The sequence below is a fragment of the Pseudarthrobacter sp. MDT1-22 genome (assembly GCF_054511035.1).
Window position 1 is genome coordinate 1 of record NZ_JBTNDK010000011.1, and the last position, 114727, is coordinate 114727.

The window sequence follows — 114727 nt, forward strand, 5'->3', positions numbered from 1 at the left end:
TGTTCTGCGGGGTTCCCGCCGCCGAGGAGGGCGGCGGCGAAGATGTCGGCCCGTAGCTGTGTGAGGGTCAGGGGCTCGTCCGGGCCCTGCAAACCACGGGCGACGGCGGTGGTCCGGTTCCAGATCCCGGCCGCCTGGTCCGCGGGGAGGTAGGCCGAGAGCCATGCCATCCCGTCCTGATCCGGGGCGTACTCGACCCGACGATCCAAAACACCCTTTGCGTGCCGCTTCTCGATACTCTCCGTATGGTGGCGTTCCCGCCAGGTGCGGGCCCTGTGACGGAACCGGAACGCCGGCATTTCCCCTGCGGGACAACCACCGGCCGCGTTCGGCGCATCCGGGTCCAGAAAGTGGGCCTCCAGCGACGCGGCACCGGCCGGGTCAAGGGTTGCGGCTTCATCCACCATGGCCCGCGCGTGCTGCCACGAAATGGTGCCCGCTTGCAGAGCGGACAGCGNACAGTCATCAGCAGCTGGGACTGGTTCAGCAACGCCCTCGCAGCCCTGTCGCCGATGGCCAGGACGCATGCGATCTCCGCGGTCACCGCCATCTCCTGCGCCTGCACCGGCGCACCTGGCGAAGCGATAGCTTGGGCGGTGTCCGCATATTCCACTGCGGCCCGGGCCTTCAGGGCAGCCATCCGCGCCTCAACTCCCGCGGCGCCGGAGAGGATGTCCAGACACGTATCGCCCAGGCCACGCAAAAGATCAGCCTCCGATGACACTTCAGAACCGGACCCGCCAGCCCCGTTCAGTGCGGAATTCAGCACGGCAATGGCAGCAATGATGTCCGCATATGCCTTCGCCACCGCCGCGTTTCCCATGTTTCCATCATCTAGTGAGGGTCTGACATTTAAGCGAGAATGGATTTCGGGGCGTGTGGCCAAAACGAGAGCCGGTTCTTGGCGATCGATGCAACCGCCCCGGATCATTTCTCCGCCGGGAAACTATCGTCCCCGCTGTCCCCCGGCCCGCCTCGTCGGACTGAGACACCGCATCGTGCCGGGATGGCGCCACGAACGACGGCGCGAGGCCCCGCAGTCGCGCGGCACGTGGAAGTATTCAGGTATGACTATCGATAATGATGATGCCAACACTCCGGCGCCAACGGACTCACAGGGCACAGACGCCGCGGCCGAAGTCAGCCGTGGCTGGTTCCACGTCGGGGCCATCATTGTGGATGCCACGCTTCAGCGCCGCCAGAACTACAACGAAACCGTCAAGCCGCGCGTCGAAGCCCTCGTCGCGGAATGGCCGGATGCCGCCACAACCAGTGGATTCCGCCAGCACCTCGATACGGGGAAGCTCTCGGAAGTCATCGACTGGCCATCGCCTGGCCGCCTGGCCCAGATAGAGGACATTACGCAAGTATTCGAGCGTGAGGGCATCGAAACGGTAGCGGAGCTCCGCGGCACGCTCGAGGACCACATCCAGGGTGCGGCCCTCCGGGAAGCCCTTGCGCTAGTGCGGCACGTCAGTCCCAAAACGCTGGATTACATTGGCACATTGAGCGGGATCTCAACAGGTGCGGCCGCCGACCGGGCTGCCGGCGTGGAGGACCTGACCTAAGCGCAGATCGCTTTTAGTCGGCAAGTCAGCAAATGCGTTCAGGGCTGTCTGGCCGAAGCCGGAGGACAACCCATAAACCGCAGCGCCGGCAAATGTAGACGGGTTCGATGCCGAGCACATGCAGCTGCTTGCGACTCATCACCCTGCCGCAGCAGGAGCATCTGCAGGTCCCTTCAGAGTCCATTGTTTTTGAGCGCTTCGGTTATTTGGCTGATCGTCGGAAGACCCGCCAGCCCGCTTGGAGTCGCGTATATCCGGCAGGCCAGATCGTCAGCAGTGGCACCGGTCGGAAAAATGTCGGACCCATTGAGGGTGATCGTGGGGGAACCCGCGAATCCCGTGCCCGCCGTATCCGGCGCGGACTCCAGGAGTCGTATGGTCACTGGAATATCGCTGTGTCCCAAGGCGGTCAGGGCTGATTCCAGTCGCTCCTGCGCCTTAGCAAGGTTGGGGCACTCGTCGATGTGGAGCAGTTCGATCCTCATAGAATCATTCTCCACCCCTAGCATCAGCCTCCGGGACTCACCGGCGGTGTGTGATGTGGACAAGCGGACGACGGCGGGACCTCCCGCCGTCGTCCGCCCGGTGGTTGAGCTAGACGATATGAGGTGAGGGTGGTTGGGTTTCCTGCCCGTCCGGGGGCGGCCATTGTCGCCGGGCCGGTCCTGCGGCGCCGGCTTGATGCTGGCGGGTTTCCGTCGTCTTGGCGGCGGCGCCGCGGGGCCTATTGCCCGGCGGAAATGTCCTTGTATCCGGACGGCAGGGGCCCGACTGCCGCTGGTGAGGGGCCGGGGCCTTCTGTTTCAGAGCGTCCGTGGGTTGCCAGTGAACAACCTCTTGGCTTGAGGCCTTCGTGAGAGTTGCATTGGTAGTGCCACATGTGAGTTTTGGGAGGTCCCGGCTATGTACAATCGTACGTTTATTGGGCTCGATGTTCACGCGGTTTCCGTTGTCGGCTGCGCCCTGAATCCTGACACCGGAGAACTGGTCCGGATGCAGATGGACTCGGACCCGGCGGTCGTTTTGGATTGGGTCCGCCGCTTCGAGCCGCCGGTGAAGGCCGTGTACGAGTCGGGCCCGACCGGGTATGTCCTGGCCCGTTTCCTGCGGGAGGCCGGCGTTGACTGTGTGGTGGCTGCGTCCTCGAAGCTGCTGCGGGCACCGGGAGACAAGATTAAAACGGACAAGCGAGACGCCCGGCTTTTGGCGGAAATGCTCGCCCTGGGCCAAGTCACGGAAGTGCGGGTCCCGACGCGGGAGCAGGAGGACCTGCGGGATTTGTCCCGGCTGCGGGCCACGGCGGCGAAGAACCTCGCCCATGCCCGCCAGCACGTGAACGCGATCCTGCTCCGCCACGGCATCAGGTATCCCAAGGAGTCGACGTGGACCCTGCAGCATCAGGCGTGGCTGCACCGGCAGCGTTTCGACTCCCCGGTGCTGCAGTTCACCTACGAGGACACCGTGGAACAGGCCGAACTGCTCGCGGCGCACCTCAAGCGCATTGACCAGCGCGTCGCGGCGGTCGCCAGGGACTGTGAGTACACGCCGGTGATCGACGCGTTGATGTGCCTGCGCGGCATTCAGGTCACGACCGGGTTCGGGCTCGCCGTGGAGATCGGCGACTGGAAACGCTTCACCGGCGCCACCATCGGCTCCTACGTGGGGCTGGTCCCCAGCGAGCAGTCCTCGGGCCAATCCCGGCACCAGGGACCCATCACCAAGGCCGGCAGCAAATACGCACGCAAGCTCCTCATCGAGGCGGCGTGGCAGCACCGGCGCCCCTACTCCAGACCCGGGCTCCGGATGCTGCGCCAGCTGGACCTGGTCGGCCCGGCCACCCGGATCCGCGCGCTGGAAGGCAACCACCGGCTCCACCACAAATGGGAAGTGTTCGACGCCCGGAAGAAAAGGTCCGTCACGGCCAACACCGCGATCGCCAGGGAACTCGCCGGCTGGTGCTGGTCACTGGCCTCACCCCTGCAGCAAGGGGAACGCATTAACGCGGCGTAGAGAACGTGCCCTCCGGATGCGTGGCGGGGCGTGACGTGGCAGCACTTTGGGGCTAACTCGAGACTCGACTATGAGCACACGGTCCACGGGCCGTTGACGCTCGATTTTAGACAGCGATAAGCCCCAGCCGAACAATCGTCATGCGGTAACCCAACCCGCGCATATCAGTCTGACACTGCAGTCGAATACAAGACTCGCCAGCACGACCGCCACACCCGGACGGCACCCAAACCAGCGGCCCCCAACAAAGAAGTTAGGAGCCGCTCATCACTGCCCCTTGACAAACGTTTCCACATATCAGTCGAAACCTGCCGCTCGACTACGCCGCGGCGGAAGCAGGAACCTTCAGGGGCTCCACCTTGCCCAGGACGAACAGGTAGTTCGCGGCTCCGGCCAGCGACACCAATCCGATGACCGCGAGCGGCGCCACGTAGGATCCCGTCTGGTCCACCAGGACACCGATCAGGACCGGCGTGAAGATGCCTGCCAGGTTGGAGGCGAAGTTCTGGAGCCCGCCGATGGATCCGACGTGGCGGGAGCTCGGGGCAACGTCCGCGGGGAGCGACCAGATGCCGGTGGCGGCGACGGTGAGGCTGGAGTATGCCACCGACAGGAGGGCAAGTGCCATCCACGCCTCGGGGACCACGGCGGCGAACATGATGACCGAACCGCCGATCAGACCGCCAGCGATGGCGGTCTTCCGGACCCGTGTGACCGAGACCCCGCGCTGGACGGCCCGGTCGGCAACGTAGCCGGCCAGCCAGCCGAAGGCCACCGCGCAGATGCCCGGGATGGCACCGAAGAGGCCGAGCTTGAGCAGGTCGAAGCCGCGTTCCTTCACGAGGTAGCTCGGGAAGAAGGTGATGAAGAAGTAGATGGCGCTGTTCAGGCAGAAGAAGCCAAACATCATGCTGAGGATGGTGCGGTATTTGAACAGTGAGCGCCAGGGGAGCTTCGCTGCGTCGGCGTCGTCGTTCGCTGCGCTCCGGGCACCGCCTCCCCGGATGTAGGCCCGCTCCTCGTCATTGGCCGTCGGGTGGTCCTCGGGGCTCCGGTACATCTTCCACCACACAACAGCCCAGATCAGGCCGGCAATCCCAATGATGATGAAGACCGCGTGCCAGGACGTGAAGGCGACGATCAACGTGACGATCGGCAGCGCGATGACCGCACCTACACGGGAGCCTGAATCCCAGATGCTGGTGGCAAAGGCCCGTTCGCGGACCGGGAACCAGGTGGCCACCACCTTGGCGGCGGTGCTGGGGGCCGGACTTTCACCGACACCGAGCAGGAACCGCGCGGCGAACAGCGACCAGAAATTCTGCGCAAAGGCGGTGACCATGGTGAACACGGACCACCAAACCGCTGCCAGGGTGAAGGACTTCCGCGGCCCAACCTTGTCGACGTACCACCCGGCGGCCAGCTGGCAGAAGTCATACGCCCAGAAGAAGGCGGCAAAAATGAGGCCCTGCTGGGTTGCCGAGAGCTCAAAATCCTTACCCATAAACGGCAGGGCAACGCTGAGGCTTGAGCGGTCAAGGTAGTTAATACTGAGCCCGATGAACGCGAGCCAGATGATCACCCAGCGCTTGCGGGTCATGGTGCGGGGAGCCTTGGACGAAAGATTGGGGGAAGAGTTGGGGGCGAGCCTGCTGCCTAGGACAGTCATACCGTCTCCTTTGACGTAAACGTGGCTTTCGGGTGCCTGGACACCGGGGAAGACGCCGAGGATTCCGGCGCAAGATCATGTAGGAATCGGAATAATCATATAGTTAATGTGATCCAGAGCAACTTTTGGAAGAAAACGCCCCACCCCCGGCCGCTCCCACCCGTGGAATATGATTCCCACAGCGACTCCACCAACCAGCACAAAGAGGTAACCGCGTGCCCACACGTCAATCATCCGATGCATCCAAAGGCAAGGCAGCCGTAAGTGACGTCTACGCCTCCATGCGGGCCTCCATCCTCAAGGGCGAAATCGCACCCGGCGCACGGATCAATATTGATGCGGTCTCCCGCAGCCTGGGCGTCTCACAGACCCCGGTCCGCGAAGTGCTGCAACGGCTGGAGGGTGACAACCTGGTGGTCTACAGCCCCGGCCGAGGATACAGCACCACGCCACTGCTGGACCTACCCGCGCTGCGATCGCTCTTTGAGTTCCGACTGCTGGTGGAACCGTGGGCCGCGCGGTCCGCGGCCGTGGACCGCCTCGCCAACCCAGCCGCGGCCTTGGAGAAGGAACTGTCGGCCATCCGCAACTCCATGAAGACCACCAGCGGCGACGCTCGGCAGGACCTCGTGGCCCATGACACCCGCTTCCATGACACCATCCTGCTGGCAGCCGGGAACCCGGTAGTCCAGCACGCCTTCGCCCAGACCCACTGCCACCTGCACACCTTCCGCCTCTACCCGGCAGACATCGACGGCGCCATCACCATCGCCGAGCACGCCACCGTACGGGAGGCCATCGCGTCCTGCCTGCCCGACCGCGCCGAGGAGGCCATGGCCCAGCACATCAGGAACTCCTTCGCCCGGTTCGCCAAGGCCTTCGAAGGCACGGCAGACCTCTCGCCGCTGGAGAACGGCGGACCACCAAGAAGGCATATCGTCACCTGAAATCGAAGCTCCGGCCTGCTGGCCGGGGCTTCTTTTTTCTCGGGCACTTGATCTGAGTCACCGTTCCTATATGATTATGAGAATTCATATAGGAATCGTGTTCACGAATTGAATTGACCAGAGAGAGAAGAAACCCATGACCTCCATCATTTCCATCCACACCCAAGACGTGCGGTTCCCCACGTCCCTGGAGCTCGACGGTTCCGACGCGGTCAACGTTGACCCGGACTACTCCGCTGCGTACGTCGTCATCCGCACCGACGCGGGCGACGAAGGCCACGGCTTTGTTTTCACCTGCGGACGCGGCAACGAAATCCTCACGCACGCCATTGACGCCTATGCCGGCCTGCTCCTCGGCCGGGACATCGATGAACTGATCTACGACCTCGGTGGCGCGTCGAAGCGCCTCATCCACGATTCCCAGCTGCGCTGGCTCGGCCCGGAGAAGGGCGTCACACAGATGGCGGCCGGCGCCCTCGTCAGTGCACTCTGGGACATCCGCGCACGGCGCGAGAACAAGCCCCTGTGGCTCCTGCTCAGCGAGATGCCCGCCGAAGAAATCGTCGACGTCGTAGATTTCACACACATCCGCGACGCTCTCAGCCCCCAGCAGGCACTGGACATCCTGCGCGCCGGCGAAGACGGAAAGGCCGCCCGGATCGCCGCCCTGAAGGTGGACGGCTACCCCGCCTACACCACCTCGCCGGGCTGGCTGGGCTACAGCGACGAGAAGCTCGTCCGGCTGAGCAAGGAAGCCGCCGCGGACGGCTTCTCCATGATCAAGCTGAAGGTGGGCGGCGACATCAATGACGACCGCCGCCGCATGGCCTTGGCCCGTAAGGCCGTGGGCGACCTCCCGATCGCCATCGACGCCAACCAGCGGTGGGAGGTCTCCGAGGCCATCGAGTGGGTCAACCAGCTCTCCGAGTTCAACCCCTACTGGATCGAAGAACCCACCAGCACGGACGACATCCTGGGCCACGCGGAGATCCGGAAGGGCGTTGCCCCCGTCCGCGTCGCCACCGGCGAGGCCGTCGCCAGCCGCATCGTGTTCAAGCAGCTGCTCCAGGCCGGTTCCATCGACGTCCTCCAGCTGGATTCCACCCGTGTGGGCGGCGTCAACGAGAACATCGCCAACCTCCTGCTCGCTGCCCGCTTCAACGTACCGGTTTGCCCGCACGCCGGCGGCGTGGGGCTGTGCGAACTCGTCCAGCACTTCTCCTTCTTCGACTACGCGGCCATCACAGGAAGCCAGGACGGCCGGATGATCGAGTACGTTGACCACCTGCACGAGCACTTCGCCGAGCCGGTCCGCATCGTCAACGGCCGCTACGCCGCCCCGGAACTCCCGGGCACCGGCGCCGAAATGCTCAGCGCCTCCCGGGCCCGCTGGGAGTTCCCCGCCGGCGCCGGATGGCTCGAAGTGGGCGACCGCGCCGCGGTTACGGGCGCCTCCGTGACCGGAGCCGGTGCTCTCCGATGACAACCACGGTCCATGACCTCAACGCGAGTGTCGACGCCGCCCACGCAGCCTTCGAAAAGGGCCGCGCCGCAGACCCCGGCACCCGCGCAGCCTGGCTGGAGGCGATAGCCGCCGCACTGGAGAACGACGCCGATGCGCTGGTGGAGATCGCTGTTCAGGAAACCCATTTGGGCGAGCCGCGGCTCCGGGGCGAGCTCAAGCGCACGGTCTTCCAGCTCAGGCTCTTCGCCACGGAGGTCCGCGACGGCGAGCACTTCGACGCCACCATCGATCACGTGGACGCGGACTGGGGCATGGGCCCGCGGCCGGACCTGCGCCGGCTCAACGTTCCCATCGGCGTCGTGGGCGTCTTCGGAGCCTCCAACTTCCCCTTCGCCTTCAGCGTGATGGGCGGCGACAGCGCCTCGGCACTGGCCGCCGGGTGCGCCGTGGTGCACAAGGCACACGACGGGCACCGGAACCTCGCGCTCCGCACCGCCGAGACCGTCATCGCAGCACTCGATGCCGCCGGAGCACCTTCCGGGCTGTTCTCGCTCGTCACCGGCCGGCCTGCCGCGGAGGCCCTGGTGGACCATCCTGCCGTGAAGGCCATCGGGTTCACGGGTTCGACGGCGGGCGGCCGGGCATTGTTCAACCGTGCCGCCGCCCGGCCCGAACCGATTCCCTTCTTCGGCGAACTGGGCGGCATCAACGCCGTATTCGTCACCGAGAACGCCTGGGCGGTGCGGCGCGACGAAATCCTCAGCGGATACGCCGCTTCATTCACTATGGGAATGGGACAGTTCTGCACCAAGCCGGGGCTGCTGTTTGTTCCGGCTGGAGAGGCCGACGGCGTCCGGCAGGTTCTGAGCGCCGCGCTGGCGGACTTTGCCGCAGCACGGCTGCTGAGCCCGCGGTTGCACGAGGGCTACCGGCAGTCCGTGCAGGATCTGCGGGGCACCACCGGCGTGGAGGTTCTCGTGGAAGGAGACTTCGTCGAGGCACCGGCGCCAACCGTGCTCCACACGACTTCCGCGGCTGTCCGCAGTGATCCGTCAATTCTGCGGCAGGAAATGTTCGGGCCGGCCAGCCTGGTGGTGGAGTACGGCGACGAATCGGAACTCCTGGAACTCACCGGACTGCTGGAGGGACAGCTGACCACCACGCTCCAGGCGGAGCCGGAGGATGATGTGTCAGAACTGGCCGCACGGCTGACGGACATCAGCGGCCGGGTCCTCTGGAACGGCTGGCCCACGGGGGTCACGGTCAGCTACGCCCAGCACCACGGCGGACCGTACCCCGCCACAACATCGGCCACCACCTCTGTAGGAACGGCCGCGATCCGGCGCTTCCTCCGGCCTGTGGCCTACCAGTCGTTCCCGGAAGGTCGCCTGCCCGAACCTCTGCAGGATGCCAATCCGTGGCGCGTTCCGCAGCGAGTGGATGGGGTGTGGCAGCGGCCCGTCCGGCAGGGACAGACTGCAGTCCAGACTGCAGGAAACGAGGTCCGGCCATGAGCGCCGCACTGGACCTCGGCGGGGCCTCGGTACTCCCGGAAGACGCAGCGCGGGCACTCCTGATCGGCCGCGTCTGGGACGTTGAAACCGGCGGACCACGCGTGGTCGCCGTCCAGGAGCAGGACGTCTTCGACCTCCAGCATCTGGCCGAAACCGTCTCCGAGCTCCTGGAACGGCCGGATCTCGTGGCCGCCGTCCGCGCCGCGATGACACTGCCCCGGTGGAAGACCAGCGAGATCATTCACGCGTCGCTGACGCAGGACGCGGCTCGCCCTCATTTCCTGGCTCCCGTGGATCTCCAGGTCATCAAGGCCTGCGGCGTGACGTTTGTGGACAGCATGATCGAACGGGTCATCGAGGAGCGTTGCGGCGGAGACGCCAGCCGCGCGGCCGAGATGCGGGAACTGGTGGGCCGTGCCCTCGGCGGCAGCATCAGCTCCATCCGGCCCGGCTCCCCCGCGGCTGCCGAAGCCAAGAAGGTGCTCATCGCCGAAGGCCTCTGGTCGCAGTACTTGGAGGTCGGGATCGGGCCGGATCCCGAGGTCTTCACGAAGGCCCCGGTGCTCTCGTCGGTGGGGCTGGGCGCGGCGGTCGGGATCCCTGCGTTCTCCTCCTGGAACAACCCGGAACCGGAACTGGTGCTGATTGCCACCTCGGCCGGCACAGTTGTGGGCGCAACCCTGGGCAACGACGTGAACCTCCGCGACGTGGAGGGCCGGAGTGCCCTGCTGCTGGGGAAGGCGAAGGACAACAACGCGTCCAGCGCCCTAGGTCCATTGATCCGGTTGTTCGACGACGGCTTCACCCTGGAGACGCTGCGCCAGGAGGAAATCCTGCTGCGCGTCGAAGGCCGGGAAGGCTACTCACTGGAGGGACGCAATTCCGTGTCCCGGATCAGCCGTCCGTTCGAAGAGCTCGTCGCCGCGACGGTTGGGAAGCACCACCAGTACCCGGACGGCTTTGCACTGTTCACCGGCACTCTCTTCGCGCCAACGCAGGACAGGGACCATCCGGGACAGGGGTTCACGCACCACATGGGCGATACGGTGACCATCCGCAGCCGCCACCTCGGGGCCCTCATAAACGTCGTGGGGGCGGCGGAACAGTTGCCGGAATGGTCGTTTGGCCTGCGGCAGCTGTTCGGCTATCTTCATGCCCAACGCGAAGTCCGCGCATCAAGCAGTAAGGAATATGCCTCATGAAGTTCGCCCAGATTGGCGCCCCGGGCGCCGAACAGCCCGTCCTGGTCCACGGGGACAGGCACTACTCGCTCCAAAGCATCACACCGGCCATCAACGGTGACTTTCTGTCCAACGGTGGCCCCGCGGCTGCCGCCGCAGCACTGGGCGCAGGCACGCTGCCGGACGTCAGCTCCGACGTCGTACGCTACGGCGCCCCGGTGGTGCGCCCGTCCGCCGTCGTCTGCGTTGGCCTGAACTATGCCGCCCACGCAGCGGAATCGGGTGCCCAGCCGCCGGAGCATCCGGTCATCTTTCTCAAGACACCCAATACCGTGGGCGGTCCGGACGATGCCGTGGCCATCCCCCGGGGATCAACCAAAACTGACTGGGAGGTGGAGCTCGGGATCATCATCGGCAAACGCGCCTCCTACCTGGACTCCCCCGAGGCCGCCCGGGACCACATCGGCGGGTTTGTGGTGGTGGACGATCTCTCCGAGCGTGACTTCCAGCTGAACGTTTCCGGCGGCCAGTGGTCCAAGGGCAAGAGCTCACCGGGGTTCTGCCCCACGGGTCCCTACCTGGTCACCCCCGACGAGGTCGACGCCGGCAAGCTGCGGCTGCGCAGCTGGGTCAACGGCGAAATCCGCCAGGACTCATCCACCGCGGACATGATCTTCGACGTCGAGACCATCGTCTGGAATCTGAGCCAGTACATGGTGCTTGAGGCCGGCGACCTCATCTGCACCGGCACCCCCGAGGGAGTCGCGCTGTCCGGGCGGTTCCCGTACCTGAAGGCCGGCGACGTTGTGGAAATCGAAATTGACGGGCTGGGGCGGCAGCGCCATGAATTCATCGCATGAACGGGGACCCGGCAATGGAGTTTGAAGGCATCCGTGCCATCGTCACCGGCGGGGCTTCCGGCATCGGAGCGGCCATAACGGCGCATCTGACCCGGCGCGGAGCGAGGGTGGCGGTGCTGGACCTGAATCCTGAGGCGGCGTCCGGAGCGGCGCTGTCGATCCGATGCGACGTGGCCGATGACGCTTCGGTGCGTGCCGCCGTTGAACGCGTTGCCCGGGAATTCGGGGGGATCGACGTCGTGGTCAACAACGCAGGGATAGGGGCCCAGGGAACCGTTGCGGACAATGACGACGCCGAGTGGCAGCGCGTTCTGGACGTCAACGTGATCGGCGCGGTGCGGGTGAGCCGTGCCGCCTTGCCCCATCTCCGGCAGTCCCCCGCCGCCGCGATCGTCAACACGTCCTCCATCGCCGCCACGGCCGGGCTGCCCGCCCGCGCACTCTACGCGGCCACCAAGGGCGCCATCCGGGCGCTGACGCTCAGCATGGCGGCCGATCACGTCCGCGAAGGCATCCGGGTCAACTGTGTCAATCCGGGCACGGCTGACACGCCCTGGATCAACCGGCTGCTGAGCCAGGCGGATGACCCGGTAGCCGAACGCGCGGCGCTGGAGGCCCGGCAGCCGCACGGCCGGCTGGTGACGCCGGAGGAGGTTGCAGCGGCGGTCGCGTATCTGGCCAGTCCGCTGGCCGGTTCGACGACGGGCACTGAACTGGCGGTCGACGGCGGCATGCAGGCGGTGCGCCTGCGTCCCGTCGAGTAACGTCCCGCCGAGTAACGCCCCGGCGGGGTAACTCCCCGTCGGAGTAGAAGCTGCGAGGCGCCGTCGTGTCCTGATTTACCGGGGCACGGCGGCGCCTCTGGCGTTTCAGGAGGGAGGCGCGGCCCCCTTCCGGCGAGCGTAGCCAAGCGGTTTTCAGGAGGGGCTTGACCTGCGTCACATAGACTATATGATAGTGCGTATTCCTATATGATCTTCGACGGCGAACGACCGGGATCCCCGGACTCCGTCACCCCCGCATCCGATCCGCATCAATAATCCCCAGGAGAGCACCATGTTCAAAGCAACACCGAAGTTGCTTCTTGTTCCGGCTATCGCGTTGGCCCTCACGCTGGGAGGCTGCTCCTCCGGCGGCGCCTCGGCCGGCGCTGCGAGCGCAACAGGAGCCGTGGCTGACAGCCACCTCACCCAGATCCTCAAGACGAAGACGATCAAAATCGCCGTCAGTGCCGACTCTCCGGGATACGGCGTGATGACGTCATCAGGTGAGCACGAGGGTTTCGACATTGACGTCGCGAACGCGCTCGGCGCCTCGCTGGGCGCAAAGATTGAGTTCGTCACGGCCACGAACGAAAGCCGCATCCCGCTGCTGCAGACCGACAAGGCGGACGCCGTCATTGCAACCTTCACGGCATCGGATGCGCGGGCCCAGGTGGTGGATATGTCCGAGCCGTACGCCGCCAGCTCCACCGTCTTTATGGTGCCCGCGGGAAGCCCGATCGCCAGCTACGCGGATCTGGACGGGAAATCCGTGGCCACGTCGCGCGGAAGTGTGGGCGAGCAAATCCTCAAGGCCACCTTCCCGAACGCCAAGATCGCCGGCTTCAACACCACGGCCGATTCCATCCAGGCCCTCAAGAGCGGCAAGGTGGACGCGCTGATTGAAAACAACGCGATCATCGGCGGGCTCGTGAAGAGTGATCCGTCCGCATTCCAGGTGCTCAAGGGCGACCCGATCAAGCCGGCGCTGTTCTCCATCGGCGTCAAGCAGGGCGACCAGACGTGGGTTAACTACATCAACAACTTCATCCGGAACTACACCATCTCCGGACAGAACGAGGCCTCCCTGCAGAAGTGGTTCGGGCTGGAACTTCCGCCCTTCCTCGCCCACTAACAGTATTCGGACGCACTCTCCGGTGTGGGTGAAGGACAGGCAGTCATTCACCCACACCGCCGTTCACGGATAGGACCCTTTGCTCATGGCTTTATATTTCGGAGACCTTCTCCCGTTCAGCTCGCTATTGCTTGAGGGGCTCTGGACAGCTCTTTACATCACGCTCGTGGCCATGGTGGCAGGAAGCGCACTCGGCGTCTTCCTGTACCTGGGGAAGGTCGGGCCCGGAAAAGCAGTCAGCATCTTCTGCTCGTGCTACATCGAGGCCATCCGCAACACGCCTCTGCTGGTGCAGCTGTACCTGATCTACTTTGCCCTTCCCGCGCTGGGCATCAACCTCGAACCCATCTGGGCCGCCGTTATTGGCCTGACCCTCAACAACGCGGCATACACGGCGGAAATTTACCGGGCCGGCTTCGAGTCGGTGCCACACGGCCTGCGTGAGGCCGGCAAGGCCCTGGGTATGAAGAACGCCCAGATCGTGCGCTACATCGTCCTGCTGCCAGCCACCCGGAACGTTTTCCCTGCACTGACCAACCAGCTGATTCTGCTGTTCCTGGCTTCGTCGATTGGATCCATCATCTCGCTTCCTGAACTGACCAACGCGATCATGAGCGTCAGCAACACCACGTACCGGACCATCGAGGTGCTCGCAGTGGGCGGGCTGCTCTACCTTGGCGTTTCCGCCCTGCTGTCCCTGGCCTCGAAACGGGCCGAAACAACGCTGTTTCGGTGGGCGGTGGGCGCACGTGTTTAGGGCCTTTGATTGGCAGGACCTCATTCCGCTGGCCAAGGGGGCCTGGCTGACCATTCAGCTCTGCGCCATGTCCGGCATTCTCGGCATCATCTTCGGACTGATCCTCGGCATTGCCAGAACGTCCCCCAGCAGGATCGCCCGGTGGATCAGCACCATCTACATCAGCTGCGTCCGCGGCATCCCGATTCTGGTCATCATCTTTTTCATCTTCTTCGGAATCCCGCTGCTGTTCCCCGGCCTGGAACTGGACAAGTTCACCTCGGCCGTCATCGCATTGACCTGCTTCGCCGCCGCCTATGTGGCAGAAATTGTGCGTGGCAGCATCGAAGCCGTGCCGAGGGGACAAAGTGAGGCGGCAGATGCCCTCGGCCTCAACTACTGGGCGAAACTCCGGTATGTGGTGATGCCGCAGGCCAGGAAGATCATGGTTCCCCCCGGCGTCGGCTTCATCATTGGCCTGGTGAAGGATTCCTCCCTGGTGACGGTGACCGGGCTGGTGGAGCTGACCCACGCGGGCAACATTGTCACCAACCTCACCGGCGACCCCATCATGACGTTCCTGACGGTCGCCGCCATGTACTTCGTCATTTGCTACAGCATCTCCCTGCTGGGGCGCCTGTACGAGAAACGGACCGGCATCCAGGTGGACCCCCTCAAACTTCCCGAGCCCGCGAGCGTTTAGATCGGAATATGACTGTGATTTTTGTTGAGAATTTGAATAAAAAATTCGGCCCGAACCATGTCCTCAAAGGCGTTGACTGCCACATCCGTGAGCGTGAGGTGGTGTGCGTCATCGGCCCCTCAGGTTCGGGCAAGAGCACGTTCCTGAGGTGCATGAACGGCCTGGAATCGATCACGTCCGGCAGCATCGTGATCAACAAGCACCGGTTGGACGATTCGAAAACGAACATCAACCTGGTCCGGCAGGAAGCGGGAATGGTCTTCCAGCATTTCAACCTGTTCCCGCACCTGAAGGTCATCGACAACGTTATGCTGGCCCCGCTCAAGGTTGCCAAGGTCAACAAGGACGAAGCCCGCGCCAAAGCCGAAATGCTGCTGGCAAAGGTGGGTCTGGCCGAAAAGATGGAGGCCTTCCCCGGGAGCCTGTCCGGCGGTCAGATGCAGCGTGTGGCCATAGCCCGCGCGCTGGCCATGGATCCAAAAATCATGCTCTTTGACGAGCCCACCTCAGCCCTGGACCCGGAAATTGTCGGCGAGGTGCTCACCGTCATGAAGGACCTGGCCAATGAGGGTATGACCATGGTGGTAGTTACCCACGAAATGGGCTTCGCCCGGGAAGTGGCCGACCGGGTGCTGTTTATGGACCAGGGACTGATCGTCGAGGAAGGCTCCCCCGATGAGATCTTCTCCTCGCCGCGGAACGCCAGAACTCAGGGGTTCCTCAGCAAGGTTCTGTAACCGGAGCACGCAGTGAGCGGACGACGGCGGGAGGTTCCCGCCGTCGTCCGCTCACTGCCGCGGTTCGCGGGGCCATGCCGTCGCCCTTAGCGTGTCGCAGCCGGACCGGTCGCCAGTTCGCGCCGTTCCTGACACACTGAGCCAATGAATGAGGCCCTCCCACCGTCCCGCAGGCCTGGCATCCGAGCTGCGATGTTCGTTGATTTCGACAACGTCTTCACCGGCCTGCAGGCACTGGATCCGCTGGCAGCGAAGCGCTTTGCCGAAGACCCGAAGCACTGGGCGGATGCGTTGTCAGCAGGTGGTTCCGGCGAGGACGCCCGCCGGTTCCTGATCCGCAACTGCTACCTGAACCCGGTGGTGTACTCGAAGTACCGGACGTATTGGACCCGCGCCGGATTCCGCGTGATCGACTGCCCGTCGCTGACGCAGCGGGGCAAGAGCAGCACGGACATCAATCTGGTGCTCGACGCCATGGACGCGCTGTCCGGCAACGTTGGCATCGAAGAGTTCTTCATTGCCTCGGCCGATGCCGACTTCACGTCCCTGATCCAGCGGTTCCGGGCCGCTGACCGCATGACCACGGTTATCGCAGCCGGTGCCGTTGCTTTCGCGTACCGGGAGATGGCGGACCATGTGGTGGAATCCCACGACTTCGTCGCCATCCTCAACGGCTCAACGGTGGAGCCGGTTCATGCGGTGGCGTCCGGGAAGCACCAGACTGTCCCCGCCGCAGCGAAGGCGAAGGCCAAGTCCGCCTCGCCCGCCATCCGTGAGGTCCTCGAGTTCGTCCGCGCCGCTCCCGGACCGGTTAACGGCGCGATGGTGGCCCACCGGGCACTCACTGCAGAGCCTTCCCTGAAGACGGACTGGGGAGGCTGGGGAAAGTTTGGGACGTGGGTGTCCCAGATCGGCCAGGGCGTCGAATATTCTCCGGCACAAGGTGGCTGGGTCTGGGACGCGAAGCGGTTCTCGAGCGAGGATCTTCCTGCGCCCGCGGACCTGCAGCCGGGCATCGAGGAACAGGTCACCAGGGTGACGGACGTGCCGGCACTTTCCGCAGCCCAGTTCCGCCAGATGTTCCATGCCATGGAAGCCAGGCTTCGTGAGCATCCACTCAACCGCACCGAACTGTCCCGGCAGGTGAGGGACGACTGCGTCAACGCGGACCAGCCCGTCTCCCGCAACGCCGTGAGCTTTGTTCTTCAAGGTCTGGCCTACGTCAATTTCCCGCTCACCGACGAGGCGACCGCGGAAGGTCTGGCAGCAGCCTGGACCGCGAACGTGGAAGAGCTCTGCCGCGTGGCGCTCCTGGAGTTCGACGCCGCCGAGAAGCTGGCCGTGCGGCGCTGGGCAAGCGGCGGACTGCTGGACGCCTGAGAACAGAAGACGGACGACGGCGGGACCTCCCGCCGTCGTCCGCCAGCCTCATGGGCGCTGATCAGATGGTGGCGCGTTGGGACGCCACCAGCGTCCCGTCCACAATGGCTTCGAGCTCTTGCAGGCGGGGAAGCGCACGCGTCGTCAGCAGTCGCTCGCGGACTTCTGCCGAGACAGCCAGGCTGTCCTTCCAGAGCGAGCGTCCCGCCATGGCGCCGCCGGCACCGTTTGCGACAGCGATCTCTACCTGCCTGATGAACGTCTCGTGGTCCACGCCTGCAGACAGTACAGCCCACGGCACGCCTGCGGCCGCCTCGGTGACCGAGGCACTGGCCTCACCGGATCCGGGGTACTGCAGCTTAAGCACCTTGGCGCCGCATTCGACGGACAGCCGGGCAGCACCGGCGACGAGTCCGGGGAACGCAGCAGCGTAGGCCTCTTCGCTTTCGTCTTCGAGGCGATAGACCAGGATTTCGACAATGAGGAGGAGTCCTTCGTCGGTGCATGCCGTGACGAGTTCGCGGATTTCATCCGCGACGCGCGAGCTGGCGTCCTGAAGATCGGGGCGCATGTACCAGAGCATCTTCGCCACGTCGCCGCCGAGTTCGCGCACCCTGCGGGGCGTCATTCCCGGGACGAACTTTGTGTACTGAAGGCCGTCGACCGTGTCGAAGCCCGAAGCGTCAAGACCGACAACCAACGCGGTGTCGCGAGAGAGAACGCCCTCATCCGCCACACGGGGCAGGGCAATCTCAGGATCGAGCAGGATGGCCGGTGCGGCGTTTCCCAGGTAGCGGACCAGATCCACCTTCGCGTCGGAGAGCTGCTCGGCTGTAATGGAGTTCGGCCCGCCGGGTGCGTCGTTCATTACGGCCTTCATGCCGTTGCGCTGGTCGGCTGCAACGATGAGCATCTTGCCGCCAGGGGTCGAGATCGCTGCCATGCCGCGGCGCTCGAGAGTCGTAAGAGTGTTCACTGGTTTCTCCTAATTAGATGGTCTTGGTCTTGTGAGGATCTGGGGTCCGGCGGCCGGATGCACCGGAAACTGCCGTCGTGAGGGCGCGACAAATCGCGCCTCGTAGGGGGTGCGCCTTGGGAGGCATGGCCCCTCGGTGGAGGAATGGCGGGGTGACCGCTAGCGGCGGCTCAGTGCACGGCCTCGCGCACAGCGAAGTCCGAGAGGAAGTGCTCAAGCTGTTGACGCGGCGTAAGCAGGCCATCAATACGGATATGCCCGACGCCGGGGGCCTGCGTAACCTCTGGAGAAAGGAAACGCTCCGGGTTCTTGACCTTGTCGAGGTCGCGGGCCGCTCCGCGGAGCCGCATGCGTCTCACGACCTCGCCCGGCGGGGTGTCCATCCAGGCGAGGTGCACCCGCGGTTCAGGGATCGCGAGGCGTTCAATAAGCCGTGCCCACGCAGCCGGGAACGTGCGTTCGGACGTGAACGGGGCAACAACAACCACGCTGTTGCCCAGTGCGAGATTCTCCCGGGTGGTGTCGAAGAGGCAGGTGTAGCGAATATCGTTCACGCTCGCACGCGCTGCGGGTTGTGCTGTAGGGACATCGACCAGGAATTCGCCGCCCATGTGCTCAAACAAGGGATTCGTGACGGTGTCCAGGTCAAGGATGGTCCAGTGGAGCTCGCGGGCCAGGTCATGAGCAAACGTCGTCTTGCCACTCGCCGGCACTCCGCAGACGATAATCGCCTCGGATGCGCGTTCTTCGGTCAGGTTCATTGTCATCCATTTCACATTGAGGTCGGGTCGCGGCGCCCCGCGCCGGGAACGGCGGTCAGCGGCTGGTGTAGCCGCCGTCGATCGGGAGGGAAGCACCGGTGATCATGGCGGCGGCGTCACTGAGCAGGAAGACAATGGGGCCGGCCACGTCGTCGACGGTGGCCCATCGTCCGAGTGGCATTTGCTCAAGGAAGGGGCCGCCGACGTCGGGTCGCCCCCAGTAGAAGTTGGACATGTCAGTCATGACCACTGTCGGGTTGACGCTGTTGACGCGGATGTTGTGCTTGCCAAGTTCCAGGGCCGACACCCGGGTGATGTTGTCCAGGGCGGCTTTGGAGGAGCCGTAGGAGATGTGGCCATGAAGTGCGACCATGCTGGCCTGGCTGGAGACGTTGACGATTGCACCGCCATTGCCCTGGCGGATCATGGAGGGCACCGCATGTTTGATGACCAGGAGGGCCCCACGGGCGTTGATGCTGATGACCTTGTCGAAGACGTCGATGTCGGTGTCCTGCGGTGTGGCGATTTCGCCGCCGAAGCCGCCGCAGTTCACGACGCCCCACAGGTCCAGGCCCTCGAGGGCGTCTCTGATGCTTTCCTCGGAGGTCAGGTCGAATGCCAAGGGCTGGGCGCCAGTTTCATCGCAGAGCGGCGCCAAGGACTCGAGCGTGCGGGCGCTGGCGGTGACCTTCGCCCCCGCGGCGGTGAGTTGCCGGACGGTGGCGGCCCCGATGCCGCCGCTGGCTCCGGTGACCAGGATGGAGCGGCCGTTGAAGTCGGTTGTTGCAGATCGGGCTTCGACTGCCGTGCTGGCTGTGGGTGAGTCGGTCATGAAGTACTCCTTGTAGGCATCAAGAGTTCGGTCAGGTCCTGAACGGCGGTTCGCGCCCCGGAGCGTTCCAGGGCTTTGCGGGCCTGCCGGTACGCGGCGGCGAAGCGGGCGTTCCGGCCCAGGTCGCCAAATATTTCGGTCAGGTTGAGGAAGGCACCCGGCTCTACCTGGTCCGCACGGGCCGCCGCGCGAAGTTCGTCCAGGCGCCGGTCAGTGATGGCTACCGGTTCGCCATGTTCGTCTGTGCTTTCCAGGAACCGCGCCCAGGCGGCGATCACCAGCACGGCCCGGTCTATTGGTCCTCCGAGTTCAAGCTGTTCACGCACCACCGGAAGCACGAATTTGGGGATCCGTTCGGATGCGTCGACCATTTGGCGGGCGAGGGTGTCACGAATGGCGGGGTTGGCGAAGCGGTGGATGAGTTCGTTCCGGTACGCTTGCAGATCGATGCCGGGCACGGGTCGCAGGGTGGGTGTCGCCTCGCGTTCCATAAAGCCGCTGATGAACTCGGCGAACAGCGGATCGGCGCAGACCTCATGGACGAACCGATATCCGGCGAGGTAGCCAAGATAGCTCATGACCTGGTGGCTTGCGTTGAGCAGCCGAAGTTTCATGAGTTCATAAGGCTCGACGTCGTCCACGATCTGCACACCGACGTCTTCCAAAGGCGGACGCCCGGCGGTGAACTTGTCCTCGAGAACCCATTGTTCAAATGGCTCGGCAACGACCGGCCATGCGTCTGAGAATCCGTAAGCTTCGGTCACCGCGGCCCGGTCATGGTCGGTGGTGACGGGGGTGATGCGATCGACCATGGAGTTGGGAAAGGCTACGGTGTCGGCGATCCAGCCGGCCAGTTCGGGATCCTTGAGTCGGGCGAAGGACACGAGCGCTTTGCCGGCGACGTTGCCATTCCCCTGAATGTTGTCGCACGACATGACGGTGAACGGGGCCGTGCCCTGGTCACGGCGGTGCGCCAAGGCTGAGGTGATCAGGCCAAACGCGGAGCGTGGAACGGCGTTCTGCTTCAGGTCGTGGAGAATGTCCGGCGTACGGGGATCGAATTCACCCGTGCCGTCGCTGATGCTGTAGCCGCCCTCGGTAATGGACAGGGAGACTATGCGCGTAGCAGGATCTGAGAGTTTGCGGATCACCGCTGCCGGGTCGTCGGGGGCATACAAGTACTCGGTGATAGAACCGATGATTCTGGCGTCTTCGGTGCCATCCGCTCCCTTCAACACCAGCGTGTACAGGCCATCCTGGTCTTCGAGGACATCGCGCATGCGGGCATCCGAGGCGAGCACTCCGACGCCGCAGATTCCCCAGTCCTGGGAGCCGCCCAGGTTCAGGAGGCGGTCGATGAACATTGCCTGGTGCGATCGGTGGAATCCGCCGACGCCGAAGTGAACAATCCCGGTCCGTACCGCGCGGCGCTGATACGAGGGGATGGGTAGCAGGCCTGCCGCTTCTGGAAGGGCCGCTTCATTCAGGGACGTCATGTCATTCTTCTCTTTGGTCGGGAGAGGCGGGATGGTGCCGTTGCCAGCTTGCGAGTGGGCGGACAACGGCACCGCAACGCTCGCTGTTAGCAGGAGGACTTGTAGACGTACTTCGCGCCGTCACCGCTGATGTTGTCCGCGGTGATCTGCTTGAACCCGGTCTGGATCTCCTTCTCTGTGGGCTCGCCCTTGATGGCCTTGAGCGCCTGCTCCACACCTTGGGTGCCGATTGATGCCGGTTCCTGTGCGATCAGGGCCTGGACGATGCCCTCCTTGAGCTGCTTGACCTGTGCCGGCCCGGCATCGAAGCCGACGATCTTCACCTGATTCTGTTTGCCGGCCTGGCGGATGCCTGTGGCTGTTCCCTCTGCCGCGAAGGTGTTGGCCGCGAAGACTCCGACAATGTCCGGGTCCTTGGCCAACGCAGCGGAAACGAGTCTGGCGGCTTCAGCCGGATCGTTGTGGCTGTACTGCACGCCCAGGTACTGGAAGGTTGAGTCGGCTTTGGCGCCCTCTTCGAAGCCCGCAACACGGGCATCGGCTGTTGAGACTCCGGGGTCGGTGGAAATTACGAGGACTTTGCCCCCGTTGGGGCTAAGGTTTTTGATTGCCTTGAAGGCCTCAAGGCCACCGCCCTTGTTGTCCGAGGCGATCGCAGACGCGGCGAATGAGGGGTCCTGCACCGTGGTGTCAACCAGGATGACCTTGATGCCCGCGGCCGCAGCAGCCTTCAAGGGTGCCTGCATTGCGGCCACGTCCGTTGGCGCGATCAGGATGGCATCCGGCTGGGATGCCACAACAGAATCGACAATGGGCTTTTGAAGGGTCGGGTCGAACTTGGCCGGCCCCTGCGTGTTGATCGTTGCGCCGGCTGCCTTGGCAGCGGCGTCGATGCCGCATTGCATGCTGACGTAGAACTCGTCACCGGCCACACCTTGGATGAAGGTGAGCTTGGGCTGGTCTCCGGCTGAGCTCCCGGCCGAGGCGCTTCCGCCGGCACAGGCCGTGAGGGACGTTGCGGCGAGGAGAGCAGCCGCGAGCAGGGTGGCTTTAGGGGTCAACTTCATTGTGTAGCTCCTAGTTTGCTTGGATAGGTTGATGCGGGGGGAAAATCAGTTGGAGCGTCGGCCGTACAGCTTCTTTTTGCCGTCAGGCTTGGCGGACTGCCCTCGGGCTGCCGCCGCCCGGCGGCGCTGATCGACATAGACGGCGAGGACGAGAACGGCGCCGACTGCCACCTGCTGCCAGAACGGCTGAATGCCGACGATGACGAAGCCGTTTTGGAGTACCGCGGGGATGAAGAGGCCAATGACGGTTCCGAAGATGGTGCCGACACCGCCGAAGAGTGACGTTCCACCGATCACGACGGCGGCGATTACGTTAAGGTTTGTCGCTGACTGACCGGCGATAGCGGTCGTGCCGTACTGGGACAGCGACAGGATGCCTGCCACGCCGGCGAGGCCACCGGAGAGTGCGTAAATGGAAATCAGTTGGCGATCCACTTTCACGCCAACCCGGCGGGCGGATTCCTCATTGGAGCCAACGGCGAAGGTGTAGAGGCCGAATCTGGTCCGGTGGAGTACGGTCCCGAAGATCAGGATCAGGACCATCGCGATCAGGGAAATTGTCGGCCAGGTGGTTCCCGGAACGTTGCCGTATCCGATGGTGTCCTGGAGAACCGCAGGGACTTCGCGGATGTCCACGCCGCCTGTGATGACCTGCGCCAGCCCCAAGGCGCCGCCAAGTGTTCCCAGGGTGACAATCAGCGGCGGCACCTTGGCTTTCGCGATGAGAACACCGTTGAGAAGACCCCAACCGAGCCCGCATCCGACGGCGACGAGGATACCGACAATGGCAGTTCCCCATCCAGAATCGCCCATGGCCTGCATCACTTTTGCCGCCACGACTCCGGAGAAGACAAGGTTGGATCCAACGGACAGGTCGATGCCCGAGGTGACAATGACGAAGGTCATGCCGATACCCAGGACACCCAGGATGGAGACGTTCTGGATGATCTGGCGGACGTTGCCCCAGGTCGGAAACACGTCCGGCGCCAGCGCTGTGAAGGCCAGGAAGATGACCATCAGAACAAGCAGGATCTGGAACGATTGAACGTGGAGAACTTGTCGGAGGGTGTGTGCGCGTGAAATCTCGGGTGCCGTCCCGGCTGTCCGGGGTACGGCTTCGGTTGTGGTCATGAGTGTGCTCCATCAAGTGCGCCGGTCATTGCACCGACTAGTTCTTCCACAGTCGTTTTCTTCGCCTCGTAGGTGGCCACCCGGCGTCCGAGCCGGAGTACCTGGACTCGGTCGGCAACATCGATGACGTGCGGCATCGAGTGGCTGATGAACACGACGCCCACACCTTTGTCACGGACACGCCGGATCGTCTCGAGCACGTTTTTTGTCTGTACGACTCCCAGCGCGGCTGTCGGTTCGTCCAGGAAGATGACACCCTTGGCCCAGGCAACAGCACGTGCAATGGCGATCGCCTGCTTCTGGCCTCCCGACATGCTGCCGACTGGGTCGGACAGGCTTCGAACCGTAGCTCCGAGTTCATCGAAGGCTTCCCGTGACTTGGCACGCATTGTCCTGTTGTCCATGAATCCGAGCCGCCCTTGAAAGCCGGGCTTGGGGATTTCGCGGCCCAGGAACATGTTTTGGGCCGCGTTCAGGTGTGGTGCCAGGGCAAGGTCCTGATAGACGGTTTCGATGCCCAGGCTGCTGGCATGGCTCGGGGAAGTCAGTTCAACCTCGCCGCCGGCAAACAGGATCTTGCCGGAGTCCAAAGCAAGGTTTCCCGACAGTGCCTTTACGAGGGTCGATTTTCCGGCGCCGTTGTCACCTATGAGGGCAACCACTTCGCCTGCGTTGACATCGAAGTCGACGCAGTCGAGGGCGCGTACATTGCCAAAGCTGCGGGTGAGGCCGCGGGCTTCCAAAACGGGGATTGTTGTCATGGTGTAACACCTGTCAGCTGGTACGGGACGAATGCGGCGGCCCCGGCCCTGCAGCCGGAGACACTTCGTTGTGCTGTCACTTCTGTCTTCCTCTTCATTCAGGCCTTCGTGAAGGTCTCACGGCTGTGGGAATAGCTCAGGTCGATGATCAAATCGGCGCGTTCCCGGGTAGCAGCAACGACCGCGGCATTCCTTTGGTCGCTGCCCAGTACCCACGCTTCTGCTTCCGCAGGAAGCTTTCCGAAGGCTTCGTGGCGCCGGAGCAGCCGCAGCTGCCGCTCGACGTCGCTTAGGTCCAGGAACCAGACCTCGTCGATCTGCGCCCGGCTCTCCCGCCAGCCTTCGGCGTCCAGGAGAAGATAATTCCCCTCGGTAATGACCAGGGGGACCTTTTGGGCCACCGGGATCGCGCAGCCGATGGATTCCTCCAGGCTGCGATCGAACATCGGGGCATAGACAACCGGCTCGCCGTTCGCCTTGAGCCGGCGTAGCAGGTTGGCATATCCCCAGGGGTCAAACGTGTCCGGAGCGCCCTTGCGGTCCATCGAGCCACGCGCAGCAAGAACTCCGTTGGCCAGGTGGAAAGCATCCATTCCGACCCGGGCAGCCTGGCCATCCAAGGCATCGGCGATAGCCTGCGCCACAGTGGACTTTCCTGCACCCGGCGCTCCCGCAATGCCCAGGATGCGCCGGCTTCCGCTGACAGCGAGGGTACGGGCCCGCTCTACCAGCTCGTCCAAGGTGCACGTCAGATGCTCGGCTTCCTGCTGGGAAACCTGGGGTCGAACTTCAGCAGTGTTCATCACTGTCTCCTCCGTTGGTCATGCCACGGTGAAGAAGCTCTGCTGCTACACCCTTGAAGCGCTGCCTTGAATCAAACTCGCAGGTCTGGATCGAGTGGCTCTAACCTTCGGCTTCGAGGAACTCGCTGTGACCTGCCTTACAGAAACTTAGATGCCTATGTCATCGATGTCAAGGGAAATCAAAAAACGCATGTCATCGATGACATGCGTTGCTTGAAGTTACTGCGGACATCGGGCAGGATGGGGTGGGCGGCGGATTGTCACCGATGACATCTTTAACAGTGGAGGTGTTCCCGCTTTTGAACAGCCCAGCCTGTAGGGTGTGCCCAGCAAACAATGAAGGAGCCGAACCGTGACTACGATGCAGGATGTGGCCACGCACGCCGGAGTGAGTGCCAAGACGGTTTCCCGGGTTTTTAACGACGATCCGCACGTCACGGAAGACACGCGGCAGCGCGTTCAGTCGGCAATGCGCGAACTCAAGTACGTGCCGAACATGCTCGCGCGCACCTTCCGCGAGGGCAAATCCGCCGTCATTGGCATCGCTGTGCCTGACGTCGCCGATCCTTTCTTCGCTGCCGTCACGAAGGGGATTGAGCTGGCGGCACGCGAACACGACATGGCCATCGTCGTGACCAGCCTCGGGGATAGCCCGTCCCTGGAGCAAAGCATCATTGAAGCGACGGTCCGCCGCCAGATCGACGGCCTCATTATCGCCCCGATCGCAGCCGATCAGTCCTACCTCGCACGGTGGCAGGACAGCTTCCCCATCGTCTTCATTGACCGCGTACCCACCAAGCTCAACGCCGACTACTTCGTCGAAGACGATTTCGGCGGCGCCTTCGAAGCGACGCAGCACCTCATTTCCCACGGCCACCGCCGCATCGCCATCGTCGGAGACTCACCGGACGTCCCCACCACTAGGCTGCGCCTGGAAGGCTATCGTGCCGCCCTTGACGATGCCGGTTTGGAGATCGACGAGGATCTGATTGTGCTTGGGTCGCGCGACGCGGACGCTGCCGCCCAGGTCTGCAAGACCCTGCTGGCACTGAGCGATGCGCCTACGGCTATCTTCTCCTCCAACGCGCGGTTCTCAACGGGCGTTTTCCCGGCCCTTCAGGCTTTGAAAAGAAGCGACATTGCGCTCATCAGTTTTGGCGACTTTCCCATGGCGGATGTCCTCCAACCCTCGGTGTCAGTCATCGACCAGAACCCTCGTCAGGTCGGACGGATTGCTGCCGAGCGCATCCTCGCCCGAATCGCGACGCCCGACAAGAGGTTCCGGCGCAAAAACGTCATTCCCGTCAGGCTGATCGAACGCCAGTCGTGCCAGCCAGCAAGCGCGGTGCTGGCATCCTCAGTCGCAGTGTGACGCCTCGAGGTTCCACTCCCCCACCGAATCTTTCCCGCACCGGAAATCAGCAGCCAATGGACGCACAAGCACCTTTGAGTGGGCCTGCGACCGGAGCACCTCACGGTCTCGGCCGACGTCGGCGGCCCGGGTCTGGCCGGTACCGTCCGGCGCATCGAATACCTCGGCGCGGACACCCTGATCGGAGTCCAGCCGGACCCTGCCCTCGGCCTGAAAATGTTGGAACTCAACCAGGACGACCTCATCTGGATCCGCCAGACGGGACAAGCACGCCTGATGGCCGGAGATCCCTGCACCATAGCCCTCGAGGCCAGAATGGCCAGCTACTTCGACAGCGAGACCGGCGCGAACCTGGCATCATCCGACCAGGTCTCGGCCGCTGGGTTGCTGCCAGTGCGTGGCTGACCCGCGACACCTTTGTCCCATCTCAGCAACAAGGAAGCGGCTCAACGCTTCGCTCGAGGGACTCCTGGCGGAACCCGTGGAGGTCGTCCGCCTGGTGCCGATCCCCGCCGGAACTTCCCAACAGGGCGCACTCTAGGCAGTACCCGCTACCGGCAAGAAGCGGACGACGGCGGGACTTCCCGCCGTCGTCCGCTTGCGTTGGTGTCATTGACCTGCAGAGCCGGCCGGCCGCCTACTTGTCGACCAGCGTGATGTCGAATGAGTACAGGTCCGGGCGGTAGGAATGGCGGCCGATGTCGACAGCCTTCCCGAGGCTGTCGTAGACCCGGCGGTTGACGGTAAGGACGGGAGCTCCGGGAGGCATTTCAAGGAGCCGCTCCTCGTCTGGCTCGGCTGTGCGGGCGCCGATGTTCTGCTTGGCCACCCGCATGGTTGCGCCGCGGGCTCGCATCAGCCGGTAGAGGCCGCCTTGCTCCAACTGTCCGTGCGACAAGGCGGCAAACCTTTCCGGCAGGTAGTTCTCGAGGATGGCGAACGGGACGCCGTCTGCGAGACGTATCCTGCGCAGGTGCAAGACCCTGGCGCCAGGTCCGGTGCCGAGGGCTTCGGCAACTTGTGGAGGGGCTGTTATGAGCTCGTGCGTCAGAACGCTGGAACTCGGGCGCTTGCCAATCCTGGACAGGTCTTCAAAGAGGCTGGACAGTGCCAGATCCCGGGTGAGCTGGCCGTGGACAACCTGGGTGCCGATTCCCCGGCTTTTCACCAGGAGTCCTTTGTCGACGAGCTCTTGGATCGCGTGGCGGATAGTTGGCCGTGAGAGGCCCAGCCGTCGCCCCAGAACCATCTCGTTCTCCAGGCGTGCACCGGCGGGCAGGCGGCCGGTGAGAATTGCTTGCTCAATGCAGGACGAGACCTGGGAGTAGAGGGGAACGGGACCTGCGCGGTCGACATCCACGAAAAGGTCCTCGGGCAAGACGATGTGATCCTGCAGCATTGTGGTCCTCCGGAATGACGTTGCGAACGGGTGGGGGCAGGAAGCCGGCGGACGTCCGTTGACGATGAGAAACCGTGACGTCTGCTCGACTCGACGGCCCTGCCGCCCCATGGGCAAGGCCGTCGCCGGGGAAACTCTTCCGAGGCGGGTGCCGGGTCCCGTCATCACCGGATTGTCGGGTCAGGCCGCGGTGGCGTTCTCACGGTATCGGCGGATGCCAAGTTCACCTTCGACGACGGCGGCAGTCAGTTCTTCGACGCTCGTGTCTTCGCGGCGAACGTCGAGGATCTTGCGCCCGTGGTTCATGACGATGTGCCGATCGCAGACTTCGAAGGCGTGGTGGAGGTTGTGGGTGACCAGTACGGAGCTGACTCCGTCGGCCTTCAGTGCCCGCAGGTAGTCCAGCAATGCTTCCGTGGCGCGCACCGCGAGCGCAGACGTAGGCTCATCAAGGATCAGGAGGCTGCGCTTGAAGTGGACGGCCCGGGCAATGGCCACCGCTTGCGCCTGACCTCCGGACAGCGACGAGACAAGCTGCTTGGAGCTCTTGATGCCTTCAATGGTCACCACGGAGTCCAGGATTTCGGAGGTGATGGCATCCATCTCCTTGATCTTCATCAGACCTAGGCGGTTCGTGATCTCGCGGCCCATAAAGATGTTGCGGCTAATGGACATCTGCGGGACCAGCGCCGAGTCCTGGAAGATCGTTTCGATGCCCAGGCTCTCGGTCAGGGCCCTGTTCACGTGCGGGTGCTTGGTGCCGTCCCAGGAGAAGTCGCCTGCGGTGGCCGCGACCACGCCTGACATGATCTTGACCAGTGTCGACTTACCGGCACCGTTGTCACCAAGGAGGCCCACAACCTCGCCTTTTCCGATGTCGAAAGATACATCGTCCAGGACGGTGTTGACGCCGTACTTCTTGGTGATGCCCTCAATCCGGAGCAGGTAGTCCTCGTTGATGGTCATGATGCTTTGCCTTCCATGAGCTTGTTGAAGATGGCGGCGACCACGATGATCAGGCCGACGAAGAGCTGGATGTAGAAGCCGGGCGCCTTGCCCAGGATCAGGCCGTTTTCGATGATGCGGATCAGGGCGGCGCCGACGATCATGCCGATGATGGTGCCCCGGCCTCCGAGGAGGGAGGTTCCGCCTACCACGGCAGCGGCAATGGCCATCAGGGTGTAATCCTCCGTGGAACCGGGCTGCATGGAGGAGGTCCGGACCGAGATCAGGATGCTGGCCAGGCCCACCATCGCTCCGAACAGGGCGTAGGAGAGGAGCTTGACCTTGAGCGGGTTGATGGAGATGGCCCTCGCGGCCGATGCGTTGCCGCCGACGGCGAAGATGTGGTTGCCGAGCTTGTGGCGGTGCAGGAAGAACCACGCCACTACTCCGACCACGATCATCCAGACCAGCTGCGAGCGGAAGAAGCCGAAATCGCCGGCGAAGAGGGTGACGAGTGCTTCGTCTTTGCCCTTGCGCAGCAGCGCCGGTGCCGTGCCGTTGATGAAGATGCTGGCCCCGGTCCAGAAGAACGCCATGCCAAGAGTGGCGATGAAGGACGGGATGCCGGTGATTACCACGATCAGTCCGTTGATCAGGGCAATACCGGTGGCCGCGGCGATTGCGGCCAGGACCCCCCAGCCCCAGCCGAACGAGTTGGAGACGTGAATGAACGTGATGGAAGAGAACCCGATGCTCGCGCCCAGGGAGAGGTCGAATTCTCCGGCGATCATCAGGATGCCGACTCCGATGGCCAGGATGGCCAATACCGGAATGCTCTGGGAGATGACGCCCGAGAGGTTGTTGGCCGACAGGAATGGGAAGGCGGGGCTGGCGATGCTGGCGATGACGAAGCCGATGATGACGACCGCCAGGATCGCGCCGATTTCGAGGGCTCCGCGGCCGCGGGTGTAGCGGATGTAGTCCTTGAATTTCTCGGCTGTTGTGACGGGTTGGTTATCGGCAAGACGGCGGATTTTGGTGATGGCCCCTGTTTCCAACGGCGCCGTGAGGACGTGTTGGTCGGTGCCTGTGTCTTGTGGTGACATGACCTGATCTTTCGATGGCAGCGGCGTCGATGCCGCGGAATGGAAGAGGTGGGCGCTGGGGCCCGGAAGGGGATGGAGCGGGGGCGTGGCCGCCGCTCCATCCCCCTATGACGCAGTTACCAGCGGACGCCCTGGAGGTCCGGCGCTTCGAGGTTTCCCACGTTTGTCTTGTCGATGAGGGAGACGCCGCCGGAGTTGATGTTCGCCGGTGCCAGGCCGAAGTCGATGGCAAGGGCGCTCTGCATCAGCGACTGGAATCCCTGGACGAAGCCCTGCTGGTCAGCCGTGGCGATGATGTCCCCGGCCTTGATGCCGTCGATGACCTGGGGGGAGGTGTCAAAGCCGACGATAGGAACCTTCACGCCGGCTGCCTCCATGGCAGCCAGGATGTTGCGGTGCGGGGTGCCTCCCAGAGGCGCCACTGCCTTGACGTCCTTGTTGGCGATGAGCCATGAGGTGAGGGAGTTCAGCGCTTCCTCATCGGAAGCGGAGGTCCGGAGGTACTCGCCCTTCGCACCCACCTTGTCGAGCGCTTTCTGCACGCCTCCGCCACGCTGGATGGCGTAGTTCTGCTCGGGCTCTTCCGCTGGGAAGAGGACCTTGTCGCCGGCGCCCAGCTTGGCTTCCGCAGCGAGACGCTCGCCAACGAGCGTGCCGACCTCGAAGAAGTCCTGACCGACGAAACCGCTGACGCAGTCGGCGGCACTCTCGGGTGCCGGCACGTTGTAGGCGACGACCTTGATGCCTGCCTTGGAGGCGTCACACGCCACCTTGACCCACTTCTCGCCTTCGTTGAAAGGCATCACGATGACGGCGGGCTTGGACGCCGTGGCTGTTGCCACGAGGTCCACCATTTTGTCCGGATCAGCATCAGCGGTCTGGTGCGTCAGCTGTAGGCCGCCGAGAGTGGACGCGTCTTCCGCTCCCTTGAGGATCTGGGCCCAGAATGCGTCGCCGGCAGGGTTGTAGTAGGTCAGGAAGTACACACTGCGGTTTTCGGCACGGCTGCCGAACTTGTCGGCCAGGCCGGTGGTTGATGATGCAGTGGTCGTTGCGGTGCAGCCTGCCAGCGCCAGCGTAGCCACGCCCGCCATGGCAATTACGCCGAGTCCCCGCTTGAAGGTAGAAATAGGTTTCACTTCGTCGTGTCCCTCTCATAGGTGCCGAAGCCTGCCTCCATCCGGAACTGGTGTCCGGTGGGAGCGGCCGATCTTCGACTTATTGTCAGGACATTCTTACGCCTAATCCCTGGCACGTGCAAGGCTTTTTGAAAAAGTCCTGTCTCGTGCCAGTTTTGTGACGCGGGGCACACGGCGTGGATTGCGGATGCGGGCATGCAACTTCCGCGGGAAACGCTGCGCCGGGACGTCGGCGGCAGCGCCGGCCTACCTGGGGTGCAGCTGCGCCTCTGACCGGGGCTGGCCCGTACTTCCCCTGATGACCAGCGTGGGAACGATCATGCGTTCCTGGGGCGCCGACTCCTGGTCTGACATCATCTGAACGGCGGCCTCAACGGCTGCCGTGCTCATTTCCGCGGGATCCTGGCGGACGCTCGTCAGGTCAAGGAACGACAGCCTGGCGATGCGGCTGTCATCGTAGCCCGTGACCGAAACATCCTCGGGCACCCGCAATCCGGCACGCAGAAGCCTATGGATCAGGCCCATGGCAGCGTGGTCGTTGGAGCAGACCACCGCGGTGGGCATGACCGGCTCCGCGAGAAGCGACTCGGCGGCACTGGCGCCGGATTCCTCGGTGAAGTCCCCGCCGATCTCCCGGACCCGCGAGGGCAGTCCGTGCCTGTCCATGGCCGTCACGTATCCCTGGTGGCGGGCAGCGAATTCAGGAAGTGACCGCGTCAGCACGTAGGCAATATCCCGGTGCCCGAGTTCCACCAAATGGTCCACGGCCGCCGCGATCCCCCGTTGCCCGTCTGACCGGACAGCACTGCAGACACCCTGCGGCAGAGGTCTGCCGATGCTGACCACCGGCAGCCTCTTTGCCAGTTTCCGCAGCTCGTTTACAGGCGTTTCCGGCGAAATCAGGATGACGGACTCAGTGCGGAACCCGAGCAGTTCCGTGATGGCATCCCGCTCGTCCCGCGTCGCCGTCAAGGCACCGAGAATCAGGTTGTAGCCACGCTCGTGGGCCGCCGCATAGAGGGCTTCCACAATGTCGTCCGCGGATGAGTGGGCGGGATTGAAAAGCACGCCGATGTAGTTGCTGCTCCGCCGGCGAAGTGACCGCGCCGCTATGTCCGGGCTGTATCCAAGCTCGGAAGCCGCCTCAAAGATGCGTTCCCGCGTCGAGGAACTGACGCCCGCCTCATTGCGGAAGGCGAGCCCCACAAGCTGCCGTGAAACGCCGACGCGAGTGGCGACGTCCATCATGGTCGGCCGTTTAGAGATCACTTGGACATCCTATACGCGCAGGGTTGATGGCCCTCCGCCGAGTTTGTCAGGACATCCCTTGACGAAAAACTGGCACGTGCTAGTCTTGAGGAAATCGCGCTCAGATCCCCTTCCTCACACGGCTGAGGTCTCGTTCCCTCATCCAGGCAAACCCCACGAAAGCAGGGCCTACCAATGTCGTTAGCCACTGATCCGAACACCACCGACATCCAGCAATGCCCTTTCAGCGGCGCCGCACTCGCCGGCGAAGAAGCACTCAGGCCGGACCCTGTCGCGGCGCCCGGGATTGGCCCGAATCCCGCTCTGGAGACAGATCCCGGCGTCTTCTACGATCCGCTCTCCTACGCCGCGTATGACCATCCCTATGAGCTGTACAAAATCCTGCGGGACAAGGCGCCGGTCTACTACAACGAGCGCCGCGACCTGTACGTCGTCTCGCGTTATGCCGATGTCCAGGCAGGCCTGCGAAACCACGGGCAGCTCTCCAGCGCCCTGGGCAATGACATGGACGGTACTCATGCGTCCTACGGGGCAGGCAACCTGATCATGGTGGACGCTCCCCGGCACACCTCGCTGCGATCAGCCGTCCGTCGCGTCTTTGTCGGACGCGAGATACTGTCCAAGGAAGACGGCATCAGGGAACTGGCCCGCCACCTGATCGCGGAACTCCGCGAGAACGGCGGCGGTGATTTTGCCACTGAGGTGGCGCTTCCGTTGGCTATCGGTGCGGCCACGAAAATGATTGGCATGGCCGTCGAGGACAGCGGAATGCTGCAGGAACATCTCCTGCGCTCCATGGTGCGGACGGTGGGCGAGTTCGGAGTGCCGGACGACGCCGCGGTCTCCAATCAGGAAGCCGAAGAGCACCTCGCGGACGTGTTTGGGAAGCGGAGCGAAGAGGTCGAAGCCGGTGGCACCGCCACAGGGGCGGATGCCATCACCCAGATCATCCTCGGCATGCACGCCGGGAAGGTGGAGCCGGATGAACAGGTGGGCCTCGCCCATCTGATTCTGTCGGCAGCCATCGACGCCCCCGCCGCCCTCCTCACCAACCTCGTGGCCACCCTCGACAAGTTCCCGGCCTTCCAGCGCTGCCTTGCGAAGGACCCTGCCGCCATTCCGGCCTTTGTGGAGGAGACACTCCGCTTTGACACCCCCGGCCAGAACCTCTGCCGGCAGACCACCGCCGAGATCACCATCGCCGGCGTGACCATACCGGCGGACTCCCGGGTGATGTTCCTGCTGGGCTCCGCCAACCGGGACGAAAGGGTCTTCCAGAACCCGGACTTCTTTGATATCAGCCGCGAGCTGACGCCGGAGAACCGCATCATGACCTTCGGCGACGGTATCCACGCCTGCCTGGGCGCACCCCTGGCCCGGCTGGCCGGACGCGTCCTCGTGGAGACTCTCCTCGAAGGCCCTGAGATCCGCGTCGTCGGGTTGCCGGAGCGCTGGGCCAAGCAAATGGTCCGCGGCTTCGCAAAGCTTCCGGTGAAGTTCGTTGACTGAGGTCAACGGCTGGGAGAACCTCTCCGGCCTGCTGCCACAGTCACGCGGCTGGATGCACTCCGGTGTCGCCGTGCTCAGCGACGGCAGGATTCTCTGCGCCCACCCGGAAGGCTGCGACCTGTTGGTCATCGACCCTTCAGGTCGCTCCGAAACCATACGAACGTCCCTGACCGAAATGCACAGCATTTTCACCTGCGACCGTGACGGCGTAGAAGTCATCGCGGTGGCCGATCCCGGGCACCGCTTCGTCGAGGATCCCGCCGATGCGTCGGCCTACGTCGATCACTTCTCGCCCGGGCGCGCAGTGATCCTGAACAGGGACGGAAGCGTCCTCCTGGAACTGGAATGCCCGCCACTGCTGGACTATGCACTGGAGTCATGGCGCCCGACGTCGATCGCCGTCGACGACTCCCGATACTCCGGCAGCGGTGACATCTGGGTAGCCGACGGGTACGGCGCCAGCCTGGTGCACCGTTTCGACGCCTCGGGCCACTACCTCGGAACGCGGGACGGCGCTGAAACGGGCACCGCCTTCGCCTGCCCGCACGGGATAATGCTGCGGACCCACCATGGGCGCCTCGAAATCTACGTGGCGGACCGCACCAACCGCCGAATCGTAGTCATGGACCCGAACGGAATGCAGTCGCGGCTCCTGGGCGAAGGAGTCCTGGACAGCCCGTCCTCGCTCGTTCTCGTGGAGAACCGGATCTACATTACCGAACTCTTCGGCGGAGTCGCGAGGTTCGACGGCGATGCATTCACCCGCGTCCTTGAACAGACCCGGCCCCGGTCGAACGAGGACGACGCCTGGCCCAACCGCCGCACCCCCGAGGGCCTGGACGGACCGGTTGTGGACCCGGGGTTCTTTAACAGCCCCCACGGCATCGCTGCCGACGATCACTGGCTCTACGTCACCGAGTGGTTCATCGGCGGGCGGCTCAGCCGCCTGTCACTCACGCAGTACTAGAACACACTTCCCCGCACCCATCCCACGCGACGACTTTCAGATTGAGAGCAGGACCATGAGCACAACAGAGACCATCTCCGGGCCGATTTCGGACCTCACCCTCGAAGAGGCCCATTTCGTTGCCCGCGTCGCGTCGAAGACACACGCAGCCGACGACGTCGTACTCCTCACCCTCCAGCACCAGGACGGCGAAGACCTTCCGCCGTGGCGACCCGGCGCCCATATCGACCTGGTTCTTTCCAACGGCCTGACGCGGCAGTACTCCCTCTGCGGCGATCCGGCAGATCGGAGCAGCTACGTCGTTGGTGTCCTCAATGCGCCCAACAGCCGCGGCGGCTCGCAGTTCGTTCACGAATCGCTGGCTGCCGGCGATTCGGTGACTGTCCGCGGTCCGCGGAACCACTTCCGGCTGGTCGATGCCCCCAGCTACCTGTTCGTCGCCGGTGGTATCGGAATCACGCCCATTGCCGCGATGGTCCGTGAAGTACAGCAGCAGGGGAAGCCCTGGACACTCGTCTACGGAGGCCGGACACTTTCCTCCATGGCCTTCAGGGATGAGCTAACCGCCCACGGCACCCGAACCACCTTGTGGCCCCAGGACCAGAAGGGGATCATCGATCTGCCCACGGCCCTGGGCTCCCCGGACAGCCACACAGCCGTCTACACCTGCGGTCCGGAACCGCTCCTGGCCGCCGTCGAGGCAATCTGTGCCGAGAAATGGCCCTCCGGGTCCCTGCACCTGGAACGGTTCACGGCAAAGAAGGTGGACACCGCGCACGATGTGGCGTTCGAAATCGAACTGGCAACGAGCGGCGTACGGCTGACCGTCCCGGCGGATAAATCCGTCCTGCGTGTTCTCGAAGAAGCCGGCACGCGCATCCTTTCCTCCTGCGGCGAAGGGACCTGCGGCACCTGCGAAACCACGGTCATCGAGGGAAGGATCGACCACCGCGACTCCGTCCTCACCCACGAAGAAAAAGCCGAGAACAGCTGCATGATGGTCTGCGTCTCCCGCGCCACGTGCCCCGTTCTGGTGCTGGACCTCTAGCCTTCCTGCCGCCCAGTTACGCGGACGACGACGGGACCTCCCGCCGTCGTCCGTTTCCGTTTGGTGCCTCACCAGGCAGCTGTGCTCTGCACGTCCGGTCCGGTCCAGTAACGCCACGGCTCCGAATCCTTTGTAGAGATCAACAGCGTTAGAGATCACCAGAGGAAGGCGGGCATGAGCGTTCGGCAGGAATCCGCGACGTGGGCGGCCACGCTGCGGCGGCACATCATTCCAACCGGGCTGGGCTCGTGCACGGTGCGTGTCCAGCAGGGCACCGGCGGGTCCCCGGCGTCCGGCACAGCGGAGGTGTATCTTCACGGCGCCGCGGGATCCTGGACCACTTTTGAGCCGCTGCTTTCCGACGCTTCGCCCCGCGATCGTGTCCTGATTGATCTGCCGGGCTGGGGCGAATCCACCAAGGGAGCCAGGCTGGAACACTTCGGCATCGAGGCGATGGCACGCGCCGTCACTGAGGTGCTGGCCTTGCTCGGCTACCCGCAATGGCACCTCGTGGGCCACTCCATGGGAGGCTTCCTGGCGTTGCATATTGCCGCGGCATGGCCGGAACGGACCGCGAGCGTCGCCGCCATTTCGGCCACGACATTCGGCGTGTCCGAGGCCGCCCGCAAGCCGCTGCTCAGTCTGTCCCGATTCCCGGCGTTCGTCGGCATGAGGCTGCTCATGCGCTCACTGGCGGCCCTGGGTCCGGCAGGGCTGGCCCTGGTCCGTGCAGTCGGCGCCACCCCCGTGCTGGCGACCCGCGGGGACACTGATGTGTTCACGTCTCTTTCCGACCTTGACCGGCTGGCCGCCACAATTCCGAACGTCCGGACTGTGACGATCCCGCGCTGCGGCCACTTCGCCAACGTCGAGCAGCCGGAGCACGTGCAGCAACTGCTCGAGGGCCTGTGGTCACTGTGAAGGCGTTGAATCACAGGTTTGCGGCTTCTTGCTCCGCCAGCCTGATCATACGAAGTTCGTCCTCCACCGCGCGGGACGGCCAATAGTCCTTCGACAGCTCAGTTGCCCGGGTCAGATCTGCCGCCGGGAAGAGCTTGCCGAGCATTCCGGCCGCCTGGAGCAGGGCGATCAGCACTATGGTCCTCGCATCGGGCGCCTTGGAATCAGGCTTGGCAGCAGGGGCCCCGGCACCAGGCTTCGTGGAATCGGGCGTCCCTGCGTCAGCCGTCCCCGCATCACTGGTCCCCGCATCAGAGCCGGCATCGGTCGCCATGGTATCCGGCGGCTCAAGTTCGGACGGCGGGCCGCTGAGGGCGGCCTGGATCTTTTCCAGGAGCGCCGACTCCGGAGCGTGGTCCTTCTCCGGGTACCGCACGGCCCGGAACCGGCCCAGGTGCTTTTCGCCGACATGTTCTACGATGCCCAGTGACGCCATGCCCTCGTAGACACGCTGCACTACGGCGCGGCCCTCCAGCATGCCTACCCACCCCTTGGGAGTGTGGGGCCGGGATTTGCCACGGATGACTTCCAGCTCGCGCTGGAAGTCCGTTGCCGGGGCGTCGCCGGTGGCCCTGATGCGCTTCCCCTGCAGCTCGATCGCACCGATCAGGTCCAGCTCGGCCAATATTGCCCCTGCCACAGTGGTCCTGAGTGCGAACACCGGCACTTCAGGTTTGCCGTTCATGTCGTTCGTTGCCAGAAGGAGGAAGGCCTGGGGAAGGTTCAGCTCCGCCGCCTTCGGTGTTTCAGCGTCCATACGAACATGGTGGCCCTGTTGGGCGCCCACCACAATGAGGATTTACAAAGGCGAGCGGACGACGGCGGGACCTCCTGCCGTCGGACGCAAGGATGGCCCCGTTGATGTTGGTGATGGTGGGGCCGGGGTCCACTGCATTGAAGCGCAGGCCCTTGGGCCCGTACATCACGGCCGAGTTCCTGGTCAGGCCAAGGCTGGGCAGGTGGCCGCCTGTAGACGTGTGCTCAGCGCTGGACCAGCGCATGTATGCGTCGGGAGATTTCTTCGCCTGCCAGGATGCCGCGGGCATCGGTGACGCGCAGGTGATCCCTGCGGAAGTCGACGTCGGCGAGTTCTCCGTGGGAGGGACGGAAGGCGACGTCAGCTTCGGCCAGCATCGGCCCGTCCAGCAGCGAATCCCCGGCGGCGATCACCCGGGAGGCCCCAGTCCGCCGGGCGACTTCTGCGACGGCGCTGTTCTTCGTCACCGCGTGCGGCACACAGTAGAGCTTGCGGCCCTGGACGGACACCGTCCAGCCGAGCGAGGCACACCATGCGTCCAGCTCCCGCACGAATTCCGCGGGCATGAGCTCCCGGTCCACGATGGCGTAGAGGAAGAGCTCTTCGGCCTGGCGCAGCCGGAGAATCCAGGACCGGTAGGCCTCCCGGGACAAAAATTCCTCGATGACGGCCAGCGGCGCCGAGCCCTCCGAGACCCGTTGCCCGACTGTGGTCTGCCACTCGATGTCCGGCTCGCCGTTCTTGAGCAGGACACCGCCGTTGGTGGTGACCGCGTATTCAGGCACGGCACCGGGCAGCCGGACCCGCCGGTACTGGGCCTCGGTCCGGGTGGTCACTGGGACGAAGATGGTTGTCCGGGTCAGTTCGAGCAGCAGCCGCTCGGCGGTGCGGGTCATAAACGAGATCGGCACCCCCTCGTGGAGCTCCGCAACCACCATGTCCGGTGCCAGGTGGTCGGGGACGTCCAGAAAGAAGGCCTTCGCGGAGTAGATGAGGGTCCGGTCAAGGTCCGAGGCCAGCAGGACGGAATTCACAGGGCGGCCGCCGCAGTGACTCCATCGGCGCCGGATACCCCGCTGAACGTCGGATCGATGAGCCCCACGCAGCTGAAGGGCAGGTGCGGCACCTCCAGCACCGGTACATCGCGCTGCTGAGCCAGCAGCAGGATGTGGGCTATCTCGGGCGCGGCATCAGGACGCACCAGGATCTTCCACGGCACCCTGCGCAGCAGCACGCGTGTTGTCTCGCCGACTCCGGGTTTGATGAGGTTCAGGTCGTCGATCCCGTGTTCCCGGCCGAGGCTTTCCACGGCGAGCCTGCCGGCCCAGGTGGGCGTCCGGTCCGCGGCCAGCAGCGCCCCGGCTTCTGCCCGGGCGAACGATTCGACGGTTGGGAAATGGCCAGAGACGGCGGCCAAGAACTCCCGCGAGACGTCGTCACCGCGCAGCTGGTGGTAAAACTTGGCCCCGTGGAAGTCGTCGGGGCCGATGAACTCCGTGTTGAAGACCGTGCGGGACACGAGCCCGGACACCGTCGAGTTCAGGCAGGCGGAGGGTATGAGGTAGTCCTCGCGCGTGCCGTACATGGCGGCGCAGTGCCCGGGATCGGCGAGCACGGCGAGGTCCTTGGGGAAGGCAACACCGTCGGTTTCGGCGAAGCGGTCGAGGCCGGCCGAGAGCTCGCGGGTGATCGCGCCCTTTCCGGTCCAGCCGTCCACAAAGAGGATCTGCTCCGGGTCATGGTGGGCGGCCAGGTATCGCAGGGCCGTCTGGTCCGGCCCGACGCCGCGCACGATGCTCATCGTGTAGTGGGGAAGGTCGATGCCGTGGATCTGCTGGGCCCAGCGGCGCATCAGGATGCCGACCGGTGTGCCGGCCCTGGCCAGGGAAACCAACACAGGCCGGTTCCGGCGCGCGGCCAGCGCCATCTCGGTCACGGTGCCCACGGCCTGCGCGACGCGCGCGGCGGAGCGTTTCAAGGCGTCCCGGTACAGCTGCTGGTACTGCTGCGAGGGCGAATATTCGATCGGCAGGGACTCTGCATAGCTCGCCCTGCCCGATTGCATCGCGGCTTCACGATCGGCCGCGGGCGCTTCCAGCGCGGCATCACCGATGTCCTGGAGCAACCAGGTGACTTCCTCCGGTGCGTAGGAACCGAACGCCGGTCCGGCCAGCGGCGCCGGGAGGACGGGTGAGGCGGGCAGGAGGACGACCACGACCGCGCTGCACACGGCGACAAGCGCCTCCGTCACGCTGCCGGGACCCGAGAGGACCTCCGCGGGGGTCCCGGGTTCGGGCATCAGGACGATCGTGCCGAATCTGCGGCCGACGGAGGAAACATTGTGGGCGAAGCGCACACCGGGGCCGTCCACGGTGACGTCATGGCTGGCGAACCGCACCGTGCCCGTGATGGCGTAATCCGGGCGGTCCAGGGCGACGATCGGGGATCGGGTGGTAGTGGAGAACCGGACGCCGCGGTCCGGATTCAGCCGGTCCAGTGCATCGGCCACGGCCAGGGGCACGTGGATGAACTCCTCGCTGCCCAGGACCAGCACGGACTCCGCGCCGGCCGCCTGCGGAAGGGCCCGGTGGATCGACTCCCCGACGTCGGCCAGCGTAGCCGCGGCGGGGGAACCGCCGTTGCCGAACCGGTCGCTGCGGACAGCTGCGCCGACCGTCCCGGGCCTGAGGAAGGTCACCGTTCCGGGTGCCCAATCCGGGGTTGCCGGCGCCTGCGGCAGTGCGGCCACCACCTCCTCGGCACGCTGGAGAATGTCCGCGCCCAGGGTGATCTGCCCCGTGCCCAGAGCCACCACCCGGATGCGGGTCCCGAGCCGCTCCGCGAGTTCGTCGAACCGGGCCCGGTCCCCCGGTGTCCGCAGGTCCACGAGCGCAGCCACCGTGTAGCTGGGATGGGGAGCCAAGGCGTGGAGTTCGGTGATGGTGTTGATGATCGTGGCCCCGGTGCTGAGTTCGTCGTCGACCAGCACCACCGGTTCAGGGGCGTTCAGGCGCCGCGGATCCGTGGGGAGCAGCCGGTGTGAGGTGGCGTGCGAATGTGATTCCTCGAAGGACCCGTAGGCGGCGGCGCCCGCCGGGGCGTGCCGGGAGGAATGGATGTAATACGAGCCGATCGTGTCAGCCACAAGCCGTCCCAGGCCGGTGGCCGTCTCCGCGTAGCCGATGGTAATGATCTGCGGGTTGCGGGTCTTCAACCCGGCGAGCTGCAGACGGAGGCTCTGCAACGCGGCCCGCCGGCCGCCGTCGTGCGTTTCCCCGCGCAGGAGCGCGGCGAGCCCGGCCGCAATGGTCGGAGTGACGGATACGGATTCCGGGGTATCGGACAGAGCCTCGCCGACGAGCACTCCCAGCAACTCACCGGCGGCTATGACCAGCCCGGGTTCAGAGGGGACGTGTTTGCCGAGCACCCGGGACACCAGCAGGTGGGCCCGCTTGGGGTTGCGGCGCAGTGCCAGTCCCACGAGGTCCTCGACCGGCAGCAGGCTCGCGGAGTGGTCCGTCGTGATGCCGACGCCGAGGGCGTCCCGCACAAAACCGCCGGTCCAGATGTCCTGGCTCAATTCATGCTCGCTTCCAGAAGGTCAACGTAAGTGATGTTCTCGGCGGCAACACCAAACGCTGCGGCACGCAGCAGCGTCTGGCCGGCCCAGGCCTGATGGGGCTTCATCTCATTCATCTTGTTGCCGTACGGCGAGGCCGAGGCGCCGCCGCCGTTCTTGCCGGCGATCTCCAGCGCGTCCACGTATTCCTCGTGGCTGACGACGCACATGGCATGGACCAGCGGGACATGGGTGGGGTGGATGACCGTCTTGCCCAGCAGCCCGTTGGCCAGGTCCAGTTCGATTTCGCGGATCAGCCCGTCGAGGTTGGCCGTCAGAATCCGATCGCGCAGCGGCATCTCATTTGCGTCGGCGAAGGGAGTGCGCCGCAGCAGGGGGCGCAGCACCCGCTCGCTGTTGCTGTAGTGCTCCCAGACCGGGCCGGAGATCACGAATCCGTTGTCCGGCCGGCCCAGCATATTCACGATGTCCCCGATCACGGAGGCGACCACCTTGACGTCATAGATGGTCAGGTCCCGGGAGCGGCGCAGGCCGAAAGCACTGGACATGTCCGTGGCGCCCACGCGGACGGCCAGGACATCCTCCTTGTTGGCTTGCAGCACGTCGCAGATACCGGACAAAGTCCTGGCCCGGGTCTCGCCGTGGATCACGAGCGGAGATTCCATGATGGGCATGATCCGCAGCCTGCGGCCGCCCCCGCGTGAAGCGTTGATGGTATGCAGGGCATCCAGGAACCGCTGGGCCTGGCCGGTCTCATTCTCGAACTTCGGAATGACAAAGCCCACCAGCAGGTCCAGTGCCTTACCGCAGCGGCTGGCCAGGCTCAGCATCTGTTCCGGCGTGCGGACCCGGAGAAACAGCAACGGCCCCTCGTCGGAGTGGAAGGCGCCGACAGCGTCGCTGCCGCTGTCGCCACTCCTGTCGTCGTCGCTGCCGATGCCGCTCCCGCGGCGCGGCCCGGCGGAACCGGCATGCAGCCGGGTCAGCGTGTTCACGACGTTGGTCTCTGCAGAGTCCACCGCATCATCGGCGATGGAATCCTCGAGGCAGATCACCATGCTCAGGCAGCCGCGGGCAGCCTGTTTGCGGATATCCTGAGCCAGGTTCGGGCGGTCCGCCGGAGTGTAGAGCGTGGCGCCCAAGGCCACGGCCAGCACCGCTGGCGCCGAGCCCAGGCTCAGCTCCTGCGGAGCGATGTGGAAAAGGCGCGAGGCATTCTCGTCGCTAAGAAAACTGAAATGGCGCATGCCGTCCCGTCAGTGTCCCTGCCGACGGGCGGCAGCGTTGGTGGTCATGGAAAAGCCGAATTCCTGCCAGAGCTCGGCGGCGTCGGCGCGGGCCGGCACCGGTTCGGCGCGCAGCTCGATGACTCCATCGATCGCGGTCAGGGACAGGATGTATCTGAGCTCCCCGCTGGCCGCGGGCAGCGTCACGGTGCCGCCGTCGAAGATCTCCACGGTCAGCGGGGCCGAAGGCTGTCCGATAAAAAGCGCCCGGCGCAGCTCGCGGATATGCCGAAGTGCCACGACGGCGGTCCCGTCCATGTAGCCCACAAGCGGGCGGTTTCCCGAGCACTTGATGGAAGTGCCGGAGACGGCGCCGTCCACGGTCATTGCCCCGGTCACGCGTTCTGGGCTTTCCCATGCCGCCGAGGTTGCCCCCGTCACCAGCAGGCTGCCAATCGCCGACTGGCGCCGGTCGAGGCGGATCATCGGTGTCTGGGCGTTGAGCAGCCTCGTCTCGCCGATCCCGGGAGCCGGAAAGAGCCTGGTGGGCCGGGTCTCGGCTGCCGGCCGGGCTCCGGCCCATGGGGTCGCCGCTGACGTGGCTGGTGCTGGCGATGTGGGCGCGGACGATCGGCTTAGGGACAGCGACGTCACGGCCGCAGGGGACACCGGAGACGACGGCGGCGCTGTCGCCGGGGCGGATGTTTCAGCGCGGGCGGCCGGCTTGACCCGGCGGCTGAGGTACGTGATGTCCGTGCGGGTGCTGGACCTGTTCAGTGCCATCGCCTAGACATCGAACCGGAAGTCGGCTGCCACGCCGCGCAGGCCAGTCGTGTAGCCCTGGCCCAGGGCCCGGAACTTCCAGTCTTCGCGGTGGCGGTACAGTTCGCCGAACATCATGGCGGTGATGTTGTCCTGCGGGGACTGGGGAATATCGAAGCGCACGAGCTCCTGATTCTGTGCGGTAGCCACCCGGATGTACTGGTTGCGGATGGCGGAGAAGGTGCCGGGCCCGCGGAGATCGGGGTCCACGTAGACAATGAACGTAATCTTGGCGACGCCGGCCGGCACCAGGGACAGGTCGACGTCGATCTGCTCCTGGTCCTCGGTGCCGGCGAAGGCCACCGAGCCCTCCGGGCTGGCGATCTGGTTGAAAAACACCAGGTGATCGTTCGAGACGGCACGGCCGCCGGCGTCGCACATGATCGCCAGCGGAACCAGCTCGGACTGGGGCCCCCGGCTGGGAATGGACTGCCAGCCCAAGCCGACCAGGATCTTGCTCAGTCCCGGGTTCTCGGCCGTCAGCGCGGCGTTGGCCCCGGCCACAAGATTGCCCATCAGCGGCCTTCCAGACGAAGGCTGGACGGCGCGAACTTATCCTCGAGGAACCGGCCGTGGGTGGACAGCTCGGCAATGGCACCGATCCGCACCTGGTTGGCCAGGTCACGAGCTATTTCCTCGAGCGTGGCGAACTGTTCCGCCAGCAGCCGCGTCGGCCCGGATTCCTCAGTCCTGGCACTGTCCGGGAGCGCCAGATAAGTGCGCAGGGGATCCGGGATGTAGCTGCAGACGATGGAATTCAACAGCACCTGCTGCTCCATCGAAGCCCCCTGCTCGACCATATGGCTCACCAGCGGGCGCAGCACATCGTCGATTTGGCGCAACTGCGAGGACACCGACGTCGGCAGCTCAACGCCGGCCCGCCGGATGGCGCTGCGCAGGTTGTCCAGGGATCCGGCGGTCTGCGCCATCTCGGCGTCGGCCGTTGGCTCGGGAGCCTGCTCGGTGATGCCCGGCACGGGGGCGCCGCCGAACAGGGAGCCGATGAACTTACCAATCACTGCGTTACCGCCTGCTGCTTTCCGCCGTCACTTAGTCTGTCTTGCCCTGCCGCGCGCGTTCCAGGTACGGCTTGGCCTTCAGCACGCTGGCTTCGAGGGCCCCGACGGTGCTCTCCATGTTCTTGGCCGCCTCCGACCGGAAGGTGTCGATGGCATCCATCGTGGCGAACACATTGTCGAAGGCCTTCTGCAGCGTCTCCACGCTGACCCCGGAGCTGGACGCCTGCTGGTGGATTCGGGAAGTCTGGTCCTTGAGCATTTCGCTGGTGCTCAAGATCATGTTGTTGGTGGTGGTATTGACAGCGTCGATCTGGTCCAGGACCATCTTCTGGTTGGCCAGGGCCTGGGCCACGATCACCGCCGTGCGCAGGGCCGAGATGGTGGTGGTCCGCGCCCGCTCCACACCCTTGATCAGTTCAACGTTGTTCTTGCGGATCAGGTCCATCGCCAGGTACCCCTGCACCGAGACGGCGAGCTGGGTCAGGATGTCCTGGTGGCGCTGACGCACGGGGAACAGGACGTCCGCCTCCATCTTTTGCGCCTCGGTAATCTGCCCGGCGGCGCGGGTGGAGTCGATCTTCTCCATGCAGGCGGCATCCAGTGCCTTGGCGAAGACGGCATATTCGCTCAACGCCTGCATCGTTTCCCAGAGCTGGACTTTTTCGTTGGCCAGGCTGGCATTGTCCTTGAGCAGCTCGTCCTGGCCCGTCATCAGGGCCTTGATGATCTGGTTCAGCTGGGTCTGCGCCGACTCGTACTTCTGGAAGTACTTGGCCAGCTTGTTGCCGCCGGGGATGAAGCCCAGGATCTTCTTGCCAACGCTCATGTTGGCCTGGTTGGGAGTGAGCTCCTCCACCGTGCTCCGCAGCTCACCCAGGGTGTTGGCGACCGCAACCTGAGCGCTGTTCCCGGACTTCTTGGCGCCGGCAATGGACGTCGAGGAACGCTCCAGCAGCCTGCTGGAGGAGTTGCTGGACGCTGTGATCTCGGCGCTGCCGATCTTATTGATGCCATCGACCTGCGCGGAGAACTCCGGGCTGCGCGCGTCCAGTTGGGCCAGACCGGCCACGAACTCCCTGGCCTGCCTATTGATCTCGGCCCGTCGTTCGTCGGGGACCGGCACCATGCCGGGAGCGTCTTCGGGCTGAACTATGGCAGGGGCGTCCGGAGCCTGAAGCACCAATGAAGCCTCTGCGGCGTCGGGGGGAGTCAACGGAGAATTCATGATGCTGCCTTTTCAAGAGGTCGGTGGTGTCCCGGTTTCGATTGGCCGGGACACCACCTCAGGTGGAAACGATGCGGAGCCGAAGTAGTCAGTCCGGACTCTAATCAGTCCGGGACACTAATCAGCTAAGGTCGACGCCGAAGTCCTTGGCGATGCCGGCGAGTCCGGTGGCGTATCCCTGTCCGACGGCCTTGAACTTCCAGTCCCCGTTGTTGCGGTAGACCTCGGCGAAAATCATCGACGTTTCGGGCGCCGCGTCCTCGCTCAGGTCGTAGCGGACGATTTCCTTCTCATCGATCTGGTTGACCACCCGGCAGTAGGCGCTGCGCACCTGGCCGAAGTTCTGGCCGCGCGTTTCACCCTGGTCGATGGAGACCACGATGACAACACGCTCGACGTCGGCAGCAACCAGGGAGAGATCGATCAGAATCTGTTCGTCGTCGCCGGCGCCTTCGCCGGACCGGTTATCCCCCAGGTGGCTGACGGAGCCGTCCGCGGCAGCGGGCTGGTTGTAGAAAATGAAGTCCGCGGAGGACCGGACCTTGCCGTCGGCCGCCACCAGGAGGGCGGAGGCGTCGAGGTCGAAAGGTTCTCCCGTCGTCGTACGCGGGTCCCAGCCCAGCCCGACCACAGCCTTCGTCAGGCCTGGTGCGCTCTTCGTCAGGGACAGATTGCTGCCTTTGGTAAGGGTTAGTCCTGCCATGTTTGTACCATTCCTTCGTGTTGAATCGATCTTGCGAACTAGTCCAGCGAAATGCCGAAATCGGTGGCGATGCCGTGGAGGCCCGTGGCATAGCCTTGGCCAACCGCCCGGAACTTCCATTCGGCACGGTTGCGGTAAATCTCGGCGCAAATCATCGACGTTTCAGGTGCCGCGTCCTCGCTCAAATCGTAGCGGACCACTTCCTGATCCGTGTCCTGGTTCAGCACACGGCAGAAGGGAGCCTCGAACGACTAGAGGACGGCGGCAGCTGGTGCGATCAGATCCGCGACCGAGCGGCCCTGGGCCCGCTCCCCGATGGCCTTAAAGGTCCAGCCCGCGCCGTCACGGGATACTTTGGACATGATCATGGCCGAATGGGTCCCCGAGTCGGTCAGCTGGTACTTGGCAATTTCCGGGCTTCCTGGCGTGGAGTCGTCCACCAGCCGGCAGAAGGCATTCTGCACCTGGTCGAAGGTCTGGCCGGTGTAGCTGCTGATGACGAAGACGATGTGTGCCACTGCCGGGGAGACGAGCTCCAAATTGACCAGGATGGTCTCGTCGTCGCCGTCGCCGTCGCCCGTCAGGTTGTCCCCGGTATGACGCGTGGAGCCGTCTTTGCTCTGCAGCTGGTTGTACCAGACCTGATCCAGCGACTTGCCAGCCGCGTCGAAGAAAATGGCCGACGCATCGAGGTCGACCTCCACCGACTTGGCCTTTCCGAAAAAGCCCTTCTTGACCGGGGCCGCCGAGTCCCAGCCCAGCCCCATCTTGGTCTTAGTGAGCGATCCGCCGTCTTTTTTGGTCAGCGACAGCGACTGGCCCTTCTGCAAGCTCAATCCCATAATTTTCTCAACCTCCAGCTAGTTTGAATACTCGAGTTCTCAGGTCCCAACGACTCCGGCCGTGCGCTAGTTCCGTGCGTACATGTGAAGTTAGTGGGGGCGAGGACGCGGACCATGCCGATCAGGCGGGTTCGAGAGCGATCCTAGCCGGAATCGAGGTGATGGCGAAGCCGTGGCGCGGGCGGAGCCGGACAAGGCGGCCGTGTATGGTCTCGTCTAATTGGCGAATCTCAAAAGCAGGACGGCTCTTGCCGGAAGGCATTCACACGAAGTCAATTTCCAGTAGGGATTGAATTCAAATGGGGGAAAAATGACAGACATCAAGTATCAGGCGCGTCTGCAGGTGCTGTCTCAGTGGGCGACTGAGGCAGCTGGGCAGGGTCACCTTGTTCCGCGCATCGCCGATCTGGAGGCCATCTCCGCGGCGAGGACCGTCGATGCCCCGGGTGTGAGCAGGGAGGCCGTCCAGCCATGGTTGCCGACAATCCAGTGGCTGTTGAAACAGGCGGCTTTTGGTGTTGTGGACCCACATGTCCAGCTCCCCGACGAATTGTCGCGGCCCGTGCGTGCGGCCCACGCTCTCCAAGTCGTTCCACCCGACGAAAATTCAGCCGACGCGCCAGCGCCGCCGGCGATGGAATTAAGCCTCGTGGCGGTCGTTTCCCCGGACACGGAACACGGAAGCAGCCACGCCGCCGAAGCCGTCACAGTCATCGCGGAGATCAAACCCGCTCCCCCAATTGCCAAGGGACCGAAGTGGGAGTCCGAGGCCCATGAGCAGGTTAAAGACGCCGTTCAGCGATTCACCAAACCACTCCACGATCTCCTCACCCGTGATGCCAATGAGGGCGACACCCGCCTTTTGATTACGGACATGCTCTGCGAGGGTTTGGGCTATGACAAATTCCGCGACCTGACCACCGAATACATGGTCAGGCAGGATTTCGCGGACTACGGCGTCAGAATTGACAAGCAGCTGATTGCCTTCATAGAGGTCAAGCGGGTGAGCCAGAAACTCAATGAGCGCCACCTTCGCCAGGTCCAAATGTATGCGGTCAACGAGGGTGTGGAATGGATGATCCTCACCAACGGCCAGGTTTGGCAGGCCTACCACCTGACCGGTGGGCTCCCCGTGATTTTGAATCTCGCCTTCGAGGTTGACCTCCTCGGCCCTGAATCGCTGGAGGCAAAAGCGGACAAAATGTTCTTCCTCCACCGGGAGGCGCTGAAGCGCCGTCGGATCGATGAGCTGTGGAAGCACCGCGCGGCAACATCGCCGGATGCGCTGCTGGACGTCATCCTGTCCGACTCGGTGCTGGACATCATCCGCAAGGAAATCAAGCGGAATACCGGAATCACCACAACGGTCCAGACGCTGGCGGCAGTGATCCGGACAGAGATAGTTGACCCTAAGCTTCGCAACAGGTAGAGCGGACGACGGCGGGATCTCTCGCCATCGTCCGCTCGCGGTGGGTGCCACTCCCCCAGCGCTGCGGTGTCGCGGTCAGCGGGGAAGCCGTGTCAACTCAACGCTGTGGTGCAGTCGATTGCGGGGAAACCTCAGGCTGGGAATGTCCGAGGAATCCGTGTAGCAGCGACGCTGTTCCCTGCAGGTGATCTTGCGCCGCCTTGAAGGCTGCCTCATCGTCGCCCCGGAGTATGGCGTCCACGATTTCCTGGTGCTGCCGGTTGGAATGTTCCAGGTTGGGTTGGATAAGAGGTATCCGGTCCAGCAGGTCACTTACCTTTGAGCGGACATCCGCCACCGCGAGCGCAAGGCTTGGCGATCCTGCCACTTCTGCGATCGCCACATGGAATCTTGCGTCCTTCGGCCGGTACAGATTCGCAGGTGCACTGGCCACCTCGGCCAAAGCCCTTAACAGGTGACCGCGCTGGGCAGGTGATAACGTCGCCCTGGCCGCCAAGGATGCGGCCGCCGGCTCGAGTACGCCGCGAAAGGTTAGGACGTCGTCCACCTCGGCCGGATCGAGTTCCGGGTAGGACCCCGAACCCGCAGGGGGCCGGCTGCACACGTACGTTCCTCCATAGCGGCCGCGCTGAACTTCAACGTATCCGGCCTTCTGCAGCTCGGCCAGGGCATCCCGCAAGGTGGCGCGCGATACGCCCAGCATCTCGGCAAGTTCCCGCTCAGCTGGCAGCTTGGTCCCTACACCGAACAGACCGAGTTTGATGTTCTGGAGCAAGCGTTCGATGGTCTCCTCGAAGGCGTTGCCGTGCCGGACCGGGCGGAGAATCGGGGCGGGGCTTCCGAGCAGTTCCTCTTCCATACCCTTATCCTAATCGGTCCAAAAAAAGGCCTATGGCAGGGGCCCATTGAAGCGGGAAAAACCGCCGCACCGGCCGGAAGCACGGTTGAACCGAGGAAAAGTTGGCCGAGATCAGGGAACCCTCTTGACCACGCTCGTGATCTGGCACACACTGTAACGAGCTTATGGTCTTATTTCATACCAATACCCTTGGACGATGGGAACTACAGTGGCATCCTCTGATTCAGCCCAGCTTACCGACGACAAACGATATCTCCAGCACCGACAACTGAAACGCGGGGCCGCGGGGTGGATCCTGCTTGCAGGACTCGGAGTTGCCTACGTCATCTCCGGCGACTTCGCAGGGTGGAACCTCGGCCTCGCCCAAGGCGGATGGGGCGGTCTCCTCATTGCAACTGTTCTCATGGGCATCATGTATACGTGTATGGCCTTCGGCCTCGCCGAGCTATCCTCGGCACTTCCTGCCACTGGCGCGGGATATGGATTCGCCCGCCGGGCCCTGGGCCCCTTGGGCGGATTCGCCACCGGAATGGCCGTGCTCATTGAATACGCCGTTGCACCCGCTGCAATAGCCATTTTCATTGGCGGCTATGTTGAAGCGCTGGGACTCTTTGGCCTGACCAACTCTTGGCCGGTCTATTTGGTGACCTATGCAATCTTCGTTGGAATCCATCTCCGCGGAGTGGGCGAAGCCCTAAAGATGATCTTCGGGATCACCGCAGTCGCTGTCGTCGCCCTGGTTGCGGTCGTGGTGGGGCTGGCCCCGCATTTCAACGTCCAGAACCTCTTTGACATAGTCCCGGACGGCTCACCCAGCTCGAGCGCTTTCCTGCCGATGGGAATCAGCGGCGCCGTCGGTGCACTGGTGTATGGCATCTGGTTCTTCCTTGCGGTCGAAGGGGTTCCCCTGGCCGCTGAAGAGACCGCCGACCCGAAGAAGGACATGCCGCGGGGCATCATGGTCGCGGTGGTGGTACTGGTCGTCTTCGCGGCCCTGATGCTGGTGCTCGTTCCGGGGGCCGCAGGGTCAGCGGCAATGAGTGGGTCCGATAATCCCCTCCCGGAAGCCCTGCGTCTGGCGTACGGCGGCAACACTTTCCTGGCCGACTTCGTCAACTATGCTGGCCTCGCCGGGCTCATAGCCAGCTTCTTCTCCATCATCTACGCCTATTCCCGCCAACTCTTCGCACTGTCGCGGGCAGGGTATCTTCCCAAGTGGCTGTCCCTGACCGGCAAGCGGCGAACCCCCTATTGGGCACTGATCGTCCCCGGAACGATCGGCTTCATCCTGGCGGCAGTAACCGGTGACGGCGCGCTCCTGATCAACATCGCCGTCTTTGGTGCCACTGTGTCCTATGTCCTGCTGAACCTCTCGCACATTGTGCTGCGGAAGAAGGAACCCGACCTGCCCCGCGGTTACCGGACCCCCGGAGGGGTCGTGACCACCTCCATCGCGCTGGTTCTGGCGGCAGTCGCGGTTGTCGCAACATTTGTGGTCGATGTCAACGCGGCGTCCATAACTGCTGGAATTTTCGGCGCAGCGCTCCTCTACTACTGGTTCTACAGCCGGCACCGCATCGTTGCAGGCGCTCCCGAAGAGGAATTCGCGCAGCTGGCCGCGGCCGAGGCAGAACTCAAGAACTGACACCCATCCCGCGGTCCGATCTCTTACTCTCATAATAACGATCAAAGTTACGGAAATCACATGACGAATCAAACAACCGGCACGTCCGCGCAAGCCCAGCTCAGCGTCGATGAGCTGCGGGACCTGGTCGCTTCCGGTGACATTGACACCGTTGTCGTTGCCATCACGGACTCGATGGGACGCCTGCAGGGGAAACGATGCGGGGCAAGGTCTTTCCTTGAGGACGTGCTGGGGCACGGCGCCGAAGGCTGCAACTATCTCCTGAGCGTGGATGTGGAGATGAACACCATTGACGGGTACTCCATGTCCTCCTGGGCGAACGGCTATGGAGACATGGTGATGCGGCCCGACGTCTCGACCCTCCGCCGGGTGCCGTGGCTGGAAGGCACCGCCATGATCCAGTGCGACATCCTCTGGCTCGACGGCCGCCCCGTCTCCCAGTCCCCGCGCCAGATCCTGCGCGCACAGATCGAACGCCTGGAGGCGCTGGGATACCGCGCCCATATCGGCACCGAGCTCGAATTCATCATGTTTGACGACACCTACGAAGAAGCCTGGGAAAAGAAGTATGAGGGCCTCACTCCCTCAACCCGCTACAACGTGGACTACTCACTTCTGGCCACGGCAAAGCTGGAACCGGTCATCCGAAGCATTCGCACGGGTATGGAAAAGGCAGGCCTGGTGGTCGAATCGTCCAAGGGCGAGTGCAACCTGGGCCAGCAGGAAATCACGTTCCGATATGCCGAGGCGCTTACTGCCTGCGACAACCATGTCTTTTACAAGAACGGAGCCAAGGAAATCGCCGCCCAGCAGGGCAAGAGCATCACATTCATGGCGAAGTACAACGAGCGTGAAGGCAGCTCCTGCCACATCCACTTCAGCCTGACCGACCTGGACGGCAACCCGGTCCTGGCCGGCGATGGTGAGCATGGCTTCAGTCCCGTCATGGAGCATTTCATCGCAGGCCAACTCGCCGGGCTGAAGGAGCTGGCCTACTTCCTCGCTCCGAACATCAATTCCTACAAACGCTTCGTGGAAGGCAGCTTCGCGCCAACAGCCATCGCCTGGGGGCTGGACAACCGCAGCTGCGCACTCCGCATCGTCGGGCGCGGTCCCGGCCTTCGGGTGGAAAACCGCGTGGGGGGCGGGGACGTGAACCCTTACCTCGCCGCCGCCGCATTGATCGCCGCAGCCATCCACGGTATCGAGAATGAACTCCCGCTCGAGCCCGTTTTGACCGGCAATGCCTACCAGTCCGACGCCGACCGCATCCCAACGAACCTGCGGGACTCCCGTGCCCTGCTGGCCAACAGCGAGATTGCCCGCAAATCCTTCGGCGATGAAGTTGTGGACCACTACGTCTTCGCAGCCGATGTCGAACTGAAAGCTTTTGACAGCGCCGTGACGGACTGGGAGCGCAAGCGTGTCTTTGAACGTCTCTGATGGCTACCGTCCCCGGATTGGACTGACAACCTACTTTCAGCAGGCTTCCTGGGGCGTTTGGACAGCGGATGCGGCAGTTCTGCCGGGAACCTACGTCCAGGCGGTCGTCGCTGCCGGCGGCACCCCTGTCCTGTTGCCGCCCGTCGGCACTGACCCATCGATCGTGGAGGTCCTGGACGGACTGATCATCTCCGGAGGCAGCGACGTGGGCCCGGAACAGTACGGGGCGCAGCCCCACCGGCTCACCCGCGCCCAACCGGCCAGGGACGTGCACGATATCGCCCTCACCAAGGCAGCTTTGGACGCCGAAGTCCCCCTTTTCGCCATCTGCCGGGGAGCCCAGATCCTCAATGTCGCCATGGGCGGGTCGCTGATTCAGCACATCCCCGATGTGAACCCGGAGGCGGACTACCAACCGGCGCCGGGCGTATTCGGCAACGTGGAGTTCACGACGGCGCCGGGCAGCATCAGCCGGCATCTGCTGGGAGCATCGGCCAGCGCACCCTGTTACCACCACCAGGCCATGGACCGGATCGCTGACGGCCTTTCCGTCACGGCGGCGGCGGCCGACGGCACGGTGGAAGCCCTCGAAACGGCAACGGGCGGATGGGCACTAGGGGTCCAATTCCACCCGGAACAGAATCCCAACGATCTCCGGCTTTTCAATGGGTTCATTGAGGCTGCAACCAACTACCGCAAAAATCGAACGGAGAGCCCCGGCAATGTCCACCAGCACGTTTGAGTCCACCAGCACGTTTGACGTACTGAATCCGGCAACGGAAGAGGTCATCGAGACCATAAGCCTTGCAACACTTGCGGACACGGACAGGGCGATCGAGAAGGCCGTCCAGGCCTTCGAGACCTGGCGCCATGTTGCCCCTGCAGACCGGGCCCTCCTGCTGCGCAGGTTTGCCGCGGTAGTTGACGCCGATCTGGAAAACCTGGCGCAACTGGAGGTCCGCAACGCCGGGCACACCATCGGCAATGCCCGATGGGAAGCAGGGAATGTCCGCGACGTCCTCACGTACTACTCCGCAGCCCCCGAACGGCACCTTGGCCAGCAGATTCCGGTAGCCGGAGGGGTCAACGTCACCTTCAACGAACCCCTCGGGGTCGTGGGAGTGATCGTGCCGTGGAATTTCCCCATGCCCATCGCGGCCTGGGGTTTCGCCCCTGCGCTGGCCGCCGGCAACACCGTTGTCCTTAAACCGGCGGAACTGACTCCCATGACCGCCATCCGGCTCGGACAGCTGGCTCTGGAAGCGGGGCTGCCCGAAGGGGTCCTGCAGATCATCCCGGGCAAGGGCTCAGTCGTCGGGGAACGGTTCGTCACCCACCCTGCAGTGCGAAAGGTCGTCTTCACCGGTTCAACCGGCGTCGGCAAGCGGATCATGGCCGGCTGCGCGGAACAGGTCAAACCCGTGACCCTGGAGCTGGGCGGCAAGAGCGCCAACATCATCTTCGCCGACGCGGACCTCGAAGCCGCTGTCGCGGCAGCACCCGGCGGCGCTTTTGATAACGCCGGGCAGGACTGCTGCTCCCGCTCCAGAATCCTGGTCCAAAACAGCGTCTATGAAAAATTCCTTGAACTCCTGGAACCAGTCGTGAAGGCCCTGAAGGTCGGCGACCCCAGCGACGAGGCGTCGTTCATGGGGCCGCTGATTTCCGCAGCCCAACACCGCACAGTCTCCGGCTTCGTCCCGGACGGGTCATCTGTGGCTTTCCAGGGATCCGCGCCGGACGGCAAGGGGTTTTGGTTCCCTCCCACCGTTCTTACGCCCGCCCGCGAGGACAGGGTCATGCATGAGGAGATCTTCGGCCCCGTCGTGGCAGTCGTTCCCTTTGAGGACGAAGCCGACGCACTCCGCCTGGCGAATGACTCGATCTACGGCCTGTCCGGATCCATCTGGACACGGGACATCGGTCAGGCGCTGAGGATGGCCCGGGGACTCGAGTCGGGAAACCTTTCGGTGAACTCCCACTCCTCGGTGCGCTACTCCACGCCCTTTGGCGGATTCAAGCAGTCAGGACTCGGACGGGAACTCGGCCCGGACGCCCTGAACGCGTTCACCGAAACAAAAAACGTCTTCATCTCCACCAACCCATAACGTCCCCACCACAAAAGGAAGAAAAAATGATTGAAGTAATTTCCAACCGCCTCAAGGGACGCAGCGCTGTCATCACCGGCGGCGCCAGCGGCATCGGGCTGGCCACAGCTCGCCGCTTCGCCGCGGAAGGCGCCCATGTGGTCATCGCTGATCTGGACCCGACCGCTGGGCAGCGCGCAGCCGACGAGGTCGGCGGCCTCTATGTGAAGGTGGATGTCACCAGCGAAGAGGAAGTGAAGAACCTCTACGCCATCACCAACGAAACGTACGGAAGCGTGGACATCAGCTTCAACAACGCGGGAATCTCGCCGGCAGACGATGCCTCAATCATCGATACAGGAATCGATGCGTGGCGCAGGGTCCAGGAAGTAAACCTGACCTCCGTTTTCTACTGCTGCAAATACGCCCTCCCTTACATGCAGGCACAAGGGAAGGGCTCCATCATCAACACGGCGTCGTTCGTTGCGGTCATGGGTGCTGCCACCTCGCAGATCTCCTACAGCGCCTCCAAGGGCGGGGTGCTGGCCATGAGCCGGGAACTCGGCGTCGAATTCGCCCGGCAGGGAATCCGGATCAACGCACTCTGCCCGGGACCCGTCAACACGCCCCTGCTGAAGGAACTGTTCGCCAAGGATCCCGAGAAGGCAGCCCGCCGCCTCGTTCACGTTCCCTTGGGCCGGTTCGCTGAACCGGAAGAACTGGCAGCAGCAGTCGCCTTCCTCGCCAGCGACGATTCATCCTTCATCACCGCCTCGACCTTCCTGGTTGACGGCGGCATTTCAGGCGCTTACGTAACACCCGAGTGACGGCCAGGTCTTCCGCGTGGACCCTATCCCCAAGGCACGTGCGCGGCAGATCGGGGGCGTCGCAGATTACTTAGCGGACGACGGCGGGAGGCACCCGCCGTCGTCCGCTTGGCGACGCCCTGGCGGGGCTGCGGGAGGCGGCGCTTGCCGGGGTTTCGGTGATTCCAGACCTGGCGGTCACGCGCGGGCGGCTGCGGCTGATCGCCGAGCATCCCGAGCTGGCCAGCCGGAGTTACGAGTCCCTGGCGCCGCAGCGCGAGCGCGCCCGGGCGTACCTTGTTTCGGCAGGAGTCGACGAGGATGTGGCGGGGTATCTGTGCGCCGCGTTCGTGGGCGCCACGTTCGAGGCCTGGATGCGGTGGGCCGCGGGGACGGATCCGGATCCCGTCCCCTATCTGGTGGCGGCCGCCGGGGTGCTGCGCCTGCCGTAGCACCCCGATTAAACGCAAGCGGACGACGGCGGGAGGTCCGCTTGCGTTTGCGGCATTTACTGTCTGTGGTGTTCAGCAGTGGCCACGCGGGCCTCGCGCGAATCCGTCTTGTTTGCCGGGAGGCCGGCGGGCCCGCTTCTCGGCCACGGGAAGTCTCCGCTTCACGATGGCTCTCCCGCCGGTTCCCGGTAGGTGCTTTCCGGAACATCAGTGATGAACATGTGTCCGGGAGCGTGGCCGATGGCGAAGGAGGGCCTGGATGCCATCACTGCGCTCTGCGGTGTCACGCCGCAGGCCCAGAAAACCGGCACCTCCCCTGGCCGGATCTCCACCGCATCCCCGAAGTCGGGGCGGTTGATGTCGGCAATGCCCAGATCCTCCGGTGACCCGACGTGGACCGGGCTGCCGTGGACCTTCGGCACTTCCGACGTGACCCTGACGGCGGTTTCAACCAGCCCGGGCAGCATCGGGCGCATGGAGACCACCATGGGGCCGTGGATCCTGCCGGCAGGGGTGCACTCGACGTTTGTGCGGTACATGGGGACGTTGCGGCCGGTTTCGGTGTGCCGCAGCGGGATCCCTTCGCTGGCCAGCGCGGCTTCGAAGGTGAAGCTGCAGCCGATGAGGACGGCCACCATGTCGTCACGCCAGACTGACGCGACGTCGGTGACCTCCTCGGCCAGTTCGCCGTCCACCCACACCCGGTAGGCGGGGATATCGGTGCGGATATCGGAGCCGGGCGCCAGGGCGCTTTCATACTGTCCCGCCGGAATGATGTCGATGACGGGGCAGGCTTTGGGGTTCAGCCGGCAGAATTCGATGAACTCATCGGCGTAGTCTGCCGTGACCGCTATCAGGTTCGCCTGGGTGTAGCCGTCGCTCCAGCCGGAGGTGGGGGTGACCAGGCCGTTGCGGAACTTCAGGCGTGCGTCGGCGGGGGCCAGGAGGGCGTGTGGCTGGCTCACTTGGACTCCACAAGTTCAGCCGGCGCCTGCCCGGCCTGCAGGTATTCCTCATCCTCGGCAACGTTGGAGTCGCGGCCCAGGGCCAGGCCAACCAGGGTCAGCAGGCAGGCGACGCTGAGGTAGACGGCCACCGGGACCCAGCTGTCATAGGTGCTCAGCAGGAGGGTGAACATAAACGGTGCGATGGCGCCGCCGATGATGCCGGCGAACGTGTAGGCCAGTGAGCTGCCGGTGGAGCGGAGCCGCGGCGAGAACTGCTCGACGACGAACGCTGCCTGGGGTCCGTACATAAACGAGTGGCAGAGCAGGCCCAGCACGATGCCCACGACCAGCATGACCGGGGACCGTCCCTCAAGAACGATGAAGAACAGGTAGGACCAGACGGCAGCGCCAACTGCGGCGATTCCGTAAACCATGCGGCGGTTGATGCGGTCGGAGATGGCTCCGGCGAGAGGCATGGTGAAGATCTGGAGGGCTGACCCGATCAGGACGGCGACGAGAACCTGGCCGCGGTCGAAGCCGAGCTCCTGGATGCCGTAGGTGAGCGTGAAGACGGTGCACATGGCGTACAGAACGTCCGGGCCGATGCGGCTGAGCATGGCGGCGATGAGGGGCCGGCGCTGGGTGGCCAGCACTTCGCGGATGGGGGCCTTGGGCTTGTCGCCCCGGGCTTCCATGGCCTTGAAGATGGGGGTGTCTTCGAGCTTGAGCCGGATCCAGAGCCCGAAGGCCACCAGCAGCGCGGAGATCAGGAACGCGATGCGCCAGCCGAAGCTCAGGAAGTCTTCTTCGGACAGGGTCAGGGTGAGGACGGCGAGTGCGCCGTTGGCCATGAGGTTGCCGGCGGGCGGGCCGATCTGTGCGGCAGAGGCCCAGAATCCGCGCTTGTTCGGGTCGCCGAATTCGCTGGAGAGCAGGACCGCGCCGCCCCATTCGCCGCCGACGCCAACGCCCTGGGCGAAGCGGAGGAACACGAGGATGGCGGGGGCGATGACGCCGATGTTGTCATACGTGGGCAGCAGGCCGATGAGGAACGTGGCCACGCCGATCAGCATCAGCGTAATGACCAGGATCTTCTTGCGGCCGATCTCGTCCCCGAGCCGGCCGAAGATGATGCCGCCAACGGGGCGGGAAATGTAGCCCACGGCGTAGGTGGAGAAGGCCAGCAGGGTGCCCGTGACCGGGTCCGAGGCCGGGAAGAAGATGAGCGGGAAAACGATCGCAGCCGCGGCGGAGTAGACGGCGAAGTCGTAGAACTCCAGCGCGGTTCCGGTCAGGCTGGCCGCGAATGCCTTGTACATGTCCTTGCGCGCCACCGGGGGCTTTGCGTCAACGGGGGCCATTGCTTGGGGAGTGGCCATGTTAATCCTCCATGAAGAGAGTTGATGTCATCCGAGTGCGGGATGGATGGTGCTGGTGCCTGCTTCTGTCCTCGCCTGCGGCGTTGCAAGGTGGGACATTTGGGCGTCTGGGCGGCTTGCCGTCAGGATGGCTGCGGAAGTCGGAACTGCGACGATCGTTGGATTGTTGAACAATCCTCTTGTTGAACAAGCTACGCGACGCAGATCACACCGTCAAGGGGTTCATGGGATTCAGACGCCGCCGGCAGTTCCGGAGTTGAGGGCAGCGGGGCATCGCAGGAGGAGCCGGGTGTTGGGCTACTTCGAGGGCAGGGAAGCGGACGACGGCGGGAGACTCCCGCCGTCGTCCGCTTCCGTTTGGTGCCTACTGGCTGAAGGGGACCTTCTCCCAGCTCAGGACATCATTGCTGTCGCTGCTGTTGCCGACAACCGTGAACCTGACGTAGTTCGTGGCGTTGGCCGATCCGTCCACGGTGATGCGCTGCAGGTCATCTGCGGCGGGCTTGCCGTAGACATCCAGCCACGGTGAACCCTCCGCCAGCGGCTGGTTCTCGGCAAAGACGTGGCTGTCGCCGTTGATGAGATAGACCGGGCGGTCAAAGCGGTTGGTCTCTTCAATGATGGCCGCAACGATCTCCCGGAACCCGGAGACTGTTTCCGGGTTGGCAGTGGCCGCGGCGAGCAGCGACGGATCAAACATGTCGGCCTGCGTCATCAGCACCACGGCGCGGTCGTTGCGGCGCTCGGCGTCGGTGAACGTGTCACGTATCTGGCCCAGGACGGCATCCGTCCGGTGCTCAACTTCGGCCAGCTGCTCGGGCGTGGGTGTGGTTTCGCCCAGGCCGCTCCATGGAAGCAGCGAGTTGTTGCTGCCCTGGACGTTCACCACGGAGAAGGCCACGCGGTTCTGGGTGAAGCGGACATTTTCCGGAAGCCCAAGCTTCTCTTGCGTCTTGACCGGCATGGTTGCGCCCAGGGTCTTGCCGGGCTCGTCGAAGAAGACGTCCCGCAGCTTGTCCAGCCGTTCCAGCGGGTTGTAGGCGCCGTTGTTAGTGCGGTGGCAGTCCACCCACTCGTTGTCGCCCGGGGTGAAGACCAGCGGGTGCTCGAAAGTGTCGAACTGTGAGCGGATGTCGGCGAAGTACTCATCTGAGCACACCGAGGAGCCGTTCTTGATGTCGCCCACATGGGTGACGAACTTCAGCGCCCTGTCGCCGTTGATGTCCTGGATGCGGGACGGGAACTTGGCGATTTCGGCGGCGCCGTAGGGAATGTCGCCGATGACGCCAAAGGTGAAAGCCTGGCTGTCAGAGGTGTTATTGGCTGCGATGGCGGGCTGGGACGCAAGGAGGCCGAGCGCCAGGACGGCCGCCGCCGTCGTCGTTTTCACGGTCTTTGAAGGCATGGTGGTGTTCCTGTGTCTGCTGAGTGGGGGCGGCTTTAGAGCGTGCGGGCGGCGAGGAACTGTTCCAGCGCCTCAAGGTCGTCGGTGTTGATGTGGTCCACGCCGGCGTCGAAGAGTTCGTTCCAGACAGCTTCGCGTGCGGCGCCGGGCTGGTCAGGGGTGGCCCAGAAGCGGACCCGGTAGCCCTGGGCGTGTGCCTCTGTCACGTATGCGTGGAGCTTGGTGCGTTCTGCCTCGGGCATGGGGCCCACGCCCTGCCAGGTGAAGAGCTTGGTCCAGTTGTCGCTGATCAGCGGCATCAGCCCGGCAGGCATGCCGGAGGTGAGGTCGGCGGAGCGTCCGTCATAGAAGCCGAACCGCTTTTCCTGCGCCTGCATGGTGGCCAAGGGGCGGTTTCCGCTGATGACGGCGGTGACGGGCCCGGTTTTGGTGGTGCCGTTGCTGTAGCGGCTCATGATGTCCCGGTGCTCGGCCAGTTCCTGCTCGATGGCGGCGTAGGTGGCCTCGCCCTCACTCTTGATGTCGATCAGGAGCTGCAGGCTGCCGTCCCAGTGCGGGTAAACGCTGTGGCCCTGGTTCCGCACCAGCTCGTCCAGGGGATCGAGGTAGAGGCTCTCGAGCGTTACTCCGGGCTTGGCGTCCTCGAGGTCGTGGGCCACCAGCAGTTCGCCGTCCACCAGCCACACGTCGGCTTCGACGCTGGTGAAGCCGTGCTCCAGGGCGTCGAACAGGGGTCGGTCGTGCTCATAGTCGTTGTGGGCATGGGCTGCGGCCAGCGGCTGTCCGAGGACCACGGACGACGGCGCATTGGCGGGATTTGCGGCCGGCGGGGCGGCGATTCCGGTCAGGGAGGTGAGGGCTACGAGGGCTGTGACGGCGCTTTTCAGGAACACGGGGTTCTCCTTGGTACAGCAGGGTCGGTTCATTTCCCAGGCGATGGAGGCGCTGGGCGGCGGTGCGTGAAAAGACTTCCTGCTGCCGGAGAACGGGCGTTGCGCCAACGGTTTCGGGACGGTGAACAGGAGGCGTCGTTTGGACCATATGGCTACGGCCGCTCGCCTACGTCCGCGGGTTTTGAGGGAGGAGAGGATCAGGCCACAGCGTTATGGCGTGATTTCGATACCATGCCAGCATGAGCACACGTGATACTCCTGCGCAGATCGGCGACCTTCCGCCGATCGGACGCCCGGCGAACAGCGCCCTGCTCGAGGCAGGCATTAGCACTTTGGCTCAAGTTGCTGCCTGCAGCCGCAGCCAATTGCTCGCCATGCACGGCGTGGGGCCCAAGGCTGTCCGGATTCTGGAAGCCGCGCTCCAGGCTCAAGGGCTACGGTTCGCTGGCTGACCACCCACCCTGCATTCTCCGGGCTGGAAACACCAGGATGCCCGCCGCCTGGGTGACGTTATCCAATTCCCGGGCGCCCGCACGGATCAGCAGGCATAAGCTGATATCAGCACGTCTCTTCCAGCGCCGGGAGGTCATCATGGACACTGAAACCGCCGATGTTATCGGCCATGATGTCACCACCATCGTCTGCGTGTGCGGCAACACCGTCAGCAAGGACGGGTTGATTCAGGCCAACTCACAAGGCGTCCCCGTCCACAACGGAGAGAACACTCCGGTCCCCGCGGAGCTGGCGGAATGGCCTGCGGATGAGGATCTCTACACGCTGTGTCCCTCATGCGGCCGTGTGTACCGTGACTCGGTCATCGAAGAGACCGGGACCGCGCCCGTTGCTTTCCGGGTCGACGTCGCCGCCGGCCCAATTGCCGAGGCAATCCGGGTGCACTGGGACCTAAGCACCTAGCCCAGAAACTGGCAGAGCGGACGACGGCGGGAGGTCCCGCCGTCGTCCGCTCATAACTGGTGCGGCAAGAGTCAGTTCTTGACGACGTCCAGCTCGATCACGGCCCAGGACAGCGCCGGCAGCGTCAACCGGAGCTCGGAGCCGCTCGCCTTCGCGCCTTCCAGCGGCTTGAGCCCCACCTGGTCCTGACGGCTTTGGGTGTTGGCCGTGAAACGGTCCCCGCCTTCCGGGATTTCCAGGACCTCGGCACGGACCACCCGGCGGGCGTCGAACCCGCGCAGGGCGACCTCGACGTCGGCAGCTTCCTCAAGGCCGCGGTTCGCGAAGAACAGTGCCACGCGACCCGTTTCCTCGTTCCACGTTGCACTGACGTCCACCAGGTCGGTGCCGCCGAAGCGGGCATTCTCGTACTTGTCCGAGTCAACAGACAGCCGCAGGATCTGGCCCTTGGCCAGCTCCGCCATGCGGGCGAACGGGTGGAAGATGGTCTGCTTCCATGCCGGTCCGTTTTCCTCGCTGAAGATCGGTGCAATGACGTTGACCAGCTGCGCCTGGTTGGCGATCTTGACGCGGTCGCCGTGGCGGAGCAGCGAGTTCAGCAGGGTGCCCACCACCACGGCGTCCGTCACGTTGTACTTGTCCTCGATGACCCGGGGGTGCTCGCGCCAGCCCGCCTTGGCGACGTTGTGCGGCTGGTCCTCGGTGTCCAGGCCGCGCTGGTACCAGACGTTCCACTCGTCGAAGGACAGGTTGATGTGCTTTTTGTGTTTGCCCTTGGCACGCACGGCGTCGGCGGTGGCGATCACGGACTCGATGAAGTAGTCCGTGTCCACGGCGCTGGCGAGGAAGCTGCCGACGTCGCCCTCGTTTTCCTGGTAGTAGGCGTGGAGGGAGACGTAGTCCACCTCGTCGTAGGTGTGCGTCAGGACCGTCTGCTCCCAGTCGCCGAATGTCGGCATGGCGGAGCTGGAACTTCCGCAGGCCACCAGTTCGATGTCCGGGTCCACGAAGCGCATGGCCTTGGCGGCTTCCTGAGCCAGGCGGCCGTATTCCTCAGCGGTCTTGTGGCCGATCTGCCACGGCCCGTCCATCTCGTTGCCCAGGCACCAGAGCTTGATGTCGAAAGGATCCTTGTGGCCATTCTTGGCGCGGAGGTCTGACCAGTAGGTGCCGCCGGGGTGGTTGGCGTATTCCACGATCTCGCGGGCTGCATCCACTCCCCTGGTGCCCAGGTTGATGGCTTCCATGATTTCCGTGCCGGCCTGGCGGGACCAGTCCACGAATTCGTGCAGGCCGAACGCGTTGGTCTCCACGGTGTGCCAGGCGCCGTCCAGCCGGCGGGGACGGTTCTCCCGCGGGCCGATGCCGTCTTCCCAGTTGTAGCCGGAGACGAAGTTGCCGCCGGGGTACCGGATGACGGTGGCGCCGAGCTCCTTGACGAGCTTGAGCACGTCCTGGCGGAAGCCGTTCTCATCAGCCTCCGGGTGGCCCGGCTCGTAGATGCCGGTGTAGACGCAGCGGCCCATGTGCTCCACGAAGGAGCCGAACAGGCGGCGGGGTACTTCGCCGATGGTGAAGTCGCGGTCGAGGGTGATCCGTGCGCGTGACATGTGCAGTATCTCCTTGGTTGTAGAACAGGTCTTTTGGTGAGTGGTAAGTAAGGTGCCGGTTCAGGTTCCGGCGAGTCCCGTCGTCGCGACGCCCTTGATGATCTGGCGCTGGAAGAACAGGAAGACGAGGATCAGGGGCAGTGCCGCGAGGAGCGCGGAGGCCATGTTCTGCGCGTACTGGATGCCGTACGCGCTCTTGATGGTTTGCAGCCCCACCGGAAGGGTGAGGAGCGCGCCGTCGTTCGTGGCGATGAACGGCCACAGGAAGTTGTTCCAGGCACCGATGAACACAAAGATCGCGACGGCGGCCAGGATGGGCTGGGACAACGGCAGGATGATCTGGGTGAAGATCCGCAATCGGCTGGCACCGTCCATCACAGCGGCTTCTTCAAGTTCGCGGGGAATCTGGTCGAAGAACTTCTTGAGCACGAACACCATGGCCGGGTGGATGACCTGCGGCAGGATGATGGCCCACGAGGTATCGATCAGGTGCAGCGCCAGCATTTGGTAGAAGAGCGGGATGATGAGGACCGGCGGCGGGATGATGATGGAGGCAATGATCACCGTCATCAGCACCTTCTTGCCTTTGAAGTCGATCCGGGACAGGGCGTAGGCCACCAGCGCCGAGATCACCAGCGTGATCGCCGTGATGGCCGCCGAGGTGTAGAACGAGTTCCAGGTCCAGAGCGGGATGTTGCCGTCCTGGAACACCTTGACGAACGCTTCAGCAGTAAAGCCCGACGGCGGCATCCAGCTGACCTTCGGAGCTGCGGCATCCGTCTCGGTCTTGAAGGCGGTGGCCGTGGCCCAGGCGAACGGAATCATCCACAGCACGGCGATGAACGCCGCCACAACGAGCGCGGCAATCTTGCCTGCGGTCATCTTCTTGCGGGGTTTTCGGGCCTCTTGGCTGGTGTTGGTGCGGGGAGTGGGACGCGTGAGGGTAGGGATTGCCATGGTTATGCACTCCTGCGGCGGGTGATGACGAACTGCATGACCGAAACGAGCACGATCAGTCCGAAGAAAATGTAGGAGATGGCTGCGGAGTACCCCAGCCGGTAGCCGGTGAAGCCGGTTTCAAAGATGTACTGCACCACCGGGCGGGTTGATCCTCCGGGCCCGCCGGCGGTCATCTGGTACACCTGATCGAAGATCTTCATGGACGCGAGGATCTGGAGGAGCACGATCATCACCGTGGTGGGGGTCAGCTGCGGCAGGGTGATCGAGAAGAACTGCCGCCATGCTCCGGCGCCGTCCAGGGACGCTGCTTCGTAGTGCTGTGCGGGGATGTTCTGCATCGCGGCCAGGTACAGCAGGAAGTTGAACCCCACGGTCCACCACAGCGTGGCGATGACAATCGCCCACATGGCCACGTTGGGATCGTTGAGCCAGGCGACTTTGGGGAGGCCGATCTTGGAGAGGGAGTCATTGATCAGGCCAAGCTGCGGGTTGTACATCCAGGTGAAGAACAGCGAGACCACGGTGGAGGCCAGCAGGTACGGGGCAAAGTAGGAGAGCCGCCACAGCCACTGGGCCGGCAGCCCGACGTTCAGCAGGGCCGCCATCACCAGGGCCACGAGGACCAGCGGGACGGTGCTGATGACGGTGAAGTAGAACGTGTTTCCCAGGGAGCGCCACATATCGGCGTCGGCCAGTGCCTCGGCGTAGTTCGCGAAGCCGATCAGGCTGTCATTGGCGCCGGTCAGGGACTTGCCGGTGAGGCTCATGTAGATGCCGTAGAGAATGGGCCATACCAGGAAGACCAGGAAGAAGACCAGGAACGGGGTGGCGAATCCCCAGCCGCTCAGGTTGCTCCTGGTCCGGCTCTGTGAGGGGCGGCGCGATGGTTGGGGTTGGGTCGCTGTGGCGATGTCCGGCTGGCCGGTGCTGCGCCGGGACGCTAGTGAAGAACTCATGAAGGACTCCTTTGTCGCTCGGTGCGGTTAGACCGGATTGGGCCGGGAAAGAAGGGTGTTGGTGCGGCGTTCAAAGGCGTCCCAACCTTCGGCCGCCTTGTCGCGGCCCAGGAGCACGTTCTGGACGTTCTCCGCAAAGTAGGTCTGCCAGTCCGAGCCCGAGCCGCTGAACCAGGCTTCGGGATCGTAGGCGATGATGTCCGCTGCGTTGGCGTAGTGGATCTGCGGCGTGAGGTCGGCGTAGGCCTGCGACTGGACCACGGGCTGGTAGGCCGGAATGTGCCCGGCTTCGGCCCAGGAGATGGATCCTTTGAGGACGTCGCTCACGAACTTGTAGACGTCCCGCCGTTTCGCGTCATCCACGTTCAGCTGCCGCGGCAGGACGAACGAGTGCGAGTCTGCGTAGGCTGCCGGCGTTCCGTACAGCGTGGGAATGGTGGCAGCGTCCACCGGAAGTCCGGCTTTCTTGAGCGTGGGCAATTCCCACACTCCGCTGAACAGCATTCCCGAGTCGCCGCGGGCGAACTCCGCGATGCCCGTGCTGATGTCGCCGGCCTTGGCAGCGATGGTGTCGTCAAAGAGCGATGCCATGAATTCCAAGGACTCAATCGCGGCGTCGCGGTCCACTTTCATCGGCTGGCCCGGGATCAGTTCCATATCCGCGCCATGCTGCTTGTAGAGCGTGTAGAACAAGCGCCACATCTGGGAGCCACTGCCGAGGTATCCGAAGGACAAACCATGGGCCTGGGTGACCTTCTGCATTTCCCTGGCCATGGCCATAAACTCCTGCGGAGAATTTACTTCCTGCAGTTGTCCGTTGCCGCCGAGGACGCCGGCTTTGCGGGCGATGTCCGTGTTGTAGAACATGACGAACGGGTGCGAATCCAGGGCGATGGAGAACACCTTGCCGTTCTGCTGGCTCTTCTCCCAGATGCGCGGCGCAAAGTTTTCAGCGGTGACGCCGTGCTGGGCCAGCAGGCCCATGTCCCAAGGGTCAATAAGCCCGCCGGGGGCGTATCCGGGAACCCGGCTGGCATGCATGATCGCGACTTCCGGCGGCCGCCCGCCGGCCGATGCCATGGCCAGTTTGGTGTAATACGGCGGGCCCCAGGCCAGGACCGTGGGTTGGACCTTGAAGCCGGGGTTGGCCTGGTTGGCTCTGTTGATCATGGCCTGCATCTTGATGCCGTCACCGCCGGACAGCAGGTGCCAGAACCCGATGTCCCGCGGGCCAGAGGCTTGGGCGTTTCCGCCGCAGCCGGTCAGGCCGCCTGCTACCAGGACGCTGCCTAAGGCTGCCGTTCCCGTCAATAACTGCCGTCGGGACACTTGCTTCCCGAAAAATTCAAACTGCTTCACCCGTCACTCCTTTGGATGGGTCCGCGGAAAGGTCACTTCTTGTTGCTCAAAACTCCGGTTCCGGTGCGTCCCCGTTCCCGGGCCGATGCCTTCAGGGGGTGACGCACGCCTTACATTACATCGATGTAATGGACAGGGCAAGAGAAAATTGTTAGCGCACACAATCCGGTGGGCTGCTCTCGTTTCAGATGCGGGTGCTGTCCCGCTCCACGATGGTGTAGTCCACGGAAACCACGCGCTGCTCGTGGCCCCTGTCGGCCATCCGCTCCGTGAGCAGGCGGAGGGCTTCGCTGGCAATGGCACGCTTGTCGAAGGAGACCGTGGTCAGTGACGGAACCGCGTAGCGGCCGTCGGCGATGTCATCAAAGCCCGCCACCGCGATGTCCTCCGGGATGCGCAGGCCCCTCTTCCACAGCACGCTCAGGGCGCCGATGGCCATGGAATCCGTGAAGCAGAACAGCGCCTCGGGAAGGGGGTGGGAGTCGAGGTAGGCGGTGAGCGCATCGGCAGCAGTCTGCGGCGTCCACTTTTCGCAGGGAATCAGCAGTGACTCGTCGCGTTCGATGCCGAGGATCTCCAACGCCTCCTCATAGCCCTGGGTTCGCTGTATGGCCGCAGCCGATCCCCTGCCCTGGGTGGTTCCCAAAACGGCGATCCGTCGGCGCCCGGACTGCGCCAGGGCGAGCGTCATGTCGCGGGCGGCAGCGAAGCTATCCACGAAGACGCGGTCGGCGAGCCTTTGCGTGACCTCGCCGAGCAGGACCACGGGCGGAAGGGCAACGCCCACCTGGACGGCGCTCTCGTCCAGCACCACAGGGTTGAGGATCAGCCCGTCGATCAGGTTGGAGCGGGCACGCACCATAAGTTCGTGCTCGCGCTGGGGATCGGAGCCGGTTTCCTCGATCTGCACGATCCAGCCCTGCTCGTGCGCCACTTCCACAATGTGGTGGGCAATTTCTGCTGAGTATGGCGTGCCAAGATCCGGCAGGGCCAGCGCAATCACGCCGGACCTTCCGTTGCGCAGTCCGCGGGCGGAGAGGTTGGGCACGTAATCCAGATCAAGAATGGCCTGCTCCACCTTGGTCCTGGTGGCCCCGCTCACCGGAATGATCCCGTTCATCACGTTCGAGACAGTCTTGGGTGAAACGCCGGCACGAAGCGCGACATCCTTGACCGTTGCGCGCACTGCTCCCCTTTCAAAACCTTCTGGGCCAAAGCCGGCGGCCAGTGAATGGCGCTGCGGATGACCTGCTGACGATGTTACCTCCCGCCTCGGCGAGAGGCGGCGGAAGCGTCTTGACAGGGAAATTGTTAGCGCTCACAGTTGGTGGAGCGAAACTTACCTTCACCCGAAAGCCGAGCACATGAAGAACTGGGCAGGAAATCTCAACTACTCATCAGCGGACGTCCTGCGCCCGGAGTCGGTGGCTGAGCTCGCCCAGGTGGTGGCGCGTTCCAGCCGGGTCAAGGCCCTGGGATCGCGACACTCCTTCAACCGCATCGGGGACACGGACGGCGTGCACGTGCTGCTGGATGCACTGCCGCAGCAAATCGAGCTGGACGCGGAACAGCAGAGCGTCCGCGTCAGCGGCGGAGTGAGCTACGGCGCCCTGTGCCGTACGCTGCAGCAGTCCGGCGTGGCCATCCACAACCTGGCGTCGCTCCCCCACATTTCCGTGGCGGGGGCAGTCCAGACGGGCACCCATGGATCCGGTGTGAACAACCCCTCCCTGGCCGGAGCGGTGGAGGGCATTGATCTGGTCCGGGCCTCCGGCGAGCAGGTATCGCTGTCCCGCGGGGACGGCGAGGAGTTCCTGGGCAGCGTGGTGGGCCTGGGCGCTCTGGGCATCGTCACCGGCCTCCAGCTTGCCGTCCGGCCGAGCTTCAGCATGCGCCAGCGTGTTTTGGAAAACCTGCCGTGGGAACGGGCGCTGGCGGATTTCACGCAGCTGGTGTCCAGCGCCTACAGCATGAGTCTTTTCACCGATTACGCGGGCGATAGCATCAGCCAGGTCTGGCTCAAGGCGCTGGACTCGGAGCCTCCCATCGGTGAATTGTTCGGCGCCACGGCAGCCACCGGCCCGCGGCACCCGTTGCCGGGGATGTCGGCCGAGAACTGCACAGTCCAGATGGATAAGCCCGGGCCATGGCTGGACCGGCTGCCGCACTTCCGCCACGAGTTCACACCCAGCAAGGGTGAGGAACTGCAAAGCGAATTCATCCTGCCGCTGGAACAGGCACCAGCTGCGATCCAGGCCGTCCGGAGCCTGGCGGACAAGCTTGCACCCCTGCTGTTTGTCTCCGAAATCCGGACCGGCGCCGCGGACGAATTCTGGCTCAGCCCCTTCTACCGGCAGCAGAGCGTTGCGCTGCACTTCACCTGGAAGCCGCTGCAGCCGCAGGTGGAAGCCGTACTTCCGGAGCTCGAGGACCTGCTTCGGCCCTTCGTGGCCAGGCCGCACTGGGGCAAGCTTTTCACGCCCGACGGTCACGACTGGGACTCCCTCTACCCCCGCTTAACGGATTTCCGCTCGCTGGCATCGGCGCACGATCCGGAGGGAAAATTCCGCAACGGGCTGCTGGACAGCATCCTCGGCGTCCCGGCGGTGAGCTCACGCTAAGCAGCACACACCACCAGTCCTCAATCGGACGACGGCGGGACACCCCGCCGTCGTCCGTTTGCGTTTGGTGCTGCTCCCCTACAGCGCCGACCAGCCGCCGTCGGAGGCGAGGATGGTGCATGGCTGCCGCGGTCAGACGGCCGGCTGATGCTGGGTGATGCAATGGATGCCGCCGCCCCGGGCGAAGATGGCGCGGGCATCGACCGTCACCACTTCGCGGCCCGGATACGCCTGCTCCAGGATCCGGCGGGCTCCCGCGTCCGCGGGGTCGTCGAAACTGCAGGCGATGACGCCTCCGTTCACCACCAGATGGTTGATGTAGCTGTAGTCGACCCAGTCGAGCTCGTCGCGCAGCGTGTCCGGGGCCGGTACCTCCACGATGTCCCAGGCACGGCCCTGCGCGTCCCGGGTCCCGGCGAGCATCGCGATAATATCGGCGGTGATCTGGAAGTCCGGGTGCAGTGGGTTGCGCTGGGAGTGGACCAGCAGCACACCGGGGGACGGGATAGCGGCCACGATGTCAACGTGTCCGCGGGTTCCGAGTTCCTGCGAATCACGGGTCAGCCCGCGTGGCAGCCAGATGACATGCGTGGCGCCGATGGTGCGGGCCAGCTCGGCTTCGACGTCAGCCTTGGTCAGGTGCGGGTTCCGGAACTTATCCAGCTGCACCGTCTCGGTGACCAGCACGGTGCCCAGACCGTCCACCTGGATCCCGCCGCCTTCATTGACCAGCGGGCTGTCCAGCAGCTCCGCCCCGGCCTCCCTCACCACTTCCGCACCGACCCCGGAATCCTTGCCCCAGCTGGCCCATTCCTGCTGCCCCCAGCCGTTGAAGACCCAGTCCACCCCGCCCAGCCGGCCGTCGTCGCCGGTCACGAATGTGGGCCCGATGTCCCGCATCCAGGCATCGTCGAGGGGCGCTTCCACCAGGTCAATGCCAGCGGAAAGATAGGTCCGCGCTGCAGTCATGTCCGGCGGGTCCACGACCATGGTGACAGGCTCGAAATCCGCCACAGCATGCGCCACCGCTGCCCACGCCGTGCGGGCCTCATGGGTTTCCTCCGCGGTGTGCCCTATCGAGGATCGCTCCGGCGGAAATGCCATCCAGACCCTTTCCTGGGGTGCCGTTTCGCTCGGCATCATCCAGGTCATGGCTGGGCCGCGGTCTGCTGTGCGGATACCGCCCCGTACGGACGGTCGAAATCGACGTCCCGGGTGAGCTCGGCATAGGTGTCGGGGCGGCGCGTGGTCAGGAGCGGGAACAGGTCCAGCCAGTCCTTGCGCTGGTCCAGGTCGAGATCGGCCACCAGGACGGCTTCCCGGTCCCGCGGCGCTTGGACCAGGACGCGGCCGTAGGGATCGGAAATGAACGAGGAACCGTAGAAGTTGATGTCGCCTTCGTCGCCCGTCCGGTTGGGGACCACCATGAACGTGCCGTTCGTGATGCCGTGGCCTGTGATCACGTGCTGCCACAGCGGCTGGTGGTCGAACTCCGGGAAGGTCGGCTCCGAGCCGATAGCCGTGGGGTAGACCAGGATTTCCGCGCCGGCCAGCGAATACAGCCGGGCGACCTCCGGGAACCATTCGTCCCAGCAGGTGGGGAGTCCGACGGCGGCCCCGTCCAGTTCCGCGGGGCGGTGCACGGGGTGGGCGTCGACGGCCGGCCCGGCACGGAAGTACGTGTCCTCGTAGTAGCCGGCGCTGACGGGAATGTGGGTCTTGCGCGTGCGTGCCAGCAGCTCCCCCTGGGGCGAGACGAGGATGGCGGTGTTGAAGCCCAGCCCGTCGTTTCCGTCTGAGCGCTCGTAGAGCGAGGCGTGGACGGTGACGCAGTGCTTCCGGGCCGCGTTGGCGGCGAACTCGAAGGTGGGGCCGCTGAGCAGGTCCTCGGCATTCCGGGCGGGGTTACTGCCGGCCCGGACGTTGGCAGGATATTTGGACAGCGTAAGTTCCGGCAGGAACACGGCCCTGGCTCCGGCGTCGGCGGCTTTGCCGATGGCCCCGGTCAGCACCGACCTGAGCTCGGCGGCGTTTTCGCGCCAGCGGTGCTGGACCAGGGCCACTCGGAGCGGCCGGCGGGTGCTTTCCTGGCTCCGGGCGAAAGAGGCGGGCGGTTCGGTGTTGGCGATGATGTCCAAGGCGGTGTTTCCTAACGGGACCCTAGGGGTCCTTGCATAATCGCGGGATTCCGCTGGAATCGCGTCGTTTGATAAGTGGTTGAGAGTTGGGTCGGTGGTTCATTTGCCCAGACCCTGTCCGGAAGGTTCCTGCAGGGTCGTCGGGCGTGCTGTGGTGAGTGAGTCGATGGCCGTCGTCAACAGGGAACGCGCGTGGTCTGTGGTGATGAAACCGTTGAGCCAGCGGCCGGAGATCCCTTCCACCAAACTGGTGAGGATCTCCGCAGTGACTGCGGCCTCGTCCTCGCTGGTGCCTTCGCTGGCGGCCACGATGGCCTGGGCGATCTCGCGGTTCCATTCCGCCGTTGTCCGGGAAAGCGGTTCCGCCAGCTCCTGTTCGAAGATGGAGCACGCCCGGAGCTCGTTCCAGGCCACCGAATTCCGGCGGACATCAGCGTCGTCCTTGATTTCGTCAAGGAGCAGGTGCCTGAAGTGCCGGGCGCGGTCTTCCGCGTCAGGGGAGGAGGGGGCGGCGTCGTCCTTGCTGACCTGCTTGTTGATGTGTTCAAGCGTTGCGGCAAGCAGGCCGGCCCGGTCGGTGAAGTGGTAGTACAGGAGGCCCGGCGAAACACCGGCTTCTGCAGCCACATCGTTGACCCGCATTCCCCGGACGCCGTTCCTGGCGATGCAGGTGGTGGCGGCGGTGAGGATCTTGGCTAGTTTGTCAGTCATGGTTTGACAGTAATACGTGCTCACCCCGCTCCGGTCCGGCCTCGGCCAGGGAGGCAGGCGGTTCGGGCCAGAGCCGGAGCGCCGCGAGATAGCCGACGGCTCCGATGACTGTGGAGCCAAGGAAGCTGAGGTCGATTCCTCCGGCGAGCTGCGAGAGCGGACCGGCGTAGAGGGATGTGTCCGTGGCCAGCAGGCCGAATGCTGATCCGATGGCCCAGGGGATCACGGCCCGGAGGTTCCAGCCGTTGCTGAACCAGTACCGTCCGCGAGGTCCGTTGGCGCGAAAGAGCTGGAGGTCTGCGGCGTGGTATGTGCCGCGGCGGGCGACCAGGAAGCCCAGGACGTTGATGGCCACCCAGGGGCCGGCGAATCCGTTGAGCACCAGGGTCATGGCGGTGATGGAGTCCACCGCGTTGAACACGAAGACACCAAGGTAGAGGAGTCCGACGGCGATCACCGACGTGATGAGCGTGGTGTGGATGCGGCGCAGGCGCGGGAAGAGTGCTTCGAGGTCCAGGCCGCTGGCGTAGAGGTTGAGCACGCCCTGGCCTAGCCCGCCGGCCAACGCGATGATGAGGATTGGGAGCAGGTACCAGGCCGGCGCGGACCGCACCAGGTCTGCGACATAGGAGCCGCCGAGTTCCGGGATGGCCGAGGCTGTGAAGGCGCCGAAGAGGGCAGTGACAAACAGGCCCAGGAACACACCAAGGCAGGTGGCGCCGACCACGGACCGGTCCGAGTGGAGTTTCCCGGAGATGCGCCGGCTGTAGTCGCCCAGCGTGGGCGCGTAGGACAGTGGGCCTCCGACGGAAATGACGGCGGACAAAATCCAGGTGGGCCAGAAATCGCCCAGAAGGTAGTCGGCGTGCACGGTGGTGGGGCTGAACGTTGGAGCGAAAGCAACGACGCCGATGAGCAGCAGAATGCCGACCACTGGGGCGACAAATTTCTGCATCGCCACCACGGTGCCGTGGCCAAAAAGCGCAACCAATACGATTTCCACGGAGATCACGGCGTAGCCGATGGCCAGCGTGGTGCCGTCAACGGACACGCCCAGCAGCCGCTCGGCGGCGGCAACCAGCGCGTCGCCCGAAGTCCAGACCGCGATGGCGGCGTACGCAAGGGCGAACAACAGGGTCAGGGCGGAACCGATCAACCTCCCGCGGGTGCCGAAGTGTGCGGCGCTGGAAACGGTGTTGTTGGTGCCGGTCCGTGGCCCCAGGAGGGCCATCGGGGCGATCAGGGCTGTACCAACGAGGAGACCGGTGAGGCTGGCCGTGGCGGCGCCGACGAAGTCCAGGCCGAAGGTGATGGGAAGCCAGCCGAAAACGATGACCGAGAAGGCGAAGTTGCCGCCGAAGAACACGGTGAACAGGTTCCGGGGGCGGGAGGTGCGTTGTTCGTCGGGGATGAACTCAATGCCGGCCGACTCAATGCGGCCGAAGCGGTCCTTGTGCGCGGATGCGGCACCGACGGAATCCGCGTCTTTGCGGAAGCGCGTGCTGATCATGGCAAGCCTTCGTGAGCTACATCACGTTGATGTATCGCATCAACCATAAGGCCTGACTGAATTTTCAGTCAATAGCTGATCCACAACACGCATCTCCGCCACCATGCAGCACCGGACGGGTCGGAGCGGCCGGCGTCCGGCTGAACTGTGGTGGGGCCTTGCGGTGGTGGGTGATGGACGACGGCGGGACCTCCCGCCGTCGTCCATTTCCGTTTTGTCAGGCGTCGCTTAACGCGAGGTTGCTGGAGAGTTCGCGGTGCGCGTCGGCCTGGAGCTGGAGGGCCTTTCCTCGGGTCTCGAAGACGCCCACGGCGTCGGCTCCGGCGGCGAACCGCAGCGGGGGTTCGTCCAGTTCGGCCAGCTGGATCAGCGCGTCGGCGAGCTTGGCCGGGTCCCCGCCCTGGAGGCCGTTCATGCCCTTCCACGCGGTGACCGTCTGCGCGGTGCGTTCGGCGTAGTCCCCGATGGTGGATTCCGCGTAGCTGGTGGATTCCGGGGTGAGCAGCTCGGCGCGGAAGAACCCCGGCTCCACGATCATGGAGCGGATGCCGAACGGTGCGACCTCGAGTGCCAGGGATTCCGCCCAGCCTTCCACGCCGAACTTCGACGCGGCGTAGGCGGACAGGAACTCGCCGCCTGCGAGGCCGGCGGTGGAGGAGATGGTGACCACCAGGCCGGAGCGCTGGGCGCGCAGGACCGGCAGGGCAGCGCGGGTGACGTTCATGGGACCGAACATGGTGGTTTCGATCTGTTCCGTTTGATGCCAAACCCAGCAGCTGTAGCCTGTACGTCCGGTCCGGTGACGCCACGGCTCCGAATCCCTAGTAGAGATCAGCAACGGAAGGCGGGCATGAGCGTTCGGCAGGAATCCGCGACGTGGGTGGCTACGCTGCGGCGGCACACAATTCCAACAGAGCTGGGCCCGTGCACTGTGCGAGTCCAACAGGGCATCGGAAGCGGGGCTCCGGCGTCCGGCACACCGGAGGTGTACCTGCACGGCGCCGCGGGATCCTGGGCCACCTTCCGGCCGCTGCTTTCCGAAGCATCGCACCACGATCGTGTCCTGATTGACCTGCCGGGCTGGGGCGAATCCACTAAGGGAGCCCGGCTGGAACACTTCGGCATCGAGACGATGACACGCGCAGTCACCGATGTACTGAACTTGCTCAACTACCCGCGATGGAACCTCGTGGGCCACTCCATGGGAGGCTTCCTGGCTTTGCATATTGCCGCGACGTGGCCGGAGCGGACCGCCAGCGTGGCTGCCATTTCGCCCACAACATTCGGCGTGTCTGAGGCCGCCCGCGAGCCACTGCGCAGCCTGTCCCGGTTCCCGGCGTTTGTCGGCATGATGCTGCTCATGCGCTCACTGGCGGCCCTAGGTCCAGCAGGGCTGGCAATGGTCCGCGCAGTCGGTGCCACACCCGTGATGGGACCGTTGATGTCACCGTTCTTCGCAGATCCCCCAGGCATGTCAGCTGGGGTGATCCGCGGGCTCGGCCATAACGCCCGTCCGGCCAGCTTCTCCGCGGCTGCCCGGGCAGTGGCGCACTACGACTTTAACCAGTGGCGCGGCATCCGCTGCCCCGTGCTAGCAACCCGCGGGGAAACTGATGTATTCACGTCTCCCTCCGACCTGGACCGGCTGGCCGCCACAGTGCCGCAAGTCCAGACTGTGACGATCCAGCATTGCGGGCACTTCGCCAACGTCGAGCAGCCGGAACAGGTGCAACGACTTCTCGAGGACATGTGGTCACTGTGACCGGGCAGCGTGGCCAAGCGGACGACGGCGGGACGTCAGCTGCGGGCGCAGGTTGAACTAGCCGCTATGAAACCTGCACTGCGCCCGGCTTGCCGTCTTCGACCTCGAACACCGCATGCGTGTACTGCCCTGCGGTCCGGGTCCCCACTCCGGTGGCCATGCGAAGCTCCGTGCGCCAGCGCTCGGGAGTGACCTGGCAACGGACGTAGCCCCGCCGGTCGCCATCGAAGAATTTGATGTGCGGGTTAAACCCGATCATGGGCGCGTAGTAGGGCCCGTAAACCGGCACGTCGCCGTTCGTGCTGATGGAGGTCCCCACGAACTCGGTGGCCACCACCGGGGAGTCCGGCTTGTCGAAGTCGAGGTGAACGTCGTTGACGAAGGTGGAGTGCCAGTCGCCCGTGATGAACACGGCGTTGCGCACCGCCGGCTCGGCGATCACATCCAGCAGCCTCTTGCGGGCTGCCGGAAAACCGTCCCAGGCGTCGTGCCACAGCAGCTCGCCCGCGGCACCGTCGTGGTCGAGGCGGGAGACCATGACGTTGTTCCCCAGGATGTTCCACCGCACCTCTGAGTCACGCAGTCCGTCGTAGAGCCACTGCTCCTGCTCTGAGCCGAGCATGCTGATTGACGGGTCGTACGCCGCTTCGCATGCCTGGGCTTCTCCCCAGCCGCACGGCGGGGCGTCGCGGTACTGGCGTCCATCCAGAACGTCCAGCTGCGCGAGGCGGCCATAGCGCAACCGCCGGTAAAGCTGCATTTCCGTACCGCGGGGCAGCGACCGTGCCCGCAAGGGCTGGTGCTCGTAGTACGCCATGTAGGCCGCGGCCCGCACTGCGGTGAAGGCCTGGGTCTGCCCCTCCCAGCCTCCGGCATAGTCATTCTTAACCTCGTGATCGTCCCAGGAAACGACGAACGGGAACCGGGCGTGCGCCGCCTGCAGGTCGGGATCGGACTTGTAGAGAGCGTAGCGGGCCCGCCACTGCTCAAGCGTCTGCGGGGCCGGCTGGGCAGCCGCCGGGACAGGTGTGCGACGCAGCCCGCCGCCTGCGGCGATCTCGTACTCGTAAACGTAATCGCCCAGATGCACCACAAAGTCGAGGTCCTCTGCGGCCATATGGCGGTAAGACGGAAAGAAGCCATCCTCCCACTTCTGGCAGGAGGAGAAAGCAAAATCGAGCTGCCGTACATCCGCCCCGGGGGCCGGCAAGGTTTTGGTCCGGCCCACGGGGGACAAGTGGTTACGGAACTTGAACTCGTAGAAGTACTCGCTGTCCGGTGCCAGGCCCTCGACCTCCACGTGGACCGAATGCCCCAGCTGCGCCGGGGCGTGCGCGCTCCCGCGCTGGACAACATCGCGCATCCCGGCGTCACTGGCCAAACGCCACTCCACCACCGCATGGCCCGGCGGCATGCCGCCGTTCGGGTCGAACGGTTTCGGGGCCAGGCGGGTCCACAGCACCACGCCGGAAGGCGTGGGGTCACCGGATGCGATACCCAGCGTGAAGGGATCGTCCTTGGCCCGCGCCGGCGCCGACGCAGCGTCCGCCCTGGTAGCCGGGGCGGCCGCCAGCGCGGCGGCAGCGGAGACACCGGCCACCCCCGCGAGGAAGAGGCGGCGGTCGATCAGATGCGAGTTACCGGGCAGTAGGAGAGGCATGGAGCCAGCATGGCCGCGGACCGTGAACAGGAAGGCAGCCTCCGGGAACCGCCAGGGAACCCGCCGGCTAACAAGCCATGAACCGGGAGAAGCATGCGTCCCCTCGTCCGGCCCGGTGACGCCGCGGCTCCGATCCCTGATAGAGATCAGCAACGGACGGCGGGCATGCGCGTTCGGCAGGAATCCGCAACGTGGGCGGCTACGCTGCGGCGGCACACAATACCAAGAGCTGGGCCCGTGCACTGTGCATATCCAACAGGGCTTCGGACGTGGGTCTCCAACGTCCGGTACGCCGGGCTTCCTGGCTTTGCATATTGCCGCGACGCGGCCGGAGCGGACCGCCAGCGCCGGCACTGATCCGCGCAAGCTGTGCGGCCACTTCGCCAACTTCGAGCAGCCGGAACAGGTGCGTCGTCTGCTCCAGGGCCTAAGGTCACTGGGACAGGACAACAGGGCCGAGCGGGTCCTCGTGGAACCGAGTCACCAAGCGCCCGATATGTGTTGCATGTTGCATGCAACAGGGGTAATTTATACGGATGCAGATTATTCGAGGTGCCGATTCCAGATCTCCGCCGCTCGTTTACCAGGCGAGTTAAGCCCAGCTGAGAAGTGAGTCAACGTCGCCCGTGGGAATGCCGCGTTCGTGGGCTTCGCGCAGGATAAGCAGCCGGGCCGTATTGAGTATGTGGCGCCGCATGTCCTGTCCGGCTTTCTCGGCCTTCCCGGCCACGAAAGCCTCGTAGACGTCCCGATGGTCCTCAAAAGCTTCCCGGGAAGAACGCGATTTGGGGACGGTTTCCACCCCAGTGAGCAGGACGACGTTACGCAAGTCCTCCAGTATTTTCACCACCCGGTGATTGCCGGAGGTAGTTAGCAGCGCCAGGTGGAAGTCGCGGTCGGCCCGCAAAGTAGCAGCAGGACCGCCGCTCTCGGCAATTTTCTGAAAGGTGTTGAACGCCTCTGTGACCCTTTGGACATCGGCGTCCGTGCGGACTGCGGTAGCTTGCCGGGTCACGGGCACCTCGAGCATCAGTCGGACCTGGAATCCCTCGATCAGGTCTTCCAACGTTGTTGACCGGACACGGATCCCTCTATTGCGCTCGACTACTACAAGGCCGGCCTTCGCCAGTTGCTGCACTGCCTCCCGGACCGGCGTTCGCGACACACCCAGCCATTCGCCCAGCTGGGTCGCGGAGTAAAGCTCCCCCGGCTTCAACTCGCCGCCCAATATCGCAGTTCGGAGTCTTGTGATGGCCTGATCTGTCAGATTGACTGCACGTTCAAGGTTGTCCACGAGCACATTCTCGCACGGACAACTTTCCACCCAATGATAAGGATCGACATGCCCACGGAACCATTGCGCTGCGCCGTCGTCGGCGGTGGCATTATCGGTGTCGCCGTTGCACGGGAGCTGACAAACCGACTGGAAGGAGCCTCGGTCACTGTCTACGAGAAGGAGGAGAAACTCGCCTCTCACCAGACGGGCCACAACTCCGGAGTGGTGCACGCCGGCCTTTACTATGAACCCGGCGGCCTGAAGGCCACGCTGTGCCGCCGCGGAGTCCATCTGCTGAAGGAATACTGCGCCGCCAAGAAGCTGCCCTACGATCAGTGCGGCAAGCTCGTCATCGCCCAGACAGCCGAGGAAAGCCGGCGGCTTGACGCTATCTTTGTCCGGGCACAAGCCAACCTGGTACCGGGGGCCAGGATGCTCAGCGGCGCCGAGATCAGGGACGTGGAGCCTAATGCTGTCGGGATCTCGGCACTGCACTCGCCTGAGACGGCCATCGTCGACTATGCCGCCATCACCAACGCCTTTGCCGGCGACGTCCGTGAGGCAGGCGGACAGATCAGGCTGGGTCAGGAAGTCCGCTCTCTTGAACAGCAGGGGCAGGGCGTCGTGGTTCACACCAGGGACGGAGGTGAACACTACGACCTTGTGGTGGCCTGCACCGGGCTCCAATCCGACCGGCTGGCCGCGTCGATGGGGGAACCCTCCACCCCGCGCATCGTGCCGTTCTTCGGACAATACTTTCTTCTCGGTTCAGAGGCCCGCAGCCAGGTAAAGGGCCTAATCTATCCGGTTCCTGATCCACAGCATCCCTTTCTTGGAGTGCACCTCACCAAGCGCATCGACGGCGAAATGATGCTGGGCCCCAACGCCTTCATCTCGTTCGGACGGGAGTCCTACTCCTGGAAGGACGTCAATGTGCGCGACGTCCTGGACTATGCGCTGTTCCCTGCTTTCTGGAACTTCGCCCGCAAGAACCTGCCCTCGGCTGCGCGTGAGTTCCAGACCGTCGTCAGCAAGCGCAAATTCATCGCCGAGGCAACGCGTTTCGTCCCTTCGCTCGAGGGTGCGTCCATCGTTCCCGGCACGCGGGGTGTACGTGCCCAGGCGATGAACGCTGACGGGTCCCTCGTGGATGACTTTGTGATTGCCCGCCGCCAGGACACAGTCCTTGTACGCAACGCCCCCTCACCCGGCGCCACCTCCTCCCTGGCCATCGCCGAATACATCGTCAACCAAGCGCTCGAAGGGCGCGCCGTCCCCGGGCGGGCCGGCGCCCAGTAACCGGAAGCGCCTCCTCAGCGGAAGGCCGGAATCCCGGTGATGTGGTTGCCCAATATCAGCGTGTGCACCTCGTCCGTTCCCTCATAGGTGCGCACGCTCTCGAGGTTGTTGGCGTGGCGCAGCGGGGAATAGTCCAGGGTGATGCCGTTGCCGCCAAGCATGGCCCGGGCATCGCGGCAGATCTTGATCGCTTCGCGGCAGTTGTTCAGCTTGCCCACGGAGATTTGGTGCGGCTGGAGGACTCCGGCGTCCTTCAGCCGGCCCAACTGCAAAGCCAGGAGCGTGCCCTTGTTGATCTCCAATGCCATGTTGACGAGTTTCTCCTGGGTCAGCTGGTAACCGGCTAACGGCTTGCCGAACTGCATGCGCTGCTGCGAGTAGTCCCGTGCCGTGAGGTAGCTGTCACGTGCCGCCCCCATGGCGCCCCAGATGATGCCGTAGCGGGCCTCATTGAGGCACTCAAACGGGCCGCGGAGGCCCTTGGCCTTGGGCAGCATGGCACTCGCCGGCAACCGGATGTCCGTCAGTTCGATATCGCACTGAATGGACGCACGCATGGACAGTTTCTGCTGGATGGGGGTGGCCTTGAACCCGGGGGTGTCGGTGGGGACGACGAAACCGCGGACGCCGTCGTCCGTCATGGCCCAGATGATGGCCACCTGCGCCACCGAGGCCAGCCCGATCCAGCGTTTGGTGCCGTTGAGGATCCAGTCGTCGCCGTCGCGTTTTGCGAAGGTCAGCATGTTCCCGGGGTCGGACCCGGCGGAGGGCTCGGTGAGGCCGAAGCAGCCGATGGCGGTTCCAGCGGCCATGCGCGGAAGCCACTCGTGCTTCTGCTCTTCCGATCCGTGCTTGGCTATGGCGCTCATGGCCAGTGAACCCTGGACGCTGACAAAGGTCCGCAGCCCGGAGTCGCCGGCCTCCAGCTCCAGGGCGGCCAGGCCATACTCCACCGAGGTCCGGCCGGGGCACCCGTAGCCCTTGATGTGCATGCCGAGCAGGCCGAGTTCAGCCATCTGCGGGACTATCTCCAGCGGGAACTCCGCGTGCTCGTACCAGTCAGCAATATTCGGTTTGATGACCGAGTCCACGAATCCGCGGACCTTCTCCCGCACGGTGACTTCCTCCGGCGTGAGCAGCGTGTCGATGCCGATGAGGTCTGAAGTGTCAGTCATGGTTCTACTTTCCGGTGGGATGGGTTTGGGGGGCTGCCCGGTGGGTCCGCGCCGGGAACGTCGCTCCGCTGTGTTCGCCGAGCAGCGGCGGCAGCCGCCGGTACGTGGCGGGGGTTTCCGAGAGCTGGATGGGGTTGGCTACCTGTCGGGAGGTTCGGGGGCTGGACTCGTCCGCAATCTCCACTACGGGCTCCAGCCCCAGATCGGCGGCCAGCTGGATCGCTTCGACGATGGAGTTGACCTTGCCGGCGGGTACGCCCGCTTCACTGAGCAGGCCCGACCACTCCACTGCCGGCTTTTTTTGAAGCTGCTCCTCAAGCAGCGCCTTCAGCGCGTCCCGGTGGGCCACCCTGTCCACGTTCCCGCGGAACCTGCTGTCGTCCGACAGTTCGGGAATGCCCAACACCCGTGCCAGGGCGGCAAATTGCTTGTTCGTTCCCACCGCCAAGGCGAGGGGCCCGTCCGCGGTGCGCAGCGTCTCGTACGGCGCGATGCTGGGATGAGCGTTGCCCATTCGCTGCGGGGATTCGCCCGTAGCCAGGGTGCTGGAGGCCTGGTTGACGAGCCCGGCAAGGAGCGAGGACAACAGGTTGACGTTGATCAGCTGTCCCCTGCCGGTCTGGTCACGGCTCCGCAGAGCGGCAAGGATGCCTACCACCGCGTTTTGGCCGGTCACCACGTCCACCAGCGCCACCCCCACCTTGCTGGGTTCCGACTCCGGGGATCCGGTGACGCTCATGAGTCCGCCCACGGCCTGGACCAGAAGGTCATATCCAGGCAGGTGCGCCCCGCCCTTGCTTCCGAATCCGGTGATGGAGCAGTAGACCAGGTCCGGGCGCTCCACCCGCAGGGTTTCATAGTCCAGTCCGAAGCGCCGCATGACGCCCGGCCGGAAGTTCTCAACGACGACGTCGGCGGCCAACGCTATGTCCCGCGCCTGCGCGAGCCCTTCCTCGGTGCGCAGGTCGCACACGACCGAGCGCTTGTTCCGGTTGACGCTGGAGAAGTATGTCCCCGCGCCGTGTTCGTCCACGGGGGGCACCCAGGCCCTGGTGTCGTCGCCGCCCGGGCTCTCCACCTTGATCACATCGGCGCCGAAATCAGCGAGCATCATGGTTGCAAAGGGCCCGGCGAGGACCCGGGAGAAATCCGCCACCTTGATTCCGTCCAAGGGTGCGGCGGCGGGAGGGCCGTGAGGGAAAGATGGGGTGCTGCTCAACGAGCGTCAGCCTCCTTCGGTTGTGGTTCGGCAAGCTCAGTTGGAGGCGGTCACGGGATTGCTGAGGGTTCCGAGGCCCGTCACGCGGCATTCAGCGAGGTCCCCCGGCTCGATGTGCACTGCTCCGGGTGTTCCCGTGGAGATGATGTCACCGGGGAAGAGCGGCATGACCTTGCTGTGGAAACTGATCAGGTAGGCCGGGTCGTAGCGCATGTGCGACACCGTATTGCTGCGGCGCACCTCCCCGTTGACCACGGTGGACACCGTGACCTCGGCCAGGGAGCCGGCGGCCTCTTCCACCTCGGCGAGGGGCACGATCCGGGGGCCGAAGGAGAAGAATCCCGGAAAGTTCTTGGAGCGGGTGAGGAACCGCGGATTGCGTTGCAGGATGTCCTCCGCGGTCTGGTCCAGGACCGGTACGACGCCGGCGAGATAGGACAGGGCATCCTCCGGCTCGACATTGCGGCAGTATCGACCGATCACGACGGCGATCTCCGCCTCGGTGGTGGTGCGCTGGCTCTGCTCCGGGATCGGGATGTTCTCGTCCGGGCCGATGACCGTATGGTCACCCTTGATAAACGAGGCAGGCTCGTCGGGCACGGCCTCGGTGAGGTCGGAGGCGTGCTCGACGTAGTTCAGGCCGATTCCCCACAGCATGCGGGGGCGGCGGTACGGGGCGCCGTAGGTGAGGTGCTCCGGATCGCGGAAGACGGCGTCCTCGGCGTTGGCTGCGGCCGTTTCCAGGTCCCCGAGCAGGCCTCCGGTCAGGACATCGAGGATGTCGCCGGTAAAGCCCGGGAGCAGGTCGCGGACCAGCGCGGCTCCGCGCCGCGGGTGGACGACGGCCGCCTCTTCGCGGGCCTGCCCGGGGGCGGCCGCATCGGGGGTGTGTTCGTCGCGGATGGCGCATAGATGAAGGACGCGGGAAGTCATGGAATGGTTCTTTCGGTTAGTAGGAACGGACCAGTCCGCCGTCGCAGCGGATCTGTTCCCCGGTCACGTAGGAGGCAGGCCCGCTCGCGAGGAAGGCCACGACGGCGGCAAATTCTTCGGGCTTGCCGTACCGGCCGGCAGGGATCGAAGCTTCCGAGTCCGCCCTCGTCTCCTCCGGCGAGCGGCCGGTGCGTTTGGCCGCCGCTGCATCCAGTGAGCCGACGCGGTCGGTGTCGATGCGGCCGGGAAGCACCATGTTGACGGTCACGCCGTCCCTGGCGACCTCCGCCGCCAGGGTCTTCAGGTAGCCGGCGAGCCCCGCCCGCCCGATGTTGGACAACGCGAGGTTGGGCAGCGGCTGCTGCACGCCGCTGGAGCCCACTGCCACCACGCGCCCCCACCCACGGACCCGCATGCCCGGAAGCACGAGGGCAGTGAGCCGGATGTGCTGCAGCAGCAGCTGGTGCACGGCGCCAAGGGACTGTTCAACGGAGACGTCCGCGGCGCCGCCGGGCGGCGGTCCGCCGCTATTAAGAATGAGCACATCGATCGCGCCAAAGGCCTCCTCCGCCGCTTCCACCAAGGCCGGCGGGGCGCCGTCGTCCATGAGGTCAATGCCGACGCCGACGGCGGAACCCAGGCGCGCAGCTTCCGCCCGCACCAGGTCCTCGCGCCGCGCCGCCAGCACCACGTTGGCGCCTTCCTCGGCCAACGCCCGGGCAATGGCGAGGCCTATCCCCGAACTTGCGCCCGGAACCAGGACGTTCTTTCCCTTCAAACCGGTCTCCATCAGGCCATCACCACCCGAACGGCTTCGAGGTGGGCATCGATGAGGTCCGCCAGCGCCGGCGGCAGTTTCGGAGCGGGCGGCCTCACGATGGATTCAGCGATGATGCCGCGGCGGCGCAGCACCTCCTTGCGCAGGGCCAGCCCTACGCCGGGCTGGGCCTCAAAGTTCACCAAGGGCAGCCACGGAGCGAAAGCCTCGCGCGCGGCGCGGAATCCGCCGTCGGCCCATGCGCTCAGGGCGGCCTGAAGTCCTTCGGGATGCGAGAATCCGGTCATGGCACCGGCCGCGCCGGCGGCCAGCTCATCCAGCAGCCCCACTCCCCCGAGTCCGCCGTATACGGGCACGGACGTGGCACCCGTCAGCCTCGCGATGGCGGAGGCCGTCGGCGGCGCCTCCGACTTGATGGCTACGATGAACGGGCACTGCGCGAGGACCTCGAGGATCTGCGCCGCGCTGATATTTACCCCGGATGCCACGGGGTAGTCCTGCAGCACAATTCCCGCGCCCGTGGCGCGGTGCACGGCGGTCAGGTGGGCCGCGAGCACCTCTGGATCGGAGCTGTTGGCCTGCACCATAAGTGCCGCAAGGTTGCTGCCCGCCGCCTTAACCGCGGTACGGGCTTGCTCCAGCGCCACTGCCGTTGACCGGGCTGAGAGGCCCACCACCAGAGGCGCGCCCTTCCCCTCCTCGGCAACGGTGCGCACAATCAGGGCTTGCTCCTGGGCATCGAGGGATGCTCCCTCGCCGAAGACGCCAAGCACCACCATCCCGGTAGCCGGCAGCGCGGTGTAAAGCTGCACTTCGCGGCGCAGGGAGTCGGTGTCCACGGCAAAATCCGTTCCGCTGAACGGTGTGGCCAGAACTCCCCAGAGGCCGGGGGCAAGGTGCGGAATCGGTGTCGTCATAGTGATGCGTCGTCCTTTCGGTCAAGGGCCATGTCTGTGCGGTGTCTGCGAAGCCCAATGATGTGTACCAGGACGCCCACGGCAATGATGGCTGCCCCGATGCCGATGTAGAGCGGCTCCATGACCAGCATCGGCAGTGACCCGACGCCCAGCAGGACCCGTTCGGGCCAGCGGGCCGGGCCGAAGAGCCAGGCCCCGGTTGCCACGGCAAGGGAGGCCACCGCCAGCAGTGAGACGGTGAATGCCAGTGCAATCGATCCTGGACTGCCCTGCAGCAGCAGCCCGACGCCGTCGTCGGACAGCACAAAGATGAACGGGACCAGGAACGCCGACAGTGTGTACCGCCAGGTCAGCCACATCGTCTTGATCGGTCTGCCGCCGGTGATGGCCGACGCCGCGAACGGGGACAGCGCGGTGGGCGGTGACACCTCGCTGAGGACCGAGTAGTAGAAGATAAACATCGCAGCCGCGAAAGCGGGAACGCCGACATCCTGCAGGGCGGGTCCGATAATCACCCACGAGATGATGAAGCTTGCCGTTACCGGCACCGCAAGTCCCAGGAGGGTGACGGAGATGGCAGAGAAGATGGCGGTCAGGAGCAGGCTGCCGCCGGCAAAGTCCACGATGATGTTCGCGAGCTTCAGGCCCAGGCCGGTGAGGGTCATGATTCCCACGATGAGGCCGGCGGCCGCCATGACCGGGATCACGGACAGGGCGCCCATGGCGCCCGTGGCGAGCGCGTCCCAGATCCGCTTGGGCGTCAGCCAGGATTGGCGATCCAGGAAACTGAGCACGAATGCGAGCGCGGTGGCGAACACCACGGCCCGGAACGGGGTCATGCCCATGGCCATGAACACCACGATCGCAAGGAGGGAGCTGAAGTGGTATCCGAACCGCAGCAGCAGTTTGCCGGCCGGCTTGACGTCCAGCTCCACCGCCTTGGTCTTGAACCGCCGAGCGTCCATTTCGATGGCGAGGATGATGCCGAAGTAGTAGAGGACCGTGGGAATGGTGGCCCAGATGAGCACCTGCAGGTACGAGACTCCAAGCAACGCGGCGATGATGAAGGCTGCGGCGCCGAGCGTGGGCGGGGACATGATGGCGCCGATACCGGCAGCGGCCAGGATGGCGCCGCCGTGTTCCTTCGGGTAGCCGGCCTTGCGCAGCAGCGGCCAGGAGATGCCGCCCAGGGTTACGGTGGTAGCGACGCCGGAACCCGACACGGTGCCCAGCAGGAAACCCGCGAGGGTCACGGTCCGGCCGGGACCCGACTTTGACTGTCCGAAGGCAGAGAAAGAGAGGTCGATGAAGAATTTGGTGGCGCCCGAGGCGCCCAGGACGGCGCCGTAGATGGTGAAAAGAATGATGTACGACGCCGCAACGTCGGTGGGAACCCCGAACAGGCCTTGCGTCCCCATGACGTTGTGGCCAACAAGTCGGATCCAGTTGAAGGAGGACGTGTTGAAGGGGGCAGGGACGAACGAACCGAACGCCGCATACGCGAAAAAGCCGACCACGACCAGCGGAACGAGGATGCCCACCGTCCGGCGGGATGCCTCCAGGGTGACCAGGATGGCGATCACGCCCATGATCAGATCAAGGTAGGTCGGCGTGATCGCGCGGCGGAAGAAGCTGTCCCAGTCCGAGATGATGTACGCGAACGGAACGACCGCGATTGCGGCAAGCAGCCAGTCAAGTATGTGGGGGTTGTCAGAACGTCCGGACGCCTTGGCGGCAGCCGAGCGGCCCCACCCGCGGTAGACCAGGAACGTCATGGGCAGCCCGACCATCAGGAACGCGGGCAGGTAGAACTGGGTGGGCATGGGATTGAAGACCCAATAGAGCGCAAACAAGGACAATGCCACGCCGATGGCCTTCACCGCGATGCCGGGTTTCCCGTTCAGGTGGCGGGCAGGCTTTTCAGCCTCAAACTCCGCGATCAGCGCCTCTTCATCGATCACCGCTTCCTTGTCCCTGGGGTCGGCGGTGACACCGTCATCCGCGTTCCTCCGTCCGGTGCGCCCCGGGGGCTCAGGCGACGTGCGTGCCTGAACGGCGCCGTTGCCGTTGGGCTTCTCGGTCATGGGGTCTCCTTGAGGGATAGCACAACGAACGGGTCGCTGTCTTCGACTAACTTCCATAGTTCAAGCGGCGGAGCGCCCGGAACGTACACGGTGCGGAGGCCCAGATCAGTTGCTGCCAGCGACAGCCGGCCAAACTCCGCAGGGTGCCCCGGATCTGGGTCCGCCACCCACTCCCTGCGGTCGCCTTCCCCGGCCGCGGACGGCGGCCCGGGGACGGCGTAGTACTCTTCGAGCACCGCCAGCTGATCGGCGGCCAGCTGCACCAGGCGGTAGCTGCCGTCCTCCTGGACGGTGTACCGCTCTTCAGCGACGGTGCCGTAGATGGAGTTGCGGTAGCTCACTGCGAACGTGTCCCCGGCAAGGGGAATGCTGGCCAGCACGCCGCCGTCGTTGCTGATCACGACGGCGCGGGGACGGTGGGATTCCATCGGCGCGCCGGCCACGGCAATCCCGCCTGCTCCCAGCATGCCGAGGCAAACGAGACCGACGACGGCGGCGGCTGGCTTACGCATGGGGTGCTAGCTTCCGGACTTGTCGAAGTACGCCTTCGAACCTGGGCAGGCGTCCACGAACTCAACCTTCCCCGCGGTGGCCTTATCCATCTCGCCGGCTGCGGGGTGGACCTTGATCAAGGCCTCTTTGTTGTCAAAGAGTGCGGTGGTGATGTCCTGCTGGAGCTGCTTGTCCATTTTCTTGCTGGCGACCAGGATGTTCGGCGAAGCGATCGCCGGGACCGCCTCGGTCTGTCCTTCGTAGGTGTTGGCCGGGATGTCCTGCTCCACGTAGTAGGCGCCGTATTTCTCCGCAAGGGGTTTGGCGTACTCCCCGATTGAAAGCAGCTTCATGTCGCCGTCCCCGGCCAGGTCGATCAGCGCGCCGGTGGGCAGCCCTCCGGACCAGAATCCGGCGTCGATCGTTCCGTCGCGCAGCGCAGCGACGGTCTCCGCCGCGCCGAGCTGGCGGCGCTGGATGCCCGACTTCGGGTCAATTCCGGCGGCCTCAAGGATGCGCAGCGCCGCTACCTCGGTGGCGGAGCTGGGCGCGCCGACCGAGATGACTTTGCCCGCCATGTCCTTGACGTTCTGGATTCCCTTGTCGTTTACGGTGACGGCCTGCATAAAGTTGTTGTAGATGTTGCCAAGGGAGCAGACCTCCTGGGGCTTTCCCGCGAATTTGCCCTCGCCCTTGACGGCATCGGACACCACGTCGCCCACTGAGAAGGCGAGCTGTGCGGACCCGTTCTCGAGCAGCAACATGTTGTCCACGGAAGCGTTGGTTTCCTGCACCGTGGCGTCATAGCCCTTGATGTTGTCCCGGATCACAGTTGCAAAGCCGCCGCCCAACGGATAGTAGACCCCGCCGGTGCCGCCCGTCGCGATGGACAACATGCCTCCCTGGCCGGCTGTGCCCCCGCCGCCACCGCCGCCGCTGCTGGGGGCGGGGCTGCCGCACGCGGAAAGGAAAACTGCCGGTACAAGGACAGCTGCTGCGCACAGGCGGCGCATGCGCCTCCGGGCAGTGATGTTCATAGCAATCATGGTTGTATCTCCCTGTTTTTGATCATGCTGTTGGCTGGGTGGGCGTCAATTGGCTTGGCGGTCAAGTGGCCTGGTGCAGGGGTTCTCCGGCGGCGGCTGGTGGAACGGGAACATCTCCGGCGGCGAGGATGCCTGCCAGCAGGCGGTAATAGCCCACCAGCACCGAAAGCTCCGTAATGCCACCGTGTCCGAAGTGTTCAAGGGCGGCAGCATGCACGTCCTCGTCAACGGCGGTGCCTCGCAACAGGGAACGCGTCAAACTCAGCGCCGCGCTTTCGTCCGCAGACAAGGTGTCCGGGACATCGCCGTCGTGCAGCTGCTTCAGCTCGGTGCCGTTGATGCCAACGGTCGTGGCGACCAGGCTGTGCGCGTACCACTCGTAGGCGGACTCCAGCTCGGCGGCGACGGCGCAGATCACCAGCTCCCGGGTGCGGGCCGGCAGCGACCCGTCAAAGCGCAGGACGGCGCCCAGGGCCTGTACCGCGTTTCCGATCGCGGGCGAGTACAGCAGCGCGTTGAAGGGGCCGCTGAGGCGTCCGTTTTCGTCGACAATGGAAAACGGCCCGTTTCCCCTCGGTGGGCCGGCGATGACCCCGTACAGATCGCGCTGCTGGTTCGAGAGTTCATGCGGCATGAGGAGCGGGAAGCGGCCGCCCAGCCCGGAAGCGTTGGATCCGGCTCCAAGGTGGTTCGATTCACACAAGGGTCCTGCCCCCGTCCACGTACAGGACATGACCGGTGACAAACGCCGCCTGCCGGGAAGACAGGTAGAGCACAGGACCGGTGAGGTCATCCACCGTCCCGAGCCGGCCGGCGGGGACCATTGAGGTGTAGTGTTCGCGAACCCCGGGGCGATCCAGATGCATCCTGGTAAGTTCAGTGTCCACGTAGCCGGGGGCGATGGCGTTCACCGTTACTCCGTGGGCGGCCCACTCGCGGGCCATGACCCGGACCAGCTGGTTGATGCCGCCCTTGCTGGCCGCGTAGGGGCCGTGGTCGGGGTGCGCCAGGAGGCTGGAGACCGACGAGCAGTAGATCTGGCGCCCGAAGCCGGCCTCGACCATGACGCGGCCGGCTGCGCGGCCGAGTCGGAAGGCGCTGGTGAGGTTGAGCTCGAGGATGCGGTTCCAGTCCTCATCCGCGGTTTCGAGAATCGGCACCCGGTGGTTGACGCCAATGGAGTGCACCAGGATGTCCAGTCCGCCGAGCCGTTCCTGGGCCGACGCAACGGCATCCTCACAGCCCTCCGTGGACGTGAGGTCAACCCGTTTGGTGGCCACGCCCGGACCAAGGGCAGCCAGCCGGGACTCGTCGCGGTCAACCGCGAGTACGCTCGCCCCGGCTGCCACGAACTCCCCAATGCAGGCACTCCCGATTCCGCCGGCGCCGGCCACCAGGACGCGGGCGCCGTTCAACCCGAGCCAGTCGTTCACGGAGGCCACATCCGTGTGGAGGGTCGCGTCACTCATGGGTAGAAATCCGCACCATTGCGGTTAATTGAAAGACCATTTGGATAATGTATCCAATATCACCCCGAACTGTAACCGGCGTCACACAATCGTTACGTTATGGGCGGCTCGGGGCTTCCAAGAACGTGCGGAGGGCGTCCACGGCATGCTCGCGGTGTTCGTCCATCAGGGCGACGAGCAGCCCGACGTCCCCGTCCGCATAGGCCTGGACGATGCCGGCGTGTTCGCGTTCCACTGTGGCCCGATTGTGTTCCGCCCCGTAGTAGACGAACCGGTAGGCCTCGGTCGCATCCCACAGGACCTGAACGATCCGTTCCAGGCGCGGCATCTGGGCCGCTGCCAGCAGTTCGAAGTGAAACCGCCGGTTCGCCTCGGTCATCTTCAGCAGATCACCGGCCGCGCTGGCCGCTTCAACGGCACGGGCGGACGCCCTCATCGCTGCGAGTACACCGTCACTCCGGTTTCTGACAGCAGCCTGCGCGGCCTCCGCTTCCAACAACTGCCTGAGCCGGTAGACCTCCAGGAGGTCCGTGAGCGACAGGCTGGCGACTTTGTGCCCGCGGTGCGGCTCGTAGACCACCTGGCCCTCGCTTTCGAGGACCTTGAATGCTTCGCGGACGGGAACCCTGCTGACGCCGAACCGCTCGGCGAGCGTGTTTTGACGGAGCGGCTCACCGGGCAGGAAGTCCCCCGCGATGATTGCGCGCCGCAGCTCGGCAAGGACGAAAGCTTGAGCGGTGGGAGGGCGCCTAAACTCTTTCGCGGCGTCCTCGCTCATCCCGTCACCGCAAACGCATCTGCTTTCACACCTGAATCCTAGCTGGCGGGCTTCCGCCGCCGTCCTCGTTCCCGCCGGTCGCACCCCCGCTGTGGTCCGAAGCCTGTCGCCGCCCGGCGCGCAGGGCGTCGGCGATGACTTGGACCAGGTGCCGGCTCTCCAGCCCGGCCAGGTCGCGGACCTGGGTGCGGCAGGAGAAGCCGTCGGCCATGATGCCGTGATCGGGAAGGGCCTCCGCCTTGGCGAGAATCCCCCTGCGGGCGATGTTCTCGGACACGTCGTAGTGCCCTTTTTCCATGCCGAAGTTGCCAGCCAGTCCGCAGCAGCCGGCTGACGTTTCGACGTCACATCCCATGGCTGTCAGCAGGGCTTCATCGGCCGCGTAACCCATGACGGAATAGTGGTGGCAGTGCGGCTGAACGAGGAGCTTTTCCACGGCGAGCGGTGGAGTCCACCCGATCCCGGCCAGGAGTTCAGCGACAGTTCTCACGGCAGCTGACACTTCCGCGGCGCGGGGATCGTCGGCCAGGAGTTCCACCAGGTCCGAGCGCAGCGTCGCGGTGCAGCTGGGCTCGAGACCAACCACCGTCCGGCCGTCCCGGACGTGCGGCAGAAGGAGGTCTACCGTTGCGCGGAGCTTCGCTTTCGCGGCCGTCAGCTGGCCTGTGGAGATGAGAGTCAGTCCGCAGCATGCACCGGGGCCGGCAAGCTCGACATCGCAGCCTGCGGCCACGAGAACTTCGACGGCGTCGCGCGCCACCTCGGGCGCCAGTGCGTCGGAGAACGAATCGACCCAAAGCAGGACTTTGTGTCCCCCTTTCCGGCCATGGCTGCGGTTCCGGCCTTCTTGCGTTCGTCTGAACGGAGCACGGGGCAGCGGCGGAAGGGACCGGCGGAGGTCGGCCCCCATGAGCGCCATGATGGTCTTGCGCAGCACCGGAAGGCGTCCGGCGAGGTTGACCAGGGGTGCCGCCGGGGCGGAGAGGCGCAGCCACTGGGGAAGGCGCCCCAGCGTGTAGTGGCTCAGCGGGCGTATTCGTCCCTTGTAGGACTGGTGCAGGGTTTCGGACTTGAACATGGCCATGTCGATGCCGGTGGGGCAGTCGCTGGCGCAGGCTTTGCAGCTGAGGCAGAGGTCGAGCGCGTCATGCACTTCCGGTGAGGACCAGCCTAGAGTCACCACACCGCCGTTCAGCATCTCTTGGAGTACCCGGGCCCGGCCGCGGGTGGAGTCTTTCTCCTCGCGGGTTGCGGTGTAGGACGGACACATGAAACCGCCCTGTGGGCCCAGGTCAGCGCGGCATTTTCCGACCCCTACGCAGCGGTGCACGGCTTTGGTGATGTCGCCGTCGTCGTGGGCGAAGGCGAATCCGTCACTGGCGCGCAGGGACAGTGCCTGGGGTCGGCGCAGGTCAGCGTCGAGGGGCGACGGCCGGACTACGACGCCGGGGTTGAACATGTCCTCCGGGTCAAAAAGAGCCTTGAAATCGCTCATGGCCCGAAGCGCTGCGGGGCTGTACATGGTGGGGAGCAGTTCGGAACGCGCCCTGCCGTCGCCGTGCTCACCCGAGAGCGATCCCCCGTGCGCGACTGCCAGGGCCGCGGCGCGCTCGAGGAAGCGGCGCATGAGCACCCCGTCGCTGTCCAGCGGGAAGTCGAGGCGGACGTGCACGCACCCGTCACCGAAGTGACCGTAAGCCAGGCCGGAAAGCCCTTCCTCATCCATCAGTTGTTCCAGGCCGCGCAGGTAGCTGCCCAGCCTCTCCGGAGGCACGGCAGAGTCTTCCCATCCCGGCCACGCCTGCTGACCTGAAGCGGTGCGGCCGGCCAGTCCGGCCCCGTCCGCCCGGATCTGCCAGAGGCGGGTGGCTTGAGGGCCGGCCGGCAGCACGATGGCAGCATCAGCACTGGAGGCGGAGACCAGATGTTCGGCTGACGCGATGGCTTCTTCAGCCGTGGCGCCGCCAATCTCGGCCATCAGCCAGCCGCCTCCTGCGGGAAGCGCCGGGACACTGGCCGGGCCGTGAGCCCGCCGCACGACGTCGACGAGCTTCGCGTCCAGCCCTTCCAGTGCCAGTGGGCGAAAAGGGAGCAGCGCCGGAACATCGTCGGCCGCGGTGGCCATATCCGCGTAGCCAAGCACAGCCAAGGCAGGGGCCACCGCCTGCGGAACCAGCCTGAGTTCTGCCTCGAGGATCACCCCGCAGCTTCCTTCTGTGCCGGTCAGGGCAGCCGCGAGGTTTTGGCCCTTCTCGGGGAGCAGGTGCTCCAGGGAGTAACCCGAGATCTGTCGACCGAATCGCCCGAATTCGGTCCTCAAGACGGCCATGTTTTCCGCCACGAAGGCTGCCAGCCCCGGCACGGCCTCCAAGGCGTGCGGGCCGGAGCCTGCGGTGACAATGTCACCCGAACCTGTCAGCCAGGTCATTGACACAACGTTGTCCGCGGTGCGCCCGTAGGAGAGTCCGTGCGGTCCACAGGCGTTGTTTCCGATCATGCCCCCGAGAGTGCAGCGCATAGCTGTCGAAGGGTCCGGACCGAACCGCAGCCCAAACGGGGCGGCCGCATTCTGAAGGTCACTGAGCACCACCCCGGGTTCCACAACCGCGGTGGCCGCCTCGGGGTCGATAGCAAGGATGCGGTTCATGTAACGCGAAACGTCCAGGACCATGCCCGGGCCGATCGCGTTCCCGGCGCAGGAGGTGCCGCCGCCACGCACGGTCACAGGCATGCGGTGTTTCCGTGCGATTGCCACTGCCTCCTCGACGTCCCGGCGGGTCCTGGGCAGCACCACGATTTCGGGAACCACCCGGTAGTTGGAGGCATCGGTGGCGTATTGCGCGCGCGCCAGCGAGGAGTCATCCGCGGTGCCTTCGAGCACTGTGCGGAGCTCGGCGACAATCGCGTGCGTGGGTTGTTGCGGGATCGGTATATTCAGGGTCACTGCGGAAATGCTCCTCATTGGGCCGGTGTGGTGCTGTTCCTTCGTGCGGCCTCCGTCAGCACTGTAACCGTGTTGGAGCGCGCTGTGTCGGACACCGGAGTGAAAATTTACTCCGTGGCGGCGGGCTTGGGTGACCACCTCTGCACCGGCTTCGCTCGGCATAGCCCCTCATATGCAAGCTGCGGTCGGCTGACGTCCGCAGAAGCGCTGCCTGAGGCGCCTTTGCCTGCAGCGACTGGTTCTGCGACCGCGGCTACCTTCAGTTTGTCGACCCGTAACCATCACACTGGCTGCCTTCAAATTGGCGGTTCCATGCGAGCATATGTCGCCTGCCTTAAACCTCCGCCACCGGAGCCGCGAACTGCGCCTCGTACAACCGCGCATAAGCCCCGCCCGAGGCGAGCAATGAAGCGTGCGTCCCCTGTTCCACGATCTGGCCGGCCTCCATCACCAGGATGAGGTCGGCGTCGCGGATGGTGGACAGGCGGTGCGCGATCACAAAGCTCGTCCGGTCGGACCGCAAAGCACGCATCGCCTTCTGCACCAGCACCTCGGTGCGGGTGTCCACCGAGCTCGTCGCCTCGTCCAAAATCAAGACAGACGGCCGCGCCAGGAACGCCCGGGCAATCGTCAGCAGCTGCTTCTCGCCGGCGGACACGTTAGAACCTTCGTCCTCCAGCACCGTGTCATACCCCTCCGGCAGCGACCGCACGAACCGGTCCACGTACGTCGCCCCCGCCGCCTCCAGGATTTCGTCCTCAGAAGCGCCAGGCCGCCCGTACGCAATGTTGTCCCGGATGGTCCCGCCGAACAGCCACGTATCCTGCAGCACCATCCCCAGCCGCGAGCGCAGCTCGTGCCGAGGAACTGAGGTGACGTCCACGCCGTCGAGCGTTATCCGCCCGGAATCCAGCTCGTAGAACCGCATCATCAGGTTCACCAGGGTGGTCTTACCAGCCCCGGTCGGCCCGACAATCGCCACTGTCTGCCCCGGCTCCGCAACCAAAGAAAGTGAAGAGATCAGCGGCTTGTCCGGCGAGTAGGAGAACGAGACGTCCTCGAACACCAGCCGCCCCCGCCCAAACACCGGCCCAGCAGAAGGCGCAGGCTCCGCAGACTCCTCGTCCTCATCCAGCAACGAAAATACCCGCTCGGCCGACGCCACCCCGGACTGCAGCAGGTTGGCCATGGACCCCAGCTGCGCCAGCGGCATGGTGAACTGCCGCGAGTACTGGATAAACGCCTGCACGTCGCCCAGCTGCATGGCACCGGACGCCACCTGCAGGCCGCCCACCACCGCGATCCCCACGTACACCAGGTTCCCGATAAACGTCATGGCCGGCATGATCAGCCCCGAAATGAACTGCGCCCCGAAGCTCGCGTCATACAGCTCCACGTTCTTCTGCCGGAACCGCTCCTCCACCTCGCGCTGCCGGCCGAACACCTTCACCAGCGCATGCCCGGTGTACGTCTCCTCGATCTGCCCGTTCAGCTCCCCCGTGTGCTTCCACTGCGCCACAAACAGCTTCTGCGAACGCTTGGCGATCAGCGCCGTGATCCCCAGCGTTAGCGGCACCGTCACCAGCGCGATCAGCGCCAGCGCGGGCGACAGGATGAACATCATCACCAGCACCCCCACCACCGTCAGCACCGACGTGACCGCCTGGCTGATGGACTGCTGCAGGCTCTGCGAAACATTGTCGACGTCGTTGGTCACCCGGCTCAGCAGCTCACCCCGCTGGATCGAATCGAAATACCGCAGCGGCAGCCGGTGGATCTTCGCCTCGATCTCCCCGCGCAGCCCAAACACCGTCCGCTGCACCACCCCGTTCAGCACATACGCCTGCATCCACATAAACGCCGACGCCAGCACGTACAGCACCAGCGCCCACAGCAGCACGCCGGACAGCGCCGCGAAGTCGATCCCCTCGCCCGGCGTCAGTGCTATGGGCGTCAGCATGTCCGCCTTCTGGTTCTCCCCCGCGGCCCGCAGCTGCGCGATCAGCTCGGCCTTGCTCACCCCGGCGGGCAGCTCCCGGGACACGACCCCGGCGAAAATCAGGTTGGTGCCCTCCCCCAGCAGGCGCGGCCCGATCACCGAGAGCGCCACACTGGCGATGCCCATGGCCAGCACCAGCAGCAGCCACGCCCGCTCCGGCCGCAGCGTGCCCAGCAGCCGCTTGGCCGACGGCCCGAAGTTCATCGCCTTCTCCGCCGGGATGTTCATCCCTGCGAAGGGCCCGCCGCGTCCCGGTCCGCCCGCCGGACGGGGAATGCGTACGACGTCGGCAGTCCCGGTTTTCGAGGCGGGTGCGGTTCCGCCAGCGGCGGCGTTGTGGGAAGCAGGGCCCGACGGCGGACGGTGCGGCGCGCTCATACCGTCTCCTCCGCTGCCAGCTGGGAGGACACGATCTCGCGGTACGTCTCGGACGTCTCCAGCAGCTCGCCGTGCGTTCCGCGCCCGACAATCCTGCCGTCGTCGAGCACCAATATCTGGTCCGCGTCCACGATGCTGGACACGCGCTGGGCGATGATCACCAGCGTGGCGCCGGCGGTGTTGCGCTTGAGGGCCTGGCGGAGGCGGGCGTCGGTGCCGGTGTCCAGCGAAGAGAAGGAGTCGTCGAAGATGTACAGCTCGGGCCGTTTCACCAGCGCCCGGGCGATGGCCAGCCGCTGCCGCTGCCCGCCGGAGACGTTGGTGCCGCCCTGCGAGATCGGCGCATCCAGCCCGCCCTCCATCTCCTCCACGAAGTCCCGCGCCTGGGCGATCTCCAGGGCGGTCCAGAGCTCGTCCTCGGTGGCGTCCGGCTTGCCGTACTGCAGGTTGCTGCGGACGGTGCCGGTGAACAGGTAGGGCCGCTGCGGGACCAGGCCGATGTGCCCCCAGAGCAGGTCCGGGTGCAGCTCGCGGACGTCCACGCCGTCCATCCGGACCGAGCCGGTGGTGGCGTCGAACAGCCGCGGCATGAGGTTCACCAGGGTGGTCTTGCCCGCGCCGGTGCTGCCGATGATCGCCGTCGTCTGCCCCGCTTTGGCGGTGAAGCTGAGCCCGGAGAGGACGGGCTGGTCGGCACCCGGGTAGGCGAATCCGACGTCGCGCATTTCCAGCTCCCCGCGGCGCCGCCCGCCGGACGGAACCGCGCTGCTCACGGGCTTCAGCGGCGGCCGCACACTGGATTCGGTCCCCAGCACCTCGCCGATCCGGTCCGCCGAGACCGCGGCACGCGGGATCATCACGGCCATGAAGGTGGCCATCATGACGGACATCAGGATCTGCATCAGGTAGCTCAGGAACGCGATGAGGGTGCCCACCTGCATGGAGCCGTCCTCGATCCGGAACGAGCCGAACCAGATCACCGCCACGCTGGAGACGTTCAGCACCAGCATCACCACGGGGAACGCGAGCGCCATCAGCCGGCCGGCCCGCAGCGCGGTGTCCGTGACGTCCTCGTTGGCCTGGGCGAAGCGGGCGCTCTCGATGTCCTCGCGGACGAACGCCCGCACCACGCGGATGCCGGTGAGCTGCTCGCGGAGCACCCGGTTCACGGTGTCGATCCGCTTCTGCATCTTCCGGAACAGCGGCACCATCCGGGTGATGATCAGCCCTACGCCGATCATGAGCACGGGCACGGCGACGGCGATCAGCCAGGACAGCTGCACGTCCTGCCGCACGGCCATGATCACGCCGCCGATGGCGAGCATCGGCGCGGCAACCATCATAGTGGCGGCCATCAGCACCAGCTGCTGGACCTGCTGGACGTCGTTGGTGGAGCGCGTGATCAGGCTGGGCGCGCCGAACTTCGTGACCTCCTGCTCGGAGAACTCCCCCACCCGAGTGAAGATGGCCCCGCGCAGGTCCCGGCCCACGCCCATGGCCGCCTTGGCCCCGAAGTACACGGCAATCACGGCGCACACGATCTGCAGCAGCGTGATCGCCAGCATCAGGCCGCCCAGGCTCAGGATGACGCCGGTGTTGCCCTTGGCGACGCCCTCATCGATGATGTCCGCGTTCAGGGTGGGCAGGTACAGCGACGCGATGGACTGCGCCAGCTGGAAAATCACGACGGCGATCAGCAGCTGCCGGTGCGGCCGCAGGTATTCAACAAGCAGTTTCCAGAGCATGGGCGGCTCCAAAGGTTCTGTCCCGCTGGTGTTCGAGCTGGAGGTGGTGCGAAGGTCAGTTTACGTCCGGAGGCTGGGAACGATCCCTGCCTGTGGAGGAGAAGTTGGGCGGGTTTTTGTGGTGCTGCCCTGAGTACCTACGGTGCGGGAGAAGGGCAACAGCATCTGCAGAGGGGAGACTGCCAAGGGTTTCGGCCTTGTCTTGGGTCCGAAGATCGCGAGGACAATTGCGCCGTGCACGGCTCGTGGACTCGACGCCGCCAGCCACGTCAGTGTCAGCGGCCCCGGCCTTGATCATGGGTGAGGCCATGATGATGACGCTGAGGACCGGTCTTGCGTGGGTTTGTGGGGTGGTCCTGCCGGGTTTCGCCGGCGCATTACTGGATGCGGGTTCCGGACTGGTCATATCGGTACCAGCCATGCGCGGTTTTCCGGCCGTAATTCCCTTGTTCGTAAAGCTCCTTCAGGGCCGGGTGAGGCAGGTCTGCCGGGTCCTGCGTTTCCTCGAAGGTCGCTTGCCGGATCAGGTAGCTCACGTCCAGGCCCACCAGGTCCATCAGCTCAAACGGCCCCATGGGGTGGCCCAGCGCCGTCTTGGCCGCAGTGTCGATGTCGCTGACACTGGCGATGCCGTCCGCGTAAAGCCGGAGTGCCTCGTCCCGGATGGCGCCCATGAGCCTGTTGGCCACAAAACCCGGGATCTCGCGGTCGATAAGCACGGGCGACTTGCCCAATGAACGCGCCAGCTTCATGGTGGTGTCCACCGTGTCCGGAGATGTTTTGCCGTGGCGGACCACCTCAACACATTTCATGACCAGGGCGGGGTTGAAGAAATGCATATTGCAGACCTGTTCCGGCCGCCCTGTCTCCTCGGCCACTTTTGAGGAGCCCAGCGTGGAGGAATTCGTGGCCAGAATGGCGTGTGCCGGGGCTGCCCGTCCCAACGCCGCGAAGATGCTGCGCTTCACTTCGAGTTTCTCGGTGGCGGCCTCGATCACGAAGTCGACGTCCGCCGCGCCGGCCTCCAGGGACGTGGTGAAGGTGAGCCGCGCCAGGGCGGCCTCGGCGTCCTGTCGGCTCCTGCGCCCCTTGACCACGCTGCTGTCCATCCGGTCGGTGAGCTGGCTCCGGGCGGCGGCCAGCATGTCTGCCGCGACATCCTGAATGGTGACCTGGTATCCGGCCAGGGCGCACACCATGCCGATCTGTGAGCCCATGGCTCCGGCTCCGACCACCAAAATCTTGTTGATCTGCATAATTTCTCTTCTCCTAGTGCGCAAAGGGAATTTCCATGACGTTCCGGCGCTGAGAATTACTGCCCGGAAAACCGTCCCGGACAACGATGTTTCGGTTGGGGGACGGCGGACCGGCCTCAGGCCGGGTCCTGTCTGATGAGGTGACAGTCATGTACCGCCGAGGCCGGCCAACGACTCCGCGGCGGCCGCGCAATCCTCTGCTCAGCGGAAAGCGGGAATGCCGGTGATGTGGTTACCCAGGATGAGGGTGTGGACCTCGTCGGTGCCTTCGTAGGTCCGGACAGACTCCAGGTTGTTGGCGTGGCGCAGGGGCGAATGGTCCAGTGTGATGCCGTTGCCGCCGAGGATGGCGCGGGCGTCGCGGCAAATCTTGATGGCTTCCCGGACGTTGTTGAGTTTGCCGACGGAGATCTGTACGGGCGCAAGGGTGCCAGCATCCTTGAGCCGGCCGGTGTGGATCGCCAGCAGCGTGCCCTTCTGGATTTCCAGCAGCATGTTCACCAACTTTTGCTGCGTGATCTGGTAGGCGGCCAGCGGTTTGTCGAACTGCATCCGCTCCAGTGAGTAGTCCAGGGCCTGCTCGTAGCTGTCCCGGGCAGCACCCATGGCACCCCAGATGATGCCGTAGCGGGCTTCATTCAGGCAGGAGAACGGGCCGCGGAGGCCCTCGGCGCCTGGCAATCTGGCGGTGTCATCCACTGTGACGTTCTCGAGGGTGATGTCGCACTGGATCGATGCGCGCATGGAGAGCTTTGGCTCTATCGGTGTGGCGGTGAAACCGGGAGCGTCGGTGGGAACCAGGAATCCGCGGACGCCGTCCTCCGTGGCGGCCCAGATGACTGCGATCTGCGCGACGGAGGCCAAACCGATCCACCGTTTCGCGCCGCTAATAACCCACTGGTTGCCGTCGCGGCGGGCAAAGGTCTGCATGCTGGAAGGATCCGAGCCTGCCGTGGGCTCGGTGAGGCCAAAGCAGCCGATAATTTCACCCTTCGCCATGCCGGGCAAATACTGGTTCTTCTGATCCTCCGAACCCCATTTGTGGATAGCGCTCATCGCCAAGGAGCCCTGGACCGAGACGAACGTCCGCAGCCCGGAGTCTCCGGCTTCCAGTTCCATCGCCGCTAAACCGTATTCGACTGCGGACCGGCCCGGGCAGCCGTAACCCTTCAGATGCATTCCCAAGAGCCCGAGGGCACCCATCTCTCGCGAAATTTCCACAGGGAAGTGCGCAGCTTCGTACCAGTCCTTGATGTTCGGCTTGATGCGTTCGCGCACGAACCGGCGGACTGTGTCCCGTAGCTGCAGCTCGTCACTGCTGAGCAGCCCCCGCAGGTCCAGCACGTCCGAGCGGATCTCGTCGGCGGGGCCGGCAGCGGTGGAAATAGTCCGCAGTTCCGGTTCGGACAGGGTTTCTGGTGTGACGCTCATCTTTGATCCTCCGACAGTGACGGCCTGAAGGGCGTCGGTTTGCGTTCGCCCCGTTCACTCTGACAGCAATTTATGCTCGGAGCCAATACCAAATGACGGCGCTATTGATCCGTCTGGCGCATTAGTTTCTCATGCGAGTTCGGGCGTTGGCAGCGCTATTTCAGAGAGCCTCAGGACCTCACGGAGGGCGGGGCTGGTGTTGTCCTTGCGCCAAATTATCCGCAGCAAGACGGGGTCCACGGGGTCCTCCAGGGGCAGGAACAACACGCCCGGATAGTGAATATTCTCCGCAACGGAAGATACGGTCATCGCCACCCCGATTTCCGCAGCCACCAGTGAGACCAGCGTCAGTGAATCCGGGGCTACCTGCACAATCGATGGCAGGAATCCGGCATCGCTGGCGAGCTTGAGGAGGTGGTCGCGCAGGACGGCGCCGGGGTCCGCGGGCAGGGTCACGAATGGCTCACCATCCAAGTCAGCCATCCGCACGGACGCTCGCCCCGCCAGCGGGTGGCCGGCGTGCACGGCTATGACGAGTTTTTCATTGGCAATGACCCGCGAGCTGAGGGCGGCCGGTATGAAATTCCACCGTCCCAGACCGATTTCCATGGCACCGTTGGCGACTTTGTCCAGGGCCGGGATGGCGAAATTCGAGCTGTACAGCTCGAAGTCGATGCCCGGGTGTGTCTTGCGGACAAGCTTGGCCAGCTTGCCGACCATGACGTGCGACGACGCTCCGGCGAAAGCGACCCTCACGCGTCCGGTCTCGCCCTTGCCGGCATTGGTCACCATGGTCCTGGCTCGCCGGCAGGCATCGAGAATATCCGTCGCCGGCTGGATCAGGGCCTCGCCTGCCGGGGTGAGCCGCACAGAGCGTGTGCTGCGCTCAAAGAGGGCGGCGCCGAGCTCCCGTTCCAGATTCTGAACGGCACGGCTGACCGGAGGCTGGGCCATATGCATCTGCTGGGCGGCCCGCCCGAAATGCAGTTCCTGGGCAACGGCCAGGAACGCGCGGATCTGTTGAATCTCCATAGGGGCAAATTATGCGTCAGACAGATAGAAGCGTCAAACGCTAAGAGCGTTTCAGCATCAATGTTCTTCGCCGGGCCTGCGAAAGGATGGATCGACAAGGATGTTTATTGCGCTTTGGGCATCAAACAGGGCCGGAATACGTATTGGACGCGACGTAATGGGTTTGGGACAGTGGGTGATGTGGAGCACAAACCGGAAGGCATGACATGAATCGAACTGACGCTGCATCAAGGCTGAACCAGGCTTTCGGCCGCTCCGGCAGCGGGCCGCTGAGCGGTCTGGTGGTTGCGGACTTCACCCGCGTCCTCGCCGGGCCCTATTGCACCATGTTGCTGGCGGACATGGGGGCTACGGTGATTAAAGTCGAGAGCCCGCACGGCGATGACACCCGCGGCTGGAAGCCGCCCGTCCGTGAAGACGAAGCCACGTTCTATCTGTCAGTCAACCGCAACAAGCATTCGATTGTGCTGGACCTCAAGGACGAGTCAGACCTTGAAATCGCCCAGGAACTGGCCGCCAAGGCAGATGTCCTCGTGGAAAACTTCAAGCCTGGTGGACTGGATCAGTTCAAGCTGGACTACGACTGCGTTTCCGCGGTGAACCCGGATGTCATCTACGCGTCCATTACCGGCTTCGGCACCGCCGGTGGCGCAGGCTTGCCGGGCTATGATCTGTTGGTCCAGGCGGTGTCCGGAATGATGAACCTCACCGGCGGGCAGGACACCGAGCCATACCGCGCCGGACTGGCCATATTCGACGTGATCACCGGCCTGCATGCCAGCATCGGCATCCTGGGGGCACTCCACCACAAGGACAATACCGGCCAAGGGCAGCGTGTTGAGCTGAACCTGCTCTCGTCGGCCCTGTCAGGAATGGTTAATCAGTCCGCGGCGTACGTCACCGGCGGGGTGGTACCCACCCGCATGGGCAACGAGCATCCAAGCCTGTACCCCTATGAGCCGATGCCTACGGGCGACGGAATGCTGATCGTGGTGGCCGGAAACAACGGCCAGTTCACCAAACTCTGCGATGCTCTGGGCATTCCCGAAATTGCCGCCGATCCGCGCTTCGGCAACCCGCAGGAGCGCAACGCCAACCGTGAGCAGTTGCGGCCCATTCTCCAAGACCGCCTGGCCGCGCGTTCCGCGGCGGAGTGGTTTGAACACCTCTCCGCATTAGGCCTGCCATGCGCTCCCATCCAGGACGTCAGGGGTGGCATTGAACTTGCCCGGAAGCTGGGGCTGGAACCGGTCGTCATGGCTGGAAACGGCGAACGCCGGATTCCCTCCGTGCGCCACCCGGTTGCCTTCTCCCAAACCCCGGTCAGTTATGAACTGGCTCCGCCGGAACTCAATGCCAGCTCCGACTTGGTCCGCACCTGGCTGGCCGCCAAGGAGGTGCGGCTCGTTGGCTGAGGAATTCCGCGCACAGGTGTTAGTCCGCTGGTCCGATCAGGACATCAACGGCCATGTGAACAATGCGCGCGTGGCAACGCTGCTGGAAGAGGCCCGGATTCAGTGGCGGCGCCACGCGGCCTCCGCGGCCGCTGCCGCGGAGACAGCCACGCTGGTGGCGTCCCTGACGCTGCACTACCGCCGGCCCATCGAGTTTGGCCAGGATGTCGACGTGCACATCTGGGTGGTCCGCATCGGGGCCAGGTCCTACACCATGGGCTACGCCGGATACCAGGAAGGGAATCTGGTCCTGGACGCCTCAACGGTCATGGTTTCGCTCGACGACGCGACCGGGAGGGCCCGCGCGCTGAACGCCGGGGAAAGAGACTACCTGGAGCGCTATCTACGCACCGAAGTGCCGGTCTGAGCGCCACCCAAACAACAACCGGACGAACGCTACCGGCGAGCCCGGCTGTCCAGAAACAAAGGAAAAACTGTGGTTACAGAAGAGATCAACAGCGACTACTTCATGGTCGATGACTTCCTCTCCGAAGACGAACGGATCATCCGGCAGAAGGTCCGTAATTTTGTCGAAACCGACCTTCTGCCGGTCATCAATGACTATTGGGACCGGGCGGAGTTTCCGTTCGTCCTCGTCCCCAAGATCGCGGCACTCGGCATCGTCGGCACCACCATCGAAGGCTACGGCTGCCCCGGCATGAGCCGCCTCGCTGCCGGAATGGTGGCCATGGAGATGGCCCGGGGCGACGGCTCCATCAACACCTTCATCGGGGTCCAGTCCGGCCTGGCGATGGGCACCATCAATACGCTCGGCAGCGACGAGCAGAAGCAGCGGTGGCTTCCCGGGATGGCAAGGCTGGAAAAGATCGGGGCCTTTGGACTCACCGAGCCGGACCACGGCTCGGACTCCGTGAGGCTGGAAACGAGCGCGCGCCGGGACGGTGACCACTACATCCTGAATGGGCGCAAACGCTGGATCGGCAACGCGAGCTTCGCCGACGTCGTCGTGCTCTGGGCCCGGGATGAGGCGGACGGCAAGGTCAAGGCGTTCATTCTGGAAAAAAACAGCGACGGTACCTACCCGGCGGGCTACCAGGCCGAGGTGATCACCGGCAAGATCGGCAAAAGGGCGATCCTGCAGCCCGATATCACTATCGAAAACCTGCGGATTCCGGCGGAGAACAAGCTCGTCGAGGCGAACTCCTTCCGCGATGTCACCCGAGTGCTCACCGCGACCCGCGGCGGTGCTTCCTGGGAATCAGTGGGCCACGGGATCGCCGCTTACGAGGCCGCAGTGAAATACGCGAAGGAACGCGTGCAGTTCGGCAAGCCTATTGCCAGTTATCAGCTGGTGCAGAACAAGCTCGCCAACATGCTGGCCGAGTTGACCGCCATGCAGCTGATCTGCTTTCGGCTGGCCGCGCTCGCCGACCAGGGGAAGATGACCGGCCCGATGGCGTCCCTGGCCAAGATGCACACCGCTCAGAAGGCGCGCTGGATCTGCCAGGAAGCCCGCGACATCCTGGGCGGCAACGGGCTGCTGCTGGAGAACCATGTGGCGCGCCATATGACCGATATGGAAGTCGTCCACACCTACGAGGGAACGGACTCCATCCAGTCGCTGCTGATCGGCCGCGACATCACCGGGATCTCCGCATTCTCCGGATGACGCCGCACCCCTGTTGCAAAGACCAAGCCAATCGAAACGTAAAGCAAACCAAGAGGGAGAGCCAATGAACAGGCTGAAAAACAAGACTGCCATCGTCACCGGCGGCGCGCAGGGCATCGGCGCTGCCACGGCCCTCCGGCTGGCCGCGGAGGGCGCAACAGTTGCCATCCTGGACTTGAATGCCGAGAGGGCAGCGGCCACGGCCGCCGGGATCAGCTCAAACGCCGCCGTCGTGGCGGCCGGAGGTTCGGCAGTCAGCGCCGTCTGCGATGTCACCAGCGAGGAACAGGTTGCCGAGGTCTTTGAGCGGATCTTCACCGATCACGGATGCGTCGACATCCTGGTCAACAACGCAGGCATCACCCGGGACAACATGTTGTTCAAAATGGACCGTCCGGACTGGGATTCCGTCCTGGCCACGAACCTGACCAGCGCCTACCTCTGCGCCAAGGCCGCGCAGAAGTTCATGGTGCCGGCCCGGTACGGAAAGATTGTCAGCCTGAGCAGCCGCTCCGCGCTCGGCAACCGCGGGCAGGCTAACTATGCTGCCGCCAAAGCGGGGATCCAGGGACTCACCGCCACGCTGGCACTGGAACTGGGTCCGTTCAATATCAACGTCAACGCCGTGGCACCTGGTTACATCGCCACGGCCATGACTGCCGCGACTGCTGGACGGGTCGGCAGCACGCCGGAGGAGCACCAGAAATCCGTGGCCGAACGCACTCCGTTGGGTCGGGTCGGGGAGCCGGAGGAAGTGGCCGCCGCCATTGCGTTCTTCGCCAGCGATGATTCCTCATATGTCTCCGGGCAGACGCTCTATATCAATGGAGGAGCACGTTGATGGCTGAAGCATTCCTGGTGGGCGGGGTGCGCACCCCGGTCGGGCGCTACGGTGGCTCACTGTCCGGTGTCCGGCCGGATGACCTGGCGGCGCTCGTTCTCGGCGAAGCTGTCCGGCGGGCAGGAATCGAGGCTGCCGACGTCGATGAGGTCATCCTGGGCAACACCAACCAGGCGGGAGAGGACAACCGCAATGTGGCGCGGATGGCATCCCTGCTCGCAGGGTTCCCTGACAGTGTCCCGGGGATGACCGTGAACCGGCTCTGCGCCTCCGGACTCAGCGCCATCATCATCGCATCGCAGATGATCAAGTCAGGTGCGGCGGATATTGTGGTGGCCGGCGGAGTGGAATCCATGTCCCGGGCCCCCTGGGTGCTGGCGAAGCCCGAAAAGGCATTCGGACGCCCGGGCGAAATAGCCGATACCTCCATCGGTTCACGCTTCTTAAATCCGAAGTTCCATGAACGCCCCAAATCCACCTTTTCAATGCCCGAAACGGCAGAGGAGCTGGCGCGTGTGGATGGTATCTCCCGGGAGGATGCAGATGCTTTCGCGTTCCGTTCGCATCAACGGGCCCTGGCTGCTGTGGACGAAGGCCGCTTCCTGGCGGAGATCGTTCCGGTGGAGACCAAGAGGGGAGCCGTCAAGGAGGACGAGGGCCCCCGACGGGAAACGACCCTCGAAGCGCTGGCGGGTCTGCGCTCGGTGGTGCGCCCCGGCGGCGTCGTGACCGCCGGAAACTCCAGTTCGCTCAACGATGGTGCCTCCGCCGTCGTCGTTGCCAGCGGACGTGCCGTCGAGCGGCTGAACCTTCACGCGCGGGCACGAATCGTCGATGGCGCCTCCGCGGGTGTGCCGCCGGAGATCATGGGCATCGGCCCGGTGCCGGCCACGCTCAAGGTGCTCGGGCGGGCCGGCTGGTCACTCGATGACGTGGGTGCGATCGAGCTCAATGAGGCCTTCGCGGTGCAGGCATTGGCCTGCATGCGCAGGCTGGGAATGAACGAGGAGATCGTGAACCGGGACGGCGGCGCAATCGCGCTCGGCCACCCCCTTGGTTCCTCCGGTGCACGAATCGCCGTTACTCTGCTGGGCAGGATGGAGCGCGAAGGCGCGGCCAGGGGCCTGGCAACCATGTGCGTGGGGCTCGGGCAAGGTACCGCGATGTTGCTCGAAAGAGTTTGACGCGGATTTTTCGCTGAAATCGCGGAATAAAGCCGACGACGGGTGACTTTGCAGCGCCGGTTGTCGCCGCGACAATCCGCCTGGCGATTGATGCTCACAACACATCAATCGGCGTCCCATTTGGTATTGGATTCGAATGGGACACTCTGCGAGAGTGATCTAGCTAACACAGCAGCAACCAAAACAACGTGCAAAACCACCACCAACCCAAACGACGATGAGGTCCGTGTTGAAAAAGCGAAGCGAAATGCATTTGAAGGTCTCTGTGGGCCTCGTGGGGCTCTGCCTGGCTCTTGTGGGCTGCGGAGGCGGCGGGGCAGCCAGTGCCAAGGAGGGCGGAACGGACTACCCAAAAAAGCCCGTACGCTTCCTGGTCCCCTTCGCCGCCGGCGGCCCCTCGTCGTTGACGGCCCTGGCTTACGCGTCCTGCCTCGAAGGCAGCCTCGGCCAGCCTGTCCTGGTTGAGAACAAGCCTGGCGGCAGCGGCGCGGTAGCCATGCAGGAGTTGGCCAGCGCCAAGCCGGACGGCCACACGCTCGGGCTCGGCACCAACGGCCCGCTGGTTATGAACCCGATCGTCAATGAGTTGGGCTACAGCCTTGCTGACTTCACCTCGGTCGGAGTCATGGCCGAGATGCCCACGGTGCTCGTGGTCGGTGCTGATTCGCCGTATGCCAATGCGCAGGAATTTTTCGCGGCGGCCAAGGCCACTCCCGGAAAGTTCAGCGTCGCGGTTCCCGGGGCGACAACCTCCGCGGCGATCGAGCTGAAGCGGCTGAAGGACGAATACGGCATCGAGGTCACGGCAGTTCCGACCGCCGGCAACGCGGAAATGACCACGAACCTGCTCGGCGGCCATGTCGACGCACTGTTCATTACGGACCATTCCGACGTTGCGGCGCGGATCGAGGACGGTTCCTTTAAGCCGCTTGCAATCAGCAGCCCGGAACGCGCCGCCTGGTACCCCCAGGTTCCGACGCTGGCCGAAGTTGGATTCAAGGAACTGGTCAACGCCGTTTCGGTGTTCGGCGTCATCGGTCCCAAGGGCATGCCGGAGACCGTTCTCTCCAAGCTCGAAGCGGAACTTGAAACGTGCACCGCTGATCCGGCCATTGTCGAGCAGATCGGCGACCGGTTTGTACCCGACGAATTCGACGGGTCGGAGGAACTGCAGACTGCGTTCACGGCAATGCAGGACCTCTACAAACCGATCCTAGGGCAGTAGTACATCAGCAAAGGGCATTGATATGACGAAGCTCGCTCTTGGACCTGCGGATCTGGAGAATGACCGCCCGCAGGCAGGAAAGCATGACCTGCCAAGGCATCAGATCCGCCGCCTTGTTCCGCTTGTCCTGGTTGCGGCCGGCGTCTCGGCCGTGATCGGTTCGTGGCGGCTCTCGCTGGGAGAACTGAACAGCCCCGGCCCCGGCCTGTGGCCCTTTATCGTTTCGGTCGCGGTGACCATCGCGGCGGCCATCCTCACACTCTTTCCGGACTCGGCGGTTCCCGAAGCCTGGACCCGACGGACGGCGGGTATTGCAGGAGGTGTGGGCAGCCTGTGCGTGTTTGTGGTGCTTTTTGAATCCATCGGCTTCCTGATTCCGGCATTTCTGATGCTCATGCTCTGGTTGCGGGCCTTCGGCCGTGAGCCGTGGCGCTGGACCATACCCCTTGCCGTCGGAGGCGCCGTCATGCTGCACGTTATCTTTGCGGGCCTGCTCGGTGTTCCGTTTCCGGACGACATCGTCGTCACCAGCCTGACCCGGACGATCGGATTCTGATATGGACGCCCTGAACAACCTGGGCCAGGGCTTCTCTGTAGCCTTCGACCCGATGAACCTGCTGTTCGTCTTCATCGGCGTGGTCGTCGGAACGGCCATCGGCGTTTTGCCGGGGCTGGGCCCGACCGCCACCATCGCGCTCCTGCTGCCGATCACCTACACGATGGAGCCTGTCGGGGCGGTGATCATGCTGGCCGGTATCTACTACGGCTCCATGTACGGCGGCACGATTACTTCGGTACTGCTGCGTCTTCCCGGCGAGGCCGCCTCGGTGGTTACCACCTTTGACGGTTATCAAATGACCAAGCAGGGCAGGGCCGGGACCGCCCTGGGCATTTCCGCCATCGGATCCTTCATCGGTGGCACTGTCGCCATTGTCGGCCTGACCTTCCTCGCCCCGCTGCTTTCCAAGGTAGCCGTCGCGGTCGGCCCGGCCGGCTACGTCGCCATCATGATTCTGGGACTCTTCCTGGTGACCTCCCTCGGCACCGGCTCAACGGTCAAAAGCCTGTTCATGGCAGGATTCGGCCTCCTGCTCTCGACCGTGGGCCAGGACCCGGTCACCGGAACCGCACGCTTCACATTCGGCCAGACGTCGCTGCTCGGCGGGTTGGATTTCGTCGCCATCGCCATGGGGCTTTTCGGCGTAGGAGAACTGCTCCATAGCCTTGAGCGAAGCGAAAAAGGCCAGGCCGTCACCACCAGGATCAAAAATATCTGGCCCTCCCGCAAGGACTTCCGGGATTCCTCCGGCGCCATAGCCCGTGGTTCCGTCCTGGGCTTCTTCATCGGCGTCCTGCCCGGCGGCGGCGGCGTCATCTCATCGCTGGCGTCCTATGCCATGGAGAAACGCCGCGCCAAGGATCCCAGCAGGTTCGGAAAGGGGGCCATCGAGGGTGTCGCCGGTCCCGAGACAGCGAATAACGCATCGTCGACCTCGGCATTCATTCCGCTGCTCGTTCTGGGCATCCCGTCCAACGTAGTGCTGGCCTTGATCTACGGAGCGCTCCTGCTGCACGGCATCACCCCGGGGCCGCAGCTGATGAATGACCATCCCAATGTTTTCTGGGGCGTCGTCGCGTCAATGTACATCGGCAATCTCATGCTGATCATCCTCAACATTCCGCTGGTCGGCGTCTTTATCCAGATGCTCCGTATCCGGGCGGGGATCCTTTCGACCTTCGCACTGCTGGTGGTCATGGTGGGCGTCTTCTCCATCAATAACAACCCGTTCGACATGTGGGTGGTGTTGGTGTTCGGGGTTCTTGGCTGGGTCATGATCAAGGCACACTTTGACCCCGGCCCGCTGGTGCTGGCGTTCATCCTAGGTCCGATCCTGGAGAAATCCTTCCGCCAGACGATGCTGATCTCCGAAGGCAGCTTCGGCATTTTCGCCTCAGATCCGGTGTCCGCGGCGGTCTTTATCCTGATCGGGCTGTTCATCGTGTACGGATTCATCACCCGCAGCCGGCGACAGCTCCGCACGCGTCGCGCAGCCGCTGTAGCCCCGGAAGAGAGCAATACGCTCGTCAACGCCTCCGCCAGGCGCGAAAGGACCCCGGATCCTGAGGCTGGAGAATAATTCCCCGCAGGCAAGTCAGTCCGTTAGCGCTATCGATTTCGACTCGACAGAAAGACAAGGGAGCACCTTGAAGAATGCCTTACGCCTCCAGATGACCGCCGGGCTTGCCCTGGCATCCCTGGCCCTGGCAGCATGCGGGGCCAACGGTTCCGGCACCGCCCCGAAGGCCGGACCCGACTACCCTGCGAAGCCGGTCACCATCCTCATGCCCTATGCCGCCGGCGGACCCTCGGACCTTACCGCCCGTTCGGTTGCAGCCTGTTTGGGGGAAAGTCTCGGCGAGGCCTTCGTCATCGAAAACAAGCCCGGCGGCAGCGGAGCTGTGGCGATGCAGGAGCTGGTGGGTTCTAAACCCGACGGTCAGACCTTGGCGCTCGGTACCACCGGCACCCTCGTCATGGCCCCTATGATCAACTCGCTGAGCTACAGTCTTGCGGACGTTGAACCCATCGGTGTAATGGCCGACAATCCGACCCTGATCGTCGTCGGAACGGACTCCCCTTATAAGGACGCAGCGGAGCTCTTCGAAGCGGCCAGGGCGGATCCCGGGGCAATCACGATGGGTGTTCCTGGCGCTACGAGTCCCGCGGCCATTGAACTGCAGCGGCTGAAGAATGACTACGGCGTTGAAATCACCGCCGTGCCAGCCTCGGGCAACGCGGAGATGACCACCAATCTGTTGGGCGGGCATGTGGATGCGCTTTTCATCAATGATCATCCGGATGTCCAGGCACGCATCACCGACGGTTCCTTTCTTCCTTTTGCCGCCACCACCCCTGAACGGCTTGGCTGGCTCCCCGAAATACCGACGTTGGCCGAACTCGGGTTCCCCGATCTGGTGAATGCAACGTCGATTTACGGCTTGTTCGGTCCCAAGGGCCTCCCGGACGCCGTCGTTTCCACACTGGAACGCGAACTCGAAACGTGCCTCGGTGATCCGAAGGTCGTTGCGCAGATCGGAAAGAACTTTGTGCCGAAGGAATTCATTGGTGCCGAGGAGCTGGGCGCCAACTTTGCGCAGATCAAGGCGCTCTATGAACCGATCCTTAGCCGGTGAGCCGGCGACTGGGCCGCAGTAGCTTTCGGTCACGTTCAGGCCAACAAATCCGCAACAAATCAAATGGGAGATTTTCATGGTGAGGGAACTACATGGCCTATCTGACCTCGAGCCGCTCATCGGCGCAGAACTGGGTGTAAGCGGGTGGCACAGTGTCCAGCAGGACCGGATTCAAGGGTTTGCCGATGTGACCGGTGACCATCAGTGGATCCACGTCGATCCGGAGAGAGCGGCCACGGGACCGTTCGGGCGTCCTGTCGCCCATGGCTATCTGACCCTGTCGATGATCCCGTTCTTCGCAAAAGAGGTTTACCGGGTCCACGGACTGAAGATGATCGTTAACTACGGGCTGAACAAGGTCCGGTTCCCCAGTCCGGTCCCGGCGGGTTCCCGGGTCCGCAGCCGCCTCACACTCGTCTCCGTGACGCCGGCCGCCCAAGGCAGCCAGGTGGTGATCCGTCATGAGATTGAACTCGAGCACGGGATCCGGCCGGCCTGTGTGGCCGAAACAGTTTCCTTGATGGTCGGCTGAGGGGCAACGGCATGTCGGTGGACAAGAGTACAACCCTCAGCGAGGCCGTCGCGGAACACGTCCGGGACGGCCAGATCGTGGCCATCGAAGGATTCGGGCACCTGGTTCCGGTGGCGGCGGCCCACGAAATAATCCGGCAGGGGTTCCGTGACCTGACGCTGGCCAGGATGACCGGGGACGTGCTGATTGATCAGCTCCTGGCATCGGATTGCCTGAAGGGGGTCATCGGCTCCTTTGTAGGCAACAGTTCGGCGGGTTCACTCCACGAACTGCGGCGGCGGGTGGAGAACTCGGACCCGGCTCCGCTGGACCTTGAGGAATACAGTCATGGGGGCATGGTTTGCCGGTACCTTGCGGGCGCCTCGAAACTTCCCTTCTATCCGATCAACTCCTACCGGGGAAGCGATCTGGTGGCGCTGAACGGCCGGATCCGATCCGTCACGGATCCATACGGCGGGGAGGAAATCCACGTGGTCCCGGCACTTAATCCCGACGTGACGATCATTCACGCGCAGCGGGCAGACAGGGCGGGCAACATTCAGGCTTGGGGCATTCTCGGGGTGCAGGCCGAAGCTGCGTTCGCCGCCAGGAAGGTCATCGTTACCGTTGAGGAAATAGTCGACGACGCCGTCATCCGCTCCGATCCGAACCGCACCATCGTTCCGTCCCACGCAGTCGACGCAGTGGTCCACTGTCCCCGTGGCGCGCATCCGCATTCGGTCCAGGGCTACTATGACCGCGACGACGGGTTCAGCCGCCGCTGGTCCGAGCTCGCCCGCGATCCGCGGCGGCTACGCGACTGGCTGCAGGCAAACATCCGCGGCACCCGGGATCACGGGGAGTACATTGCCCGGCTTGGACCGGATTATTGGGATCGCTTGGAGGTCGAAGCGGCACTTTCCGTTCCGGTCAACTATGGAGGCCGTAAATGAACGTTACGAAATTACCGGATCAGCTGGAACCATCACCGGCGCGCTTACCCGGCCGCCGGACGGAACCCTTGCCGCCGGAGGCGACCAGCAGCGAGCTGCTCACCACCCTGTCCGCCCGCGCCCTGGAAGGAAAGCACGTGGTGTTCGCCGGACACGGACTTCCCACTCTGGCAGTGTCCTTGGCGCAGCGGACGGTTTCTCCGGACGTCGAAATAATCTATGAGTCAGGCGTTACCGGGGCACAGCCGGCAGACCTGCCGCGCAGTATTTCGGATTCGGTCCTCGTCACCGGCGCGGCCGGGGTCCTGCCCATGGCGCAGCTGTTCAACTTCGTGCTGCAGGGACAGCGCGTGGACGTCGGATTCCTCGGTGCCGCCCAGGTGGACAAATTCGGCAGCCTGAACTCAAGCCTGATCGGTAAGGACTGGGGGTCGCCGGTTACGAAACTTCCCGGCTCCGGGGGAGCCATCGAAGCGATGGCCGGCGCCGGCGAGGTCTTCGTGGTGATGCGCCGGCACAATCCCCGGTCCCTTGTGGAGGAGCTCGACTTCTGCACCACGCCCGGACCTCGCCGGGCGGCGGCGGGCCGCGGTGGCGTGATGCCTGCGGGTTTGGGCGTGACCACCGTCATTACGGATCTGGGCATCATGACGCGTCGGGGTATCGACGAAGAGCTTGTCCTTACCGCTGTGCATCCCGGTGTCGAGGTGGACGCGGTCAGGGCGGCCACGGGGTGGGACCTGCAGGTCTCGGAGAACCTGGTCACCACGGTGCCGCCGACCGGCCGGGAGCTGGCCCTGCTGCGGGACGTGCTGGATCCGGAGCGGGTATACCTGCGCTGAGCCCTGGTCCGGCATCCCGCAAACCTTCGGCGTCCTGCGCCTGCCACGGAGTGTCGTCGTTGGCGCCCGGCACTGATCCGCCGTGGCCGATACCGCAGCCGAATTCGGGACAATGTTCTCGTCTCACCGACCCGCGACTGGCAGCGTCGGCAGTGCTGTTTTCCTGATGCCCCGATCGATTCGGCCGAAGTTCTCGGTTGATGTGGGGAGTTGCCGGGGCAGGAAACTTGCCAGTACCGCAGCAGTAAGGGCTGCTGCGGCGGCAATCCAGAAGACGTGTTCGAAGGCTCGAAAGGATGGGTGCTCTGTTCCGTCAAGGGTCAGTGTTGTTGAGGCCAGCAGCACGGCTACTGCGGCGCTCCCGACAGTGGTTCCGATGACGCGCAGCACGGTGTTCAGCCCGTTGGCAGCGGCAGTGACGGCTAAGGGGACAGATCCCATGATGAGGATCGGCATCGCCGCATAGGCTATGGCGTTGCCGATGCCTATAACAACAGCTCCTAGCATCACCATCCAGAGTTCTTCGGTCAGGAAGAGGCGGCCAACGTAGCCGGCGGCAGAAACGAGGGAACCCATAATGAGGGCGGTTTTGGCGCCGTAACGGCGGCTGCTCAGGGCGGATACGGGAGTGAAGATCACCATTGCCAAGCCGATGGGAACCATGCAAAGGCCGGCAGCCATCACGCTCAAGCCGAAGCCGTATCCAGCCGCGCCAGGCATCTGCAACTGCTGGGTGGTGGAGAGCAGGTTGGAGTACATGGAGTAACCCACAAGGACCGCAACCAGGTTCGTGATCAGCACGGGTTTCCGGGCCGATGTTCGCAGGTCCAGCATCGGCTGACTGATTTTCAGTTCGACCGGGACCCATAAGGCCAGGCCAACGACCGCCGTTAGTGCCGTGATCAGCGTTGGTGCACTGGTCCAGCCCCAGGTACCGCCCTTAGACAAGGCAAGAAGTGCTGCGGTCAGGGCAATCGAGAGCAGGATAGCCCCTCCGTAGTCGAACGTGCCCGGCGTGCGGATACGGGATTTCGACATGACCAGCGGCAATAGCGCGATCAGGACGATCCCGGCTGCAGCGGCGCTCCAAAAGATTGACTGCCAGCCGAGGAACTCGTACAGCACACCGGCCAGCGTAAGACCCAATGCACTCCCGAAACCCAAGGTGGCGCTGATCATCGCGACGGCGGGGCCGAGCTTCGTAGCGGGGATCTCCTCGCGTAGGACGCTGATGCCCACGGGCACGAGGGCTGCAGCGAATCCTTGCAGCGAGCGGCCTGCGATCATGGCCGGAAAGCCCAGATCGACCGCCGCCAATGCTGAGCCTACGGTCATCATAACCAGGCAGACGAGCATGATCCGGCGTTTGCCGAACATGTCTGCCAGACGGCTGAGTACGGGCGTGGCCACTGCGCTGGCCAGCAGTGTGGCCGTGAGGATCCAGGAGGCGTCCTCGACGGTGATTCCGAGCAGGCGCGGCAACTCGGGAAGCAGGGGAACGACCGTGGCCTGCTGGAGGGTGACGGTTGTGCCGCACAGGCAGAGCACCGGCACAAGGAGTCTGCCGGCAGCCCTGGGCTTCGATGCTCTGCCTTTCCCGCGTAGAGGCATTTCCTTGGCGATCAGCGGGCAGTGGGGCTGTGTTGCTTGTCGGCATGCTGGGCTGCCGGCGCCCCCTCACCCGGTCCCGAAGAGGCGGCGGGGAGTATTGCAGGGTCACCGCCGTCGGACGTGGCCTGCGGATCTTCCTCCTCCGCCACCGGCACGTGTGGGGAAGCCTTGGCTCCGGCAAAGCGGTGCCGGAACCCGCTGATGGCTTTGATGGCGATGCCGGCGAGGATCAGGCTGAAGATGATCGCCGCGGCCGGATCGGTCACGAAGATGTCCAGGCTGCCGCCGGAAATCAGCATGGACTGGCGGAAGGATTTCTCCAGGATCGGGCCCAGGACGAAGGCCAGCACCAGCGGGCCGGCGTCGAAGCCTGTCTTGGACATGATCCAGCCCAGGACGCCGAAGGCCAGCACAACCCACATGTCAAAGGACGTGTTGTTGATCGAGTAGACGCCGATCAGCACGATCAGCAGGGAAAAGGCGACCAGGATGCCTTGGCGCACGCGCAGCATCTGGATGAAGATGCCCACGAGCGGAATGTTGAGGATGAGCAGCATCAGGTTGCCGATGTACATCGACGCGATGACGCCCCAGAAGAGTCCGGAGTGATCGGTCATCAGCCGCGGTCCCGGCGTGATGCCGTGCATCAGCAGGGCGCCGAAGATCATTGCCAGCACCACGTTGGAGGGAATACCAAGGACCAGCAGCGGAATGAACGCGGTGGTCGAGGAGGCGTTGTTCGCCGTTTCCGGCCCGGCCACTCCTTCGATGGCGCCCTTGCCGAACCGGCTGGGATCCTTCGCCCGCCTCTTCTCCAGCGCGTAGGAGGCCAAGGATGAAATGACACCACCACCACCGGGAAGGATGCCGATGAAGAAACCGAGAACCGAGCCGCGGCCGATGGCACCGGCGGAGTCCTTCATGTCCCTCCGCGTGGGCCAGATGTTCTTGATCTTGGTCTTGATGATCTGGGCTTTTTCGGTCTGCTCCAGGGACCGCAGGAGTTCAGCGACGCCGAACAGGCCCATCGCCACGGCCACGAAGTCCAGGCCGCTCAGCAGCGGCGCCTGGCCGAACGTGAAGCGTGCCGACCCGTTGACGG

The 114727-nt window shown here is 64.5% G+C and carries 106 protein-coding genes and 1 pseudogene (1 of these 107 cut by a window edge); 44 read left to right on the plus strand and 63 right to left on the minus strand.

The window, feature by feature from the left end; translation table 11 throughout:
- Positions 1-407 (minus strand): annotated as a pseudogene (locus ACX80M_RS10480) (HNH endonuclease signature motif containing protein); the annotation flags it as partial.
- Positions 408-1067: 660 nt separating this feature from the next.
- On the opposite strand from ACX80M_RS10480, the gene ACX80M_RS10485 reads away from it, so the two are divergent.
- A complete protein-coding gene (locus ACX80M_RS10485) occupies positions 1068-1568 on the plus strand; it encodes a hypothetical protein (protein ID WP_459309598.1) in 501 nt (166 codons plus the stop codon).
- 173 nt (positions 1569-1741) lie between these two features.
- On the opposite strand, the gene ACX80M_RS10490 is transcribed toward ACX80M_RS10485, so the two are convergent.
- Positions 1742-2053 carry a hypothetical protein gene (locus tag ACX80M_RS10490; protein ID WP_058932934.1) on the minus strand — a complete coding sequence of 104 codons (312 nt, stop codon included), beginning with the start codon at positions 2051-2053 and terminating at the stop codon, positions 1742-1744.
- A gap of 418 nt (positions 2054-2471) precedes the next feature.
- Here ACX80M_RS10490 and ACX80M_RS10495 point away from each other — a divergent pair, with 418 nt between their 5' ends.
- Positions 2472-3578 (plus strand): IS110 family RNA-guided transposase, encoded by a 1107-nt coding sequence (locus ACX80M_RS10495; protein ID WP_459309600.1) that lies wholly within the window; start codon positions 2472-2474, stop codon positions 3576-3578.
- Positions 3579-3897: 319 nt separating this feature from the next.
- Here the strand turns inward: ACX80M_RS10495 and ACX80M_RS10500 are convergent, their stop codons facing one another.
- On the minus strand, positions 3898-5247 hold the full coding sequence (locus tag ACX80M_RS10500; protein ID WP_252600478.1) for an MFS transporter: 1350 nt from the start codon (positions 5245-5247) through the stop codon (positions 3898-3900).
- Between the two features lie 215 nt (positions 5248-5462).
- Between ACX80M_RS10500 and ACX80M_RS10505 the strand changes: the two genes are divergently transcribed.
- The 11 genes from ACX80M_RS10505 to ACX80M_RS10555 all read left to right on the plus strand — a co-directional run bounded on the left by ACX80M_RS10505 (position 5463) and on the right by ACX80M_RS10555 (position 16666).
- Positions 5463-6194: a GntR family transcriptional regulator gene (locus ACX80M_RS10505; protein ID WP_252600476.1), complete on the plus strand. Its 732-nt coding sequence runs from the start codon at positions 5463-5465 to the stop codon at positions 6192-6194.
- A gap of 136 nt (positions 6195-6330) precedes the next feature.
- A complete protein-coding gene (locus ACX80M_RS10510; protein WP_058931159.1) occupies positions 6331-7677 on the plus strand; it encodes an enolase C-terminal domain-like protein in 1347 nt (448 codons plus the stop codon).
- On the plus strand, positions 7674-9173 hold the full coding sequence (locus tag ACX80M_RS10515; RefSeq protein ID WP_252600474.1) for an aldehyde dehydrogenase (NADP(+)): 1500 nt from the start codon (positions 7674-7676) through the stop codon (positions 9171-9173). The genes ACX80M_RS10510 and ACX80M_RS10515 overlap by 4 nt, the downstream gene beginning before the upstream one ends.
- Positions 9170-10375, plus strand: a complete 1206-nt coding sequence (locus tag ACX80M_RS10520) for a fumarylacetoacetate hydrolase family protein (RefSeq protein WP_252600472.1) — start codon at positions 9170-9172, stop codon at positions 10373-10375. The genes ACX80M_RS10515 and ACX80M_RS10520 overlap by 4 nt, the downstream gene beginning before the upstream one ends.
- Positions 10372-11214, plus strand: coding sequence for a fumarylacetoacetate hydrolase family protein (locus tag ACX80M_RS10525; protein ID WP_252610982.1), 843 nt, complete (start codon positions 10372-10374; stop codon positions 11212-11214). Before ACX80M_RS10520 ends, ACX80M_RS10525 begins: the two co-directional genes overlap by 4 nt.
- A 14-nt stretch (positions 11215-11228) precedes the next feature.
- The gene (locus ACX80M_RS10530) at positions 11229-11978 is read left to right on the plus strand and encodes an SDR family NAD(P)-dependent oxidoreductase (protein WP_252600526.1); all 750 of its coding nucleotides are present in this window, start codon (positions 11229-11231) and stop codon (positions 11976-11978) included.
- Positions 11979-12270: 292 nt separating this feature from the next.
- Positions 12271-13110 (plus strand): transporter substrate-binding domain-containing protein, encoded by an 840-nt coding sequence (locus tag ACX80M_RS10535; protein WP_252600469.1) that lies wholly within the window; start codon positions 12271-12273, stop codon positions 13108-13110.
- A gap of 85 nt (positions 13111-13195) precedes the next feature.
- A complete protein-coding gene (locus ACX80M_RS10540; RefSeq protein WP_252600468.1) occupies positions 13196-13867 on the plus strand; it encodes an amino acid ABC transporter permease in 672 nt (223 codons plus the stop codon).
- Positions 13860-14549 carry an amino acid ABC transporter permease gene (locus ACX80M_RS10545; RefSeq protein WP_252600467.1) on the plus strand — a complete coding sequence of 230 codons (690 nt, stop codon included), beginning with the start codon at positions 13860-13862 and terminating at the stop codon, positions 14547-14549. The genes ACX80M_RS10540 and ACX80M_RS10545 overlap by 8 nt, the downstream gene beginning before the upstream one ends.
- Before the next feature lie 8 nt (positions 14550-14557).
- Positions 14558-15286 (plus strand): amino acid ABC transporter ATP-binding protein, encoded by a 729-nt coding sequence (locus ACX80M_RS10550; RefSeq protein WP_256471159.1) that lies wholly within the window; start codon positions 14558-14560, stop codon positions 15284-15286.
- Between the two features lie 144 nt (positions 15287-15430).
- Positions 15431-16666 carry an NYN domain-containing protein gene (locus ACX80M_RS10555; protein ID WP_252600466.1) on the plus strand — a complete coding sequence of 412 codons (1236 nt, stop codon included), beginning with the start codon at positions 15431-15433 and terminating at the stop codon, positions 16664-16666.
- A 61-nt stretch (positions 16667-16727) separates the two neighbouring features.
- On the opposite strand, the gene ACX80M_RS10560 is transcribed toward ACX80M_RS10555, so the two are convergent.
- The 8 genes from ACX80M_RS10560 to ACX80M_RS10595 form a co-directional block, all read right to left on the minus strand.
- Complete coding sequence (locus tag ACX80M_RS10560) at positions 16728-17642, minus strand: hypothetical protein (protein WP_459309602.1); 915 nt, start codon at positions 17640-17642, stop codon at positions 16728-16730.
- 170 nt (positions 17643-17812) lie between these two features.
- A complete protein-coding gene (locus ACX80M_RS10565) occupies positions 17813-18403 on the minus strand; it encodes an AAA family ATPase (RefSeq protein WP_252600464.1) in 591 nt (196 codons plus the stop codon).
- A 55-nt stretch (positions 18404-18458) separates the two neighbouring features.
- Positions 18459-19235: an SDR family oxidoreductase gene (locus ACX80M_RS10570; protein WP_252575942.1), complete on the minus strand. Its 777-nt coding sequence runs from the start codon at positions 19233-19235 to the stop codon at positions 18459-18461.
- Complete coding sequence (locus ACX80M_RS10575) at positions 19232-20731, minus strand: mannitol dehydrogenase family protein (protein WP_252600463.1); 1500 nt, start codon at positions 20729-20731, stop codon at positions 19232-19234. Before ACX80M_RS10575 ends, ACX80M_RS10570 begins: the two co-directional genes overlap by 4 nt.
- Positions 20732-20817: 86 nt before the next feature.
- On the minus strand, positions 20818-21798 hold the full coding sequence (locus tag ACX80M_RS10580) for an ABC transporter substrate-binding protein (protein WP_252575940.1): 981 nt from the start codon (positions 21796-21798) through the stop codon (positions 20818-20820).
- A gap of 45 nt (positions 21799-21843) precedes the next feature.
- The gene (locus tag ACX80M_RS10585; protein ID WP_252600462.1) at positions 21844-22929 is read right to left on the minus strand and encodes an ABC transporter permease; all 1086 of its coding nucleotides are present in this window, start codon (positions 22927-22929) and stop codon (positions 21844-21846) included.
- Positions 22926-23690, minus strand: a complete 765-nt coding sequence (locus tag ACX80M_RS10590) for an ATP-binding cassette domain-containing protein (RefSeq protein WP_252600461.1) — start codon at positions 23688-23690, stop codon at positions 22926-22928. Before ACX80M_RS10590 ends, ACX80M_RS10585 begins: the two co-directional genes overlap by 4 nt.
- 98 nt (positions 23691-23788) lie before the next feature.
- Positions 23789-24493, minus strand: coding sequence for a nucleoside/nucleotide kinase family protein (locus ACX80M_RS10595; protein WP_459309605.1), 705 nt, complete (start codon positions 24491-24493; stop codon positions 23789-23791).
- A 361-nt stretch (positions 24494-24854) separates the two neighbouring features.
- Between ACX80M_RS10595 and ACX80M_RS10600 the strand changes: the two genes are divergently transcribed.
- Positions 24855-25865, plus strand: a complete 1011-nt coding sequence (locus tag ACX80M_RS10600; RefSeq protein WP_459309670.1) for a LacI family DNA-binding transcriptional regulator — start codon at positions 24855-24857, stop codon at positions 25863-25865.
- Between the two features lie 78 nt (positions 25866-25943).
- Positions 25944-26270 (plus strand): TOBE domain-containing protein, encoded by a 327-nt coding sequence (locus ACX80M_RS10605; protein WP_459309606.1) that lies wholly within the window; start codon positions 25944-25946, stop codon positions 26268-26270.
- 232 nt (positions 26271-26502) lie between these two features.
- Here the strand turns inward: ACX80M_RS10605 and ACX80M_RS10610 are convergent, their stop codons facing one another.
- The 5 genes from ACX80M_RS10610 to ACX80M_RS10630 form a co-directional block, all read right to left on the minus strand.
- A complete protein-coding gene (locus ACX80M_RS10610; RefSeq protein ID WP_459309608.1) occupies positions 26503-27264 on the minus strand; it encodes a GntR family transcriptional regulator in 762 nt (253 codons plus the stop codon).
- Positions 27265-27444: 180 nt separating this feature from the next.
- Entirely contained in the window at positions 27445-28230 is a 786-nt protein-coding gene (locus ACX80M_RS10615) for an ATP-binding cassette domain-containing protein (protein ID WP_252600457.1), read from the minus strand.
- Positions 28227-29315, minus strand: coding sequence for an ABC transporter permease (locus ACX80M_RS10620; protein WP_252600456.1), 1089 nt, complete (start codon positions 29313-29315; stop codon positions 28227-28229). Before ACX80M_RS10620 ends, ACX80M_RS10615 begins: the two co-directional genes overlap by 4 nt.
- A 116-nt stretch (positions 29316-29431) precedes the next feature.
- Entirely contained in the window at positions 29432-30454 is a 1023-nt protein-coding gene (locus ACX80M_RS10625; protein WP_252614674.1) for a substrate-binding domain-containing protein, read from the minus strand.
- 246 nt (positions 30455-30700) lie between these two features.
- Entirely contained in the window at positions 30701-31723 is a 1023-nt protein-coding gene (locus ACX80M_RS10630) for a LacI family DNA-binding transcriptional regulator (protein WP_252614673.1), read from the minus strand.
- A gap of 174 nt (positions 31724-31897) precedes the next feature.
- Here ACX80M_RS10630 and ACX80M_RS10635 point away from each other — a divergent pair, with 174 nt between their 5' ends.
- The 4 genes from ACX80M_RS10635 to ACX80M_RS10650 all read left to right on the plus strand — a co-directional run bounded on the left by ACX80M_RS10635 (position 31898) and on the right by ACX80M_RS10650 (position 36168).
- Positions 31898-33232, plus strand: a complete 1335-nt coding sequence (locus ACX80M_RS10635) for a cytochrome P450 (RefSeq protein WP_252610996.1) — start codon at positions 31898-31900, stop codon at positions 33230-33232.
- Complete coding sequence (locus ACX80M_RS10640) at positions 33225-34199, plus strand: NHL repeat-containing protein (RefSeq protein WP_252610998.1); 975 nt, start codon at positions 33225-33227, stop codon at positions 34197-34199. The genes ACX80M_RS10635 and ACX80M_RS10640 overlap by 8 nt, the downstream gene beginning before the upstream one ends.
- Before the next feature lie 55 nt (positions 34200-34254).
- The gene (locus tag ACX80M_RS10645; protein ID WP_252611000.1) at positions 34255-35247 is read left to right on the plus strand and encodes a PDR/VanB family oxidoreductase; all 993 of its coding nucleotides are present in this window, start codon (positions 34255-34257) and stop codon (positions 35245-35247) included.
- A gap of 174 nt (positions 35248-35421) precedes the next feature.
- Positions 35422-36168, plus strand: a complete 747-nt coding sequence (locus tag ACX80M_RS10650; protein WP_459309611.1) for an alpha/beta fold hydrolase — start codon at positions 35422-35424, stop codon at positions 36166-36168.
- A 10-nt stretch (positions 36169-36178) separates the two neighbouring features.
- Here the strand turns inward: ACX80M_RS10650 and ACX80M_RS10655 are convergent, their stop codons facing one another.
- The 5 genes from ACX80M_RS10655 to ACX80M_RS10675 all read right to left on the minus strand — a co-directional run bounded on the left by ACX80M_RS10655 (position 36179) and on the right by ACX80M_RS10675 (position 42256).
- Positions 36179-36964 (minus strand): GOLPH3/VPS74 family protein, encoded by a 786-nt coding sequence (locus tag ACX80M_RS10655; RefSeq protein WP_256473039.1) that lies wholly within the window; start codon positions 36962-36964, stop codon positions 36179-36181.
- A 224-nt stretch (positions 36965-37188) separates the two neighbouring features.
- Complete coding sequence (locus ACX80M_RS10660) at positions 37189-37998, minus strand: HAD family hydrolase (protein WP_252568455.1); 810 nt, start codon at positions 37996-37998, stop codon at positions 37189-37191.
- A complete protein-coding gene (locus tag ACX80M_RS10665) occupies positions 37995-40544 on the minus strand; it encodes a phosphoribosyltransferase domain-containing protein (protein WP_459309612.1) in 2550 nt (849 codons plus the stop codon). Before ACX80M_RS10665 ends, ACX80M_RS10660 begins: the two co-directional genes overlap by 4 nt.
- Positions 40541-41791: an HpcH/HpaI aldolase/citrate lyase family protein gene (locus ACX80M_RS10670; RefSeq protein ID WP_252600442.1), complete on the minus strand. Its 1251-nt coding sequence runs from the start codon at positions 41789-41791 to the stop codon at positions 40541-40543. Before ACX80M_RS10670 ends, ACX80M_RS10665 begins: the two co-directional genes overlap by 4 nt.
- A gap of 9 nt (positions 41792-41800) precedes the next feature.
- The gene (locus tag ACX80M_RS10675; protein WP_459309613.1) at positions 41801-42256 is read right to left on the minus strand and encodes a hypothetical protein; all 456 of its coding nucleotides are present in this window, start codon (positions 42254-42256) and stop codon (positions 41801-41803) included.
- A gap of 13 nt (positions 42257-42269) precedes the next feature.
- Here ACX80M_RS10675 and ACX80M_RS10680 point away from each other — a divergent pair, with 13 nt between their 5' ends.
- Entirely contained in the window at positions 42270-42560 is a 291-nt protein-coding gene (locus ACX80M_RS10680) for a hypothetical protein (protein ID WP_252568459.1), read from the plus strand.
- On the opposite strand, the gene ACX80M_RS10685 is transcribed toward ACX80M_RS10680, so the two are convergent.
- The 6 genes from ACX80M_RS10685 to ACX80M_RS10710 all read right to left on the minus strand — a co-directional run bounded on the left by ACX80M_RS10685 (position 42557) and on the right by ACX80M_RS10710 (position 46381).
- Positions 42557-43108, minus strand: coding sequence for a TerD family protein (locus tag ACX80M_RS10685; protein ID WP_252575924.1), 552 nt, complete (start codon positions 43106-43108; stop codon positions 42557-42559). The two genes, ACX80M_RS10680 and ACX80M_RS10685, sit on opposite strands and share 4 nt — an antisense overlap.
- Positions 43108-43611, minus strand: coding sequence for a hypothetical protein (locus ACX80M_RS10690; RefSeq protein ID WP_459309615.1), 504 nt, complete (start codon positions 43609-43611; stop codon positions 43108-43110). The genes ACX80M_RS10685 and ACX80M_RS10690 overlap by 1 nt, the downstream gene beginning before the upstream one ends.
- Before the next feature lie 31 nt (positions 43612-43642).
- The gene (locus tag ACX80M_RS10695; RefSeq protein WP_252568462.1) at positions 43643-44836 is read right to left on the minus strand and encodes a toxic anion resistance protein; all 1194 of its coding nucleotides are present in this window, start codon (positions 44834-44836) and stop codon (positions 43643-43645) included.
- A gap of 121 nt (positions 44837-44957) precedes the next feature.
- Positions 44958-45539, minus strand: a complete 582-nt coding sequence (locus ACX80M_RS10700; RefSeq protein WP_252568463.1) for a TerD family protein — start codon at positions 45537-45539, stop codon at positions 44958-44960.
- A 38-nt stretch (positions 45540-45577) separates the two neighbouring features.
- Complete coding sequence (locus ACX80M_RS10705; RefSeq protein ID WP_374208695.1) at positions 45578-45766, minus strand: TerD family protein; 189 nt, start codon at positions 45764-45766, stop codon at positions 45578-45580.
- A 24-nt stretch (positions 45767-45790) separates the two neighbouring features.
- Entirely contained in the window at positions 45791-46381 is a 591-nt protein-coding gene (locus tag ACX80M_RS10710; protein ID WP_252568464.1) for a TerD family protein, read from the minus strand.
- Between the two features lie 310 nt (positions 46382-46691).
- On the opposite strand from ACX80M_RS10710, the gene ACX80M_RS10715 reads away from it, so the two are divergent.
- Entirely contained in the window at positions 46692-47810 is a 1119-nt protein-coding gene (locus tag ACX80M_RS10715; RefSeq protein ID WP_252568465.1) for a type I restriction enzyme HsdR N-terminal domain-containing protein, read from the plus strand.
- Positions 47811-47907: 97 nt separating this feature from the next.
- Here ACX80M_RS10715 and ACX80M_RS10720 read toward each other — a convergent pair whose 3' ends face one another.
- The gene (locus ACX80M_RS10720) at positions 47908-48669 is read right to left on the minus strand and encodes a FadR/GntR family transcriptional regulator (protein ID WP_252611007.1); all 762 of its coding nucleotides are present in this window, start codon (positions 48667-48669) and stop codon (positions 47908-47910) included.
- A 196-nt stretch (positions 48670-48865) separates the two neighbouring features.
- Here ACX80M_RS10720 and eat point away from each other — a divergent pair, with 196 nt between their 5' ends.
- The 6 genes from eat (at position 48866) to ACX80M_RS10750 (ending at position 55102) form a co-directional block, all read left to right on the plus strand.
- Positions 48866-50314: an ethanolamine permease gene (gene eat / locus ACX80M_RS10725; RefSeq protein WP_252611009.1), complete on the plus strand. Its 1449-nt coding sequence runs from the start codon at positions 48866-48868 to the stop codon at positions 50312-50314.
- A 60-nt stretch (positions 50315-50374) separates the two neighbouring features.
- Positions 50375-51757, plus strand: a complete 1383-nt coding sequence (locus ACX80M_RS10730; protein WP_252611011.1) for a glutamine synthetase family protein — start codon at positions 50375-50377, stop codon at positions 51755-51757.
- Entirely contained in the window at positions 51738-52499 is a 762-nt protein-coding gene (locus ACX80M_RS10735) for a gamma-glutamyl-gamma-aminobutyrate hydrolase family protein (RefSeq protein WP_252611013.1), read from the plus strand. Before ACX80M_RS10730 ends, ACX80M_RS10735 begins: the two co-directional genes overlap by 20 nt.
- On the plus strand, positions 52480-53865 hold the full coding sequence (locus tag ACX80M_RS10740) for an aldehyde dehydrogenase family protein (RefSeq protein ID WP_459309618.1): 1386 nt from the start codon (positions 52480-52482) through the stop codon (positions 53863-53865). Before ACX80M_RS10735 ends, ACX80M_RS10740 begins: the two co-directional genes overlap by 20 nt.
- Before the next feature lie 26 nt (positions 53866-53891).
- Positions 53892-54671: a 3-oxoacyl-ACP reductase gene (locus ACX80M_RS10745; RefSeq protein WP_252611017.1), complete on the plus strand. Its 780-nt coding sequence runs from the start codon at positions 53892-53894 to the stop codon at positions 54669-54671.
- 158 nt (positions 54672-54829) lie between these two features.
- Positions 54830-55102, plus strand: coding sequence for a hypothetical protein (locus tag ACX80M_RS10750; protein ID WP_252611019.1), 273 nt, complete (start codon positions 54830-54832; stop codon positions 55100-55102).
- A 161-nt stretch (positions 55103-55263) separates the two neighbouring features.
- Here ACX80M_RS10750 and ACX80M_RS10755 read toward each other — a convergent pair whose 3' ends face one another.
- The 4 genes from ACX80M_RS10755 to ACX80M_RS10770 all read right to left on the minus strand — a co-directional run bounded on the left by ACX80M_RS10755 (position 55264) and on the right by ACX80M_RS10770 (position 59726).
- Positions 55264-56067: a putative hydro-lyase gene (locus ACX80M_RS10755; protein ID WP_252611021.1), complete on the minus strand. Its 804-nt coding sequence runs from the start codon at positions 56065-56067 to the stop codon at positions 55264-55266.
- A complete protein-coding gene (locus tag ACX80M_RS10760; protein ID WP_374210100.1) occupies positions 56064-57428 on the minus strand; it encodes an MFS transporter in 1365 nt (454 codons plus the stop codon). Before ACX80M_RS10760 ends, ACX80M_RS10755 begins: the two co-directional genes overlap by 4 nt.
- Positions 57429-57792: 364 nt before the next feature.
- Positions 57793-58833 (minus strand): hypothetical protein, encoded by a 1041-nt coding sequence (locus ACX80M_RS10765; RefSeq protein WP_459309620.1) that lies wholly within the window; start codon positions 58831-58833, stop codon positions 57793-57795.
- A gap of 35 nt (positions 58834-58868) precedes the next feature.
- On the minus strand, positions 58869-59726 hold the full coding sequence (locus tag ACX80M_RS10770) for a phosphatidylinositol-specific phospholipase C/glycerophosphodiester phosphodiesterase family protein (RefSeq protein ID WP_252611025.1): 858 nt from the start codon (positions 59724-59726) through the stop codon (positions 58869-58871).
- 239 nt (positions 59727-59965) lie between these two features.
- On the opposite strand from ACX80M_RS10770, the gene ACX80M_RS10775 reads away from it, so the two are divergent.
- Both ACX80M_RS10775 and ACX80M_RS10780 read left to right on the plus strand, forming a co-directional pair.
- Positions 59966-60178 carry a helix-hairpin-helix domain-containing protein gene (locus ACX80M_RS10775; protein WP_459309621.1) on the plus strand — a complete coding sequence of 71 codons (213 nt, stop codon included), beginning with the start codon at positions 59966-59968 and terminating at the stop codon, positions 60176-60178.
- A 139-nt stretch (positions 60179-60317) separates the two neighbouring features.
- Positions 60318-60641 carry a hypothetical protein gene (locus ACX80M_RS10780; RefSeq protein WP_252600406.1) on the plus strand — a complete coding sequence of 108 codons (324 nt, stop codon included), beginning with the start codon at positions 60318-60320 and terminating at the stop codon, positions 60639-60641.
- A gap of 71 nt (positions 60642-60712) precedes the next feature.
- On the opposite strand, the gene arfA is transcribed toward ACX80M_RS10780, so the two are convergent.
- The 5 genes from arfA to ACX80M_RS10805 form a co-directional block, all read right to left on the minus strand.
- Positions 60713-62251 carry an arabinosylfuranosidase ArfA gene (gene arfA / locus ACX80M_RS10785; RefSeq protein WP_459309622.1) on the minus strand — a complete coding sequence of 513 codons (1539 nt, stop codon included), beginning with the start codon at positions 62249-62251 and terminating at the stop codon, positions 60713-60715.
- Between the two features lie 60 nt (positions 62252-62311).
- Positions 62312-63208 (minus strand): carbohydrate ABC transporter permease, encoded by an 897-nt coding sequence (locus tag ACX80M_RS10790; protein ID WP_252614665.1) that lies wholly within the window; start codon positions 63206-63208, stop codon positions 62312-62314.
- A 2-nt stretch (positions 63209-63210) separates the two neighbouring features.
- Positions 63211-64167, minus strand: coding sequence for a carbohydrate ABC transporter permease (locus tag ACX80M_RS10795; RefSeq protein WP_459309624.1), 957 nt, complete (start codon positions 64165-64167; stop codon positions 63211-63213).
- A gap of 27 nt (positions 64168-64194) precedes the next feature.
- The gene (locus ACX80M_RS10800; protein ID WP_459309625.1) at positions 64195-65526 is read right to left on the minus strand and encodes an extracellular solute-binding protein; all 1332 of its coding nucleotides are present in this window, start codon (positions 65524-65526) and stop codon (positions 64195-64197) included.
- Positions 65527-65710: 184 nt separating this feature from the next.
- On the minus strand, positions 65711-66712 hold the full coding sequence (locus tag ACX80M_RS10805; protein WP_459309627.1) for a LacI family DNA-binding transcriptional regulator: 1002 nt from the start codon (positions 66710-66712) through the stop codon (positions 65711-65713).
- A 178-nt stretch (positions 66713-66890) separates the two neighbouring features.
- Here ACX80M_RS10805 and ACX80M_RS10810 point away from each other — a divergent pair, with 178 nt between their 5' ends.
- Entirely contained in the window at positions 66891-68147 is a 1257-nt protein-coding gene (locus ACX80M_RS10810) for a D-arabinono-1,4-lactone oxidase (protein ID WP_459309628.1), read from the plus strand.
- A 132-nt stretch (positions 68148-68279) separates the two neighbouring features.
- Here the strand turns inward: ACX80M_RS10810 and ACX80M_RS10815 are convergent, their stop codons facing one another.
- From ACX80M_RS10815 to ACX80M_RS10835, 5 genes are all read right to left on the minus strand, one after another.
- Positions 68280-69299 (minus strand): agmatine deiminase family protein, encoded by a 1020-nt coding sequence (locus ACX80M_RS10815; protein WP_459309630.1) that lies wholly within the window; start codon positions 69297-69299, stop codon positions 68280-68282.
- Positions 69296-70285, minus strand: coding sequence for a nitrilase-related carbon-nitrogen hydrolase (locus ACX80M_RS10820; RefSeq protein ID WP_459309631.1), 990 nt, complete (start codon positions 70283-70285; stop codon positions 69296-69298). The genes ACX80M_RS10815 and ACX80M_RS10820 overlap by 4 nt, the downstream gene beginning before the upstream one ends.
- A gap of 99 nt (positions 70286-70384) precedes the next feature.
- Positions 70385-70996: a TetR/AcrR family transcriptional regulator gene (locus ACX80M_RS10825; RefSeq protein ID WP_252600391.1), complete on the minus strand. Its 612-nt coding sequence runs from the start codon at positions 70994-70996 to the stop codon at positions 70385-70387.
- Positions 70989-72506, minus strand: a complete 1518-nt coding sequence (locus ACX80M_RS10830; protein ID WP_252611045.1) for a purine-cytosine permease family protein — start codon at positions 72504-72506, stop codon at positions 70989-70991. Before ACX80M_RS10830 ends, ACX80M_RS10825 begins: the two co-directional genes overlap by 8 nt.
- 217 nt (positions 72507-72723) lie before the next feature.
- A complete protein-coding gene (locus ACX80M_RS10835; protein WP_459309633.1) occupies positions 72724-73407 on the minus strand; it encodes an SDR family NAD(P)-dependent oxidoreductase in 684 nt (227 codons plus the stop codon).
- Here ACX80M_RS10835 and ACX80M_RS10840 point away from each other — a divergent pair.
- Entirely contained in the window at positions 73357-74268 is a 912-nt protein-coding gene (locus ACX80M_RS10840; RefSeq protein WP_252600385.1) for an alpha/beta fold hydrolase, read from the plus strand. The genes ACX80M_RS10835 and ACX80M_RS10840 overlap by 51 nt on opposite strands.
- 64 nt (positions 74269-74332) lie before the next feature.
- Here ACX80M_RS10840 and ACX80M_RS10845 read toward each other — a convergent pair whose 3' ends face one another.
- Together ACX80M_RS10845 and ACX80M_RS10850 are read right to left on the minus strand one after the other, a co-directional pair.
- A complete protein-coding gene (locus ACX80M_RS10845) occupies positions 74333-75928 on the minus strand; it encodes an alkaline phosphatase D family protein (protein WP_459309635.1) in 1596 nt (531 codons plus the stop codon).
- A gap of 592 nt (positions 75929-76520) precedes the next feature.
- A complete protein-coding gene (locus tag ACX80M_RS10850) occupies positions 76521-77222 on the minus strand; it encodes a GntR family transcriptional regulator (RefSeq protein ID WP_252600382.1) in 702 nt (233 codons plus the stop codon).
- A 48-nt stretch (positions 77223-77270) separates the two neighbouring features.
- On the opposite strand from ACX80M_RS10850, the gene lhgO reads away from it, so the two are divergent.
- Positions 77271-78503 carry an L-2-hydroxyglutarate oxidase gene (lhgO, locus tag ACX80M_RS10855; RefSeq protein WP_252600380.1) on the plus strand — a complete coding sequence of 411 codons (1233 nt, stop codon included), beginning with the start codon at positions 77271-77273 and terminating at the stop codon, positions 78501-78503.
- A gap of 14 nt (positions 78504-78517) precedes the next feature.
- On the opposite strand, the gene ACX80M_RS10860 is transcribed toward lhgO, so the two are convergent.
- The 17 genes from ACX80M_RS10860 to ACX80M_RS10940 form a co-directional block, all read right to left on the minus strand.
- Entirely contained in the window at positions 78518-79678 is a 1161-nt protein-coding gene (locus ACX80M_RS10860; protein ID WP_252600378.1) for an acyl-CoA dehydrogenase family protein, read from the minus strand.
- Between the two features lie 4 nt (positions 79679-79682).
- Positions 79683-80897, minus strand: a complete 1215-nt coding sequence (locus tag ACX80M_RS10865) for a CaiB/BaiF CoA transferase family protein (protein ID WP_256471163.1) — start codon at positions 80895-80897, stop codon at positions 79683-79685.
- 36 nt (positions 80898-80933) lie between these two features.
- Positions 80934-81830 (minus strand): fumarylacetoacetate hydrolase family protein, encoded by an 897-nt coding sequence (locus ACX80M_RS10870; protein WP_252600376.1) that lies wholly within the window; start codon positions 81828-81830, stop codon positions 80934-80936.
- 16 nt (positions 81831-81846) lie between these two features.
- On the minus strand, positions 81847-82608 hold the full coding sequence (locus tag ACX80M_RS10875; RefSeq protein WP_308216185.1) for an SDR family oxidoreductase: 762 nt from the start codon (positions 82606-82608) through the stop codon (positions 81847-81849).
- 11 nt (positions 82609-82619) lie between these two features.
- Positions 82620-83525 carry a dihydrodipicolinate synthase family protein gene (locus ACX80M_RS10880; protein ID WP_252600372.1) on the minus strand — a complete coding sequence of 302 codons (906 nt, stop codon included), beginning with the start codon at positions 83523-83525 and terminating at the stop codon, positions 82620-82622.
- Positions 83522-85609, minus strand: a complete 2088-nt coding sequence (locus tag ACX80M_RS10885) for a TRAP transporter permease (RefSeq protein ID WP_252611054.1) — start codon at positions 85607-85609, stop codon at positions 83522-83524. The genes ACX80M_RS10880 and ACX80M_RS10885 overlap by 4 nt, the downstream gene beginning before the upstream one ends.
- Positions 85606-86121 (minus strand): hypothetical protein, encoded by a 516-nt coding sequence (locus ACX80M_RS10890; RefSeq protein WP_252611056.1) that lies wholly within the window; start codon positions 86119-86121, stop codon positions 85606-85608. The genes ACX80M_RS10885 and ACX80M_RS10890 overlap by 4 nt, the downstream gene beginning before the upstream one ends.
- A 6-nt stretch (positions 86122-86127) precedes the next feature.
- Positions 86128-87147: a TAXI family TRAP transporter solute-binding subunit gene (locus ACX80M_RS10895; RefSeq protein ID WP_459309638.1), complete on the minus strand. Its 1020-nt coding sequence runs from the start codon at positions 87145-87147 to the stop codon at positions 86128-86130.
- 61 nt (positions 87148-87208) lie between these two features.
- Positions 87209-87850, minus strand: coding sequence for a carboxymuconolactone decarboxylase family protein (locus ACX80M_RS10900; protein ID WP_252600365.1), 642 nt, complete (start codon positions 87848-87850; stop codon positions 87209-87211).
- Entirely contained in the window at positions 87843-88616 is a 774-nt protein-coding gene (locus ACX80M_RS10905; RefSeq protein ID WP_252600363.1) for an SDR family NAD(P)-dependent oxidoreductase, read from the minus strand. Before ACX80M_RS10905 ends, ACX80M_RS10900 begins: the two co-directional genes overlap by 8 nt.
- Before the next feature lie 97 nt (positions 88617-88713).
- Positions 88714-89394, minus strand: coding sequence for a GntR family transcriptional regulator (locus ACX80M_RS10910; RefSeq protein WP_459309640.1), 681 nt, complete (start codon positions 89392-89394; stop codon positions 88714-88716).
- Positions 89395-89419: 25 nt separating this feature from the next.
- Positions 89420-92338, minus strand: a complete 2919-nt coding sequence (locus tag ACX80M_RS10915; protein ID WP_459309642.1) for an FAD-binding and (Fe-S)-binding domain-containing protein — start codon at positions 92336-92338, stop codon at positions 89420-89422.
- 334 nt (positions 92339-92672) lie between these two features.
- Positions 92673-94715 (minus strand): ABC transporter ATP-binding protein, encoded by a 2043-nt coding sequence (locus ACX80M_RS10920; protein ID WP_459309644.1) that lies wholly within the window; start codon positions 94713-94715, stop codon positions 92673-92675.
- Entirely contained in the window at positions 94712-96460 is a 1749-nt protein-coding gene (locus ACX80M_RS10925; protein ID WP_459309646.1) for an ABC transporter ATP-binding protein, read from the minus strand. The genes ACX80M_RS10920 and ACX80M_RS10925 overlap by 4 nt, the downstream gene beginning before the upstream one ends.
- Positions 96461-96837: 377 nt before the next feature.
- On the minus strand, positions 96838-97716 hold the full coding sequence (locus ACX80M_RS10930) for a 3-hydroxyacyl-CoA dehydrogenase family protein (RefSeq protein ID WP_252614858.1): 879 nt from the start codon (positions 97714-97716) through the stop codon (positions 96838-96840).
- A gap of 201 nt (positions 97717-97917) precedes the next feature.
- Positions 97918-99147: an acyl-CoA dehydrogenase family protein gene (locus ACX80M_RS10935; protein WP_252614857.1), complete on the minus strand. Its 1230-nt coding sequence runs from the start codon at positions 99145-99147 to the stop codon at positions 97918-97920.
- A 129-nt stretch (positions 99148-99276) separates the two neighbouring features.
- Positions 99277-100179, minus strand: a complete 903-nt coding sequence (locus ACX80M_RS10940) for a LysR substrate-binding domain-containing protein (protein ID WP_252614855.1) — start codon at positions 100177-100179, stop codon at positions 99277-99279.
- 206 nt (positions 100180-100385) lie between these two features.
- On the opposite strand from ACX80M_RS10940, the gene ACX80M_RS10945 reads away from it, so the two are divergent.
- The 12 genes from ACX80M_RS10945 (at position 100386) to ACX80M_RS11000 (ending at position 112014) form a co-directional block, all read left to right on the plus strand.
- On the plus strand, positions 100386-101594 hold the full coding sequence (locus tag ACX80M_RS10945; RefSeq protein ID WP_459309648.1) for a CaiB/BaiF CoA transferase family protein: 1209 nt from the start codon (positions 100386-100388) through the stop codon (positions 101592-101594).
- Positions 101587-102000, plus strand: coding sequence for an acyl-CoA thioesterase (locus ACX80M_RS10950; RefSeq protein WP_252608250.1), 414 nt, complete (start codon positions 101587-101589; stop codon positions 101998-102000). The genes ACX80M_RS10945 and ACX80M_RS10950 overlap by 8 nt, the downstream gene beginning before the upstream one ends.
- A 69-nt stretch (positions 102001-102069) precedes the next feature.
- Complete coding sequence (locus tag ACX80M_RS10955) at positions 102070-103263, plus strand: acyl-CoA dehydrogenase family protein (protein WP_459309650.1); 1194 nt, start codon at positions 102070-102072, stop codon at positions 103261-103263.
- Between the two features lie 64 nt (positions 103264-103327).
- On the plus strand, positions 103328-104104 hold the full coding sequence (gene fabG, locus ACX80M_RS10960; protein WP_252608249.1) for a 3-oxoacyl-ACP reductase FabG: 777 nt from the start codon (positions 103328-103330) through the stop codon (positions 104102-104104).
- Positions 104104-105288 (plus strand): thiolase family protein, encoded by a 1185-nt coding sequence (locus ACX80M_RS10965; RefSeq protein ID WP_252608248.1) that lies wholly within the window; start codon positions 104104-104106, stop codon positions 105286-105288. The genes fabG and ACX80M_RS10965 overlap by 1 nt, the downstream gene beginning before the upstream one ends.
- A 247-nt stretch (positions 105289-105535) precedes the next feature.
- A complete protein-coding gene (locus ACX80M_RS10970; RefSeq protein WP_459309652.1) occupies positions 105536-106513 on the plus strand; it encodes a tripartite tricarboxylate transporter substrate binding protein in 978 nt (325 codons plus the stop codon).
- A 22-nt stretch (positions 106514-106535) separates the two neighbouring features.
- On the plus strand, positions 106536-107069 hold the full coding sequence (locus ACX80M_RS10975) for a tripartite tricarboxylate transporter TctB family protein (protein ID WP_459309653.1): 534 nt from the start codon (positions 106536-106538) through the stop codon (positions 107067-107069).
- 1 nt (position 107070) lies between these two features.
- The gene (locus ACX80M_RS10980; RefSeq protein ID WP_459309655.1) at positions 107071-108651 is read left to right on the plus strand and encodes a tripartite tricarboxylate transporter permease; all 1581 of its coding nucleotides are present in this window, start codon (positions 107071-107073) and stop codon (positions 108649-108651) included.
- 67 nt (positions 108652-108718) lie between these two features.
- Complete coding sequence (locus ACX80M_RS10985) at positions 108719-109708, plus strand: tripartite tricarboxylate transporter substrate binding protein (RefSeq protein ID WP_459309657.1); 990 nt, start codon at positions 108719-108721, stop codon at positions 109706-109708.
- Between the two features lie 76 nt (positions 109709-109784).
- A complete protein-coding gene (locus tag ACX80M_RS10990; protein WP_252608239.1) occupies positions 109785-110240 on the plus strand; it encodes a MaoC family dehydratase in 456 nt (151 codons plus the stop codon).
- Between the two features lie 11 nt (positions 110241-110251).
- Positions 110252-111172, plus strand: coding sequence for a CoA-transferase (locus ACX80M_RS10995; protein WP_256470781.1), 921 nt, complete (start codon positions 110252-110254; stop codon positions 111170-111172).
- Positions 111169-112014, plus strand: a complete 846-nt coding sequence (locus ACX80M_RS11000; RefSeq protein ID WP_252608235.1) for a CoA-transferase subunit beta — start codon at positions 111169-111171, stop codon at positions 112012-112014. The genes ACX80M_RS10995 and ACX80M_RS11000 overlap by 4 nt, the downstream gene beginning before the upstream one ends.
- A 123-nt stretch (positions 112015-112137) precedes the next feature.
- Here the strand turns inward: ACX80M_RS11000 and ACX80M_RS11005 are convergent, their stop codons facing one another.
- Positions 112138-113568 (minus strand): MFS transporter, encoded by a 1431-nt coding sequence (locus tag ACX80M_RS11005; RefSeq protein ID WP_459309659.1) that lies wholly within the window; start codon positions 113566-113568, stop codon positions 112138-112140.
- Positions 113569-113636: 68 nt separating this feature from the next.
- A protein-coding gene (locus ACX80M_RS11010; RefSeq protein ID WP_459309661.1) for a tripartite tricarboxylate transporter permease crosses the window boundary here: on the minus strand, positions 113637-114727 show its 3' portion. The gene runs 556 nt beyond the window's last position; only the last 1091 of its 1647 coding nucleotides appear in the window; its start codon lies beyond the right edge, outside the window; the stop codon is at positions 113637-113639.

Coding starts and splice junctions, on each gene's coding strand:
- ACX80M_RS10885 (WP_252611054.1), bottom strand. CDS start 85,609: ATGACCGAGAAGCCCAACGGCAACGGCGCCGTTCAGGCACGCACGTCG.
- ACX80M_RS10830 (WP_252611045.1), bottom strand. CDS start 72,506: ATGATCAGCACGCGCTTCCGCAAAGACGCGGATTCCGTCGGTGCCGCA.
- ACX80M_RS10740 (WP_459309618.1), top strand. CDS start 52,480: ATGTCCACCAGCACGTTTGAGTCCACCAGCACGTTTGACGTACTGAAT.
- ACX80M_RS10970 (WP_459309652.1), top strand. CDS start 105,536: ATGCATTTGAAGGTCTCTGTGGGCCTCGTGGGGCTCTGCCTGGCTCTT.
- ACX80M_RS10575 (WP_252600463.1), bottom strand. CDS start 20,731: ATGACGTCCCTGAATGAAGCGGCCCTTCCAGAAGCGGCAGGCCTGCTA.
- ACX80M_RS10890 (WP_252611056.1), bottom strand. CDS start 86,121: ATGCGTAAGCCAGCCGCCGCCGTCGTCGGTCTCGTTTGCCTCGGCATG.
- ACX80M_RS10930 (WP_252614858.1), bottom strand. CDS start 97,716: ATGCAGATCAACAAGATTTTGGTGGTCGGAGCCGGAGCCATGGGCTCA.
- ACX80M_RS10570 (WP_252575942.1), bottom strand. CDS start 19,235: ATGACCGACTCACCCACAGCCAGCACGGCAGTCGAAGCCCGATCTGCA.
- ACX80M_RS10645 (WP_252611000.1), top strand. CDS start 34,255: ATGAGCACAACAGAGACCATCTCCGGGCCGATTTCGGACCTCACCCTC.
- ACX80M_RS10525 (WP_252610982.1), top strand. CDS start 10,372: ATGAAGTTCGCCCAGATTGGCGCCCCGGGCGCCGAACAGCCCGTCCTG.
- ACX80M_RS10995 (WP_256470781.1), top strand. CDS start 110,252: ATGTCGGTGGACAAGAGTACAACCCTCAGCGAGGCCGTCGCGGAACAC.
- ACX80M_RS10760 (WP_374210100.1), bottom strand. CDS start 57,428: ATGGCCACTCCCCAAGCAATGGCCCCCGTTGACGCAAAGCCCCCGGTG.
- ACX80M_RS10790 (WP_252614665.1), bottom strand. CDS start 63,208: ATGGCAATCCCTACCCTCACGCGTCCCACTCCCCGCACCAACACCAGC.
- ACX80M_RS10555 (WP_252600466.1), top strand. CDS start 15,431: ATGAATGAGGCCCTCCCACCGTCCCGCAGGCCTGGCATCCGAGCTGCG.
- ACX80M_RS10485 (WP_459309598.1), top strand. CDS start 1,068: ATGACTATCGATAATGATGATGCCAACACTCCGGCGCCAACGGACTCA.
- ACX80M_RS11000 (WP_252608235.1), top strand. CDS start 111,169: ATGAACGTTACGAAATTACCGGATCAGCTGGAACCATCACCGGCGCGC.
- ACX80M_RS10520 (WP_252600472.1), top strand. CDS start 9,170: ATGAGCGCCGCACTGGACCTCGGCGGGGCCTCGGTACTCCCGGAAGAC.
- ACX80M_RS10530 (WP_252600526.1), top strand. CDS start 11,229: ATGGAGTTTGAAGGCATCCGTGCCATCGTCACCGGCGGGGCTTCCGGC.
- ACX80M_RS10715 (WP_252568465.1), top strand. CDS start 46,692: ATGACAGACATCAAGTATCAGGCGCGTCTGCAGGTGCTGTCTCAGTGG.
- ACX80M_RS10765 (WP_459309620.1), bottom strand. CDS start 58,833: ATGCCTTCAAAGACCGTGAAAACGACGACGGCGGCGGCCGTCCTGGCG.
- ACX80M_RS10870 (WP_252600376.1), bottom strand. CDS start 81,830: ATGACTTCCCGCGTCCTTCATCTATGCGCCATCCGCGACGAACACACC.
- ACX80M_RS10905 (WP_252600363.1), bottom strand. CDS start 88,616: ATGAGTGACGCGACCCTCCACACGGATGTGGCCTCCGTGAACGACTGG.
- ACX80M_RS10945 (WP_459309648.1), top strand. CDS start 100,386: ATGAATCGAACTGACGCTGCATCAAGGCTGAACCAGGCTTTCGGCCGC.
- ACX80M_RS10975 (WP_459309653.1), top strand. CDS start 106,536: ATGACGAAGCTCGCTCTTGGACCTGCGGATCTGGAGAATGACCGCCCG.
- ACX80M_RS10670 (WP_252600442.1), bottom strand. CDS start 41,791: ATGCGCCATTTCAGTTTTCTTAGCGACGAGAATGCCTCGCGCCTTTTC.
- ACX80M_RS10600 (WP_459309670.1), top strand. CDS start 24,855: ATGCAGGATGTGGCCACGCACGCCGGAGTGAGTGCCAAGACGGTTTCC.
- ACX80M_RS10780 (WP_252600406.1), top strand. CDS start 60,318: ATGGACACTGAAACCGCCGATGTTATCGGCCATGATGTCACCACCATC.
- ACX80M_RS10685 (WP_252575924.1), bottom strand. CDS start 43,108: ATGGGCAATCTTGTGGCCGGGGCCAACGCCGCGCTGACGGCCGAGAAC.
- ACX80M_RS10730 (WP_252611011.1), top strand. CDS start 50,375: ATGACGAATCAAACAACCGGCACGTCCGCGCAAGCCCAGCTCAGCGTC.
- ACX80M_RS10840 (WP_252600385.1), top strand. CDS start 73,357: ATGAGCGTTCGGCAGGAATCCGCGACGTGGGTGGCTACGCTGCGGCGG.
- ACX80M_RS10920 (WP_459309644.1), bottom strand. CDS start 94,715: ATGAGCGCGCCGCACCGTCCGCCGTCGGGCCCTGCTTCCCACAACGCC.
- ACX80M_RS10965 (WP_252608248.1), top strand. CDS start 104,104: ATGGCTGAAGCATTCCTGGTGGGCGGGGTGCGCACCCCGGTCGGGCGC.
- ACX80M_RS10980 (WP_459309655.1), top strand. CDS start 107,071: ATGGACGCCCTGAACAACCTGGGCCAGGGCTTCTCTGTAGCCTTCGAC.
- ACX80M_RS10655 (WP_256473039.1), bottom strand. CDS start 36,964: ATGGACGCTGAAACACCGAAGGCGGCGGAGCTGAACCTTCCCCAGGCC.
- fabG (WP_252608249.1), top strand. CDS start 103,328: ATGAACAGGCTGAAAAACAAGACTGCCATCGTCACCGGCGGCGCGCAG.
- ACX80M_RS10815 (WP_459309630.1), bottom strand. CDS start 69,299: ATGACCTGGATGATGCCGAGCGAAACGGCACCCCAGGAAAGGGTCTGG.
- eat (WP_252611009.1), top strand. CDS start 48,866: ATGGGAACTACAGTGGCATCCTCTGATTCAGCCCAGCTTACCGACGAC.
- ACX80M_RS10590 (WP_252600461.1), bottom strand. CDS start 23,690: ATGACAACAATCCCCGTTTTGGAAGCCCGCGGCCTCACCCGCAGCTTT.
- ACX80M_RS10550 (WP_256471159.1), top strand. CDS start 14,558: ATGACTGTGATTTTTGTTGAGAATTTGAATAAAAAATTCGGCCCGAAC.
- ACX80M_RS10745 (WP_252611017.1), top strand. CDS start 53,892: ATGATTGAAGTAATTTCCAACCGCCTCAAGGGACGCAGCGCTGTCATC.
- ACX80M_RS10620 (WP_252600456.1), bottom strand. CDS start 29,315: ATGTCACCACAAGACACAGGCACCGACCAACACGTCCTCACGGCGCCG.
- ACX80M_RS10635 (WP_252610996.1), top strand. CDS start 31,898: ATGTCGTTAGCCACTGATCCGAACACCACCGACATCCAGCAATGCCCT.
- ACX80M_RS10540 (WP_252600468.1), top strand. CDS start 13,196: ATGGCTTTATATTTCGGAGACCTTCTCCCGTTCAGCTCGCTATTGCTT.
- ACX80M_RS10940 (WP_252614855.1), bottom strand. CDS start 100,179: ATGGAGATTCAACAGATCCGCGCGTTCCTGGCCGTTGCCCAGGAACTG.
- ACX80M_RS10935 (WP_252614857.1), bottom strand. CDS start 99,147: ATGAGCGTCACACCAGAAACCCTGTCCGAACCGGAACTGCGGACTATT.
- ACX80M_RS10610 (WP_459309608.1), bottom strand. CDS start 27,264: ATGCTGCAGGATCACATCGTCTTGCCCGAGGACCTTTTCGTGGATGTC.
- ACX80M_RS10565 (WP_252600464.1), bottom strand. CDS start 18,403: ATGAACCTGACCGAAGAACGCGCATCCGAGGCGATTATCGTCTGCGGA.
- ACX80M_RS10595 (WP_459309605.1), bottom strand. CDS start 24,493: ATGAACACTGCTGAAGTTCGACCCCAGGTTTCCCAGCAGGAAGCCGAG.
- ACX80M_RS10720 (WP_252611007.1), bottom strand. CDS start 48,669: ATGGAAGAGGAACTGCTCGGAAGCCCCGCCCCGATTCTCCGCCCGGTC.
- ACX80M_RS10775 (WP_459309621.1), top strand. CDS start 59,966: ATGAGCACACGTGATACTCCTGCGCAGATCGGCGACCTTCCGCCGATC.
- ACX80M_RS10490 (WP_058932934.1), bottom strand. CDS start 2,053: ATGAGGATCGAACTGCTCCACATCGACGAGTGCCCCAACCTTGCTAAG.
- ACX80M_RS10825 (WP_252600391.1), bottom strand. CDS start 70,996: ATGACTGACAAACTAGCCAAGATCCTCACCGCCGCCACCACCTGCATC.
- ACX80M_RS10675 (WP_459309613.1), bottom strand. CDS start 42,256: ATGATCCGCCTCGACCGGCGCCAGTCGGCGATTGGCAGCCTGCTGGTG.
- ACX80M_RS10695 (WP_252568462.1), bottom strand. CDS start 44,836: ATGAATTCTCCGTTGACTCCCCCCGACGCCGCAGAGGCTTCATTGGTG.
- ACX80M_RS10500 (WP_252600478.1), bottom strand. CDS start 5,247: ATGACTGTCCTAGGCAGCAGGCTCGCCCCCAACTCTTCCCCCAATCTT.
- ACX80M_RS10895 (WP_459309638.1), bottom strand. CDS start 87,147: ATGATTGCTATGAACATCACTGCCCGGAGGCGCATGCGCCGCCTGTGC.
- ACX80M_RS10910 (WP_459309640.1), bottom strand. CDS start 89,394: ATGAGCGAGGACGCCGCGAAAGAGTTTAGGCGCCCTCCCACCGCTCAA.
- ACX80M_RS10615 (WP_252600457.1), bottom strand. CDS start 28,230: ATGACCATCAACGAGGACTACCTGCTCCGGATTGAGGGCATCACCAAG.
- ACX80M_RS10810 (WP_459309628.1), top strand. CDS start 66,891: ATGAAGAACTGGGCAGGAAATCTCAACTACTCATCAGCGGACGTCCTG.
- ACX80M_RS10845 (WP_459309635.1), bottom strand. CDS start 75,928: ATGCCTCTCCTACTGCCCGGTAACTCGCATCTGATCGACCGCCGCCTC.
- ACX80M_RS10650 (WP_459309611.1), top strand. CDS start 35,422: ATGAGCGTTCGGCAGGAATCCGCGACGTGGGCGGCCACGCTGCGGCGG.
- ACX80M_RS10880 (WP_252600372.1), bottom strand. CDS start 83,525: ATGACGACACCGATTCCGCACCTTGCCCCCGGCCTCTGGGGAGTTCTG.
- ACX80M_RS10700 (WP_252568463.1), bottom strand. CDS start 45,539: ATGGCAGGACTAACCCTTACCAAAGGCAGCAATCTGTCCCTGACGAAG.
- lhgO (WP_252600380.1), top strand. CDS start 77,271: ATGCCCACGGAACCATTGCGCTGCGCCGTCGTCGGCGGTGGCATTATC.
- arfA (WP_459309622.1), bottom strand. CDS start 62,251: ATGTCACGCGCACGGATCACCCTCGACCGCGACTTCACCATCGGCGAA.
- ACX80M_RS10580 (WP_252575940.1), bottom strand. CDS start 21,798: ATGAAGTTGACCCCTAAAGCCACCCTGCTCGCGGCTGCTCTCCTCGCC.
- ACX80M_RS10510 (WP_058931159.1), top strand. CDS start 6,331: ATGACCTCCATCATTTCCATCCACACCCAAGACGTGCGGTTCCCCACG.
- ACX80M_RS10990 (WP_252608239.1), top strand. CDS start 109,785: ATGGTGAGGGAACTACATGGCCTATCTGACCTCGAGCCGCTCATCGGC.
- ACX80M_RS10495 (WP_459309600.1), top strand. CDS start 2,472: ATGTACAATCGTACGTTTATTGGGCTCGATGTTCACGCGGTTTCCGTT.
- ACX80M_RS10515 (WP_252600474.1), top strand. CDS start 7,674: ATGACAACCACGGTCCATGACCTCAACGCGAGTGTCGACGCCGCCCAC.
- ACX80M_RS10860 (WP_252600378.1), bottom strand. CDS start 79,678: ATGACTGACACTTCAGACCTCATCGGCATCGACACGCTGCTCACGCCG.
- ACX80M_RS10585 (WP_252600462.1), bottom strand. CDS start 22,929: ATGACCACAACCGAAGCCGTACCCCGGACAGCCGGGACGGCACCCGAG.
- ACX80M_RS10535 (WP_252600469.1), top strand. CDS start 12,271: ATGTTCAAAGCAACACCGAAGTTGCTTCTTGTTCCGGCTATCGCGTTG.
- ACX80M_RS10710 (WP_252568464.1), bottom strand. CDS start 46,381: ATGGGATTGAGCTTGCAGAAGGGCCAGTCGCTGTCGCTGACCAAAAAA.
- ACX80M_RS10795 (WP_459309624.1), bottom strand. CDS start 64,167: ATGAGTTCTTCACTAGCGTCCCGGCGCAGCACCGGCCAGCCGGACATC.
- ACX80M_RS10925 (WP_459309646.1), bottom strand. CDS start 96,460: ATGCTCTGGAAACTGCTTGTTGAATACCTGCGGCCGCACCGGCAGCTG.